Genomic DNA, 88,417 nt, shown 5'->3' with positions numbered 1-88,417 from the left:
TACAAAACCCCTCCGGTACCAACCGGAGTGCGTGTCGGATCCATCGGGAACCCCCGGTCTGAGCGCGCCGGCTTCTACGTATCGGCACTCCCGCCATCCACATCGACCCACCAAGGTGACCGATTCGTGAACAGCCTGTACTGAGCATCCGCGAGCGAAGCGAGCGGTTCACCGCCGACGAGCGGCCGCAGGCCGCGAGTTTAGCGGCCTTTTTCCTCCAGGTTTTTGCGCCGAGGGGTCCGCAGGACCCCTCCGTGGAAAAGGTGGATGGCAAGCTTCATGCGCTCGCCCACCGCACAGAGCAGTAATGAGTACGCAGGACGTCACGAAGCGGCAGGCGTGGGTGATGGCCGCCCGGCCGCAGACGCTCCCGGCGGCCGCGTCGCCGGTGATCGTCGGCACCGGCCTGGCGATCCACGACGGCGTGTTCGCCGCCCTGCCGGCGCTCGCGGCGCTCGTCGGTGCCGGCCTCATCCAGATCGGAACCAACTTCGCTAACGACTATTACGACCACGTGCAGGGCGCGGACACGGAGGCGCGCGAGGGGTTCACTCGAGTCACTTCGGGAGGCCTCATCGACCCCGAGACGGTCAAGCGCGCGATGTATCTCACGTTCGCGGCGTCGATTCTCTTGGGAACCTACCTCGTCTACGTCGGCGGCGCGCCTATCGTCGTGATCGGCCTGCTCTCGGTCGCATCGGGCATCGCCTACACCGGCGGGCCGTACCCGCTGGGCTACCACGGCCTCGGCGACCTGTTCGTGTTCGTCTTCTTCGGCCTCGTCGCGGTCGCGGGGACGTACTACGTCCAAGCAGCGGCGGTCCTCGCGGAACCGCTCGCGGTCGGAATTCCCGCGGGAACGCTCCCGACGGTCGCGCTGATCGCGGCGCTGCCGATCGCCGCGCTCTCGACGGACATCCTCGTCGTCAACAACGTCCGCGACAAGGAGGAGGACGCGACCACGGGCAAGCGGACGCTCGCCGTCCGGTTCGGATACGGCGTCGCCCGCGCGGAGTTCGTCGCGATGCTGGTGCTGGCGTACGCCGTGCCCGCGTGGTTCCTCCAGCAGCCCGAATACACCGTCGCGGTCGCGCTCCCGTACCTCACGCTTCCGTACGCCGTCGAGATCACGCGGACGATGCTCGAAGAGACGGCCGGAGACGTGTTGAACCCGGCGCTCGAACGGATGGGACGACTGCTCGCCGCCTACGCCGCCCTGTTCGCCGTGGGCCTCTCGTTCACGTCGCTCCCGCTGTGATGCAGTACGAGCGTTTCTCTCTCGGACTGACGTCGCCGCTGTCGACTGCCCGAGGAGACGTCGATCGCCGCGATGGATTCCTGATCCGCGTCGAACGCGACGGAGTCGTCGGCCTCGGCGAGTCCACGCCGCTGCCCGGGTGGACAGAGTCGATCGACGAGTGCGAAGCGGCGTTGTCCGACTGGTCGCGAGAGCGCGCCGCGGACCGCGCCGCGCTGCCGGACAGCCCGGCCGCCCGCCACGGAATCGAACTCGCCCTCGCGGACGCCGACGCGCGCGCTGCCGACGAGCCGCTCGCGGCGATCCTCTCGGATGGCCCCTCGGCGGACGTCGTCCCGATGAATGCCACCGTCGGCGACGGCTCCGTCGAGGTGACCGCGAGCGCGACGCGCGAAGCCGTCGAATCGGGATACCGCGCGGTGAAAGTGAAGGTCGGGGCGCGCGAACCCGACGTCGATGCCGACAGGTTACGCGCTGCGAGAGACGCCGCGGGGGAGGACGTGGAGCTTCGGGCGGACGCGAACGGGGCGTGGGACGTTCCGACCGCGGAACGCCTGCTCGACGTCGCCGCCGACCTCGACTTCGCGTACGTCGAACAGCCGCTCGGGGCGGCGGACCTCGACGGACACGCAGCACTCCGCGGACGGGGCGTGGGTGTCGCACTCGACGAATCGCTCGCTCGCTCGGGTGCGGACGAGGTGCTTGCTGCGGAGGCGGCCGACGTCCTCGTCTGCAAGCCGATGGCGCTCGGCGGGCCGCGGCAGACGCTCGACGTGGCGCGTCGGGCCTCGGAACGCGGCGTCGACGTCGTCGTGACCACCACCGTCGACGCCGTCGTCGCCCGCGTCGGCGCGGTGCACGTCGCAGCCGCGCTTCCCGACGTCTCGGCCTGCGGGCTGGCGACCGGATCGATCCTCGCGGCGGATTTGGCCCCCGATCCCGCACCGATCGAAGGCGGCGCGATCCGCGTTCCGTCGGGGCCGGGGATCGCCGGCGAGGCGTTCGATGCGCTCCGAAGAGAGCGGTGAGCAGTGGAGGAAACCTGAAAACCGAGCTATTCGACCGCCTACGGGCCGTTTCGGTTCGGCGCCAGCGAGTATTTGTGCGGTCGAGCCATACGAGGGCGTATGGCACAGCCGACCCCGAAACAGCGCCGTCTGATGGCCGGGCTGTTCGTCTTCGCCGCGCTCGTGTTCGTCGGCGGGATCGCCGTCGTGGCGTTTCTCGCCGGGGCGCTCTGAGTCTCGCCGACCGACCTGCGCGTCAGGCTGATGCGGCCCGAGAGCCACGTTCAGCGGCAGTCGGTCCTCAGCTCTCCGGGCGGTGGGTGACGCCCGACCGCTCGTCGGCGTCCTTCCGTCGGACCGCCGCCGCGGCGTTCGAGGCGTCGTAGCCGAAGTAGACGTTCTCGGCGTACGTTTCGGCGACCTCGGTCGCTCCGATGAGGGCGTCGACGTCGACGTCGACGGCGTACAGTTCGACCGAGAAGGCGGCGTCGAGGGGGTCGAGCAGACTCTCGAATCCCTTCGCGATGGTCTCCAGCCAGTACGTCGTCGCGTACTCGGTGTCGTACAGCGGCACGACGAACTCGTCGACGTGTTCGGCGAGCCGTTCGACGTCGATGCCGGCGCGTTCGTAGAGGTGGCCGGGGTACGGGTCCGGGTACAGCGTCAGATACGTTCGTCCCGGGATCCGCTCCGCCGCGCGGCCGACGAAGTCGGTGATCTCCGCGGCGCGCCACGCCCCGCGGTCCTCGTACTCGCTCTCGGCGAACCGGCGGTCGCACCGATCGCAGCGGCAGTACCCCTCGCGGGGGAACCCGACGTCGTCGAGGCGGACGTCGTCGTTCTCAGCGGCAGCGTCGGCGACGATTTCGAGGAGTCCCTCGCGGTAGCGCTCGTGCGTCGGGCAGACGTGCGACCAGTCGAAATACGGCTGCTCGCGGGTCGCCGGATTCCCGTCCGCGTCGACGGCGGCGAGGTCCGGGTCGGAGCTCACGCCGGCGGTGTCCCCGAAGCACGAGATCATATTGATCGCCTCCGGGAGCGGCTCTGCTGCCCGTCCGGTCACGTCCTTGACCTCGTAGAAGCCGACTTCGAACTCCGGCCACTCGACCTCCTCGGCGTTGCGCGTGACGACACCGTACATACTCGGGCTTCCGGCCCGAGCGGCATCAGTCGTTCGCTCCGCCGTTCGGGAGTCGGAGGCCCTGTCCGAGAGCGAGACGTGCCGCTCGACTGTCTCTCGCGGCCCGAAAAAACCGGCAGTAAGCGGGGGTTACTCGTCGTCGACTTCGACTTCGACGGGGTCCTCGCCGCCGGAGACGACGAAGTAGACGAGGGCGATCAGCGACAGTACCAGGATGAATTTCGCTTTTCCGGACATACCCGAAGGTACTCCCTCTCGGTACAAAGTGGTTTCCCTCCTTCGACGTGCGGCGGGCGGGGTAGGTATCGATTAGGTGGGGTCGAGGCACCGGTTAGGCGACGTCGAGGTACGACGGGACCTCCTCCTCGCGGACGATCTCGCCGCAGTAATCGCAGCGGAGGCCGTCCTCGAGGACGCTGAATCGGGTCCGGATCGGCTCCTCGGCGTTGGTGATGCAGTTTCGGTTCGGACACGAGAGGACGTCTTCGACGAAGTCGGGGCGGTCGATCCGCTTCTTCTCGACCACCTCGTACTCGCGGACGATGTTGATCGTCGCCTCCGGGGAGATCACCGAGAGCACGTCGACCTCAGATTGGCTCAGCTCTCGGTCTTCGACCTTCACGATGTCTTTCTTCGCGAGCTTGTCCGAGGGGACGTTCATCCCGACGGAGACGCTCTCGCCGCCGGAGCCGTCGATGTCGAGCAGCGCGAGTACGTTCAGCGCCTGGCCGGCGGCGAGGTGGTCGATGACGGTGCCGTTTCGGATCTTCGAGACGCGGAGCTCTCTGTCGGTGTCGGTCATTGGTCTCCCCCCTCGGACAGCAGCATATCTAGCAGCGCCATCCGGACGGGCACGCCGTTGTGCGCCTGTTGGAAGTACTTGGCGTGGTCGGTGTCGTCGACGTCCGGTGCGATCTCGTCGACGCGCGGCAGCGGGTGCATCACCGTCAGGGAGTCTTTCGCCGACGCGAGGTCCTCGGCGCTGACCTGGTACTCGCCGGCGACTTTCAGGTACTCGTTCTCGTCGGGGAAGCGCTCCCGCTGGATTCGGGTGACGTACAGGATGTCCAACTCGTCGAGCACCTCGTCGAGGGACGTGTGCTCTCGGACCTGCGCGCCCGACTCGTGGAGGTCGTAGCGGACGCTCCGGGGGAGCCGCAGGCTCTCTGGGCTGATGAAGTGCTGTCTGGTGTCGAAGTTCGTCAGCGCCGACGCGAGCGAGTGGACCGTCCGGCCGTACTTGAGATCGCCCATGATACCGACGGTGACGTCGTCGAGGCCGACGTTCTGCCGCATCGTGTACAGGTCCAAGAGCGTCTGCGTGGGGTGTTGTCCAGCGCCGTCCCCTGCGTTGACGAGCGGGACGTCGACGAACTCCGTCGCCATCTTCGCCGAGCCCTCGGAGGGGTGTCGCAGGACGAGCGCGTCGGCGTAGCCCTCCAGGACGCGCATCGTGTCGGCCAGCGTTTCGCCCTTCTTGACCGAGGAGGACTCGACGGAGCCCATGTCGATCGTCCGGCCGCCGAGTCGTTTCATCGCGGTGTCGAAGCTCATCCGCGTGCGGGTGCTCGGCTCGAAGAAACAGAGGCCGAGGATCGATCCGTCGTGTCGCCCCTGCCACGCGCCGGGGTCGGCGTCGATCTCCGCCGCGCGGTCGAGCACCGCCTCGATGTCGGCCCGCGACAGTTGCGTCGCGGAGATGAGGTGGTCCTGACGCATTGTGTGTACTCGCGCCCGGAACCGACTTGAATCGCTCGGGTCCGTAGCGATCGAACCGGGCGGCGACTCACTCGAAAAAAGCGGGAGAACGGCGACGGTCCGACCCCGCCGGTCTCAGGGCCAGTTGCCGCTCTCGGCGTAGGCGTCGGCGATCCGCTGGGCGGCGACGACGTAGGCGGCGGTTCGGAAGTTCGGGAGGCCCTTCGACTCGTAGGCGTCGACGAGGTCGTCGAAGGCGCTCGTGATCACCGTTTCGAGTTCGTCGTTGACGCGCTCTTCGGACCAGGAGAAGCGCTGTCGGTTCTGCACCCACTCGAAGTACGAGACGGTGACGCCGCCCGCGTTCGCGAGGATGTCCGGAACCACCAGGACGTCCCGGTCGGTGAGCACGTCGTCGGCGTCCGGCGTCAGCGGGCCGTTCGCCGCTTCCGCGATGACGTCGGCCTCGACGTCCTCGGCGAGGTCGGCGTCGATCGCGTTTTCGAGCGCGGCCGGAACGAGGAGGTCGACGTCGAGGGTGAGCAGTTCCTCGTTGGTCAGCTCCTCGGTGCCCTCGTACCCGGTCACCGACCCGGTCTCGTTCTTGTGGGACTTCACCGCGCGGGCGTCGATGCCGTCGGGATCGTAGACGCCGCCGGAGGAGTCCGAGACGGCGACGACCGTCGCGCCGAGGTCCTCGATGAGACGCGCCGCGATGGAACCGGCGTTCCCGTACCCCTGAACGGCGACGGTCGCGTCGCTGATGTCCTGTCCGAGGTAGTCGAACGCCTCTCGGGCGGCGAACATCGTCGAGCGGCCGGTGGCCTCGACGCGACCCTCGCTCCCGCCGGAGGCGATGGCCTTTCCGGTGATGACGCCCGGTGCGGTCGTCCGTTCGAGCGTCTCGTAGGTGTCTTTGAACCAGTTCATCTCCCGCTGGCCGGTGTTGACGTCCGGGGCGGGGATGTCGCGGTCGGGACCGACGAGCGGCCGGAGTTCGGTCGCGTACGCGCGAGTCAGTCGTTCGAGTTCGGCCTCGGAGTACTCCGTGGGATCGATGATGATACCGCCCTTGCCGCCGCCGAGCGGGATGTCGACGATCGCACACTTGTAGGCCATCCACCCGGAGAGCGCCTTGACCTCGTCGCGCGAGACGTTCGGGTGATAACGAATACCGCCCTTGTACGGGCCGCGGTCGCCGTTGAACTGCGATCTGAAGCCCTTGAACCGGGCGAGAGACCCGTCGTCGAGTTCGACGGTCAGGTTCAGTTCGAGAACGCGCTCGGGGTGCTTCAGTCGCTCGATGACGTCGCTCTCGACGTCGAGGTACGCGGCCGCGTCGTCTACCTGTTCTTGGAGACTCTCGAAGGGGTTAGCGTCCGACATACCCTTCGATTTCGCTGGGGGGAATTTAAAAACTGCTGTCCATAGTTGACAAACCCCAATTTATCCGGAACGATAGCCAAGGAAATCGTCTAAAACTCAATATAATAGAATAGCTAGAAACTGCTATATAGTTTATTAAAACCGGATTTGGAACGTCATATCGACGAAGAGGCGCTAGTTGAGGCTATGAATCAAAATAACGAACTCAATTCAAAAACTTTAGTAAGTTTTGAATAAATTCTTCTATACTATATAGTGAGTTTTCATACCGAAAATGTATACGTCGCCGATGTAATCTCTCTGCAATGACAAAGAAGGCGAACCACCCCGTCCGGACGACCGAGAAGACGCTGGCGCTGATCGAGACGCTCGACACCGGTGAAGGGTTCCGACTCACGGAACTGGAGGACCGCCTCGATATGAGCAAAAGCGGCATTCACAATCATCTCAGCACGCTCAGAGAGCACGGATACGTCGAGAAGTCGGGGGACGAGTACTCGCTCAGTCTGAAGTTTCTCTCCCTCGGCGGGCACGTCCGGAGCCGGTCGCCGCTGTATCAGTACGGCCGATCGAAGATCGATCAGCTAGCGAGCGACACAGGAATGCTGGCGAACCTCGCGACCGAGGAGGGCGGCCGCGCGGTGTATCTGTACCAGTCTCGCGGGAACTACGCCGTCAACCTCGACACCCACGTCGGATACCGCCTCCCGCTGCACAACATCGGGATCGGGAAGGCGATCCTCGCGTCGCTCCCGGAGGAGCGCGTCGAGGCCATCGTCGAGGAGTGGGGGCTGCCGAAAGCGACCGAGAACACGATCACCGAGCGGGAGGCGCTGTTCGAGGAACTGGCGGAGATCCGCGAGCGCGGCTACGCGACCGACGACGAGGAGCGGACCGAGGGGCTGACCTGCATCGGTGCGCCGGTCAAACTCGGCGGTGACGTCCTCGGCGCGATCAGCATCTCGGCCCCGACGAAGCGGTTGGGTAACGCCGGCTTCGACGACGACATCACCGCCGAAGTCGAGAGCACGGCGCACGAACTCGCCTTAGACATCAAGTACGCGCGCCAGTGACCGGCGGTCGACTCGAAAGGGTGGCGGCCCTCGAGCGCCAGTGAGAACTATTATCACCACGCTCGCGAGTAGTACTGACATATGCCGGAAATCGTCGACGGCTACACGCACGTGTTGACAGAGCGGTTCTTCGAGGACCTGACGGACAAGTTCGGCTTCCAGGGGCTCTCGGGCCGACCTGAGTTCCTCTGGGATCACGACCAGCGGAAGCAGGACATGGCCGACTACGGCGTCGACAAACAGGTCATCACCCTGGCGCTACCGACGATGTTTCAGGGGATGGACCACGATCTCGCGCTCGACATCACGCGGCTCGCGAACGACGAGATCCGACGGCTGGCCGACGAGCATCCGGACGACTTCATCCCGGTCGGAACGATCCCGAAAGTGAGCGAGGAGTTCCTCGCGGAGTTCGACCGCTGCGTCGACGACCTCGATATGGCCGGCGTGCAGATATTCTCGAACGTCGACGGTCGACCGCTCGACGACGACCGGTTCTGGCCGCTGTTCGAGCGGGCCGAGGCGACCGACACGCCGCTGTGGATGCATCCCCAACTCTGGGAGTGGTACGACTGGGCCTCCGAGTACATGGAGCACCGGCTCTTCGGCTGGCCGTTCGACACGACGCTCGCGCTCTCGCGGCTGGTGTTCGGCGGCGTGATGGAGGAGTACCCCGACCTCGAGATCGTCTCTCACCACGGCGGCGGGATGGTCCCCTTCTACGGCCGCCGCATCGAGATGTTCTACGAGCAGCGGATGACCTACCCGGAGAACTACAAGGGCTACCACGAGCACGCGGCCGAGCTCTCGCAACCGGCCGAGGAGTACTTCAAGAAGTTCAACGCGGACACGGCGGTGTCGGGGTCGACTCCGGCAATCGACTGTGCGGCCTCGTTCTTCAACGAGGGCAACGTCGTCTTCGGTACCGACTACCCCTTCAGCCCCGAGCGCGGCCGGCAGACGATCGAGTACACCATCGACGCCGTCGATCGGATGAACGCCGACGAAGACGCCAAAGCAGACGTCTTCGCCGGTAACCTCTACGATCTGATCTCCTGAGCCGGCCCGTTTTCAATTTCGGAATCCATTCTCGGACGATCCTCGGGGAGAGCCCGGTTGCTTACGTCGAAAAACAGGCGTACATATGTTACGAAATGTGGCGGGGTAGTCGAAAATGGCCGAAGGAGCGTTCTAAGCGACGTTTTTCTTCGATCGGAGTGTAATTTTCTATACGAAAACTCAGAGGGTGCGTTACTCGGCGCGGACTTCCATCGTGCCGAGGTTCGCGAACTCGATGGTGTAGACGTCGCCGGGTTCGATGTCGATGGCCGCGGTGATCCCGCCGCTCATCACGAGTTCGCCCTCGCGCAGGCCGTCGTCGACGTCGTCGAGGCGCTCTGCGAGCCACGCGACCGGCCGGGCGGGGTTGCCCATGATGTCGCCGCCGACGCCGGTCGACTCCAGTTCGCCGTTGACAGAGACCGCGACGCTCTCCATCTTCAGGTCGACGTCGGTGACGTCGCGGTACTGCTCGCCGACGATGACCTTCCCGGCGGAGGTGAGGTCGGCGATGACGTCTTGGGCGGAGGGGATCGACCAGCCCTGGAACCGGCTCTCTAAGATCTCGACGACGGGGACGACCGCGCGGGTCGCCGTGAGGACGTCCGTCACCGAGACGGGCGCGGTGAGGTCCTCGTCGAGGATGAAGCCGATCTCGGCCTCGATTCGGGGCGCGATCATCTCGTCGGTCGGGACGGGCTCGTTCTCCAGTACGGTCTCGTGGGCGACGTAGCCGAAGATGGGCTCCGGAATGCCGAGCTGTTCCTGCTTGGCCTCGCTGACGAGTCCGAGCTTGTGGCCGACGACGTCCTCGCGGCCGCCGGCGCTGAGGCGGTCGAACACCTCGAACTGGATTCGGTAGGCGTCCTCCGTCGAGAACTCGACGTCGTCGGTCAGCGGGGCGATCGGCTCTTTCTGATCGTAGGCGTCGTAGAGCTTCGTCGCGAGGTCGTCGACCTCGTCCTGACTGAGTGGCATACACTCGCTACGTTCGCTGGTGCACTCATTATACTTTCGACAGGCGGATTCGGGCGGGTGACACGAGAATAACGGGGTAACGAACACGTAACCGAAATAAATTACCCGAACCCGTTCGATATTTAATGACAGACCGTTTCCGGGGTCGACATTATTTTACACGTGTGGTCCGTTACTCCGCGTGTATGTCCGAAGCAGCACCCGGTCAGGAGATCTCGATCGACGCGCCCTGGAACGGGCTCTACATCGGCGGCGAGTGGATCGCCCCCGGAGACAGAGAGGCGATCGACGTCCGGAACCCGGCGACGGGCGAATCGATCACCTCGGTCCCCGCGGCGACGACCGAAGACGTTGACCGCGCGTTCGAGGCGGCGACGCGCGCCCAGGAAGAGTGGGCGGAGACGACGCCCGACGAGCGCGCCGCGGTCGTCCGCCGCACGGCGAACCTGATCGAGGAGTACGAGGAGGAAATCCGGGAGATCCTCGCGGTCGAGACCGGCGCGGCGAAGCCGCGACAGGACATCGAACACGGCGGGACCGTGACGTTCGTCCACGACGCCGCGTCCTTCGCGTTCCGCGCCTCCGGCGGTCACAACCAGTCGAAGATCCCCGGCAAGGAGAACATCATCAAGAGAGACCCCGTCGGCGTCGTCGGCGTGATCTCCCCGTGGAACGTCCCCCTGAAGCTCTCGATCCGGGCGGTCGCGCCCGCGATCGCGCTCGGTAACAGTGTCGTCCTCAAGCCCGCCCAAGAGTCGTCGATCTCGGGCGGCTTGCTGCTCGCGCGGCTCTTCGAGGAGGCGGGGCTCCCCGAGGGCGTGCTCAACGTCGTCACCGGCAGAGGCTCGGTCGCGGGCGACCGGACCGCCTCGCACCCCGACTGCGACGTCGTCGCCTTCACCGGATCGACCGCGGCCGGTCGCTCCGTGGGCGAGAGCGCCATCGAGCACTTCGCGTTCCCAGCCTTGGAACTCGGCGGCAACAACCCCCACGTCGTCCTCGAAGACGCCGACCTCGATCAGGCGGTCGCCGCCGGGACGTTCGGCTCCTTCTGGAACCAGGGGCAGGTGTGCATCTCGATCAACCGGCACCTCGTCCACGAGTCGATCTACGACGAGTACGCCGAGCGGCTCGCCGAGCGCGCCTCGGAGCTGAAGATCGGCGACCCGACCGACGACGACGTCGTGATCGGTCCGATCATCAACGAGGACCAGCGCGACGAGATGATGGAGTACATCGAGCAGACCGTCGAGGCGGGCGGGACCGTCCTCACCGGCGGTGAGGCCGACGGCCTGTTCGTCGAGCCGACGGTCATCACCGACGTGACCAACGATATGGCCGCCGCCTGCAACGAGCACTTCGGCCCGGTCGCGCCGATCATCCCCTTCGGCGACGACGAGGAGGCCATCGCCCTCGCTAACGACACCGAGTACGGCCTCGCTGGCTCCGTTCACTCGGCGGATCGCGGGCACGCGCGCGACGTCGCAGACCAGATCGACGTCGGGATGATGCACGTCAACGACCAGCCGGTCAACGTCGAACCCCACGTCCCGTTCGGCGGTGTGAAGGAGTCCGGGCTGGGCCGCTACAACGGCAAGTGGATCATCGACGAGTTCACCGAGACCACGTGGACGTCCGTCCAGCGCGAACCCAGAGAGTACCTGTTCTAGGGCGCGCAGATACGTACCAGCGGACGGATTTTCGGCTCGAAAACGCCTCTCTGAGCGGGACTCGGCCCGCCTCTCGCACGCGCAAGCGAAGTTATTTGTACGATAGATTCATATACCAATATATGTCGTTAGATGCGGCGATCGTCGGTCCGGGTAACATCGGAACCGACCTGATGTACAAGATACTCGACCGCGGGGAGGAGATCGACCTCCAGCGGATGATCGGCATCTTCCCGGTCGAGGAGTCGGAGGGCCTCCAAGCGGCCGTCGACGAGGGCGTCGACGTCGGCACCGACGGCATCGACAGCGTCAAAGAGCACGCCGACGAGTTCGACCTCGTCTTCGAGGCGACCAGCGCGGGCATCCACGAGCAGCACGCGCCGGTGTACGAGGACTTGGACCTGTTCGCGGTCGACCTCACCCCGGCGGCGATCGGCCCCTACACCGTCCCGGTCGTCAACGCCGACGAGGTCGTCGCCGGCGGGCACGAGAACATCAATATGGTCACCTGCGGCGGGCAGGCGACGATCCCGCTCGTCCACGCGGTCGACCGCGTCGCCGACGTCAGCTACGCGGAGATGGTCTCGCACATCTCCTCGGAGAGCGCCGGTCCGGGGACGCGAGGTAACATCGACAAGTTCACGCAGACGACCGCCGCGGGTCTCGAAGAGGTCGGCGGAGCCGACGAGGGGAAGGCGATCATCACGCTCAACCCCGCGGAACCGCCGATCATGATGCGGAACACGGTCTACACGATGATCCACGAGGACTCCGACGTCGACGAGATCCGCGACTCCGTCTCGCGGATCGAAGCGTCGGTCCAGGAGTACGTCCCCGGCTACGACGTCACCCTCGAACCGACCGTCAAAGACCAAGACGACGTCGCCTTCGACCTCGGCGACTCGATCATCCTCACGACGATGCTCGAAGTCGAGGGCGAAGGGCAGTATCTCCCCCCGTATGCGGGCAATCTCGACATTATGACAAGCGCAGCACTCGGCGCGGCCGAACGAGTCGCACAGCAGAGAGCCGACGCGGACGCCATCGGAGGTGTGAGCGATGACTGACGCGGACGTCCGCGTGGTCGACATGACGCTCCGCGACGGGATGCACGCCGTCGACCACCAGTTCACCCCCGAGGAGATGGCCGAGGTCGCCGCCGCGCTCGACGCCGCGAACATGGACGTCGTCGAAGTCTCCCACGGCGACGGGATGGGCGGCTCCTCGATCAACTACGGCTTCGCCGCGGCCGACACCGAGGAGTACCTCGACGCGGTCGTCCCCGAACTCACGGACACGCAGCTCTCGGTCCTGCTCCTGCCGGGGATCGGCACGGTCGAGGAACTGGATATGGCGGTCGACCGCGGGGCCGACATCTGTCGGATCGCGACGCACGTCACCGAGGCCGACATCTCCGAGGACCACTTCGGCTACGTGAAAGACCGCGGGCTGGAGGCCAACGGCCTGCTGATGCTCTCGCACATGGCCGAACCCGAGCGGATCCTCGAGGAGGCGAAGCTGATGGAGGAGTACGGCGCGGACGCCGTCTACCTGATGGACTCCGCGGGCGCGCTGCTCCCCAACGACGTCCGCGAGCGCGTCAGTCTGCTCGTCGACGAACTCTCGATCGACGTCGGCTTCCACGCGCACAACAACCTCGGCCTCGGCATCGGCAACACCCTGGCCGCGCTCGAAGAGGGCGCGGTGACCACCGACGGCTGTCTCCGCGGCCTCGGTGCAGGCTCCGGAAACGCCCAGATCGAGGTGCTCGTCGGCGTCTTGGAGAAGGCCGGCTACGACGTCAACCCGGACTTCTTCGGCGTGATGGACGCCGCCGAGGACGTCCTCGTCCCGATGATCGACGACGACGAGATGCCGAAACTGGACAACGACTCGCTGATGCTCGGCTACGCGGGCGTGTACTCCTCGTTCCTGCGTCACACCCGCCGCGCGGGCCAGAAGTACGACATCGACCCCCGCGAGATCCTCGTCGAACTCGGCGAGATGGAGGTCGTCGGTGGGCAGGAGGACCTGATCACCGACGTCGCCTCCCGACTCGCCGAGGAGCGTGACGCGGGCGCGGCCGCCGAGGCCGCCTCCGACGACTGAGAACAGCCGCAGAACTCCGCTTCTTACTTACAGATCGTCGCGCGGTTCGATCAGTTCGATCACGTACCCGTCGGGATCGGTGACGAACGCGATCCGCCCGCTGACGCCCGTGGAGTCGAGCGGGCCACGGACGAGTTCGCTGTCGGTCTCCTCGGTCAGTCGCTCGACGAGGGCGTCGGTGTCGTCGACCTCCAGCGCGAGGTGATCGAACCGCTGGGTCTGCGGCTCGCCGAGGTCGTGCTCGGGGTTGTGCTTGAACTGGATCTCCGTGTCGCTCTCCCCGCGGACGTAGACGTTGCGGGCGTCGTCGCCGCCGACGAAGTCGTTCGTCTTCTCCAAGCCGAGTTCGTCGACGTAGAACGCGAGCGTCGCTTCGATGTCGGACACCCAGATGGCGCTGTGGATGACGTCCATAGTCGTGCTTCCGGGAGGGCTGAGCATAAAGGCCAGGGATCGGCGGCGAGCTTCCGGCGGCCGTCGACGCGGTCGGCCGGATCACCAACCTATTTGACGTCGCCGGCGGTAAGGCGCGTATGGCAGTCGAAGACGACACCCGCGAGGAGTTGGCCGAGGCGCTGTACTCGGCGCTTCGGACGCAGGAACCGATCGACCGGCTCACCGCCGAGCACGACCTGACGATGGAGGACGCCTACGACGTCCAGACCCGCTTCGTCGATCGACGGATCGACGACGGCGCGGAGATCGTCGGCCACAAGATCGGCCTGACCAGCGACGGCATCCAAGAGCAACTCGGCGTCGACGAACCCGACTTCGGTCGGCTCCTCGATACGATGTTCGTCGAGGGGCGAGAGATCCCCGGCGGGGACCTGATCGCCCCGCGGATCGAACCCGAGATCGGCTTCGTGATGGAGGAGTCGCTGGAGACCCCGGTGACGTATCTCGACGTGTTGGACGCGACGAGCGCGGTGCTCCCCGTCGTCGAGGTCATCGACAGCCGCGTGCGCGACTGGGACATCCGCATTCAGGACACCATCGCCGACAACGCCTCCTCGGCGCTGTACCTCGCGGGCGAGCGGACGAGCCCCGTCGACACGGACCTCTCGCTGGAGGGCGTCAAACTCTACAAGAACGGCACGCTCGAATCTTCGGGCGTCGGTGCGGCGGTGCTGGACCACCCCGCACGCTCGGTCGCGTGGCTCGCGAACACGCTCGCAGACCTCGACGAGCAGATCGAGGCCGGCCACGTCGTCCTCAGCGGGTCGCTGACGCCCGCGGTCGACCTTGCACCGGGCGACGTGGTGTCCGTGGAGTTCACGTCGATCGGGACGGTGAACGCCCGACTCGTGGAAGAATAGTCCCGAAAATCCCTTTCGTCGCGCGCTGACTCAGCGGTCCGTGTACGGGATCCCGCCGAGGCTGTACTGCGTCCCGAACCACTGGTGGTCGTCCTCGGAGCCGATGTTCTCCTCCCAGACGACGGTCTCCCAGTCCGGCTCGAAGTTGAGATAGCCCGGCCCGGCGAACAGCTCGAGTCGGATGCCGCTTGCGGGGTCGTTCACGTAGAGGTAGTTCGCGTTCGTGATGGCGTGCTTGCCCGGTCCGCCGTCGATCTCGACGTTGTTCTCCGCGAGGATGTCGGCGGCGTCCCAGAGGTCCTGGAGGTGATCGAGGTGGTAGGCGATGTGGTGGAACTCGGTCTTGTCCTCCTCGAGCCGGTGGACGGCGATGTCGTGCGGCAGCGGCGTGGTCGCGTGCCACCAGCCCCACGTGGTGCCGTCCGCGGACTTGAAGACCTCGTTGAGGCCCATCCCGAACTCCTCCTCGAAGAGCCGCGAGGTCTCCTCGGGATTGCCGTCCTGCACGTGCGTGTGGTCGATGCGCTGGGGGTACACCCGGTTCGCGTACTCCGGGCTGTACCGGCGCATCGGGATGTTCGAGCGCTGCTCGCCGTCGATGTCGGGCTTCTCCATCTCGTAGTAGATCTCGAATCGGTGCCCCGACGCCGACTCGAACATGATCGAGTCGCCGATCCCCGCTTCGTGGTCGTCCTCGGTCCACCAGACGTCCCGGCCGAGTTCCTCGAACCGGTCGTAGTACTCCTCGACGGACTCGGGGTCGGCCGCCCGGAAGCCGATGTGATCGACCGCGCCGCGCTCGCCCTCCGTGAGGCTCATCGTGTGGTGCTCGTAGTCGCGGAGCGCACAGAGGTACGCTGTGTCGTCGTCGCGCTCGACGACCTTCATACCCATCAGGTCCCGGAAGAACCACAGCGACTCCTCGAGATCGGGCGTCTCGAACGCTATGTGTCCAAGTTTGGCAAGTTCTGCCATACAGAATTCGTTGGTAGTTCTCTTATATACATTTAGCGATCCCTCCGAGTTCCCCACCGTCGGAGGCCCACAGAACAGATCCGGGCCGAAGCCGTGGATCCGTCGGAAAACGTGCCGACGCGTTCAGTCGTCGGCGGCCTGGGCGAAGTCGGCGACGCTGTCGTCGGGAACGATCCCGTCGTCGGTCCACCCGCGGGCCTCGTAGTACTCCTGAATGGAGGATTCGAGGTCGGGCAGATCGTATGGGAGGCGGTCGTCGTCGGTGTCGCGGCCGCGCTGGTTGTTGAAGTGCCGTTCGAGGGTGACGACGCGGTCGCCGACCGCGAGGATGTCCTCGTAGTCCTCGTCGAACAGCGCCTCGAAGACCTCCTCCTCGATGACGCGTCCCAGTCCGAACTGACAGAGGACGGCGCTGTCGCGGACCGCGTTGCGGTTCTCCTGATCGATGAGGAAGTCGGCCTTTCCGGCCGTCCCCTCCGCGGGGATGACGTCGTTGTACTCGGGGATCATCATCGTCGAGTACATGTGGTCGGCACCGCGGTTGCCGACGGCGTAGGAGAGGCCCTGTCCGTGGACGACGCGGCCGTCGTGGGCGGCGAAGTCCAGTCCCTTGACCGTCCAGTTCTCGACGCCGAGGTCCTCGTGGATGCGGTCGATGCCCTCCGCGAGTTTGTCGCCGACGCCCTCGCGGTGGGCGATCTTCTCGATGAGTTCGTGGATCAACTCGACGTTGCCGAACTCGTCCTCGCTGGCGAGGTAGGCGGCGATGGTGTTGCCGCAGGAGATGGTGTCCATCCCGAGGTCGTCGCAGAGCTCGTTGGACTTCATGATGTCGACGATGTCGTCGACCAGCGAGTTGCTGCCGAAGGCCATGACGGTCTCGAACTCGGGGCCCTCGGTCTCCAGCCCGCTCGCCTCGTCGCGAGTCGGGAGCTTACAGGCGAAGGCGCAGACCGAGCAGGCCGCCTTCTTGTACTTCTTCTCCTCGACGCGGTCGCCGTTGATCTTCTCGGCGTGCTCGAAGGACATCTCCGAGAAGTACTTCGTCGGCAGCGAGAAGTTGTCGTTGAGGATCTGCACGAGGTGGGTCGTCCCCTGTCGGCGGAAGATGTCGTCGCTCGTGGCGGCCTGTCGGTGGACGTCCATCTGTACGTCCTCGTTGGGGAGTTCGATCTCGGGTGGGGAGTCGCCCGCGAAGGAGACGCACTTGACGTTCTTCGAGCCGAGGATCGCACCGAGGCCGCCGCGCCCGAAGGCGCGTTCGTCGTAGGTCATCGCCGACGCGAAGCGGACCTCGTTCTCGCCCGCGGGACCGATCGAGACGAGGTTCTCGCTCTCGAGGCCGTGACGGTCGTTCATCGCTTCGGTGACCTCGGGAACGGTCGCGCCCGCGAGTTCGGGGACCGCCTCGAACTCGACGCCCTCGTCGGTGACGTGGACCGCCAGCAGTTCGTCGCTCTCGCCCGCGAGCTCGACCACCGAGTGGCCAGTACCGACGAAGTTACGTGAGAGGTAGCCCCCGGCGTTCGAGGAGAGCAGTCCGCCCGTCAGCGGCGAGACGCCCGTCATGTTCATCCGACCGGTGAAGCTCATCGAGGACTGCTGGAGCGGACCCGACGCGAGGTAGACGCGGTTCTCCGGGCCGAGCGGGTCGGCGTCGAACGGGATCCGGTCGTGCGCGAGTTTCGTCGAGACGCCCCGACCGCCGATGAACGCGTCCAGTTCATCGTCGATGTTCGTCGTCTCTGCTGTCCGGTCTCCCACGTCGACCGTCAGCAGCGATCCGTTGGCGTGTAGCATCGTTCATAAATACGTAACCGAATACAAAAACTCGTCGGAGATACGTAACGAGAAGTCGACACGACTCTGCGCCCCTCGACTCCGCTCGGACTCCTCGGCCCGCGTCCGACCTATCCCACGGCCGCGAGTACGCCGAGTTGGATCGGAACCAAGAGGAGGCCCGTCGCGATCGTGACCGCCGAGACCACCCGAATCAACTGGTCGGCCTCGACGATCTCGTAGGCCAAGATCACCACGAGCACCGCGGACTGGTAGGGGAAGAACGGCATCGAGAGCGCGGCGGCCTCCGTGAGCGCGATCGAGAGTGGCGGGAGCCCCGCGTCGGCGGCGAACGCGAGGAGGACCGGGGTCACGACGCTCGCGGCAGCCAGTCCGCTGACGACGAACATCAGGGCGACCGTGAACAGGAACACGACGCCGAGAACGACGAGCAGCGGCGCGTCGGTGGGCACGACCCCCAACAGTTGCTCGGCCAGCGCCGACGCGACGTTCGTCCGGGTCAACCCCTCGCCGATCGCGAGCACGGCGGCGACGAAAAACAGGATCGAGAAGTCGACGTCGCCGACGGTGTCCTCGAAGTCGGCGACGCCGACGGCCGGGAGCGACGCCAGTACCGCCACCAGCATCGCCCCGTAGACCGGGTGTAGCCCGTGGACGACGTCGGTCACCCAGACGGCCACGCCCGCAGTCAGGAAGAGCAGCATTCGCCGCGCTTCTCGGCCCATCGCGGTCGACGTCCCGGATACAGGCGTGACGTTCAGGCCCTCTGGTGGTCTAAACAGCGCGTAGACCACGCCGACAGTGACGAGTAGCCGGCCGATCCCCATCACTGGGAACATCAGGATGAACCACTCTGACCACGCGATCGACGTACCGGTGACGGACTCGAAGATCCCCAGGATCACGACGTTCGGCGATCCACCGGTGAGCACGGCGTAGCTCCCGAGATAGGTCACGAGCACGGGGGCGAAGAACAGGCCGAGCCGCACGCGATGGGAGTCGAACCGTTCGCCGACTTCCAGCGCGACCGGCGCGAGGACGAGCACCCGGACGATGCCGACGGGAATCACCAACACGAGCAACAGGCCGGCCGTCGACAGCCCGAGGAGGAGTCGTCGGTAGGTGCGCGCCGGCGCGTCGTCCGTCGGTGGCGTGACGCGCGCTACGATCCACTGCCCGGACCACTCCGCGAGTCCGCTTCGGCGGGTCGCTTCGCCCATCACCAGCCCGAACGCGATGAGCCACGTCGCCGGGGAGCGAAACCCAGAGAGCGCCAGATCCAGCGAGAACGCGAGTCCGATCAGACCGAGACACAGGACCCCGGTGTAGGCGGGCGATACGACGTTACTGACCCACAGTGCGATACAGAACGCGGTGATCGCGAGCATCGTCGCGCTCGCGGGATCGAACGGCGCGCCGAACCGCACCGCTACGGCCGTGATCGCGCCGGTCGGAATCACGAACCGCGGCCGGTTGAGCAGACGAGAGGCCTCACCGATCATCGTCCGTCTCCTGTCGTCGGCCGGTCACCTGTGTCGACACGTCTGTCGTCTCGGATATCTATTATATAGATATTCGGAATACGATGGGAAACCTTGGGGAGGCCGAAACCGAAAATCGCATATTCGGTTGCGACTCCTCGGCAGGCGGGCGAATTTAGATTCCGAACAGCTTTTTCGCGTTAGTTTCGAATATTTTCAACTTCTGCTCGTCAGATAATTTTTCAATATTATCAACAGCAGCTGGAGCATCGAAATCTTGATGCGGCCGGTCAGAACAATAGACGATTTGATCTTCGAGATCCGCACGTTCGATCAATTCGACAACGTCCACCATTTTTGTCGCTTCTTCAGGAAGAGGCTGCGTTCCGTAGTAGAACTCTGAAAGATACTCGCTGGGCAACTGAGAGAGGTCGGCGAATTCGCTCGAACGTTCTAGATACTCGCGATCGAGACGCTCACCCAGCGCTGGTATCCACGAGAGGCCGCCTTCCCAGAACCCGAAGTCGACGTCGTATTTTTCGACGATTCCGCGTACAATCAGGCTGTTCGCGTGCCACATCTTGGGTATCGTGTGTCCCAATGTGTGAAACTCTGCGAAGTTTTTCGGCTGCATACCAGCGATCGGGAACCCGGGAACGATTCCGGTCGTCGAGTGGAGGATGATCGGAAGATCGTGTTTCTCAGCAGCCTCGTAAATCGGCTCGTAGCTTTTGTGCCCCATCGGGAACGTGGGGCCGACGTCGGTAATCATCGCGCCAACGATTCCGTCTTCATCTCCGTACCGTTCGATCTCCGCCGCACTCTCCTCGGGATGGTCACCGAAAATGTAGAGTTTCGCGTAGTAGGTTCCATCTCCCCGGGCGAACCGATCGACGGTGAGATCGTTGAACGCCCGCATATATGGGACCTGTTTGTCTTGGGCCGGAATTGTGGTCATTCGGAACTGGCCGGGTGAGAAGACCACGGTATCGATTCCTAACTGCTCTCGAATGGCGTCTACGTCTTCTGCGTCATCGATACCCGGCGAGTGAATGTTTATCTGGGTGCGTCCACCAGCACTACGGTCCCAGCCGTCCCACTGAACTGGCCCCCACTCTTCCGGACCGGCAAGATACCCCTCTTTTTCGTTCTTTTTGAACTCCGAATCGGACAGATACTCCCGGATGTCGGCGCCCGACTCACCGCTGTGCCACTCGCCATCAATGACCGTGTGGTCCATACACACGCCAAAGGAGACCCAGAACTTAATAGTCTCGATTCAAACGGTCGACCACTCGAAATTCATCTCGAACCTCACTATACAATTTCATTTCCGTACATAGACTCGTCCGTCCGTGACGAAAGTTTCGTACGTGGGGACGGCATCGTCACCCTGAACGTGCTCGCCGGTCTCGATATCGAACTGCCATCCGTGCCACGGGCAGTACACACAACCGTTCTCGACGCGACCCTGACCGAGAGGCCCCCCTTGGTGCGGACAGACGTTACTCATCGCGAAGTACTCGCCGTCCAGTTCGAAAACCGCGATCTGTTCGCCATCGACGTCCAGAACAGAAACGTCGTCATTTTCTAGCTCATCTACGCTCGCAACGTCGTGTACTGACGACTCATTCGCGGGAGCTTTTCCCATACGCAGAGTTAGTGCACCGAGTTTAATATTTTTCTTTTCAGGAATTCTGGACACACCTAATCGGGAAATCGAGCGGGACCGTCGGTACCGGTACATCCGTATCGAGCTCTTCGCTACTCCGAGGATAGTGGTCTCTCAGACCGATGCAGTATGGGATCGATAGCCGGTCCACGCGAAACTCGACATCAAACGGCGGTAGATGCTGCTTCGTCAGCTGATGCCCTCGTAAGCTCGACTGCCGTGATCTCTCGCTCTATCGCTTCCCGTAGGTCGTAGACGATTCATTCTGTGACTCTCACCCCCTCGGCCTCGGGTCGCCACTCCATCACTCGCTCGTGGAGCGGTGCGAGAACGCCGTACTCGACGACGATCAGAAAGACGACGAAAATGATGAGCCAACTCATCATCGTCGGGAGGTCGTACTGATCGAAGTACCGTCGAAACATGAATCCGACACCGCGCGTGAGCAGGAACGCTTCGACGAGCAGCGTTATTTTCCAGCCGATGGAGAGTCCGGAACGGAAGCTGGCGAACAGGAACGGCGCCAGTTGCGGAACGACGACGTCTTTGAACGTTTGGATCCGTCCGGCACCGAAGAACTCCGCCATCTCGGCGAGGTCGGTGTCGAGATTCCGAGTACCCTCCCACATATTTAGCCCCACGAACGGCGTAATCACGAGGGGGATAGCGAAGTATCCGCTGCTGGCGTCGAAGCCGATCCAGATGGCCGAGACGAACACGATCACGAGCGAGGGGATCGCAAGCCACGCGTAGATCCACGTCGCGAGCGTGCTTTCGAGCGTTTCGTTGCGGCCGAGCGCGACGCCCAAGACCGTGCCTGCGATCATCGAGACGAAGAGCGACGCGAAGAGCATCTCGATGGTCTTCCAGACGTGGAAGTAGAACATATTACCGTACGGTCCCGGGGTGGTGAGCACGACGACGAGCGCGGCGTAGGTCTCGGGAAGCCCGGGAATCACCTCGGGGAGGGTAACGCCGCCGACGTACCACAACGCCAACAGCGCGATGATCGATGCGACGGTGTACAGATACCGAGTCAACCGGTCCATATCAATCCACCACGTGCTCGTGGAACTCCCTGTAGAGTTCGGCCTCGCGCTTCGCGATGTCCGGATCGTCGTACTGTCGCGGTCTGTCGATGTCCACCTCGCGTCGAGCGAACATCTCCCCGTCGGTGTTCATCATATAGATGTAATCGGAGAGGAACACCGCCTCGTTGATGTCGTGCGTGACGAACACGATCGTCTTCTCTTCACGCTTCCAGATGTCGAGTAACTCCTCGCGGAGGTCGCGGGCGGTGATCTCGTCGAGGCTGCTGAACGGTTCGTCCATCAGCATAATCTCGGGTTCGATCGCGAGCGCGCGGGCGATCGATACCCGCTGTTTCATCCCGCCGGAGAGCCGCGTCGGGTAGTTGTCGTGTTCGTCGCCGAGATTCACCATATCGAGGTACCGATCGATTCGGCCGTCCCACTCCCCTTCTGGGACGTCGCGTGCCTCGAGCGCGAATTCGATGTTCCCTCGAACCGTTTTCCAGTTGAGGAGCCGCGGCTCTTGGAAAATGTATCCGAGCGAGAGGTCGTCCGGTGAGACGTCTCTGCCTCCCCGACGCATCGTTCCGCGATCCGGTTCGATCAGACCGGATATCACGTTCATCAGCGTCGTCTTCCCGCACCCCGACGGGCCGAGCAGCGAGACGAACGCGCCCGCCTCGACGTCGAGATCGACCTCGTCGAGGACGAGTATCTCACCCTGTCCGGGTTTCTCGAACCGCTTGACGATGTCTCGGAGTTCCAACATTCCTGTCGACGAATCGGCGTGGTCCGATTTTGCCGAACGCTCTTCAGTGGCCATCAAAGCACCCTCCATCGATGCGTGCAGAGAATCCCCCGCAGAGATCGTCTTGATGCATAAATCGTGTGAACGTGTCTCATAACACAACGGGTAGTTAATAATCTTACTATGGAGAGCATCCACCGACGCCTCGCGGGCGACCACTAATACTAATTATACACCATTTTCCCGGTATTTTTATAATGCACGAAAAACTCCACGGACGTATGCAACGTGTTACCAGAAGACGGTTCATCGTTGGATCGGGCGCTACTGGCATTGCCGGACTAGCGGGCTGTAGTAGTGGCGGTGACAGCGGTGGTGGCGACGGCGGTGACAGTGGTGGAGGCGGCGATAGCGGGGGCTCCGACGGGACTACGGCCGGCTCCAGCGGGGACGGGCTGACTGCCGTCAGAATTCAACTCCCAGAGGGGACGATCCACACCCGATGTACGAGGCCGCGACCGACGCGGGCGTCTTCGAGGAAGAGGGGATCGATCTGACTGTCGATTACGCCCCGTTCAGCGCACAGGTGCAGTCGCTCACCAGCGGGGAAGTCGACGTCAATATGGTCTCGATGATCCCCTATATGGGTAACTACATTCAGGGCGAAGACCTCGTCACCTTCGGCTGGGACGGTTGTCTCCAGAGCATCAACGCGCTCTATACGCGGGCGGCGAGCGACTACGAGTCGATCAGTGATCTCGAAGGCCAGCGGATCGGCGTGTGGTCGTGGGGCTCGTCGACGGTCCAAGCGTTCCAGGCCGTCGTCGCCGAGGAGTCCGGCCTTCGACTCCGACAGGACTTCGGCACGACGACCGCCGCTCCGCCCGCGTTGCTCGGCCTCCTGCAGGACGAGGAGATAGACGGAGTCATCAACGTGAGTGGACTCACGATTACGATGGAGTCTGATCCCGACACCTACCGTCGGTTGACACAACTGAACGAGATGTGGCGCGAACGGACCGGGTACACTCTGCCGCTCACGTCGTGGTGGAGCTACTCCGATTGGTACGAGAACAACACCGAAACCGCTGCTGCGCTCCTCCGCGGCGGGCAGAGCGCGACGGAACACTGGCGAGAAAACACCGTTTCGATACTCGATGAGTACGGTGAAACCGCCTCGATCGACAACCAAGCGAAGGTCGACGTGGTCGAGGAGTGGGCCAACGACGGGCAGATATTCCGTGACACCACAAGCGATGATTACCGAGACGCCACGTGGGAGTTCGTCGAACTGATGAGTAGCTACGAGTTCCTCGAAGAGACGCCATCGCAGGACGAAGTCCTCCGGAGCCCCCAGTAACGGCTGCAACGACGCTAGACTCCCTATGTATTCCTACGTTCAAGCCCGGAATCTCGAAAAGAAGGCGGTCGTAGCCGTCGTGCTACTCGCCGCTTGGCAGCTCGGATCGCAGTTTTTCCCCTCGTACGTCCTCCCCGGAGTCGTCGAACTTCTCACGGCGACGCAAACAGTCATCGTCGACCCGCAGTTCGGGACGTATCAGAGCAACATTCTCGATACGTTCCAGCGCCTGCTAGCGGGGTTCGTGATCTCGGTGGTCGTCGGAACCGTCGTCGGGACGGCGATGGGGCTCCGAAAAGAGGCGGAGGCGTTTCTCCGAGCGTGGATCGTCATCGGGCTTTCCGTTCCGTCGATCGCTGTTGCGTTCGCCCTCATCATCGCCCTCGGCATCTCCGAGTGGGTCCCCGTGCTGACGGTCGTGATCGTCGGCGTCCCGTTCGTCATTCTGAATATGTGGGAAGGCACCCAAGAGCTCGATCCGGAGATCACGGAAATGGCCGACTTTTTCGGCGCGACCCGTCTGCAGCGATACCGGGATATCCTCCTTCCGCAGGTTCTGCAGTACCTCTTTCCCTCGATGTACTGGGGACTGGTCGTCTCGTGGAAGGTGCTTTTCATCGCCGAGGTGTTCGGCGCGGGCTCCGGCGTCGGCTATATGGTCAACTACTGGTTCCAACAGCAGCGAGTCGACCTCCTGCTCGGTTGGATCGTAATCCCCGTCATCCTAATAATCGTTGGACAGGAAGGGCTACGAGCCGCCGAACATCGTCTTATGCGGTGGCGGTAAGTCGATCACCGCTTCTCGACGACGGCCGTTTCTACCCGCGGACGCCTGTGATAGCCCCCGAATGCCAACTATTATATTACGACGCGGTGACGTCGGATTCGATGCATCGCAGCACTGTGGGTAGTCCCTACCTTTCGAGATGTGGTCGTCCCGGTACCGATCCAGGAGCGATGGGATGATTCCCGGAGGTGAGGTCCTTTCTCTCGGTATCTTTTTGGCAGTTCTCGGCGCTATCGCACTCGCAGTACAGTCGCTGTCGATCCGATACGGGACGATCACCAGCGATTCTTCGGACGCACTCGTCGTCGTTCTCGCAGTGAATATTCTCGTCCTCGTGCCGGCGGCGTTTCTTCTCGGCTCCCCGATCCAAGACCTGACTCTCAGATCTCTGGCAGCGTTCTCCGCTGCAGGTTTACTGGGGACGATGGTCGGACGAGCGATGCACTTCGAGGGTATCAAGCGAATTGGCTCCAGTCGGTCCGAACCGATCAAGGCCTCCCAACCGCTGCACGCGTCGCTCATCGCCGTGGTTGTGCTCGGAGAGGTTGTCACCGGTGGCCACTTCCTCTCGATGGTCGCCATCGTCCTCGGCATCGCGATAATCACGTACGAACACGGTCGGTCCGAGCGAAGCGACGCCGAAAGCGGGTACGTTGGCCTCGCCTTTCCCTTCACGGCCGCGTTCTTTTACGGGATCGAGCCGACGTTCGCCAAACTGGGGTTCGCTGAGGGCGCGACGGTGCTCACGGGGCTGACGGTCAAGACGGTCAGCGCCGGCCTCGGATTTATTGTCTACCTTTGGTGGACTCGAGGGCTTCCAGATCCCCGGGGCATCGAGACGCGCGAGCTCCCATGGTTGGTCGGTGCGGGACTCTCGAATACGGTCTTCCTGCTCGGCTACTACGGGGCGCTGGAGTTAGAACCGGTGTCGCTTGTCGTCCCGCTCGTGCAGTCGAGCCCGCTCGTGGTCATCCTTCTCTCGGTGCTCTTCGTGAGCGACAACCTCGAACGAATCACCCCGCGGCTGGTGGTCGGTGCGCTCGTCGCCGTCGCGGGTGCGATCGGTGTGACGCTTCTGAGCTGAAGTCGATGTCGAGTGCAATTCGATCCCGGTAGTCTCCCGAGTCAGTAGTACGAAAGCCCAGGGTCCGCGTTGACCGCCTGTCCTGTCATAATGCCGCTGTCGGGACCGGCGAGAAACGAGACGACGCTCGCGATGTCCTCGGGTTCGACCACGCGATCGAGGTCCTGTTTGTCGACGTACTCTTCGAGGTACTCGTCACCGGCCTGCTGGGACGCCTCAGACCACGTGAATCCCGGCATCACGGCGTTCACGCGAACGCCGATATCGCCGACTTCGGCCGCCATCGCGCGCGTCATCGCGAGCACCGCGCCCTTCGAGGCGACGTAGTGCAGAAAGCCCGGTACGCCCATCGTGACAACTGACGAGGAGATGTTGACGATGCTCCCGCCGTCGTCGAACGCGTCGAGCGCGTGTTTCGATGCGAGGAAAGTCCCTTTGGTGTTCACCGCGAGCACCGTGTCCCACTCCTCGCTAGTGATTTCGTCGAAGCGTTTCTTGTCCGTGACAAGCGGCGCGTAGTAAGCGGCGTTATTGACCAGTACGTCGAGTTCGAGCCCCTCGAAAAGCGACTGCATCGCGGATTCGTCGGTTACGTCGGCCTCGCGGAACTCGGCGCTGCCGCCCGCGCCCTCGATCCGCGAGACGGTTTCAGCCCCGTCCGCGACGTCAGCGACGACGACGTGCGCCCCGTCGGCCGCGAGACGTTCTGCGATCGCCTGTCCGATTCCGGTCGCCGCTCCTGTCACCACTGCAGTCGTCTCGTTCATCTCGGACGCGGAGTTTGCGCCGGGTGGCTATAATCGTTCGGTCGGCGCGGGTCGACCGCACGCAGTATCGTCACTCGTCGGACATCACCGAGACCACTGGGCGGTCGGCTTCGAGCAGGACGGACTGGGTGACGCTCCCGAAGATCGCCTTCCCCACGGGTGTCCGTCTTCGCCCGCCGACGACCAGGTACCGCGGGTCCTCCTCGCTCGCCACGTTGAGTATCTCCTCGGTGACGTTACCAACTCGCCCCCGATACGAGGCCGCTTCGACGTCTTCGACGGTCCCGTTCGTCACGTCCTCTGCGACGCCCGCCGCGTCGCGCTGGGCGTGTTCCAGCGAGTACCGTTTGTCGCTACCGCCGGGCGTTCCGGTCTGATCGCCGAGTTCGCGGTAGGTGATCTCCGGGGCGAAGGTCAGCGCGAGATCGGAGGTGCTCTCGACCGACGACTTCCGCTGCTCCTCGAAGACGTCTGTCGGGATTACGTGCAGGACGATTAGCTCCTCCCCGTGCGCTGCTGCGAGTTCGGCGGCCACCTCAACGACGCGGTCCGGCACCGACGATCCGTCGGTTGCTGCGAGAACGGACATACTTTCGGTTTTCTCCGGCCACGTATTTAATACCCCCCTCTGACTGAGGTCGAGCGCCGTCGATTGGGCTGAGAGCACGACGGATAACGAGTGCGAAAGTCAGTAGAAGCGAACGCCGGCGTTCAGAGGACGCCGAAGTCCGCCTCTTTCCGGTAGGCGAACACCTTCCGTTCGAGAGGCCGTAAAACCGCCATCTCGAGGAGGAAGACGATGACGACGAACACGGCGGCCCACGCCATCGCAGTGTCGTACTGATATCGCGAGAACGCCTCGATCGCTCGGTAGCCGACGCCCGAGTTCGAGGCGAATATCTCCGCCTGCGTCTCGATCTTCCACGAGATCGCCAGTCCGAACCGGACGGCGGTGAAGAGCGCCGGCGCGATGCTGGGAAGGATCATCCGGCGGAGCAGGCGCGCCTTCGAGATATCGAAGGACCGACTCATCCGAATGAGGTTAGGATCGATGTCCTCGACCCCCTTCCAGATTCGAAGCGAGATGTACGGGAACACGGTGACGGCAGTGGCGACGACCGGGGCAGCCACGCCGAACCCAAAAATGATCGTGGTGATCGCCGCCCACGCGATGCCGGGGATCGAGAGGGCGATAATGATGATCGGTGTCGAGAAGTGTTCGCCGAAGTTGTTGATCCCCATCGCGACGCCGAGTGCCCCACCCACGAAGAACGCACCGATGAACCCGAGGAACGTCCGGAAGAACGTGGCCTCCATATGGGTCCAGACGATGCCCGATGCGAGCAGTTCTACCGAGGCGTTCACCGTCTCTACCGGTCCGGGAAAGAGTCCGCGGGGGAAAATTACGGTAACTAACCACCAAGCGGCCAAACCGAGTATACCGCTGATGAGCGCCGCAGCCCACTTATCACCGAGAGTCGAGCGTAGCGGCGTCGGCAGCGAACGATTACTTGTCGACATTGGGTGTCACTCCACCGGTCCGATCGATGATCTGTCGGCACCGCCGCCGGTCGATGCCCGCTCTCGAAGTAACTGTGTGTCTCTCACACGCATACGATCACGAATTACGCTTATAGACTTAATACTTTGCTTCAAACCCGTCGATGCACATCTCATTGACGTCTCACTTTACCGAGTGGAACCGGTTGATCGCGTCCTGTCGAACCTTCAGGAACTCCTCGGAGTCGACGTCGCGAGGGCGTTCGAGATCGATCGACATGTCGTCGAAGATCGTTCCGTTACCGAGCATCAGGATTCGATCGGAGAGCTCGATCGCCTCGGTGATATCGTGAGTGACGAAGAACACGGTTTTCCCGAGCTTCTGCCAGATGCTGATGAGTTCCTCGCGGAGCGACTCGGCCGTGATCTCGTCGAGGTTACTGAACGGTTCGTCCATAATCAGAATCTCTGGATCGATGCTCAGCGCCCGAGTGATCCCGACGCGTTGGCGCTGTCCGCCCGACAGCTGAGACGGGTATTTGTCGTAGTGATTCGAGAGGCCAACGAGATCGAGATACTCTTCGGCTAACTCCCTAGTGTACTCGGGGTTATTCTCGTGAACGTACTCGATGTTCTCGACGCAGGTGTTCCACGGCAGTAGCCGCGGTGATTGGAAGACGTGGCCCAGCGTCACGTCGCTGTCCTGGGTCGCCTCGAAGTCGACGCGTCCTGCAGTCGGTTCGAGGACCCCGCTGATGATGTTCAGCATCGTCGACTTCCCGCTTCCCGAGCGGCCGATGAGCGTCACGAACGAACCCGGTTCGATGTCGAAGCTAACGTCCTCGAAGACCCGCTCGACTCCCTCCTCGGTGTCGAACTCCTTCGTGAGGTTTCTGACGTGGATCGCTCCGGCCGTCGAGGTTCCGTGAGCGATCCCCGCTGAATCGTCTGATTCGGTCGATTGCTGTACTTCAGACGCCATCAGCGTCACCTCTACTACCCGAGGCCTCAGAAGACGGTCGAATACGGGTTGTGTGAGAGTTGCTCTCTTTCATAGCTGTGATCGCCTATAGTTAGTCGGTGTACTTTAGATTTGCTACGCGATATCATCCCAAGGCACTGGATTTTGAAACCCGATTGACCTTTCGCATCTGAGTGGGGTTCGCACCTTGTCGCTCCGTCCGTTTCTTATTCACGTGCTCGAGTGATTACTCTCCACATCGGAGGCGAGTCCCTTACCCACGCACGCACCCGAGCGTCGACAAGAAAACCGGCACGACGGTGTGAGGACAGAGGCGAATCTGAACGAACTTCGTTTCGTGGGACCTCGACGGCATTCGACAGAAGGCCCCGTGGCCACGCTCCTGTCAGCGGTCGCGGTACTGTGGTGTCCGTACCCACAATCGATGGGTTTATAATGATCGATACTGACTTGCTACCGTATGCCACGGGATGACCAGTCGTTTCAATCAGTCGGTCGTATAAACAGACGGAAATTCATCAAAGCCACAGGTGCCGGTGCGGTCGCAGCGACGCTCGCCGGCTGTACGAGTGGTGGAGACGGTGGCGGTGACAGCGGCGGAGACAGCGGCGGTGACGGTGGCGGCGGTGACAGCGGCGGTGACGGTGGCGGCGGTGACAGCGGCGGCGACGGTGGCGGTGATCTGACCACCGTATCGTTCGCGACGCCACCCGTCGGGATGCCGGTCAACATCGTGATGGAGTACTACCTCGCGGAGAACGACCTCATTCAGCCCCGCTTCGAGGAAGACGGGTACCAGCTCGATTACGAACTCACCTTCGAGGACGCGACGCTTTTCGCCTCCGGGCAGATCGATATGGGGACTGTGAGTTGGGTCGAGGACGCACGGCTCGGCGTCGAACAGGACCAGCAGTTGGTCACGTTCGGAAACATCGAGGGCGTCGTCTCGACCCCGTGGGTGGAGGTGGGTGGACCGTACGACCCCGACGAGACCGGGAGCGTTCAGGCGTCGCTCGACAAGATCGTCGAGGAAGAGGCCCGATTCGGCATCCCCGGCTGGGCGGCCGGTGCCGTACCGCACCTCCAGAACATCATCCAGGAGAAGTACGGGTACAACCTCGCGCAGGACGGCGGGGATTTCAACGTCCAGACCGCTGACCGCGGAACGATGCCGCAACTCACGCTCCGCGGCGACCTCGCGACGGCGGTTCACTCGGCTTCGTCCGCCGGGCTCACCGAAATCGTCAACGGCGAACTCAAGCCGCTGCTGTGGATCTGGAACGACTACCTCGAACAGGACTGGGGACGGCCGCCGCTCGTCAGCCTCTCGACGCGGCTCGACTTCGCCGAGGAAAACCCCGAGGTCCTCCTGAATATGATCAATATGTGGAGCGAGGGCCTCAATTACGTCCAAGAGAACATTCCGGAGATCGCTGAAGACCCGGCCGGACAGGAAACCCTCGAAGCAGAGAGCCAAGAGGAAGCGCGGTTCCTGATGGACCTGTTCTCCGGTAACGAGGTCGAACAGATCCAGAGCCTCTCGCGGTCCGCTCTGTACTCCGAAGTCGGGCTGGACGACGAATCCGTCGAGGACGCTCGGAGCGTTATGAACGTGATGGAAGAACTCGGTCAAGTCCCCTCCGGTTGGGAAGACCACCTCACGTTTATGACGGTTTCCGACCTCGAAGAGATGGTCTGAGGTCAGATGAGCACTTCACAGTTACGTGGGACGGTCGAAGGTGTCCTCCTAGGCAACCGGAGAGTCGTTTTCGTCGAGTCCATCCTCCTGCTCGTCCTCGTCTGGGAGCTGGGCGCTCGCGTCTTCGGAATCACCGACCTCATCGCCTCTCCGCTTCTCGTCGGCTCGTCGATGTACGGAATGCTCCAGACCGGCGATTGGGTGATGCACTTCGTCGCCTCGATGAAGCGGATTCTCTACGGGTTCGTGGCAGCCCTCGTCGTCGGCGTTATCGGCGGAATCGTCCTCGGCGTGAGCAGCTTCTGGGGACGAGTGCTCCGATACTACGTTCTCGTTGGGATGGCCGTGCCGGGGTTGTTCGTCGTCATCTTCACCGCGATGGCGTTCGGTATCAGCGACACGACGCCGATGCTCGCAACGGCGATCATCACGGCACCGTTCGTCGTGGATATGATCCAAAGCGGCGTCGAAAACGTCAACTCGGACCTGCTCGATATGTCGAGCGCGTTCGACGTTTCGCGAGCACGCGTGTACAGGCGAGTCCTGTTCTCGTCGATCCTCCCCGAGGTGTTCTCGAGCATTCGATTCACGTTCTCGGTCGCGTGGAAGGTGACCATCCTCGCGGAAGTCGTCATCTCGAACGTCGGAATCGGATTCCTCATTCGGGACAATATGAGTCGATTCTCGATGGTCGGCGTACTCCAGTACGTGGTACTCTTCGTTATCGTGATGATGCTCATCGAGTACGGAGTCTTCAGCAAGCTGGAGAAGTACCTCTTCCACTGGCGCGAGAACGTGAAATCCTCTATGGGCACCGGTCCACGGTAATCGCGAGCTGTCAGGCACCTCTTCTCCGGGCATTTAATATCGCTCGTTCCGTTGGCGACATAGTTATATCCGGGTCGACTGTGGATATCTCACGTTGGAGTGACCAATCCCGTGTCAGAACCCGATTCAAATCCGACGGCAGTCGACCGTACCGCCGCAGAGCGATTCCTTCGCGCGTTTCACAGCTACGGCGTGGACCGCGTCTTCGCGAACCTCGGGACCGATCACACGCCGCTCTTGGAGGCGGCGGCTGCCGTCCGCCGAGCCGGCGATGAGGACGAAATCCCCGATATCGTCTCCAGTCCGCACGAGTTCGCCGCGATGAGCGCGGCGCACGGATACGCGGCCGTGACGGGCGAACCACAGGTCGTGCTCGTTCACGTCGACGTCGGGACCCAGAACCTCGGAGCCGCGATGCACAACGCTCACCGTGCAGGGGCCCCCGTCTTCGTCCTCGCCGGTCTCGCGCCGGTGACGGACGCCGGCCACTCGGGATCCCGCGACCATCCGGTCCACTACTTCCAAGACGTGTTTGACCAGCCGGGAATCGTGCGCGAGTACTGCCGGTGGAGTGACCAGTACCGACCGCCCGCAGATCCCGCTGAAACCGTCCGCCGCGGATTGGAACGCGCAGTCTCTCACCCGCCGGGTCCGGTCTACGTCACGGCGACGAGAGAGGCGCTCAGTGAGACGGTGAACGCCGCCCCCGTCACCACTTCTCGACGGCGTGTCGGGCCGGGAGGTGCCGACGCAAGCGAAATCGAACGGCTCCTCTCGTACGTGCGAGACGCCGACAGACCGGCAGTGATCACGAGCGACATCGGACGGGCTCCGGCCGACGACCGCGTTGGAGCAGTCGTCGCGTTCGCCGAGGCTGCTGGTGCTGGGGTGGTCGAGCAGACTCCGACGACGCTGTGTTTCCCACGGGACCACGACCACCACATCGGATACGACCCGGAAGTGGCCTTGGATCGCGCGGATCTCGTGATCCTCGCGGAGACGGACGTTCCGTGGATACCCGACGAGCGCGAGTCACCGACGGACGCGACCGTCGTCCAGATCGATCCCGCCCCGACGAAACCTACCTACCCCCGTTGGCCGTTCGCGATCGACGAGACGATCCAAGCCGATGCGGCGACGACGCTCGAAGCCGTCGCCGACCGACTGAGTCAGACGACGGAAACGAGCGGGTCCTTCTGGCGCGACGTGGCCGCCGAGCGACGTGCAGACGCTGCCGACCGGCTTTCCGCGGATGAGTCGGCAGGGCGGCTCACCCCGACCGTACTCTCCGCCGCCGTCTCCTCGATCGTCGACGACGACACGATCGTCGTCGAGGACGCGGTGACCAGCCGCCCCGCGATCATGTCTCAGATCCGGCTCTCGGAGCCGGGGAGTTACTTCTGGAAGGGCGGTGCCGGACTCGGCTGGGCCGGCGGGGCGGGGGTCGGTGCGAAACTCGCGTCGCCGGACAGCCGTGTGATCTCCCTCGTCGGCGACGGCTCCTATCTGTTCGCGAACCCGTCGGCGTGTGCGCTGCTGGCGGCCGAATACGACGCCCCGACGCTCACCGTCGTGTACGACAACCAAGGGTGGAACGCGGTCGAAGGTGCGACGAAGGCGCAGTACCCCGAGGGGGCGGCGGCCGCGGACGCGGTTCCCGAGAGTCACATCGAGACGCGCGTCGACCTCTCAGCGCCGGCGACGCTCGTCGACGCGCACACGCGAACCGTCGACGACCCTGACGAACTCCCTCAGGCGCTGGAGGCGGCCGCCGCCGCGGTGGACAGCGGAACGCCCGCCGTTCTCGACGTCACGGTCGAACGGCCGTAACACGCGAGCGAACTCGTCACCGCCTGGTCCCTCCGACGACAGCGCCTACTCGTCGCCGCCGATCTCGATGTTGATCGTTTTCTGTTGAGTGTAGTGTTCGACGGCCTGCATCCCCTTCTCTCGACCGAGACCGCTCTTCTTGTAGCCGCCGAAGGGAGTTTGCGGGCGCGAGCCGGCGTACTGGTTGACCATCACGCTCCCGGCCTCGATACCGTTGGCGACGCGGTGGGCCCTGTCGAGCGTGTTCGTCCATACTGTCGCGTAGAGACCGAACTCCGTGTCGTTCGCACGGCGGATTGCCTCCTCCTCGTCGGAGAACGAGTAGAGGTTGATGACCGGGCCGAACACCTCCTCACAGGAGATGGGCGCGTCGTCCGCCGCCCCCTCGATGACGGTCGGTTCGTAGAAGTTGCCCGCGCGGTCCGCCGGCCTGCCGCCGGTGAGGGCACGCGCGCCCCCCTCGATGGCGCTCTGGACGTAGCTGTCGATCTCTTCGACGGCGTCGGCGGAGATCACGGGGCCCAGATCGGGGTCCTCCGATCCGGGACCAAGCGTGATGGATTCAACGGCGTCGACGTAGCGCTGCTTGAACTCGTCGTAGACGTCCTCGTGGACGAAGATCCGCGTCGTCGCGAAGCACACCTGACCGTTGACGAGCGTGATGGCCTTCATCGCACCGTCGAGTGCGGCCTCCAGATCGGCGTCGTCGAAGACGACCGCGGGGCTCTTTCCACCCAGTTCCAGCACCGTCGGAACGACCTGGTCGAGCGCTGTCTTTCCGACGATCTGTCCGGTCGAGACAGAGCCGGTGAAGGTTATCTGTCCGATCCGAGAGTCCGTCGTCAGCGCTTTGCTGGTTTCGACGAGCCCCGGGACCACGTTGAACAGGCCGTCGGGCAGGCTCGCCTCGCTCGCGATCTCCGCCAGTTTGAGGATGATCCCCGGAGCGAACGGAGACGGTTTGACCACGACCGCGTTTCCGGCGGCCAGCGCCGGAGCGACGCCACGGAAACAGAGCAGGACCGGGGCGTTCCACGGGACGATCTGCGCGCTAATCCCGATGGGTTCCCTCCGACTGAAAGCCTGATTCGACTGCGTTAACGGATACGTCTCTCCCTCGATCTTGTCGGTCATCCCCGCGTAGTAGTCGACGTAGTCGACCGCGTTGGCGACTAGTCCCTTCGACTGGCCGATCGGGCGACCGATCTCTCGGGTCGCGAGTTCGGCTAACTCGTCGACGTGGGATTCCAGCCCCCGGGCGACGTCACGGAGTATCCGACCGCGCTCGACGGGGTCCATCGCGACCCATTCCGAGTGGGCGCGTTCCGCGGATTCGAGCGCGGCGTCCACGCCGGCCTCGCCCGCGTCCGTCACTGATGCGATCGTCTCGCCCGTCGACGGATCGTCGACCGAGAACGTTTCGTCGGTGTGGTGGTACTCGCCGTCGATAAACATCCCACGCTGCTCGGCGCGCTCCTGAGACATATCTTGCAGTATCCGGCTATTGGTATTAGGCTTTGCGACCAATCCGCATAGTGGACTGCCTCGAGATCGTGGATCGAAATTCCCCGAGCACGGACCGAACCGTCGTCACTGGAAGGAGGATTCACCCCAGGCACACAATAATTTAAGTATTATTACTCCAATCGGCGAACGATGCCCGAGATCATAGACGCGACCTCGCACATTATGTCGTACGAGGCGCTCGACGAACTGGAGAAAGTGCATCCGAGCTCAGAACTGGATAGCCTCCGGAACGCGCCGCGGATGTTCAAGGTAGACGGGCGACTCGAGTACCTCGACAAGAACGGGATCGACAAACAGGTGATCAACCTCGCCGCACCGATGCTGTGGCAGGGGGCCGATCCCGACGACGCCCTCGAAGCGACCCGCGTCGCGAACAACGAGATCCGACGGATCGCCGACGAGCACCCCGACCGGTTCATCGCGACCGGAACGGTCCCGTTCCTCACCGACGAGTACGTCGACGAAGCCCGCCGATGCGTCGAGGACCTCGGAATGCACGGCATCCAGATCTTCTCGAACATCGACGGAAAAATGCTCGACGACGACGATTTCGAGGAGTTCTACGCCACCGTCGACGACCTCGACGTCCCCATTTGGATTCACCCGCAACTCGCCGATTGGCACGATTACGACCAGTCTCACACGTGGATCTACAAGATGCTCGCGTGGCCGTTCGACACCAACATCGCGCTGGCACGGCTCATCTTCTCCGGCGTGCTCGACCGCCACGAGAACCTGGAGATCATCTCACACCACCTCGGTGGGTCGTTCCCCTACCTCGTCGGTCGGATCCGATCGTGGTACCAAACGCGGAGCGAAGAGCCCGAACTGTATCAAAACCCCGCGATCGCTGATCTGTCAGAGCCGCTGGACGCCTATTTCGACCGGATCTACGGGGACACGGCGGTCAGCAGTCAGGGGGAGTCCTACCCGCTTGAGTGCGGTCTGGAGTTCTTCGGCGCGGACAACGTCGTCTACAGCGCCGATTACCCGTTCGGTCCCGACAAGGGACAGTACTGGGCGACCGAAATCATCCCGTTGATCGAGGAACTCGACGTCTCTGAGACAGACAAGGAGAAGATCTTCTCCGGGAATATACGACGCCTCCTCGACCTGTAGCGCTCCGTCGAACGGATCGTCTGTCGGATTGCCGTGTCTCCCGTCGGATCCATCCTGGGTCAGCCAAGCCGAGTCATTCGGGGAATTCCAGCTATTTCCTCCTAAGATATATTTAAGTATATGGGGTGACCCTCTCGCTGTATGGACCCCGAAGCCATTCAGGCGTCAGGCGATCCTGTCGAGGTACTTCGCCAGAAGGGCGGCGACTACACGGACAACTTCCCGGTCGTCCCGAACGAGATAACGAACTGGCTGGACGAACAGCGGGCGGTCACGGAGTCGGTCTCGCTCGCGAACCTCTCACACCACATGACGGCGCTCCGTGTTACCGGGCCCGACGCGGAGGATCTACTGCGCGATCTCAGCGTCAACAGCTTCGAGAACTACGACGTCGGCCGCGCCAAGCAACTCGTGATGTGTAATCAAAACGGACACATCATCGGCGACGGTCCGATGCTTCGGCTCGACGACGAGGAGTACTACAGCGCCGGGATGCTCTCGGCGAACTGGGTTCGATACAACCTCGAAACGGGGGATTACGACGCTACCGTCGAGACCGAACCCCGAACGTCGGCGCACGAGGGCGATCCCGAGAACTTCGTGTTTCAAGTGCAGGGACCGAACGCGCGACCGGTACTCGAACAGGTCACGGACGCGGACTTGGACTCGATTCCCTTCTATCACTTCGAGACGATCGATCTCGCGGGTGTCGAGACCATCGCCCTCGGACACGGGATGTCGACGGAGTTCGGATTCGAGTTCATCGGTCCGTTCGAGCACGCCGATCAGGTACGCGACGCCATCGTCGAAGCAGGTGAAGAACACGGTCTCAAGCAGCTCGGGTCGAAAGCCTACCACACCCTCTCGGTGAAACTCGGCTGGGTCCCCCCTGGCGTCCCGCCGATCTACGACGTCGACGAGATGGGCGGTTACCGCGAGTGGCTCGACGCCGACAGCCGCGAAGCGACGTACTCGATCGACGGGAGCTTCGTTGCCGACGGCATCTCCGCGTACTATATGGACCCGTTCGAGCTCGGCTACGGGAAGCTCATCAGCTTCGATCACGAGTTCGTCGGTCGCGAGGCGCTCGAAGAGATGGCAGACGATCCAGACCGAACGTTGGTGTCGCTGGCGTGGGACGAAGACGACGTGATCGACGTCTACGCCTCGCTGTTCCGCGCCGGCGAGACGAAGAAATTCATGGAACTCCCGCGAATCGGGTGGGGACGGGCGAATTACGACGAAGTGCGCATCGATGGCGAACGGGTCGGCCTGTCGCACTCGCGCTCGTACGAGTACGACGCAGGCACCGTCATCTCGCTGTGCAGTCTCGATACCGAGTACGCCGAGCCCGGAACCGAGGTCACGTTGATCTGGGGCGAGGACGACTCGCCGAACCCGAAGGTCGAACGGCACGAACAGTGCGAGATCACCGCTACTGTCGGCGATGTCCCGTACTCCGCGGACCGCCGGAAAGGCGAGTAAATCCGCACCCGCATCTTCCGTTTTTCACCCGCATAGCGATGCGACCGCGTTTCGGTGTAAAATCGCGCTGCATCCATCTTCCGACAGTCTCGGAAGATTTGACCTGAACGATAGTGATAGAACTTTATATACCCGAGACGCGAATAACAGATGTACTCTTGTCAGTTTCCCTCGTTGACGGACTCAGACGAGGGGCAGATCCCGAAAAATGATGATGAATTATTCCGAGATGGTCGGATTCCAAACCCTAGATTTGACCAAACAAATATGCTATGCCGTGAAATCGGGTTCGTACCGATTGTGGTCTTACTTTGTCAGTCCCGAAAATACCAGGCACGAGGCGACTTGTGACGGCGATCTTCCACGCAGAGGTGCATCCTATCCGATCATTTCGATACCGATATCTGTTATCCGAGACCGCAACAGTAAGGGTGTGTGACTACAAACCCCTCGTATGACAATGACAGACGAACCCGTCAAATTACAATCTGTCGAGCGGGTATCCGAGATTATCGAATTGCTACAGCGGAACGGACCGCTCGGCGCCACGGAGATCACCGAGGCGCTCGATATCCCGACGAGCACCGCACACGACTACCTCTCGTCGTTGCACAACCTCGAGTATCTGGTAAAGACCGATCGGAAGTACGATTTGGGACTCAGACTACTCGATCACGGGATGGCCGCTCGGGACCGTCACCCGATCGCGTCGATCGGTAAGCAGACACTCGCTTCGCTGGCACAAGGTACCGGCGAGGCGACGTATCTCGTGACTGAAGAGCACGGCCGGGCCGTCTACCTCGATTACGCGCACGGCGAGCACGCCGTGCAAACACACGCACGTATCGGCACTCGATCGTATCTCCACCAGCTCGCTTCGGGCAAGAGCATCCTCGCGTACCTCTCCGAAGAACGAGTCAACGAAATCGTCGACAGACACGGCCTGCCGCAGCGTACCTCCCGAACGATCGACACTCGAGAGGCGTTGTTCGAGGAACTCGAAGCGACGCGTGAACGAGGATACGCGATCAACGATCAAGAGGCGGTGGAGGGAGCGCGAGCGATCGGAAAAGCGGTCGTCGTCGCGGGTGAGGTCGTCGGAGCTATAAGCGTCGTCGGGCCGGCGAACCGGCTGACGGACCACCAACTCGCAGATGGTATCGTCGATCAGATCCGCGGGGCCGCGAACGAACTGGAGCTAAAGCTGAGCCAGAGTTGAGCCCGGATCGAGAGGCCTGGCAAAACACGTCGGAAACGCGCTAAAACGTATCTGCTACAATACACGATCTACACCGAGCCAAAGCGATGTCACGCCTGCTGGCAGTCACACCCGCGGTTTTCGAGAAATTCGGCGACTGAGTACTGTGCACCGCACCGCTGACACAACACCTGCAGGTCGAGCAGCACTTCGAACTCCTCGACGTCGATACGGTCCGTCTCTCTGAGCTTTTCGATCCGCTCTTCGGTCACAGAGAGCGTTCGCGTCATCAGTCGCTGAATGCTCTGAAGGTCCTTCTCGACTTTCTCTTCGTCGGAGAGTCGCCGGTACTCCGCGTCGCGATACTCGGTCAGATACGAGCGGATCGCCTGATAGCTGACGAAGTCCGATTCGAGCGCGTCGACGTCGACGCCGTTCTGTTCGAGTCGACTCCGCGCGTCGGTTCGGACACCCGTACTCACGTCGTCGTCGGTGAGGTTCTGGTAGGTCGTCGAGACGTCACTCTCCAGTGCGCTCATTCCGGCGTCGATGAGCGTCTGTTCGAGCAGGCGCTCGTTGAAGTAGTCGGCGAGGTCGCGGAGGCTCGTTCGTTCGACGCCGTCGCCCGTCCACCGAGCCTCCAGTTCGTCGCCGAGCCCGTCGAGTTCGTACTGGTCGATCAGCCGCGCCACCTTGCTCGACGGCCGATTGTCGGTCGCATCTGTCATTGCCACCTCTTCGCCGAAGAGGCTGAAAAATGTACTGGGGTTCGTCGGCGAGGAATTGGGAGACGACCGATCCGGATTAGATCGACGTCACACGCGTGAAGTCGTCGTCGAGCGCTTGGGCGTCCTCGGGCAGCAGTGCCACGACGAGGTAGTCCGCGTAGTCGGCGAAGTACTCGACGAGTCTGGCGATCCGGTCGGAGTCGATCGCCTCCAGCGAGTCCAACAGCATGAACGGCACCGTCTCGTGGAGGTCGTGGACGAGATAGCCAGCCAGCGCGAAGATCAGCCCCGTGACCTCCCGTTCGCTTTCCGAGAGGTGGTCGATCGTGTCTTCGTAGGCCGCGCCGTTTTCGGTCGTCCGCACGATGTGGAGCTCGAAGCGCGTCTGCCCCTCGCTCGCGCCGGTGCCCTCGATCCGCTCGATCCAGATCCGTTCGATGTTCTCGTAGCCCAGCAGATCGAGGATCGACTCCATGTGTTCGTTGAACGAGTCGACCGCTTCCGCCTCGATCTGATCGATCTTCGTCCGCTGGTCGGTGAGTTCGTCGACTAACTCCGCGCGCTTCTCGCGGAGGTCTTCGGCGCGTTCGACGTCGTCTTCGATCTCCTCGATCTCCTCGGTCACCTCGTCGAGGTCGGATTCGAGGCTGTCGATCTCGAACTCCAGTTGGTTCGCCTCCTTGTGCAGCGAGAGGATCTCGTCGAAGTCCGCCGATTCGAGGCTGTCTACCTCGGATTCGAGGTCTTCGACTTCCTCAGTCAGGGATTCGCGGTTCGCTTTCAGCGCGTCGATCTGTTCGTCGCGGCGGTCCAGCTCCCCGTCGATGTCGTCGAGTTTCCGCTCGATCTCGGTGCGCTGGCGCTGCTTTTTCGTCGCCTCTTGTTGCTCCTGTTTCTTCTCTTCGAGGGCGCTCTTGACCTCGTTGAGCTCCTCGACTTTCTCCGTGCGGATCGACTTCAGCCGCTCGATCGTCGACTCGATCTGTTCGCGCTCGACCGAGGAGCCGCAGGTCCAACAGACCACGGTCTCCGCGTCCGAGTCGACGAGCTGGTCCGTGAGCGAGCCCTCGCTTTCGGCGGCCGCGCCGCCGTCTTCGAGGAGTTCGTAGTCTTCGGCTTCGAGCCGCTCCTCGTTGTACTGGATGAGGCTGCGGAGCTCGTTGATCTCGGAGTTCAGGTCCTGTCGTTCGCCGCGGAGGCGCTCGATCTCCGATTCGAGATCGCGGTGCTCGCCCATCGGGGCGTCCGGAAGCTCCTCGAGGTCGGCTTCGAGTTCGTTCTGCTCGCGCTTCAGCGAGGAGATGCTCTCCTCCTGTCGCTCGATCTTCCGGCGGACGGACTCCAGCTCCGAGCGGGTCTCGCGCAGCTCCTGAAGTTTCTCTTCGAGTTCCGCTTGCTCTTTGCGGCCCTCCTCGACGTCGCGGCTGCTGTCGTCGATGTCCGTTTCGAGGTCTGCGAGTTCCTCGCGCTTGTCCTCGATCTTCTCGCGGAGTTGCGTCCGGCGCTGTTCGAGTTCGGGGAGCTCGCGTTTCTTCGATTCGATGCGCGCGAGTTCGTCGTTGATGTCGCCTTTCTCTTCTTCGAGGCGGCGGATCTCCGAGCGGATGGCGTCGACGTCGACGGGACGCATAATGACGTCTCGGAGCTGTTCGCCGCGAGCGGCCGCTTGGCGGGCGTCGTTGGTCTCTAAGAGAAACGCGAACAGATCCGCGACCTCGGGGTCGTCGAGGTAGGCGTCGCCCTCGAAGCTGACGCCGTCGCCCGCGCGGGTGAGCGTACGCTCGTACGTCGTCCCGTCGAGCGTGAGTTCGATCCGGCCGGTGTCGGCGTCGCCCTTCAGCGAGACGCGTTGGCTACCCATCGCGCCCATAATCGACCGGAGGAACGAGGTACGGTTGGTCGCGTTCTTGCCCGTGAGGACCGTCACGCCGGGTGGGATGTCTACTTCAGTGTCGTCGATACCGCCGATATTCTCGACAGAGAAATGAGCGGAGTCAGTCAGTTGTTCGGAAGTCGCCATACATGTTGTATCCGGTCTTGTGTATATATGCTTTGTGCAGGATACTCACCAGCGAGTAAACACTTCCTCGCCGCCCGATCCGTCCGAAATCGCCGTACGGTGCGTCGTCTCCGCGGACTGTCTCCGTCCATCCGGGCCCGCCTCACGAAGAATAATATGATTTCTGAGATGTATTGGTACTTTTCTGTGGCGTCTACACAGTCGGTAGAACTGTTCCAACGTGTTTTGGAAAAAATCCTATAAGTATAATTATGAATGTTTGTGTAGTGGGGACAGATATCACGCCATCGGCGACGTCGAGGGCGATAGCACCAACGCTGACGCAACCGGTTCGAATCCCCACAGAACGAAGTCGCATCGGGGATCTCCTGCAGTGCGAACCCCTGTGTCGTCTACCACGAAGTACGTTCTCATAACAATCGTACTTCCGTTATTTCGAGGCAACGCTGCGGGCAACCACGTGCTAAAGGCCATCGAGAGACGCAAACGGTCTCAGCCTCGTCCGTGAGTCGGTGGCGCTACGCTGCATACACCCGCCGAGTCGACGGGAGTTCCCAGGGCTGACGACGGTGTCTCGAACGACTGTTCGATTTACCCGTAGCGTACTGTCGGGGGCGGGACCGGGGTCAACTCACAACTGTGTGTTCGAGAGTCGGACGCGCGTAGCGCACGATATAGTGCAGTGAACGGCACGATTCGGCCCTTTCGACGAGCGAGCCCCACCGTCGAGGTCTGGCAAGCATCGAACGGGAAGAACGACGACCGTCGGGTTCGACCCCGGTGGATATATTTCACTACTGACCGCCTGACGGTTCCTAGTGTGTCTCTACTGGCACCTCACGCGCCGACGGCTGAGCCAGTACGGTACCTTCGATCGTTCGAGATGACCGCAGTATTTACGTTGGTTCGATAACACCCTCTACGTAGCCATGACCGACAGCACGACGCCGCTGAAAACGATACAACGGGCGTTCGAGATAATGGACGTGCTCAAAGAGCAGAAACAGGTCGGCGTCGCGGAGCTCGCGCGTCGACTCGACCTGCCGAAGAGCACCGTCCACGACTACCTCCGGACGCTGCGGACGATGGGCTACGTCATCAACGACGACGGGACCTACCGACTCGGGTTTCAACTGTTGGAGTTGGGCGGACAGGTCAAGTACCGAAATCGTCTGTTTCACGTCGCGAAACCCGAACTGGAGCGGTTAGTGGAGAGCACGGGCGAACTGGTCAGTGTCAACGTCGAAGAGCGGGGACAGTTCGTCATCCTCCACACGGAGTTCGGCTCCGAGTCGCTCCGGTTGGGAATCTACCCCGGGCTGAAGACGCCGATACACACGCACGCCGGGGGCAAGGCGATACTGGCATTCCTCGGCGAGGAGCGCATCGAATCGATTATCGACGAACACGGGCTCACGCCGCGCACGGAGCACACGATCACCGACCGCGAGCGACTCGAAGCCGAACTGGAGGCGATCCGCGAGAAGGGATACGGGATCGACCGCAACGAACAGGTCGTCGGGATGGGAACGGTCGCCGCACCGGTCCGCGTCGGCGACGAGGTGCTCGGCTCGATCGGTATCGTCTGCCCCTCGGACCGGCTGCGCGACGAGGACTACAGACAGGAACTCGCCGACGAGGTCCAGAAATCTGCCAACATCATCTCTGTCAACTACCAGTACGCGCCGTAACGGGCCCATATCGGATGTTTTCTGTTTGAATATCCGCTCGGGATCCGGCACGTTCTCTCCGCGCAGTCACGCCGGTGGATCGTCCGACGACGGCACCGCGACCAGACTGTATTTTTAATATCGATCGTTATGAAGACGCAGACGATGACCGTACCCGCAGAACTGGAGAACTACTACTTCCACCAGCAGGGGTTCGAGAGCCTCGACGAGATCGACGAGTGGTTCTCGTGGGAGGTTCCAGACACGTTCAACATCGCCGAGTACACCTGCGAGCGCTGGGCGAGAGCGGAACCGGACCGCGTCGCGCTGTCGCTCGACCGCCTCGACGGCGAACGCTCGGAGTACACCTACGAGGAACTGAACCGGCTGGCGAACAAGCTCGCGACGTACCTCTCCGAACAGGGCGTCGGCGCGGGTGACCACGTCGCGATCAACGGGACGCAGTGCGTCGAGTCCCTCGCCGGCAACCTCGCCGCGTTCAAACTCGGGGCGGTGTCGGTCCCGCTGACAGTTCTGCTCGGCTCAGACGGCCTCAGATACCGGCTTCGTGACTGCGACGCGACCGTGTTCCTCGCGGACGAGGCCGCCATCGACGCCCTCCGAACGGTCCGAGACGACGTCGACTCGTTGGAACTGACCGTCACCTACGACGACTTCGACCGCGGCGAAGAGGTCAACTTCCACGATGCGATCGACGGCGTCTCGGGCGCTTTCGAGGGACCCACCACCGACGCCGACGACGAGGCGTTCATCATCTACACGAGCGGGACGACCGGCAAGCCCAAGGGCGTCGTCCACGCGCACCGGCACCTTCTGGGAGAACTGCCGCAGTTCCTCAGCCTGCAGTGTCACCGGACCGGCGAGGGGCAGGTCCTCCGCACGGTCTCGGAGTGGTCGTGGATTATGTCGCTTCCCGGCGTGGTCCTCCCGGCGATGTTCTACGGGATCCCCGTGGTCGGGTACGCCGGGAAGGAGTTCGACCCCGAGCGGGAGTTCGAGTTGATCGAGCACTACGAGGTCACGCACCTCAACCTCCCGCCGACGGCCGTCCGGATGATGATGCAGGTCGACGACCCCGCCGAGACGTACGACCTCACCAGCCTCCAATCGCTCACGACCGGCGGGGAAGCCGCGGACGAGCGCATCATCGAGTGGGTGACGGACACGTTCGAGAACGCCGCCTTCCTCGAAGGCTACGGGACTTCCGAGATCGGCGGGCTCGTCTGCGACGATCCGGCCGTCGGGTTCGACCACCGACTCGGTTACTTCGGGATCCCCTCCGTGGGTCACGAGGTCGCCATCCTCGACCCCGAGACCCGCGAGCGGATCGACGAACCGCACGAGATCGGCGAACTCGCAGTCCGCTACGGCGACGACCCGATGCTCTTTCTACACTACCACGAGCTCCCGGAGAAGACGGCGGAGACGATCCGAGACGGGTGGTTGCTGTCGGACGACCTCGTCTCGATGGACGAGGACGGGTACTTCCGCTTTCACTCGCGCTCGGACGACATCATCATCAGCTCCGGCTACCGCATCGCCCCCAAAGAGATCGAGGAGGCGATGCTGACGCATCCGGCGGTCCAGCACGTGGGCGTCGTCGGCGTGCCCCACGACACCCGAGGTGAGATCCCGAAGGCGTTCGTGGTTCTCGCAGACGGGTACGACGCCGGGGCGGAGCTGAAAGAACAACTCCAGACACACGTCAAAGACCGGCTCGCGAAGTACGAGTACCCCCGAGAGATCGAGTTCACCGACGAGATCCCGACGACGACGACGGGGAAGGTCCGCCGACAGTCGCTCCGCGCCCGGGAGGGGATCGACGAGGAGTGAGGCGCAAGAGAGTCGAGAGCGGGAGGGGGAGACCCCACCGGCTGACCCGCGTAGTAGAAAAATATAAATATTGACGATTATGATTGACCAGTATGCCATCTGGTAACACCAGTGAGCGGAGTGCGACTGACAGGCGGAACTTCCTGAAACTGACGGGGGCGACGGTCGTTGCCGGGTCGCTCGCCGGCTGTATGAACAACGGCGGTGGCGACGGCGGTGGCGACGGCGGCGGCGACGGCGGCGGAGACAGCGGTGGCGACGGCAACGGCGCGACCGCCGGAGACAGCGGCGGTGAGGGGGACATCGTCATCGGCGGACTCCAGCCCTACACGGGTCCGTACGCCCAGACGACCCAGCAGTTCGTCGACGGGCTCAACTTCCGGATCGACGAGATCAACGCCGACGGCGGCGTCTTGGACCGCGAGCTCTCGTTCGTGGACCGCGACACCCAACTCGACCCGGCCGAGGCGACGAGCATCGCCACTGAGCTGATCGAGGCGGAGGACGCCGTGGTGCTGACCGGATCGATCTCCAGCGACATCGGGCTCACTGTCGCGCCGATCGCCGAAGACAATCAGGTTCCGCACATCCCGCAGTTCGTCGGGAGCTCCGAATTCCTCTCGCGGGAGTCCCGCTACAACTTCCGGATGGGACTCGCTCCCGCTCCGACCAACGCTCGCGCGGTGAGTCAGTTCATCGAGGACCAGGCTTCCAGAGCGTCGGCGCGATCATCGCCGACTACTCGTACGGCCGCGCCTGGGAGCAGAGCATCAACGCAGTCTTCCCGGACGACGTCGACGTGCATATGGAGGTCGCTCCGTTCGGCGAGAGCTCCTTCACGACCTACCTCCGCTCGATGCCGGAGGACCTCGATCTGCTCATCACCGCCAGCCACCCGCCGGGCGTGTTCACGATCTACAACCAGCTTCAGGACCTCTCTGACGTCAACCCCGACTACGTCATCGGGCGCAGCGACGCGAAGCTCTCGGCGAACGCCCTGGGCGATTCGGTCACGGAAGGCTTCATCGCGCAGACCCAGCCCGATCCGTTCTCCGATCGGTACGCCGAGGTCGGACAGCGGTACTACGACGAGACGGGCGAGTGGTTCGGCGTCCTCAACGCCGTCGGGTACGTCGTCGGCGACCTCGTCGGTGCCGCCATCGAAGACGCCGGCGAGGCGAACCCGGTCTCGGTCGCCGAGTCGATCCGGAACATCGAACTCGACACGCTGTTCGCCTCGCCGATCCAGTACACCGAGTGGGGCGAACTGGAGAACCTCGTTCAGCTTATGGTCGGCTTCGAGTCGGGGACGCCTGAGTACTACCCCGACGGGAGCGTCCAGTTGACCGAGCAGTTCCGCTCGGAGCCGCTGCCGGCGTACGACCCCTCCAGCGACATCCTCTCCTAAGCAGCGCCCGCACGCTGTTCTCGCATTTTTGTCGTCGGCTGTTGCCCATACCATCACTCGCAACCGGTAGCGTCGGCGCTTCGAGGTGTCCAGTCAGCGCGGAAAAGAGACGCGGGGCGACCAAGAGAAGAGAGCACGACCCGCGGCGAGACGAGCGTTTTCGTTACCCGCGCAGGTAGCCTTCTCTGATCGCGTCGCTCTCGAGCAGTTCCTGCCCGGTTCCCTCGGTCTCGATCCGCCCGTTTTCGAGCAGGTAGCCGCGGTCTGCGAGGCCGAGCGCTCTGTCGACGTGCTGTTCGACCAGCACGACCGTCACGTCGTCGGAGATCTCCTCGATGGTTCGGAACACCTGCTCGGCGAGTTGCGGCGCGAGCGCGTTCGAGGGTTCGTCCAGCGCGAGCACCTCGGGTTCGGCCATCAGCCCGCGGCCGATCGCGAGCATCTGCTGTTCCCCGCCGCTGAGCGTCGAGGCGTTCTTGTCGCGTCGGTCCTCGAGGACGGGGAACATCTCGAAGACGTCGTCGCGTTTCTCCTCGAACGTCTCCCGTTTGGTGTACGATCCCATCTGGAGGTTCTTCTCGACGGAGAGGTCGCCGAAGAGGTTCCGCTCCTCGGAGACGTGGACGAACCCGCGGTCGACGATCTCGCTGGCGGGGACGCTCGCGACGTCCGCGCCCAGGACTTCGACGCTCCCGCTCGTCGGGGTGAGGATCCCGGAGAGCGTCTTGAGTATGGTCGTCTTCCCGGCCCCGTTCGGCCCGACGATGGTGACGACCGAATCGTCCTCGCGGACCTCGAAGGAGACGTCCCACAGCACCTGGAGGTCGCCGTAGTGGACGTTCAACCCGTCGACGTCGATCAGGCTCACGACTCGACCTCCCCGAGGTAGGCCTCGGTGACGCGGTCGTCGTTTTGGATCTCCGCGGGCGTTCCGTCCGCGATCTTCTCGCCCTGGTTGAGCACGATGATCCGGTCGGTGACGCTCATGATCGCCTCCATGATGTGTTCGATCCAGAACACCGAGACGCCGCGGTCGTCGCGTGCGCGTTCGAGCGTTCTGGTGATTTCGTCGATCTCGGTCGGGGTCAGCCCCGCGCCGATCTCGTCGACGAGGATGAGATCGGGCCCGGCGGCGAGCGCCTTCGCGAGTTCGAGCTGCTTCCGATCGGCGATCGTCAACCCGCCGGCCTCCTCGTCCCGTCTGTCGTCGAGCCCGACGAACGCGAGCGCATCGCGGGCGCGGTCGGTCGCTTCGTCCTTCGAGATCGACTCGTCGTTGCCGAAGATGGCACCGATCATCGCGTTGTCGAGGACGGTCGACTCGTTGAACGTCCGAACTGCCTGGAACGTGCGGGCGATGCCGAGCTGGGCGACCTCGTTGGGCGACTTCCCGACCAGTTCCGTGCCCTCGAACGTGATCGAACCGGTGTTCGGCGGGTGGACGCCGGTGATCGTGTTGAACAGGGTGGTCTTGCCGGCCCCGTTCGGACCGATCAGCCCGACGATCTCCCCGTCGTCGATGGAGAAGTCGACGTCGTCGACGGCGACCAGACCGCCGAACTTCTTGGTGACGTTGGTGGCGGTTAACACGATCCGAGGTTGCTGACGATTCTACATAAATAATTCGGTGGCGACAGCGCGGAACGTGCGTCGGTGAGACGACACCGGAACTATCCACAATATTTATGAATACCCTCAAACGATGCAGGAGTATGTTAGCACAGGGGTTAGAACTGCTTATCGACGGCCTCGCCAGAGGCGTGATCCTGTCGCTGTTCGGACTGGGAATCACGTTGGTGTTCGGATTGGGTGAGATCCTCAATCTGCTCCTCGGCGTCTTCGCCGTCGTCGCCGTCATCGCGTGTTCGCTGCTGTTGAGAGCGGTCCCGGGAGTAGTGTTCGCGGGGTTGATCGCCGTCGCATTGGTCGCGCTCTTCGCGTTGGTACTGGATCGGACGGTCATCTCCTTGGTGTACAGAGAGGATGGGGAAGACCGGATCCTGCTGGGGATCTTCGTGACGCTCGGACTGTCGCTGTTCTTCGAAGGACTGCTCTTCATCTACTACCCGGGGAGCGTGTTCCTCGACGTCGCCGTGCCGTCGATCAGCGTCGCGGGCGCGAACCTCACCGGCTCGTCGGTCGCAGTGATCGGGGCCGCGGCCGTGCTGTTCGGACTCATCTACTACTTCTTCAATCACACGTATCTGGGAATCGGTACCCAGACGGTGATCCAAGACGAGACGGGCGCGGTGCTCTGCGGGATTCCGCCCCGTCGCGTGCAGGCGATCATCTTCGTGTTGAGCGCCGCTATCGCGGGCGTCGCGGGCGTGTTCTACGCGCTCGACGCGGAAGTCACCCCGGCGAGTTCCTTCACGCTGACGTCGTTCGCGATCATGGTCTCGATCGTCGGCGGCGTCGATAGCATCTCGGGGACCGTGGCGGCCGGAATCGTGCTCGGAATCATCATGACGGTCGCCGGATCGCTGTTCGGATCGTACTTGGCGACTGTCACGCTGTTCGCGGCTGCGATCGCCGTGCTGATTTACAAACCGGAGCAGATCTCATGAACGTCGACAACACCCTCTCGTCGCTGCGTGGTCAACTGCCGGTCGTCGCGGTGTTCGCCGCACTCCTACTGGTGCCGCCGCTGTTCTTCGACCCGTCGACCACGTACCTGTCGCGTCGGTTCATCACCGTGATGATCTTCGCCATCTTCGCGATGGCGCTCAACATCATCTTCGGCGAGACCGATCAGCTGATCCTCTTCATGGGCGGCATCGCCGCGGTGGGGTCGTACACGACCGTCCTGACGGCCGAGTACTTCGCCGTCTCTCCGTGGCTCACGCTCTTCGTGGGGGCGCTCGTCTCCGGCGCGTTCGGCGGGCTGATCTGTTACGTGGCCGCCCGCAGGCAGTTCACCGTCATCGTCCTCGCGATCGTGACCTTCGCGTTCCAGATGATCATTATGGAGGTGATCGTCGGGCTTCGAGACGTCACCGGCGGCACGACGGGGATCCCGTTCCGCGACCTCGCTCTGCCCGCCGTCGAGAATCTGACCGGGATGGGCGCGTTCGCCATCCAGTTCTACGTCCTCGTCGGCGTCTTCGCGGTCGTGTTTGGCGTCTACACCTGGCTGACCAACTCGAAGTACGGGCTGGCGTTCGCCGCGATCAGGCAGGACGAGTTCGCCGCCCGCGCGACCGGGATCGACGTCATCAAACTGAAGGTGTTCGCCGGGTTCCTCGCGACGGCCATCATCGGCTTCGTCGGTCCCTTCTACGCGCAGGCGACGGGGATCGTGATTCCGGGGCTGTTCAGCTTCAACGGCGTCGACGTCCTCGTGCTGATCATCCTCGTCCTCGGTGGGCTTCGATCGCGGTTCGGCCCGCTCGTCGGCGCGGCGATCGTGATCTACCTCGACAACCTGCTCTCGCAGTTCGGCCAGTGGCGGACGGTCACGTTCGGACTGCTGCTCACGATACTGTTCATCTACTTCCAAGACGGCGTGCTGCCGATGGCGAAGTCGGTGTACGAGGAACGAGGTATCCGCGACCGTCTCGCGGGACTCCGAAGCGGCGAGTGAGGCGGCACTTACCGCCTGTCGCCCGATAGCGATCCGGCGTCCGACCCCGCTTACGGCCCACTGAACGCGCGTGTGGTTGCCGCTGTCACACCGGTACTTTCTTTACCTGTTGTTCGAATTTTACAGTGATGACCGCTGATATCGATAGCGTTGCGGTTCTCGGAGCCGGCAGTATGGGCCACGGCATCGCGGAAGTGGCCGCCATCGCCGGCTACGACGTCGTGATGCGAGACATCGAGGAGGAACTGGTCGAAGACGGGTACGACCAGATCGAGTGGAGTCTCGGCAAGCTGGCGGAGAAAGGCCAGATCGACGAGGACCCCGAGGACGTGTTGGCCCGGGTTTCGACGACGGTCGACCTCGCCGACGCCGTTTCCGACGTCGACCTCGTAATCGAGGCCGCGCCGGAGAATCTCGACCTCAAGCGCGACATCTTCGCCGAGGTCGACGCCGCGTCCGGCGACGAGACGATCATGGCGACGAACACCTCCAGCCTCCGCGTGAGCGACATCGCGGAGGCGACCGACCAGCCCGAGTACGTCTGCGGGATGCACTTTTTCAACCCGCCGGTGAAGATGGACCTCGTCGAGGTCGCCTCCGGCGAAGCGACCCGCGAGGACGTCGTCGACGCCGCCGTCGAGTTCGTCGAGTCGCTGGACAAGACGCCGATTAGAGTCCGAAAGGACGTCCCGCAGTTCGTCGTCAACAACGTCCTGACGCCGCTGATGGGCGAGGCGGGCTTCATGCTCGACGAGGGCGACGTCACGATTCAGGACGTCGACGCCGCGATGGTGTTCCAGCGGGGCTACCCGATGGGACCGTTCGAGCTCAACGACTTCGGGGGACTGGACATCTTCACGCACTCGCGGGACCAGTGGGACCTGCCCGTGCCGGACTCGATTCGCTCGCGGGTCGAGAACGACGAGTTGGGCCGCAAGACCGGCAAGGGGTTCTACGACTACGAGGACGGCGAGGGCGTCAACTACGAGCCGACAGACGGCGAGGGGATCGACACCCTCCGTATCGAGGCGCGGATGATCAACGAGGCGGCGAAGCTGATCGGCGACGACGTCGCCGATCCAGAGGACATCGACATCGGGATGCGCCTCGGCGGCGGTCTGCCCGAGGGGACCTGTCGGACCGGCGATAAGCTCGGTCTCGACAACGTCTTAGAAAAACTCCGCGACCTCCACGAGCGGACGGGCGCGGAGCGCTACGAACCCGCCGACTACCTCGTCGACCTGGTCGAGGAGGGCCACACCGGCGAGAAGGCCGGTCGCGGCTTCTACGACTACAGCGACGGCGGCCCCTACCACTACATCAGCCACGACCTGAGCGACGACGGCGTCCTCACCGTGCTCTTCGACCGCGAGGAGCGGCTCAACGCCTTCTCGACGGATATGTTCGACGAGGTCACGCGCGTGCTCGAAACCGTCGACGACGAGGAGGTCGCCTGCGTCGTCTTCGAGGGCGCGGGCGACCGCGCGTTCAGCGCGGGCGCGGACATCACCGGCTTCACGACTGCGGACCCGACTGACCTCGCGAAGGTCGATCAAACCGTGCAGACGATCTACGAGTACCCGCGGCCGACCATCGCGAAGATCGACGGCTTCTGTCTCGGGGCGGGACTGGAGATCACGCTCGCCTGCGACCTCCGCTACGCGACCGAGGGTTCGACGCTCGGCAGCCCCGAGATCGATCTCGGCCTGATCCCCGGCGGCGGCGGCACCCAGCGGCTGGTCCGCCTCGTCGGCGAGCCGCGGACGAAGGAGATGGTCTACCGCGGGATGCAACTGTCCGCCGAGCGCGCCGAGGAGTGGGGCATCCTCAACCGCGCGGTCGAGGAAGCGGAGTTCGAGGAGCTGATCGACGACGTGACGAGCGACCTCGCCAACGGGCCCCAGACCGCCCTGGAAGTCGCGAAGAAGGTTATCCAGCAGGGGCAGAACGCGAGCCTCGACACGGGTCTCACGCTGGAGAGTCAGGGCTTCGGACTGTTGGCGACGACCGACGACATGCTCGAAGGCGTCGCGGCGTTCAACCAGGACCGCGAAGCCGACTTCGGGGGCGAGTGAGATGACGCGGAACGTCGGCATCGTCGGCGGCGGCCACACGAAGTGGGGCGTCCGCGAGGCCAGCTACAAGGATCTGATCCAGGAGGCCGGCAAGGCGGCCTTCGAGGACGTCTCCGACGTCACGCCCGACGACATCGAGGGGCTGTTCGTCGGGTCGGTCCAGCCCGAGCGGTTCGCCTTCCAGACGCACGTCGCGCCGATGGTCGCGGAGCTTCTCGGCATCGACGTCGACAGCATGATCGCGCGGACGGAACTGGCGTGTGCGAGCGGGCAGGCCGCGCTGCGGTACGCGTGGCTCGCGATCGCCGCCGGACAGATCGACACCGCCCTCGTGCTCGGCGTCGAGAAGATGAACCTCCCGCGGCAGTACGACGCCGAGGCCCAGACGAGTATGGCCAACGTGATGGACCGGGAGTTCGACGGCGTCAACGGCTTCAACGCGCCGCCGTACTTCGCGATGATCGCCCAGCGGCATATGCACGAGTACGACACCACGCGCGAACAGCTCGCGCTCGTCGCCGCGAAGAACAAGACCCACGCGGCGAACAACGCGTTCGCGCAGTTCCAGAAGGAGGTCTCCGTCGACGACGTCGTCGAGTCGTTCCCGCTGTCGCCCCCGCTGTGTCTGTACGACTGCAGCGGCGTCACCGACGGCGCGGCCGGGCTGATCCTGATGAGCGAGGAGAAAGCGAGAGAAGTGACCGACGAGGTCGCGTGGGTCACCGGCAGCGGGCAGACCTGCCTCGCGAGCAACTCCATCAACAACCTCCCGTCGTTCTCGGCGTGGCCGCAGGCGACGAAGGCCGCCGAGCAGGCCTACGAGCAGGCCGGGATCGACGACCCCCTGAAGGAACTCGACGTCGCCGAGGTCCACGACTGCTTCTCGATCAGCGAGATCGTCGAGTACGAGGACCTCGGCTGGGTCGAGAAGGGAGAAGGCGGGAAATTCATCGAGGAGGGACGCAGCGAACTCGACGGCGACATCGCCGTCAACCCTCGCGGCGGGCTGCTCGGCTGCGGGCACCCGCTGGGTGCGACCGGCGTCTCCCAAGCGCTGGAGGTGTTCAACCAGTTCCGCGGGACGGTCGAACCCGAACGACAGGTGCCGGACCCCGAGACGGGGCTGATCCACAACCTCAGCGGCAGCGCCTCGGTGCACAGCGTGATGACTCTCGCGCGAGGACGACCATGAACGAGCACAACGACGAGACGACGAAGGAGACGGGTGGATCGGACATCGCGACCGACGGCGGCACCGACAGGGACGTCGTCGAACTGCCGGACCAGGTCGAACTCCCTCGGATGCTGGACTTCTACGAGCTCCAGACCGAGGAGACGACCCAGATCAGCGAGTTCTACGACAACCTCGCCGACGGGCAGTTGACGACGACGCGGTGCACCGAGTGCGACGAACTGCACTTCCCGCCGCGGATCGTCTGTCCGGAGTGCCACAGCGACGAGTTGGAGTACGTGGACCTGCCGCACGAGGGCGAGCTGTTCGCCTTCTCGACGGTCCGTGCGGGCGCGCCGATGGGGATGGAAGACGAGGTGCCGTTCGTGCTCGGCATCGTCGACCTCGGGCCGGTCAAGCTGTCGGCGCACCTCGACGACGCGGAGTACGACGACCTCGAGATCGGCGACCCCGTCGAGATGAAGGTCGTCGAAATCGACGGTCCGGTCGACCACGAGCGGGTTTTTTACCGGTTCGAACCACAGGAGTAGACAAGAAACGAGACATGAAGGACTACGAACTCACGATCACGAAGTTCCTGCAACGGGCGGTCGATCTCTTCGACCACAAGGAGATCGTCTCGAAGCTCTCGGACGGGTCCGTCCACCGCTACACGTACGGCGACGCCTACGAGCGGATCTGTCAGCTCGCCCACGCCCTCGACGACTACGGGCTGGAGATGGGCGACCGCGTGTCGGTGATGGCGGTCAACCACTACCGTCACTACGAGCTGTACTTCGGCCCCTCCTGCAGCGGCCGGAGCATCCACACGACGAACCACCGACTGCCGGAACACCACCTCACGGAGATCATCAACGAGGCCGAGGACCGCCTGCTGTTCGTCGACCCCGAGTTCGTCGAGACGGCCGAGGCCGTCGCCGACGACCTCGAAACCGTCGAGCAGTACGTCGTCCTCGACGACGAGGTGCCGGAGACGAGCCTCGACCCCGTCGTCGACTACGAGTCGTTCATCTCGGGCTACGACACCGAGTACGACTGGCCCGAACTCGACGAGGAACGGGAGTTCGCGCTGTGTTACACCTCGGGGACCACCGGCCTGCCGAAGGGCGTGCAGTACCGCCACCGGCGGATGTTCCTGCACACGCTGGTCCACGGCCACGTCGACGTCTTCGGCGTCAGCGAGAACGACACGGTGATGCCGGTCGTGCCGATGTTCCACGTCAACGGGTGGGGCTTCCCCTACTCGGGGACGTTCTACGGCTCGAAGCTCGTGTTGCCGGGGCAACACACCTCCCCGCAGGACGTCGCCGACCTCATCGACGCCGAGGACGTCACCGTCGCCGCGGCGGTCCCGACCGTCTGGATCGATATGGACGGCTACCTCGAATCCGTCGAGGGCGAGCCGTTGGAGAGCCTCGACCGCGTTCTCACCGGCGGCAGCGCGCCGCCCGCGTCGCTGATGCAGAAGTTCGAGGAGGTGTACGAGGCACCGATCTATCAGGGCTACGGGATGACCGAGGCCTCCCCGCACCTGGCGAACACCTTCGAGACGACGGAGATGCAGGGGCTCGACGAGGAGCGGCGCTACGAACTCAAGCGGAAGGCGGGCATCCCCGCGCCCGGCGCGCGGATCCGCCTGCGCGACACCGACGGCGAGCCGGTCCCGCACGACGGCGAGACGCCCGGCGAGATCCACGCGCGTTCGCCGTGGCTCACGGACGGCTACTTCAAGCGCCCGGAGGCGAACGAGGAGTCGTTCACCGACGACGGCTGGTTCAAGACCGGCGACGTCGCCACCATCGACGAGTTCGGCTACCTCGACATCGTCGACCGCATCGACGACGCGATCAAGAGCGGCGGCGAGTGGATCTCCTCGGTCGAACTGGAGAACTCGATCATCGACGCCGACGGCGTCGCCGAGGCGGCCGTCGTCAGCGTCCCCCACGAGAAGTGGCAGGAACGACCCGTCGCGTTCGTCGTGGTCGACGACCCCAGCGTCGACGAGGAGGCCCTGCGCGAGCACCTCCTGGAGACGTTCCCGAAGTGGTGGCTTCCGGACGTATTCCGGTTCGTCGACGAGATCCCGAAGACGACGACGCACAAGTTCAACAAGAAGGATCTGAGAGAGCAGTTCATCGACGAACACGGCGAACTTCCGCTGGAAGACTGAACCGTCCGTCGGCGAGAAGACCTCTCCGCATTCGATAGTAACCGAGAAGACATATGGAATCCGACATACTCACCCACACCGTCGTCCCCGAGGAAGCGCACGACCTGAAAGACCGCGCGCGATCGTTCGCGCGCGAGGAGATGCAACCGGTCGCGGCCGAGTACTTCGGCTCGGGGGAGTACCCCGACGAGGTAGTCGAGGCCGCTCACGACGCCGGACTGGTGGCCCAGGAGATCGACGCCGAGTACGGCGGTCCCGGTCGGTCGCTCGACGAGATCGTCGCGACCGTCGAGGAGTTCTTCCGCGCGGACGCCGGCCTCGGACTCGGCGTCGTCAGTCAGAGCTTCGGCACCGAGATCCTCCAGAAGTTCGGCAGCGAGGAGCAGAAGGGACGTACCTCGCCGCCGTCGCCAGCGGCGAGAAGCGGACCGGAATGGCCATCTCCGAACCCGACACGGGGAGCGACCTCGCGGGGATGGAGACGGAGGCGACGCTCGAGGCCGGCGAGTGGGTCCTGAACGGCGAGAAGTACTGGATCGGCAACGGCGTCTCCGGCGACTACATCACCGTCTACGCGAAGACCGAGGACACCGACGACCGCCACGGCAATCACTCGCTCATCCTCGTCCCCACCGACGCGCCGGGCTACGAGGCCGAGCCGATCCCAGAGAAGATGGCCTACCGGGCCTCAGAGCAGGCGCACATCGTCTTCGACGACTGCCGCGTGCCGGCGGAGAACCTCGTGGGCGAGCGCGGGAACGGCTTCAAGATGGTCGCGGAGTTCTTCAACGCCGGGCGGGTCCGGGTGGCCGCCCACGGCATCGGCCTCGCGGCCGCCGCCATCGAGGAGGCGTGGGACTTCGTCCACGAGCGCGAGGAGTTCGGCCGGGACGTGGCGGACTTCCAGTCGGTCCAACACGACCTCGCGGAGATGCGGATGGAGTTCGAGAGCGCCCGCGCGCTGCTGTGGCAGGCGGTCGACCACGTCCAGCGCGGCGAGGACGCCGAGCGCTGGGCCGCGATGGCGAAAGCGAAGGCGACGGAGGTCGCCGCCGAGTGCGCCGAGGCGTCGATCAAACTCCACGGCGGACGGGCGCTCTTGAACGACGAGCGGATCACCCGCGTCTACCGGGACGTCCGGATGCCGATGACCTACGAGGGCGTCGGTGCGGTGCAGCGCGACCTGATCTACCGGAACTTCTGAAGGCGAGCTGGCCGGTTTTCCGATCTCGGGGCTGTGTCGTCTCGGACCTGCCGCTGCCTCCTGGGAGAAAAACGATGAGAGCGCGACCGCGGGTTCAGTAGTTGCCGGTCGCCGCGATCGGCGGCGCGTCGTGCGGGCCGTACGGGGCGTCGTCGAGGTACTCGCCGGCGGGCTCGAAGTAGTCCGCGAGCGACGCGGCGACTTCCTTACGGAGCACGGTGACCGGGGTGTCGCCCTGAAGGTAATCGAGGGCCTGCCCGGCGGCGTCGATGTTGTACTCGGCGGCGCGCTCGCGGCGTGCCGCGTACAGTTCGACCTCGTTGCGGGCGACGGCGGGCTGTTCGGCCCGCGCGGCGACCGCGATCGCGGAGGCCGCCTCGTCGGCGTCGGCGACGCAGGAGTTCATCCCGCGCGCGCCGAACGGTGCGAGTAGGTGGGCCGCCTCACCCGCCAGCAGGACGCGGCGGTGCTCGTCGACGAAGGAGTCGGCGATCACCTGCAGGAACTTGTACGTCGAGGTCCACTGAATGTTGTCGACGTACTCCTCGCCCATAATCTCGCGGACGAACTTACGCATCTCCGCGTCGCTGGCGATCTCCTCGGGGTCGTCGTCGCCGAGGCACTGGATGTCGAGTCGCCATCCGCCGGAGAAGGGCACGAGCATCACGTTGCGGCCGCCCGCGGCCGGATCGTCGTAGTGGAAGAGCCGCTCGAACGGGATCGGCTCCTCCTCGATCGTGTTGCCCTCGAGGGTCTCGACGTCGACGATGATGAAGGAGTTCTCCGACTGATCGCCCTCGAACTGCGAGCCGATCTCCTTTCGGACCTGCGAGCCGCCGCCGTCCGCGCCGATGAGGTACGGCGTCTCCCACTCCTGCCCGTCCGTCGTCTCGACGTGGACGCCGTCCGGGGTGGACTCGACGGACTCGACGCCGGCGTCCCAGTGGATCTCGACGCCGAGTTCGTCCAGCGCCTCGTGCATGTACTTCTCCGTGGTGACCTGCGGGAGGCTGGAGAAGTGGGGGAACTCGCCGCTGCCGCCGGGGTTGTCATAGGTGCGTCGGAACACCGTCTTGCCGCGCCACATCGTGTGGCGGGTGGGCCAGACGAGCCCCTCGTCGACGAGGTCCTTCCCGAGTCCGGGGTAGTTGCGTTCGAGCGTCTTCAACGTCGAGCCGTGGACGTAGATCGCGCGGCTCCCGGCGCGGTCGCGGTCCTCGGAGTCCGCCTCGAGGATCGCCGCGGGGATCCCGCGTGCGCGGAGCGCGAGCGCGGCGGTCATCCCCGTCGGTCCGGCACCGGCGATCAGCACTGGGTCGATGTCAGTTGAACTCATCGTGTCTGTCTGACTGTTACCACACGTCCCTCATAATCGTTGTGGTTGCATCGACGCGAGAGCGCCGGAAACGGCCATTTCCGTCGGATAGCGGCAACGCTCAGACGACCGCAAATCACGGGGCCAGGCGACCGTCAGTCGGGTTCGCCGTGGTGGCGCGCCCGGTTCAGTTCAGTCCGAGCTTCTTGCCGACCCAGTGGTCCCGACCGGCGAAGACGAACTCCTCCTCGTCGGCGAAGACCGTCGTTTCCGCGACGAAGTCGTCCCACTCGCCGCGGGGAATCTTCTCCAGCTCGTCCGCCGACGTCGCGTCGGACGGGCTCGCGGCGACCATCTCGTCGAAGGTGTCGAAGTCGGTGTTCTCCCGCATGAACGCCTCGTCGAAGACCTCGACGAGCGGGATCTCCTCGTCCTTGTCGACGACGTCTCTGGGGTCCGGAAGGTCCGACGCCGCTTCAGCAGCCTCTTCGAGTGCTGAGTCTCTGGGCATGTTTCCCGCTTCGGAGCGCTGTACATAAATCCTTGCGGTACGCGTGTCAGCGACATACACGCACTCGGTCTATAGGCCCGATTCGTGCCACATTTTAGCACAGTATGTGTCACGCCGTTACTTCAGAAAGCGACACACGGTCCCGAGCGAAGGATTTTCTTCGGGAGCCGTCCGTTAGTCGCGTATGCAATACTACGAGGACGTCGAGGTCGGCTCGACCGCGACGTTCGGGGAGTACGAAGTCACGGCCGAGGAGATCAAGTCGTTCGCCGAGACGTACGATCCACAGCCGTTCCACACCGACGAGGAGGCCGCCGCCGAGTCGATGTTCGGCGGACTGGTCGCGTCGGGGTGGCACACGATGGCGATGTGTATGCGGTTGACCGCCGAACGGCCCGACGCGCTCGCGGCCTTAGCGGGTGTCGCGGCCGACAACCTCCGGTGGGTAAACCCCGTACGGCCCGGCGATCGGCTGTCGCTTCGGACGGAGGTGATCGAGAAGCGCCCCTCGTCCAGCCACGAGGACCGCGGCTACGTCACCACGCACGTCGAGGCGGTGAACCAGGACGGAGAGACCGTCGTCCGATTCGACGCGACGGCGCTCGTGAAGCGCCGGTCGTACGACGACCAGTAACGCCGGAGAACGCCCTCGACGGCGGTTGTCGGCCCAGTATCACGAGTGAAAATGACGGCGGGCGAATTATATACTGACACGGTCCACACCCTCGCAATGGCACACCACCCGCCCGCCGCCGAATCGGCCGCGCCGGAACCGGCCTCGCTCGCCCCGGACCTCCCTGACGAGATGGGAGAGACCGAGCGACTCCGCGCCGAGCGCGACCACTGGCAACACATGTTCGATCAACTCGCCGCGGAGTTCCCCGAACCGGTGATCGTCGTCGACGACGACGGTCGCCTGACCCACTGGAACGAAGAACAGGCCTCCTTCGTCGGCCTCGCGGCCGAGGAGGCGCTCGATCGACCCGCCCACGAGGTCATCGGGACCGAGGCGGTCACCGAGACGCTCGCGGAGAAGGTCGCCCGAACCGGTGAGACGATCAGGGAAGACGAGGTCCGAACGATCACCAACACCGCGGGCGAGAAGGGGCACGGACGGGCGATGGGCGTGCCGCTCACCGGCACCGACGGCTCCGTCGTCGGCTCCTTCGAGGTGCTGTATCAGGTGACAGACCTCGTCGAACAGCGCAAGTCGATGGAACACGTCCAGACGCAGGTCCGCGAGGAGCTCGAACGGACCGTCGGCGGACTGGAGGAAGCCTCCTCGCAGGTGACCGAGAACGTCGACGTGATCGCGGAAGTCGCCGAGCAGGAGGCCGAGCACGTCCGCGAGGTCGACGACGAGATCCAGACGTTCAGCGCGACGACCGAGGAGGTCGCCGCCAGCGTCGAGACGATCAGCACGCAGAGTTCCGAGACGGCCGAACTGGCGACCGAGTCCGAGGACTCGACGACGGCGCTCTTAGAGACCGTCGAGGACGTCGCGCAGGCGAGCGACAAGATGGCGACGGACGCCGAACACCTCGCAGAGCGCGTCGAGGAGATCGACGACGTCGTGGCCGTGATCGACGACATCGCCGATCAGATCAACATTCTCGCGCTGAACGCGTCGATCGAGGCGGCGCGCGCGGGCGAGGCCGGCGAGGGATTCGCCGTCGTCGCCGACGAGGTGAAGTCGCTCGCGGCGGAGTCGAAGAACGAGGCCGACCGCATCGAGGGGCTGGTCGAGTCGATCGCGACGATCGCGACCGAAACCGTCGAGGGCGTCGAACAGACGACCGAGCGGGTCGAGGCCATCGAATCGCAGATGGAGACGGTCAACGAGAACCAGCGCGAGATCCAGGCGTCGATCGCGGACGTCTCCGAGCAGCTCGAACAGATCGCGACCGCGACCGACGAGCAGGCCACGAGCGCCGAGGACATCTCGGCGATGCTCGGGACGACCGTCGAGGGCGTCGAACAGATCGCGACCGAGGTCGCCGAACTCGCGACCGCGAACCAACAGCAGACAGAGCAGGTCGCGGAGATCCGCCGCAGCGTGGAGGCGCTCGAACGCAACCTCTCCTCGGCGATTCAAACCGAATAGCGCGGGGACGCGGGCGGTCGTCCCGGGAACGATCGAAAGTCTACTCCTCGGAGCTGCCGCAGACGAGGACCGGCCGGTGCGTGCCGAGGATCACGTCCTGCGTCACGCTGCCGAACAGCGCCTTTCCGGCCGGCGAGCGCTTGCGCCCCCCGACGCAGATCTGGTCGACGTCGAGGTCGTCGGCGTACCGGAGAATCTCGTCGGACGGAGAGCCGCTCGCCTCCAGGAGTTCGGCTTCGACGCCGACCTCCTCCAGTCGGTCGGCGGCCTCGCGAACCGCCTCGACCTGGTTGACCGACGCTCCCTCGGGGTTGTCGTTGAACACGTGCAGGATGTACACCTCGGCGCCGCTCGCGTCCTCGACCATCGCCTCGATCGCGTTCGTCTGTGCGTGTGCCTGCGGGATATCGTCGTCCAGTGCGAGTAGTACTCGGACCATACCGGTGAGTGGAGCGCCCATCTACTTATAATTCAGCGACGATTCCCGGCTCGTCACGTGGTTTGGGCGCGTATCGGCACTAAAATCAGTGCACCCGAGTATTTGTTCGACATTGTCGAACAATTGTATCGATTGCTCCCTTGCAGCCCCCTGTTCCCCCCCGTGCGGCAGATAGATCCTAAGCGTCTCACACGGCGAGATTCCCGCGAGAGTCGGCAGGAAAGCGTGGATGTCGACCGCACCGAGTACCCGGATTTATGCCGTCGGACGCACGTAGTGCCCCTATGCTACGACGGTTCGAGGAGGCGGAACCGAGGGTCGACGACGACGCGTTCGTCTCGGAGATGGCGTATCTCGTCGGCGACGTCGACGTCGACGCGCGGGCGAGTCTCTGGCCCTTCACCTGCCTCCGGGGCCACGGGACGGCGGTCGAAGTGGGTGCGGAGACGAACGTCCAGGAGTTCACGATGCTCCACGGCGCGAAACTCGGTGAGGCCGTCAGCGTCGGTCACGGCGCGGTCGTCGACTACGCGACGGTCGGGGACCGCTGTCTCGTCGGGATGCAGAGCGCCGTGCTCAAGGGAGCCACCGTCGAGGACCGGTGCATCGTCGCAGCCAACGCGGTCGTCACCCACGACCAGACCGTCCCGTCGGGCCACTTGGCGTATGGGACGCCCGCGAAGACCCGACCGCTCACCGACTCACAACTGGAAGCGATCGACCGTATCCACGACACGTACGTCGAACTGGCTGCCCGGTTCCGCGAGGCCGGACTCGACGTTCGGACCGGAGACTGATCGAACACATCTGTTCGACAGCAGCGAACAGCTAGCGATCTGCGTGGGCCACGATATCCGTTGCACACCCTCGCGGTAGCGATACGCAACCGTGAAGACGCCAGGCCAACTGACTCACCGAACGCGGAATCTGGACGGTACGACGGTAACACCCGTACGGTTGTTATGTGACGGGTGTGTAACAGAGATATTCGACCTGATCGAACAAATGTTCGACCACGACGATGAGTGATTCACCCGCCAGTCGTCCACGAGACACACACGACACTTACTTGCTTCTCGACCGACGAGTACAGATATGGCACGAGAACCGGACCGTAGTCGGGGGATACAGTCCGATGAGACGCTATTCGACGTCATCGAACTCCTTCGGGACCTCGACGGTGCCGGTGTCACCGAACTGGCCGACAGGCTGGAAATCGCCAAGAGCACGGTCCACGGCCACCTGACGACGCTCCTCCGCCGCGGGTTCGTCGTCAAACACGGCCGGGAGTACCACCTCGGACTCCGATTCTTCGAGTACGGCCAGTACGTCCGCGGACAGCTCGAAATCTTCCAGTCCGGCCTCAGAGCCGTCGACCGACTCGAACGTGAAACCGGCGAGATGTCGTGGCTCATCACCCACCAGAACGGCAAGGCGATCTACGTGTACGGTCGCGGCGGCAAGAACGACATCAACGTCAACACGATCCTCGGAACCCGCGTCCACATGCACTACAACTCCGGCGGGAAAGCGATCCTCGCGCACCTCTCCGAGGAGGAGGTCGACCGGATCGTCGACCAACACGGCCTGCCTGCGCGCACGGAGAACACGATCACCGATCGCGAGCGACTGAAAGACGAACTCGAACGGATCCGCGAACAGGGGTACGCGCTCAATCTCAGCGAGGACCTCGAAGGCATCCAGGCCATCGGCGTGCCGCTGACCGTCGACGGCGAGATCCAAGGCGCGCTGAGCGTCGCAGGACCGGCCCACCGGATGTCGAAAGACCGCTGTGAAGGGGAGATCCTCGATCACCTCCGCGCGGCGACCGACGAGATCGACGTCACGATCGCGTACCGCTGATCCCCGCGTGCCGCTCGTCCGGGTGGCCGACCCGACTCATCAGAGGAGTGCTTCGAGTGCTCCGTGGGCGATTTCGCTCCCGACGCACCCGCCGCTACAGACGGCGGCGAAGAGACCGACGGCGAAGACGTACGACGACGCCATCTGTACGCGCACGACCCACTCTGCGCGCAGCGCTACCGTCGCGACCAGTCCCGCCAGCGGCGCGAGCGCGGCGACGAGCGCGTACAGCGGTCGGACGGGGAGGAGTTCCACGTAGCCGGCGACGCCCAGCGCGGCGGTCGCGCTCGCGGTGAAGAGGAAGACGGCGACGGCGGCGCGTTCGGCCCCGCGGGTACCGAGGACGACCGGGACGGTTCGCTTGCCGATCGACGCGTCGAAGGCGCGGTCGAGCCGGTCGATCCCGATCTTGACCCCCGAGAGAAACCCGACGAAGAGCAACGCGGTCAGGGCGACGACGGACTCGACGCCGGCGGTCTGAGCGGCGTATCCCCCGACGAGCGCCGTCGCGATCCCGACGGGGTAATCCGCCGTGACCGTCACGGGGTGTCGATCCAGATACGGCGCGTGCGACAGCGCGAGCAGGAGGAGGACGGTCGTCGACAGTCCTGCGAGGACCCCCGCCCTCGCCGCCAGAACGGCCGAAAGCAGCAGGACCGCGACCGAACCGATCCCGATACTCCACCGGAACGCTCCGACGTCGAGCCGCGGGGTCTCCTCGCCGCGCTGGTGACCGTCGACGTACCCGTCGCGCAGGTGCGCGACCAGGAGCGCGAGGCCGACCGTCGCGGCGTGAAGAGCCGCGATCGGCCACTCGAACGTCGGGAGGGGAGCGAGCGCCGCGCCGTAGAGGGCCATTCCGACGGCCGGGAGCATAAACGTCGGGCGAACGTACGCGAGCAACCCGGCGAGACCGCGGCGCACGGACGTCATAGACCAACGGTCCGTCCGGCCCGTGATAAATCCGCCGCGTCGCCGCGCGAATCGACGCAGCGGCCACATCCGATCAAAACAATTAATGCGACAGTTGGCTTGGTGACGCCTAACACGAGACTATGAAACTTGGTGACGCCCTCGCTCGGACGGTCCGCTGTTATCCCGACAAACTCGCGCTCGTAACCGACGACGGTCGGTCGTTCACGTACGCCGAACTGGACGAGCGAAGCACCCGACTGGCGAACGCGATCACCGATCGGATCGGGGCCGAGCGGTACGCCGTCCTCACGGTCAACGACGTCTCGGCGATCGAATCGATGTGGGCGGGGAACAAGCGCGGACGCTCGACGGTCCAGCTCTCCTACCGGGCGACCGTCGGCGAACTGGAACAGATGGCCGACACGGCCGACGCCGAGGCGCTCCTCTTCGACGACCACAACGCCGACGACGCGCTCGAACTCCTCGATCGCGGGGCGTTCGACGTCGCGATCCACGCCGGCGACCGCGACGTCGATCACGAGGACGTCGAGTCCTACGAGGCGGTCCTCGACGCCGCGAGCCCCGATCCGAACGACGCTCACCCCCACGGCGAGGAGTGCGCGATCCTCCACACCAGCGGGACGACGAGCGTTCCCAAGATGGTGCAGTTCGATCAGGATCAGCTCTGGTACGGCGCGATTCAGGGCGTGATGGAGCACGGCATCGACGAGACGGACGTCGCGCTGTGCACGTCGCCGTGGTACCACATGGTCACGACCGACGCGTGGCTCTACCCGCACTTCGTCGCGGGTGCGACGGTCGTGCTGCACTCGACGTTCGACCCCGAGGAGGCGCTCGAACTCATCGAGTCCCACGAGGTGACCGGACTGCTCGCCGTGCCGACCCAGCTGAAAGCGCTCAACGACGTCCAGCGCGCGAAGGAGACGCCCTACGACAGCGATTCCCTCTCGTACATCCGCACCGGCGGGGCGATCGTCACCGAGAACCTCATCGAGGCGACTCACGAGCACCTGAGCGAGCACCTCTACAACACCTACGGGATGACCGAGGCCGGGCCCGACCTCACCTTCGCACACCCCGAGGTGCAGGAGGAACACCCCGGCACGATCGGCAAGGAGGCGTTCTCCTGGGAGATCCGCGTCGTCGAGTCGGTCCCGGTCTCCGAGCACCCCGATCCCGAGGCGACCGTCGATCCCGGCGAGCGCGGTGAGGTCATCGCCCGCGGTCCGGGGATGTCCCACGAGTACATCGACAACGAGGAGGCCTCGGCGAAGTCGTACTTCGACGGCTGGCTCCGGACGCGCGACGTCGCCCGCGTCGACGAGGACGGCTACCTCTACATCGTCGACCGCGTCGACAACATGATCAACAGCGGCGGCGAGAACGTCTACCCCGCGGAGGTCGAGCGGGTCCTCGGCAACCACCCGGAAGTGACGGAGGCCTGCGTGTTCGGCCTCGACGACGAGGAGTGGGGCCAGATCGTCACCGCCGTCGTGGTGACCGAGAGCGACCTCACTGAGGAGGAACTCGACGAGTACTGCCTCCAGCACGACGGCCTCGCGGACTTCAAGCGGCCGCGGAACTACGCGCTGACCGACGAGCCGCTCCCGCGGACCGACACCGGGACCATCGTCCGCGAGGACCTGATTCAGAAGCACTTCGCCTGAGGGCGACGCGTCGAGGAGGGAACCGCATTTCGCGCGTTGCGGCCGTTTTCAGAAGAAAAACACGAACAGGGCGATCTGGATCGGGAGCAGGATCACCATCGTCGCGATCGTGCACACCGTCGCCATCCGGCTGAGTTCCATCGTGTCGACGACGCCGAGGCCGAGCATCGCGACCAACACGGCCGACTGATAGGGGAAGAAGTACGCGTTCAGCGCCACGCTCTCGATCATCGCCACCGGGACCAGCGGGATCCCGGCGCTGGTCGCGAAGGAGACGAAGACCGGCGTGATGACGCTCGCGACGGCCATCCCCTCCATCACGAACGCCAGGAGCATCGAGACGCCGACGACGAAGAGGAGCACGAGTGGGAGCGACGGATCGCTCGGGAGGTACGACAGCATCGTCTCGGCCGCCAGGTCGGTGAAGTCCGTGCGCTGCAGCCCCTCCGCGATGGCGAAGATCGCCCCGAGGAAAAACAGGATCGAGAAGTCGGTCTCGCCGATGGCGTCGTGGTCGATGACGCCGATTCCCGGCGTGAACGCCAGCAGCGCGACGACGACCGCGCCGAACATCGGGTGGAGGCCGTGGACGAAGTCGGTCGCCCAGATCGCCACGCCGACGAGCAGGAACGCGAGCATCCGGCGCTCTTTCGTCGTCGGCGCCACCGTGTCGACGGTGTCGGGTGCGTCGATCGCGTCCCGATCGCTGGGTCGATACAGGAGGTAGGTGACGGCGACGACGACGGCCACGCGGCCCAGGCCCATCACCGGGCCCATCCAGACCGTCCACTCCGTCCACGTGATCGCGGGGCCGCCGCTGGACTCGACCAGACCGGTGACGATGATGTTCGCGAGCGACCCCGTCAGGATGCCCGACGCGCCGTAGTAGGTCGCGAAGAGCGGCCCGAGAAAGAGGCCGATCTTCGCGCTCCGCTCGGTGAACAGGTCCCCGAGCGACTTGAGGATCGGCGCGAGGATGAGCACGCGGACGAGCGAGGAGGGGACGAGGACGGCGAGCGCGAAACTGCCGATCGAGAGGGAGACGAGCAGGTACCGGTAGACGGCGACTGCGTCCGCGGTGATTCGCTCCGGCATCCGAGAGAGCGCGATTCGCTCGACGAGCCCGGCGAGTCCGCTCGCGGTGGCAGCCTCCCCGATCAGTAGTCCGACCACGACGAGCCACGTCGCGGGCGAGCGAAAGCCCGTCAGCGCGAGTTCCGTCGAGAATCCCACGCCCATCAGTCCGATCCCGATCAGCGCCGTGAACCACGGCTGCACGGGAGAGCCGATCCACATCGCGACGCAGAAGAGGGTGATCGCGAGCATCCGGGCCGCGTCCGGATTCACCGGCGCGAACTGGAGGACCGCCCCCGCGGCGAGCGCGCCGGCGGGCAGGGCGAGCCACGACGGATCCACCGGGAGCGTCGCGTTCACCCGCGCCGAGAGTCCATCAGTCATCGTTGTGTCGCACGTGTCACCGTGGACCACAATAGGGGTATCGGTGTGCCCGCAGTCTTCGGATCTGGGCGTCGATCGGAGCGGCACGGACGGGGAGAGGCACGGACGGCGACCGGCGGCGTCGAAACCAAGTCCGACGCCACGCGTTACGGCCACGTCGGGACGCGTTACGCCCGCTCGCGACGGGACAGTTTAACACCCACGCCACCGTACGTACGGGCGATGCCCGACACAGATACCGCGATCACCGAGATCGCACCGGACGTCTACGACATCACCGTGAAGACCGCGCCGGACGCTCGCTGGCGAGTGTTCTGCTTCGACGGCGAGACGCCGACGCTCGTCGACGCCGGCTTCGAGGACACCGTCGACGTCGTCGCCGACGCGCTGGCGGAACTGGGGATCACGCCCGAACGGATCGTCGTCACGCACGGCGACCCCGACCACGTCGGCGGTCTCGCCGGACTCGTCGGCGTTTTCGATCTCGAAACGTGGGTGCCCGAGGGCGTCGAGGTCGACGTCGACGTGGACCACCGGTTCGGCGACGGCGACCGCGTCGGGCAGTTCACCGCCGTACACGTGCCCGGTCACACCGCGGCGCACCACGCGCTCGTCGACGAGGCAGCCGGCGTCGCCGTCATCGGCGACGCGCTGTTCGGATCCGACGCCCGGGGGCTCCCCGCGGGGTACTTCGTGCTCCCGACGGCGCACTACTCCGCAGATCTGGCCGCGGCCGACGACTCGCTGGAACGGCTGCTCGCGTACGACTTCGAGGTCGGCCTCGTCTATCACGGATCGAGCGTGACCGAGGGCGCGAGCGAAAAGATCGCAGCGTTCGTCGACTTCAACGGAAAGCGCTGATCGTGCGCGGATAGAAGAGTTCAGTTCTCGGCGATCGCGTCCGAGAGGTCCTTGCCGGCGTGTTCGCCGAGGTACGCCTCGATGACCGTGTCGTCGTTTTGGATCTCCTCGGGCGTTCCCTGGGCGATGAGTTTGCCGTTGTCGAGGACCATCACGCGCTCTGAGACGCTCATCAGCGCGCGCATCACGTGGTCGATGAGGAACACCGTCTTGCCCTCGTCGATGATGTCACCGACGAGGTCGATGATGCCCTCCGTCTCCTCGGGGTCGAGTCCGCCGGCGACCTCGTCGAACAGCACCATCTCGGGGTCGGTCGCGAGCACGCGCGCGATCTCTAAGCGCTTGAGCTGTCCGACGCTGAGTTCGCCCGGATCGGCGTGCATCTGGTCTTCGAGGCCGACGAACTCGATCATCTCCGCGGCGCGCTCGCGCGGGTCGTCGAACTTCCGGCCGCCGAAGGATGCGCCGACAGTCACGTTTTCGAGCAGCGAGAGGCTCCCGAACGGGCGGACGATCTGGTGGGTCTTCGCCAGCCCGCGGTGACAGATCTCGTGTTGGGACTGCCCGGTGATCTCCTCCCCGTCGAAGAACACCTCGCCCTCCGTCGGCGGGTGGACGCCGGTGATCGTCCGGAACAGCGTGCTCTTGCCGGCCCCGTTCGGTCCGATGAGCCCGACGGCCTCGCCCCGTTCGACGGTGAAGGAGACGTCCTCGATGGCGACGACCCCGCCGAACTTCTTCGTCAGCCCTCGGCCTTCCAGTAACGTCATTATCGTTCGATATCCAAGCAACGATGATAAACTTACGGAATACGCTGACGCGTGCCACGCGCGACAGCGACGCACGTCGAGGGCTGCAGCAGAGAGCTGTCACCGCCACGCCCCGCACCGCCAACGCAGGGGGAAAACGCTTTGAGGACGTTCGATATATGTCCGCGTGTGACTCTCAGACAGTTGTTCGACCCCTCGGCGATCGCCGTCGTCGGCGCTTCGGCGACCGAGGGCAAGATCGGATACGAAGCGATGGCGAACGCCGCGGCGTTCGACGGGCCGGTCTACCCCGTGAACCCGTCGACGGAGGGAGAACTGTTCGGCGCGGAGTTCGTCGCGTCGGTGACCGAGATCGACGACGACGTCGACCTCGCGCTCCTGTGCGTGCCGGGACCGGCGGTCCCGGAGGTCCTCGAAGAGTGCGGCGAGGCGGGGATCGGAGCCGCCGTCATCTACGCCAGCGGGTTCGCCGAGGCGGGCGGGCAGGGCGAAGAACTGCAGGAGGCGACCGTGGCGGCCGCCGAGGAACACGACATCTCGCTCCTCGGCCCCAACACCAGCGGCTTTCTCGTCCCGGGGATCGACCTCCGCTGTTCGTTCGCGAGCGGGGTCGAGGAGATCCCGGAGGGCAACGTCGCGGTCGTCGCCCAGAGCGGGGGCGTCGGACTCGTCTTGGCGTTCCAGTCCCGGCGGCAGGGCCGCGGCGTCTCCGCGGAGGTCGGCCTGGGGAACCGCGCGAACGTCGGGTTCGCCGAGGCGATCGAGTACTTCGACGGCGACGACCGGACGGACGCGATCGTCCTCCACGTCGAGGGGACCGACGACGGGCGGCGGCTGCTCGAGGCCTGCCGCGAGAGCGACACGCCGGTGGTCGCCTACAAGGTCGGACAGTCGGACGTCGGCGACTTCGCGGAGTCGCACACGGGGGCGCTGACGGGCGATCACGAACTCTACACCGCCGGGTTCGCCCAGTACGGCGTTCCGACGGTCGACGCGACGGACGACCTCCTCGACGCCGCGGCGGCGCTGGGCAACTCGCCGACGCCAGACGGCCCGAACGTCGGCGTCGTCACCGCGCAGGCGGGACCGGGCATCATCATCACCGACCGGATCCAGCGTGCGGGCGGTCGCCTGCCGGAGCTCACCGAGGAGACCCAAGCGCGCGTCGACGAGATCCTGCCGGGGATCACCTACGCCGACAACCCCGTCGACACCGGGCGGCCGATGCCGGAGTTCGGCGAGATCGTCACGGCCGTCGCCGAGGACGAGCGCGTCGACATCGTGCTGGTCTACGAGCTGTTCGAGGCCGCGCTCGGCTACCCGGTCGAGGAACTCGACGGGCTCGCCGAACGGGTCGACAAGCCGGTCCTGTTCGCCACCGAGGGAATCGAGGAAGACCTCGCGGGACAGCGCAACGCGCTTCGAGACGCCGGCATTCCGGTCTTCGAGACCCCCGAGCGCGCCGCCGACGCGGCGGGAGCGCTCGCCCGGTACGCGCTCCTCAACGACGACGACGCGCTCGCGGACGGCGGCGTCGCCGCTGGTGGCGGCGTGTTGCCCGACGCCGTCGCCGACGAGGAGGTGAGTGCCGATGAGTGACGCCGTCCCGGAACCGATCGAGTCCGCGCGCGCCGACGGTCGCGAGACGCTGACGGAGGCAGAGGGGAAGGCGCTGCTGTCGTCGGTCGGCGTCGAGACGCCAGACTTCGAGGTGTGTGCCGACGTCGGCGAGGCCGTCGAGGCGGCCGAGCGGATCGGCTACCCCGTCGTCGTGAAGGTGTCCTCGCCCGCCGTCACGCACAAGAGCGACTGGGCCGGCGGCGTCGGCGTCGCCGTCGGGCTCGACTCCGAGTCTGCGGTTCGGGACGCCGCCGTGGCGATCTTCGACGCGGCCGACGAGGCGGGCGTCGCGGCCGACGTGCTCGTCGAGGAGGCGATGGACGTCGAGCGCGGCACCGAAGTGATCGTCGGCGGACTCCGCGATCCGTCGTTCGGCCCCGTCGTCCTCACCGGCCTCGGCGGCGTGTTCACCGAGATCTTCGAGGACACCAGCCACCGGATCGCGCCGATCGACCGCGCGGAGGCCAGATCCGCGATCGAGGAGCTCCAGTCCGCGCCGCTGCTCTCCGGCTATCGCGGCAGCGAGCCGGCCGACGTCGACGCGCTGGCCGCCGCCATCTCGGCCGTCGGCGACCTCGTCTCCGATCACCCGATCGCCGAACTGGACGTCAACCCGGTTCTTGCGAGTTCCGATGGAGTAATAGCGCTCGACGCACTCGTCGTACTGGAGGAACGATAATGTACGAACGCACCTGGACCGTTCGGTTCTCGGACACGGACCCGCACGGTATCGCTCACTACCCCCGCATCGTGGACGCGCTCCACGAGACGTCGGACATGTTTATGCAGGAGATCGGCTTCCCGTTCTGGGAACTCACCGGCGACTACGACTTCGGCTTCCCGCTCGTCGATATGCAGTTCGAGTTCAAAGCGCCGCTCCACGCCGGCGACGACGTCCGCATCACGCTGACGCCCGACCCGAGCACGCGCGCCGTTCGATTCGAGTACGAGGCCTACAACGGCGACACGCTCGCCTTCTCGGGCTACGAGCAGCGGGTCTGTGCGAAGACCGGCGGCGGCGGGGCCGTCGAGATCCCCGACGAGATCCGCGAGAAGTTCGTCGAGTACGCAGAGGAGTAGGCCGCCGCGGGCGAGCGTCGCCCCTCGGGGGCGTCTCCGAGTCGATCAGCGGCGTCGATTCCGGCGTCCTGCGGCCCTGGCTTACGGACTGGCGATACGCTTTTAGGAATTACGTGAGTACCCCTGGGTATGGCGGAGTTCGAGAATCCATACGCGACGGAGGATCCGTTCGTCGAGGCGCACTTCGACTGTCTGAACTGCGGCGGAAAGCTCTGGGAGTACGGGATCCAGCGGCGGATGGTGTGTGAGGACTGCCGGACGCTCTTCAAGACAGAGGAGGTCTTCGAGGCGCAGGCGAAGGCCTCGGCGTAATCCGTTCGCGTCTGGGGAGGGGACGCGCCGTGTCGACTGCCGAAGGCGCGTCGACGCAGGGCAGCAGAGTCGCAGACGAGCGGTAGCGATCCGACGAGCAGGGTCTCAGAGCGACGCGTGGCCGCGAATGACAAGTGAAACCGTCCAACACACTTATTATCGAGTTTCGCCAACAATCGTGTATGGCACAGGAAGAGCCGGAGGAACTCCTAGAGATGAGTTCCGAGACCCGGAGTATCCTCGAGGAGCACAGTCTCCAGCCGCTCTGGGAAGTCGAAGACGATATGGGCCACGCCCTCACCGACCCCGGAGCGGACATCTGGAAGTGGGAGGACATCAAGGAGGCGATCGACGCCATCGAGCGCGACGTGCCGATCGCCGAGCTCCCACCGGGGTTCCAGCGACGCGTCGCCGTGCCGATCAACGCCGCGCACGCGATCTCGAACACGATCTACGTCGGGATCCAGACCGTCTCGCCGGGTGAGACCGCGCCCTCGCACCGACACGGTGCGAACGCGCTCCGGTTCACCATCGACGGCCACGAGGACATGAAGACCGTCGTCGCCGGCGAGGAGTTCCCGATGAAGGACAACGACCTGATCACCACCCCGCAGTGGGAGTGGCACGACCACGTCAACGAGAGCGACGAGACCGCCGCGTGGCTCGACGTGCTCGACCTGCCGCTCGTCCTCGACTCGCTGAACGCCAAGAACACCTTCGAGTACCACGAACTCGAACGCCAGCCGGTGACGAAGAGCCAGGGCTACTGGGCCTCCCAGTACGGCCGCGGCCGACCGCAGGAAGAGGTGAAGCAGGACGGCATCCCCGGACCGTTCGAGGGCATCCACGAGGCGACGCCGCCGTATCGCTTCGAGTGGGAGGAGATGGTCGAGTCGCTCCGCCAGCGCGCCGACAACGACGACCCCGACCCGAACGACGGGTACAGCCTCTCGTACGTCAACCCAGCGACGGGCAAGCCGCCGCTGTTCCCGACGATGTCGTTCCGCGCGCAACTGCTCTTAGAGGAGACCGACCCGCACTTCCACAACGCGACCGAGGTGTACTTCGTCATCGACGGCGAGGGCGCGACCCACGTCGGCGACGAGGCGTTCGAGTGGAGCCAGTGGGACATCTTCGTCGTCCCGCCGGACGAGATCCACCACCACGAACCCGACGGCGAGGCGACGCTGCTCGGCATCACCGACCGCCCCGTCTTCGAGGCGTTCAACCTCTACGCCGAGGCCGAGCCTTCCTCGTAAGGGGCTCTGCCGACTCTCTCCCGCCGTTCTGTCTTTCGTCCAGATACCGTGCGCCGCTCCCGAGCGTCGCCACACAGATCGCGACGGAGGCCCGTCCAGAATCGGTGCGTGACCCCCGGTCACGCCGTGTAGAACCGTATACTTTTTTTTATTGTATTATCATCATTGTGCCACACGGTATGGCTCGTGATGACACATCGATCCGACGACGAACGTATCTGAAAGGTGCCGGTGCGACCGGTACCCTCGCAATCACCGGACTCGCCGGTTGTACGCTCGGTGGGGGCGGCGACGACGGCGGTGACAGCGGTGGCGACAGTGGGGGCGACAGCGGCGGCGACTCCGACAGCAGCGGCGACAGCGGGGGCGACAGCGGCGGGGACGCGACGCCGCTGACCATCGCCGGGACGGTCCCGGACACGGGCAGTTTCTCCTCGCTCGGCGAGGACCTCCGCCGCGGCTACGAACTCGGCGTCGCCCGGATGAACGAACAGCTCGACCGCGAGGTCGAACTCATCCTCCGCGACGACGAGAGCGACGCACAGACGCTCCGCGAGCAGCTTCAGGCGATCGTGAGCAACAACGACGTCAACATGATCTGGGGGAGCTTCTCCAGTCTGCTCGTCACCGCCGGGAGCGCGTTCGCGGAGAACCAGGGGCTGCCGTTCCTCGGCATCGCGTTCGCCTACGAGGAGCCGCACCGGAACGACAACTACGAGTGGACGTTCGCGCCGTTCCCGAAGTCCCGCGACGTCGCCCGCTCGACGCTCGGCACGCTCGAACTCATCCCCGAGGAAGACCGTCCGACCAACGTCGGCATCTGGGAGCCGAACTCCGGGTGGGGCGAAGAGCAGGCTCAGTACTGGGAGGACGTCCTCGGCGAAGCCGGGTACGACGTCGTGATGCGCGAGGTCTTCGAGCTCGGCTCCTCGGACTTCTCGACGCTCATCAACCAAGCGGAGAGCAACGAGGTCGAAGTCCTGCTGTCGAACCCGACGCCGCCGGGCGGCATCACCGCGGTCAACCAGATGCGCGACAGCAACTGGGCGCCGAAGATGCTGAAGTTCGTCCGCGGTGCCGACCCCTCGGCCTGGTGGTCCGCGCTCGGCGAGGACGGCGCGTACGCGCTGATGTGCCCCGGTTGGGTGCCCGGGCTGACCGGCAACGGCAACGCCGAACTCCGCGAGGCGTTCTTCGACGAGTACGACACCGACGCCGACTACATGCCCGCGAACGTCGGGGGCTCGTACAACCTGACGCAGGTCGCTCAGCAGGCCGTCGAGGCCGCCGGCTCCGTCGACCCGACTGCGGTTCGCGACGCGCTCCGCAGCGAGGAGTTCGAGACGGTCATCGGAACGTTCAGCTTCGAGGAGAACGGGCTGCCCGCGGAGGGCGAACTGACCGCCCCGACCGGCCAGTGGTGGGAAGGCGCACAGCGGCTCGCGTACCCGGACACGGACTCCGAGCAGGCCATCGACTTCCAGTACCCGATTCTGCCGTGGAGCGAGCGATGAGCAGCCACTCGACTGACAGCACTCACGCCTGAAAATGGTCCTCAGCGATCTCGCCACGCAAACGATCGTGAACGGGCTGTTGCTCGGGGGCATCTACGCCCTCGCAGCCCTGGGTCTCTCGCTCGTCTTCGGGATCATGGACATCGTCAACCTCGCGCACGGCCATATGCTGATGGTCGGCGCGTACATCGCGATCCTCCTCTTCGCGGCGACCGGCATCACGCCGCTCGTGGGGATGCTGCTCGCGATGGCGCTGATGTTCGGGCTCGGCGTCCTGCTGCAGAAGGTGCTCCTGCAGTTCGTCGTCGACGAGGGGCTCGAACAGCCGATCATCGTGCTGTTCGGCCTCGCGTTGATCCTGCAGAACCTCGGCCGCGTCATCCTCGGCGGCGACGCCCGGACCGCCGACATCGGCATCCCCGGAAACGGGTTCGACGTCGGTGTCGCGTTCCTGTCGTTCCCGCGGACGGTGACGTTCGTCGTGGCCGTCCTCCTCATCGCCGCGACGTGGGCGTTCCTGCAGTACACGAAGACGGGGCAGGCGATTCGAGCGACCGCGCAGAACCGCACGGCCGCGAAGTACATGGGGATCAACACCGACCGAATCTACGTCATCACGCTGGGCATCGGGACGGCGCTGGCCGGGGCGGCCGGCGCGCTGCTCTCGATGCTGTTCCCCATCGACCCGTACGTCGGCTGGTCCTATCTGTTAAAGACGTTCGCCGTGGTCGTCCTCGGCGGCGTCGGCAGCGTCCTCGGGACGCTCGTCGGGGGGCTCGTGCTCGGGGTCTCAGAGAACCTCGGCGCGCTGTACCTCGGCGGGGGCTACCGCAACGTGGTGAGCCTCCTCATCTTCCTGGGCGTCCTGCTGATCAAGCCCGAGGGGCTGTTCGGCGGCTCCGGAGGTGGTGAGTAGTGGCGTTCCTCGAGAAGAAACCGGGCGAGTCGCTCGCGACCGACCGCCGCGTGCTGGCCATCTCGGCGCTCGTCGTGCTGTGGCTCGTCGCGGTCCCGTTCACGACGACCGACTCGCTGACGGGGCTCATCCTGACGGGGCTCGTCTTCGTGATGCTCGGCGTCTCGTGGAACTTGCTCGCCGGCTACGCGGGCCAGATCTCGCTGGGCCACGCCGCGTTCTTCGGAATGGGCGCGTTCGTCACCGCGTGGCTGTCGACGCCGACGGGGGCCGGATTCCCCGAATCGATCCAAGTGCCGCTCATCCCCGCGATGCTGATCGGCGCGCTCGCGGCGGCGCTGATCGCGCTCGTCATCGGGCCGATCATCTTCCGGCTGAGCGGGCACTACTTCGCCATCGGGACGCTCGCGCTCGCGGCCGTCATCGAGCTCGTGATGCTCGACCAGCGCGAACTGACCGGCGGCGCGACCGGCTACTACATCCAGGCGGATCTCTCGATCGGCGAGCTGCTCTCTCACGGCGACGTGATGTTCTACCTGACGGTCATCGCGACGATCGCGACCGTCGTCATCACGTACCTCATCGTCCGCGGGCCCACGGGGCTCGGGATGAAGGCGATCCACGACGACGAGGACGCCGCGAGCAGTCTCGGCGTCAACCCGCTGAAGTACAAGATGTACGCGTTCGTCGTCTCATCGTTCTTCGCGGGGCTGGCGGGCGCGCTGTACGGTCACTACACGCTGTACATCAACCCGCAGTCGACGCTCGCGGTGTCGTGGACGATCGACTCGCTGGTCGTCGTCATCCTCGGCGGGATGGGGACGTTCTCGGGGCCGATCTTCGGTGCCGGGCTGTTCCTCGTGTTGGACAACGGCCTCTCGGCGGTCGTCAGCGGCTACTCCGAGGCGGTCGAGGGGATTCTCATCATCCTCTTCATCATCTTCCTGCCGACGGGGCTGTACGGCCTCATCAAGGAGTACCTCGTCGAGGAGGTCTCCGGAAGCGACGCCGCTCAGACTGAGTAAGGCGGTTTCATCCCACTCAGTCGCGTTCTCCCGCTCTTTTGACTACCCTTCTGCCGCACTGTCTGAGCGACGTTCCGCTACCGACCACGAGGAAACAGCGATGAAACCGGTCCGTCGCTACGCGCCGAGGTAGGACTCTTCGACGCGTTCGTCGCTCGCGAGTTCCTCTGCGGTCCCCGAGAGCGCGATCTCGCCCGTCTTGATGACGTAGCCGCGGTCGGCGACGCGGAGCGCGTTGTAGATGTCCTGCTCGACGAGGAGCACCGTCGTCCCCTCGTCGTTGATCCGCTGGATCGCCTCGAAGACGTCGTCGACGAGGACGGGCGCGAGACCGAGGCTCGCCTCGTCGAGGAGCAGCAGATCCGGGTCGCTCATCAGTCCGCGCCCGATCGCGAGCATCTGCTGTTCCCCGCCCGAGAGCGTGCCTGCGCGCTGTTTGGACCGCTCTTCGAGCCGCGGGAAGATGTCGTAGACGCGTCCGAGCCGCTCGTCCATCCCGCTTCGGTCGAGATACGCCCCCAGTTCGAGGTTCTCCTTGACGGTGCTCTCGGTGAACACCTCTCTGCCTTCCGGCACGTGGGCGACGCCCTTCGCGACGACGTCCTCGTGCGGCAGGTCGCCGATCGACTCGCCCTTGTACCGGACCTCCCCGTCCGTCGGCGAGAGGTCGCCGCAGATGGTCTTCAGCGTCGTCGTCTTCCCCGCGCCGTTCGCGCCGAGCAACGCCACCGTCTCGCCTTTCTCGACGGAGAGGCTCACGTCCCAGAGTACCTGTACGTTACCGTACGCGACGTCTATTGCGTCTACTTCGAGCAGTGACATCGATTACCACGTGATTTATCGTGGCCTTTCTTAAGCCTACCTTTCGGCGGTCTCGGCGCGACGACGAGCGGGGCTGCTCACCGTGTCGAAAGAACGAAGATCCGGTCGTTGACGGCGTCGGTGACGCCGCCGTCGCTTACTCCTGCCCGCCCTTCGTGACGTTCGCGTCGGCGTAGCTGACGTCGCGGCCGGTGACGTCGACGGTCATCGAGCCGACGTCCTCGATCTCGGCCTCGATCGTGTCGCCGTCGTGCAGTTCCGAGACGCCCTCGGGCGTGCCCGTCGTGATGACGTCGCCGACTTCCAGCGTCGCGCCGAGGGAGGCGTACTGGACGACGTCCGCGCAGGTGTAGACCATGTCGCCGGTGTTCTCGTACTGGCGGCGCTCGCCGTTGAGCTGCAGTTCCATCTGGAGGTCCTGCGGGTCGTCGATCTCGTCGGCCGTGACGACGCACGGGCCGATGACGGTGAACGTGTCGTAGGACTTCCGGTTCGAGCGGTCCTGGTCGCCGCGCAGGGAGATGTCGAGCAGGATCGTGTACCCGAAGATGTGGTCCCACGCCTCCTCGGCGGAGACGTCCTTGGCCTCCTCGCCCATCACGAACGCGAGTTCGATCTCGTGGTCCGTACGTCGGTCACTGAACGGGAGTTCGATGCCGTGGTCGGGCCCGACGACGCTGGAGGGAGCCTTCAGGAAGTAGCCCTTGTCCTTGATCGAGAACCACTCGTCGGTGGTGATGTCCTTGTCCGCGATGGCCTCCTTGATGTGGTTCTCGTAGTTCAGCGGCGCGGCGATGACCTTCCCCGGTCGGCCGACCGGCGAGCCGATCTCGACGTCGTCGACGTCGTAATCGGGGTCTTCGCCCTCGTACTCGGCGGCGTCGTAGTCGCCCTCGATGTACTCGACGAGCGGTTCGTCCCCGTCGAGTCCGAGTCGCTCCGAGAGGTCGATGACCCCGCTGCCGTCTTCGGTGAGCAGTCCGAGCTGGTTGTCGTCGTAGCGGACGAATCGCATACGCGTGTCATCGGCGGAAACCGTGATAAAAGATGCCTTTCGGGACGAGTCGCGCACGGGAACGCGCCGCCGTCCGACCGCTCGCTTACAGGTAACTCTCCGTGCGCGAGAGGTCGACGTCGCTCGCGACGTCCTCGCGGAAGTGCTCCGAGAGCGACTCCAGCGACCACCCGTCGGGGGCTACGCCGACGGCCTCCATCGCCGGGTCGGAGAGGACGCCGACGCGGTCGCCGCCCGCGTACAGCGTACAGCCCGTGACGTCCTCGGCGGCCTCGCTCGCGAGGTAGGCGACAAGCGGCGCGACCTTCTCGGGGGGCATCTCCGCTTCGGTGTACGGGCGGTGCTCCTCGGGCACCGTCTCCGTCATCCGCGTGTAGCCGTTCGGAATCAGCGCGTTGACGCGGACGTTCGAGCGGACCAACTCGTTCGAGACGGTCCGGACCATCCCGAGGATCCCGGCCTTCGACGCCGCGTAGTTCGCCTGGCCGAGACTGCCGCGGGCCGCGCCGGCGCTGACGGCGAGATACGAGCGCTGGCGGTCGAATCCGTCCTCGCCGGCGTCCTCGCTGGCCTCTCGCCAGTGTTTCGCGGCCGCGCGGAGCGGCGCGAACTGTCCGGTGAGGTTCGTCTCGACGACCTCGCGCCAGTCCTCCTCCGTCAGCTTGTAGCTGATCCCGTCGCGGAGGATGCCCGCGAAGTTGCAGACGAAGTCGACGCGACCGTACGCGTCGACGGTGTCCGCGATCAGGGACTCGGCGTACTCGAAGTCGCTGACGTCGCCGTGGTGGGCGATCGCCTCGCCGCCGCGGTCGCGGATCTCCTCGGCGACCGCTTCGGGGACGGACGCGTCGCTGCCGGTGCCGTCGACCTCGCAGCCGAGGTCGTTGACGACGACGCGCGCGCCGTGGTCGGCGAGTTCGAGGGCCGCGGCCCGACCGAGGCCGTTACCCCCACCGGCGACGACGCAGACTGCCTCCTGCACGGTTCAGAACGGGAACTCTCGCGGCTCGTGCTGCAGCGAGATCCACTTCTTCTCGGTGACCTCGTCGAGGAAGTCGTCGCTGTTGTAGCCGCCGAGGCCCGAGGCCTTCGTGCCGCTGAAGGGGACGTGCGCCTCGTCGTTGATGCCCTGATCGTTGACGTGGATGTTGCCGGAGTCGATCCGCTTTGCGATCTGGAGTCCGGCGCCGATGTCGCCGGCGTGGACCGAGCCGGTGAGGCCGTACTCGGTGTCGTTTGCCATCTCGATCGCCTCCTCGACGTCCGAGAAGGGGATCACAGGAGCGATGGGACCGAAGTGCTCGTTGCACGCGGCGGGCATATCGTTCGAGGCGTCCGAGAGCACCGTCGGGCGGACGACCAGCGAGTCGTCGACGCCGTCGAGGTCGACGGTCTCGCCGCCCGTTTCGAGCGTCGCGCCGTCCTCGATCGAGCGCTCGACGTAGTCGAGCATCTCGTCGCGCTGGGACTCGTTGATGATGGGTCCGAGGACGACTTCGTCGTGTGCGCTGCCCGCGGGGAGCTGCTCCGCGCGCTCGGTGAGTCGCTCGACGTACTCGTCGTAGACGGTGTCCTGCACGAGGTGGCGGTTGATCGAGATACAGACCTGTCCCTGGTGGATGAACGAGCCGAACACCGCGGCGTCGATCGCCTGATCGAGGTCGGCGTCCTCGGTGACGATGTGGGCGTTGTTGCCGCCGAGTTCCATCGCGGGGACCGCGAGGTTTTCCGCTGCGAGGCCCGCGACGTGCTGGCCGACCTCCGTCGACCCCGTGAAGGCGACGACGTCGCTGTCGGGGTGACTGGCGATGTGGTCGCCGATCTCCGAGCCCTTGCCGGTGACGACGTTGACGACGCCCTCCGGAATTCCGGCCTCCTCGGCGAGGCGGGCCCACACGAGGCCGCCGACGATCGGCGCGTCCGTCGCGGGCTTGAGGACGACCGAGTTGCCGGCGGCGATCGCTGGCGCGAGCGCCCGAGCCGTGAGGTTCAGCGGGAAGTTCCACGGCGAGATGACCGTGACGACGCCCTCGGGTTCGCGGTAGACGATGTTCTCCTTGCCGGGGATGTTCGAGGCGGCGGTCTCGCCCTTCATCCGGCGGGGGAGCGTCGCGGCCTCCGCGAGGTGGTCCTGCGTGATCTGGATCGAGGTCTCGCCGACCCCGTGGATGCCGCCGATCTCGGTCGTGATCAGTTCGATGATCTCCTCTTGGTGTTCCTCGAGGGCCTCGATGAGTCCCTGTACGGCCTGCTCGCGGCGGGCGGGCGGTGTCTCACCCCACTCCTTCTGGGCTTCGACGGCCGCGTCGTAGGCGGCGTCGACGTCGCCCTCGGTGCCGCGGGGCACCTCCGTGACGACCTCGCGAGTCGAGGGGTCCTCGACCGGCGTCGACTCGCCGCTCTCGGAGTCGATCCACTCACCGCCGATGTAGAGTTTGTTCCAATCCGCATCGATGCTATACGGTGACTGGCCTTCAAGTGCCATACTACATTGTTACCGTGATTCACTAATGAAAGTTTGGTCAGATCACCAGATTTCCCCTCTGTCACCCGGTTACACCGATGATAGTGGTTCAGCGCGGGACCGCGGTGTCGGGACGAAAGAGGAAAACACTAAACGCTGATACCGACAGGGTTGTGTCGAACTCACGCGTCGGCGGTGGTCGATCGCCCGATCGCAACCAGGCATTGATATGACAACCTCACACGACACCGCGCTCGATTCGCTCACCAGTTGGCTCGTCGCCCTCCTCGGAATGGTGCTTCTCGTCCTCATCTGGGGGATGATCTTCACGTTCACGGTGTACTCCCAGCCCATCGAGGCCGCGTTCGGACTGTCGAGCCTCCGCGTTTCGTCGGTCTTCTCGATCACGACCGCGACTTTCTACATCGCGGGGGGTGCGATCGGCGTCGTCATCTCCCGCGCGCCGCTGCGTCCCGTCGTCGCCGTCAGCGGACTCGTCTTCGCTATCGCCGCCGGTCTCCTCGAGGTCGTCTCGTCGTACCCGGGCGTGTTGCTCGCGTTCGCGCTCCTCGGGACGGCGGGCGGAACGATCTTCGTCGTCGTGGTCTCGTTGGTCCCGCAGTGGTTCGACGAGTACCAGGGCCGCGCGATGGGCGTCACGATGATCGGCAACGGACTCGGCGTGTTCGTCCTGCCGCCGGTGTGGGTGTTCCTGCTCGAACGGATGTCGATCACGGAGGCGTTCGTCGTCGTCGGGTGGGGGACGGCGGCCGTGATTCTGCTTTCGAGCCTGCTCTACCGCCGTCCGCCGGGCGTCCGCGCCGCCGCGTCGACGCCGGTCGACACCGCGTGGCTGCGCGCGCGGCTGACCGATCGCGCGTTCCTCGCGGCGATCGCGGGGTTCGCGCTGCTGTGGAGTTGGTACTTCGTGCTCTCGGCGGACTTCGTCGGGATCCTCACGGAGAACGGCATCGGACGAACCGTCGCCGCGACCGCGTTCGGCATCGTCGGCGGGATCAGCGTCGTCACCCGCGTCGCCGGCGGCGCGGTCGCCGATCGGCTGGGCCTCCGCGTGACGATGACGGCCGGAGTCGTCTTCGCGGCGATCGGGATGGGCGGGCTCCCGCTGGCGACGACGACGCTCGCGATGTACGTCCTCCTGGCGTTCTTCGGCGTCGGACTCGGCGTGGCGGCGTCGCTGTTCTCGCCCATCATCCTCGAACGGTTCGGCGCGACCAACGCGACCGCGATCATCGGCGTCTTCACGATCGCGGAGGCGACGACCGCGATCTCGATCCCGCTGCTCTTGAACGTCCTCCGGGACCTCTCCGGCGGCTACACCGTTCCCCTCGTCGTCGTCACGGCGCTGACGCTCCTCGGCGCGGCGCTGTTCTACCGCGGGACTGCCTCGCAGTCGGCGTGAGACGCCGTCTCGGAACCGCATAAAACGTCCGGTGCGAGCGCGTCGCTACAAAATGGCGAACAGTCGGCACCCGCAACGGATCGGCCACCCGTCGAGCCCGACCCGTTCGATTCCCACGCCGGCGTGCCGAACAACCGCGGAACGGCGCGGGAGAACGTTCACGTCACGGGGGCTGTGGTCCCGGGATCGTATATAAACCCTCGCGGGCTCGAAAAAATCCGCTCGTGACTCCGTTTCCCGTCGCCAGGCGGTTAGTTCCCGCTCAGCCCGGCCGCGAGCGCCTCGATCGGCGTCGGCGGTCCCTCTCGGTCCGCGTCGGGCTCGGGTAGCAGCGACTGATCGATCGTCGCTCCGAGGTCGTTGAGCTGCGTGCGGCAGGACGCGCCGGGCGCGACGACCGACTCCGCCTCGCTGGCGTCGACCTGCCCCTTCAGCGTGTCGCCGATGGCTCGACTCATCGCGCGGTGTTCGGCCTCGTAGCCGAAACTGCCGGCCATCCCGCAACAGCCCGAGTCGAGCGGGTCGACCGCGTAGCCCGCTCGGCGGAGGACTCCGACCGCGTGGTGGTCCTTCTTCGTCGCCTTCTGGTGGCAGTGGCCGTGGTAGGCCACCGAGCGATCGGGGACGTCGAAGTCGATGCCCTCGTCGAGGCGGAACGCGTCGAGATACTCGCAGACCCCGTAACTGTTCGCCTGCACGGACTCGACCTCGGGTCCCGAGAGGAGGTCGCCGTAGTCGGACTGCAGCATCACCGCGTCCGAGGGTTCGGCGACGACGACGTCCCAGCCGTCCTCGATCCGGGGCGCGAGCGCGTCGACCGTCTCCGCGGCGGTCTCGCGGGCGACGTCGAGGAAGCCCTTCGAGAACGCCGGGCGGCCGCTGTCAGTCACGTCCGCGACGTCGACATACACGCCCGCCGCTTCGAGGACCCTCACAGCTGCTTTCCCGACTGCGGGGTGGCTGTAGTTCGTGTAGGTATCGGGCAGCAGAACGGCTTGGCGTTCGGCCTCGGTGGGGGCGACCCGGCACCCGCCGCGGGCCTCGAACCAGTCCTGCAGCGTCTCGCGCTCGAACGTCGGGAGCGTTCGGTCGCTCGCGATGCCGATGGTCTTTTCCAGCACCGCCCGCGCGCCCGGGACCTTCGCGGCCCAGTTCGAGACGGGTGCGAACGTGCTGCCCAACTTCGCGAGCGAGTCGACGTTCGCGAACAGCTTCGAGCGCAGCGAGGAGCCGTGTTCCTCGTGGTACGCGTGCGTCACTTCGGCCTTCAGCTTCGCGAGGTCGACCTCGCTCGGGCAGTCGTTCGCACAGCCCTTACAGCCGATACAGAGGTCCATCACCTCGGTGACGAACCGCTCGTCGGTGGGGTCGTCCGGGAGGTCGCCGCTCATCGCCTGCCGGAGCATGTTCGCCCGCCCGCGCGTCGCGGTGATCTCCTCGTCGGCCGCGCGGTAGGTCGGGCACATCACGCCGCCCTCGGTCTGCTGGGTGCGGCAGCCGCCGCAGCCGTGACAGAGTTCGACCATCCCCTGCATCCCGTTCTCGTTCTCCCAGTTCAGCGCCGAGTCGAACCCGGCGTCGAACTCGTAGTCGGGGTCGAACCGGAGGTTCTCCGTCAGGGCGACGTCGCCGCAGACCTGCCCGGGGTTCAGCAGCCAGTCGGGGTCGAACGCCGTCTTGAGGTCCTGAAACGCGAACCACAGGTCGTCGCCGTAGAGCTTCCGGTTCCACTGGGTCCGCGCGCGGCCGTCGCCGTGTTCCCCGGAGACGGAGCCGCCGAGCTCGACGACGAGGTCGGTCACCGCCTCGCCGATGGCCTCCATCGCGTCGAGGTCGGTCTGGGACTTGGTGTTGACGAGCGGGCGGACGTGGAGCACGCCCGGCCCGGCGTGCGCGTAGAACGACGCGAAGGTGTCGTGCTCTTCGAGCACCGACTGGAACTCCGTGACGAATCTGGGCAGATGCTCCGGCGGGACGGCGCAGTCTTCGAGGAAGCTGATGTGCTTGGCGTCGCTGGTCCGACCCAGCAGGATCGGCAGCCCCGACTTCCGGAGCTTCCAGAGCTCCTTTCGGTCCGCCTCCTCGTGCGCCTCCAAGGCGTCGAACGCGTAGCGGTCGGGGTCGGCGTCCGCGGACGCGCCGTCGTCGTCACCATCGCCGCTGTCGTCGTCCCCGTCGGCGTCCGCACGGCCGGGCACGCGGTCTTCGAGGAGTTCCCGGACCTTCTCTCGCCCCTCCTCGTCGTTCTCGGCGTAGAACTCGACGAGGAGCGCGGCCTCGGTCCGCTCGGGGAGTTTCGCCGCCACGTCGGCGAACTCAGTCGTGTTCGCGGCCAACTCGATCAGGACGTCGTCGATGAGTTCGACCGCCGCGGGGTCGTGTTCGAGCACGTGGACGATGTCGCTGACGGTCTCGACGACGCTGTCGTACGTCAGGAGCGCGACCGACTTCGTCTCCGGCAGCGGCTCCAGCGAGACGGTCGCCTCGGTGACGACCGCGAGCGTCCCCTCCGAGCCCGCGAGCAGGCGCGCGAGGTTGACGACGCCCTCCTCGCCGTACTCGCCTTCCGCCTCGGCGACGAGTCGATCGAGGTTGTACCCCGAGACGTTGCGCTTCATCTCCGGGAATCGCTCGTGGATCTCGCCGGTGTGCTCGTCGAGGACGGCGACGACGCCCGCGGCGACGCGCGCTTCGGCGTCGCCGTCGGGGTTCGCGCGCTCTCGGAGGTCGTCGACCGCGACCTCGCCGAACGTCGTGACGGTGCCGTCCGCGAGGACGACCTCGGCCTCCTCGACGTAGTGGTCGGTCTTCTCGTAGACCAGCGAGTGCGCGCCGGTGGAGTTGTTGCCGATCGCCCCGCCGATCGCGCTGCGGTTGCCGGCCGCCGGGTCGGGGCCGAACGTCAGGCCGTACTCCGCGGCGCGGTCGTTGAGCGTCGCGAGCACGGTCCCGGCCTGCACGCGCGCCTCGCGGGCGTCGGGGTCGACGTCGCGGACGGCGTCCATATGGCGCGTGAAGTCGAGGACGACCGCCTCGTTGACCGTCTGTCCGGCGAGGCTCGTTCCGCCGCCCCGCGGGAGCACCGGGATCTCCTCCTCGGCGCAGTAGGAGACCACGCTCGCGACGTCGTCGGTCGACGTCGGGAAGACGACGCCGATCGGCGTCACCTCGTAGGCGCTGGCGTCGGTGGCGTACATCTGACGCGTGTAGGTGTCGAAGCGGACTTCGCCGTCGACGCGCGATTCGAGCGCCCGGACGAGGTCGGGTCGCTCGACCGACTCGGAGACGTACTGGTATTCCGACCGGGCGTCTCTCGCCGCCGAGGCGCGAGCCACTCCGCCGTCGGGAACGGCATCGCTGTCGCGGTTGGGCATATGCGTATGACTGTGTGAAACAGCCACTTATACCCGCCGTTGTCGGCGATCGTAGTGACGGCGGTGACAACCGCAGCAATCCGAACGCCCGGGCTCCGGTGCGTCGGCCGCCGATCGATGAGCAACCGTTTTGACGCGTCGCCGAGTCGACTATGGTATCGTGACACAGAGTGACCAGACCGAGACGGAGCGGCTCCGGTGGCTGACCGAACAGTTGCTCGTCCGCGACGCTGACGTCCACGCGACGACGATCGACGCGCTTGCGGCGGAGGGCGACGAGCGCGTCGTCCCGCACCTCGTCGAGCTACTGGTGATCGACAGCATCGCGAACGACTGGGAGCAGTTCGGCTTCCCCGCCGCGCTCCGCGGTCGCGACCCGCCGCGGTACCTCGAACTGCCGGAGGTCCGCTGGCCCGGGGTCCGAGACGCGCTCGCGACCCTCGCGGAGCCGGACTTCGACTCGGCGCACGCGTGGGTCGAGTGGGAGTCGTGGTACTCCCAGCAGGACATCGAACCGCTCGACGGCTTCGACGACTGGAAACTGCGCCTCTACCGCTCGTACCTGCCGCCCGTGGGCGGCCTGCTCGATTGTGAGCCCCGCGAGTTCGACCTGCAGGAGATCCGCTGGGGCAACTGCGACCGCTCGTTCCTCGCGGCGCTGAACGGCCCGCGGTTCGTCCCCGGCGACGCCGTCGACGCGAGCGGCGCGTCCGAAGACGCTTCCGCTGTCGACGACGCCCCCGAGCGCTACCTCGAAGACGACCACGTCGTCTTCGGCTTCGAGATCGAGGGCGTCGCGTACGCGGTCCCGCGGTGGGTGCTGTTCCCGCACGAGCTGCTGAACGCCGAGTTACAGGGCGTGCCGGTGAGTCTCACCTACTGCACGCTCTGCAACGCGCCGATCCTCTACGACCGGCGGCTGAACGGCGCTGAAGCGGACGATCCCGACGTCCGCACCTTCGGCAGCAGCGGGATGCTCGCCTCGGGCAACAAGGTGATGTACGACGAGGAGACCGAAACGCTGTGGGACCAACACAGCGGGACGCCGATCGGCGGGCCCGAACTGGAGTCGAGTCCGGATATGTTCCTCGATCAGTTCGCGGTGACCCAGACAGAGTGGGGGGCGTGGAAGGCCGAGTACCCCGACACGCTCGCACTGAACCTCGAAACCGGGTACGGCTACGACTACTCGTACTACGACGGCAACGTCGACTTCTTCGAGCACTACTGGAACCGCGAGGAGATCGTCCAGCCCGGCGTGCGACGGGAGACCGAGGGGCCGCTCCCCGAGAAGGCGTCCGTCTACGGCGTCGTCGACGACGACCCCGACGAGGTCTGGGTCGTCTCGATCGACGACCTCCGCGAGCGCGACGTGCCGCTCGTAACGGGCGAGATCGCCGGTCGCGAGGTGGTCGTCACGCTCGATGCGACCGACGACGTCGCCGTCTACGACGCGCCGCCGACGCCGGTCGAACGAGTCGAAGACGGGGCCGAGATCGGACTCGTCGACGCCGACGGCACGCGGTGGACGCTCGCTCGGAACGAACTCTGCTCGGAGGACGGGGAGACCCGAGGTCGGATCCCCGGTCGGCACGGACTCTGGTTCGCGTTCCGCACCCACTACGAGACGGCGCACGTGGTCGGTCAACCTAAAATATAAACGGCAATATAGTTTTCCGACAGATTATTTATTTTTCGATAAAGTGCACTGAAGAGCAGATTAAACCGGTTCCAGAGACGCATCTCGGTCGAATCAGTAAAGAAAATATGAATAAACGCTAGAAATGTTCTCCTCTCGCGCCTAGGATCGACGTTCCGACACGGGATCAGTCGCGGTCGGCGAGCGCGCTTTCCAAGTCGTCGATCAGGCCCTCGTTACCCACGTACACCGGCGTCCGGGCGTGGAGGTCGTCCTTCTCCACGTCGAGAAGCGATTGCTGCCCGTCGGAGGAGGCCCCGCCGGCGGTTTCCATAATGTAACCGACCGGGTAGCCCTCGAACTGGACGCGGAGTTTGCCCTCCGGCGCGTTCGTCAGCGTCGGGTAGCCGAAGATGCCGCCGTAGGTGAGCACCTGGTTGACGTCCCCGATCATCGCGCCGCCGTAGCGCAGTTTCATCCCCGGGTCCGACTCGATCTCCTCGACGTACGACTCGAACTCGTCGACCCAGTAGGGGACGCGCCCGCCGAAGCCGTACACCGACGGTCCGTCGGGAATCGTCATCTCGCCCTGCACGATCTGGTAGTTGCCGTCGGGGTGGATGACGTATTCGGCGACGGTGTCTTTGTTCTCTAAGGCGACGATCATCGTCGTCGTCGCGCCGTAGAGGACGTACGCGGCGGCGACGATGTCCCGGCCCGTCGCCGGCAGCGGGGCGTCGTAGATGGCCACGATCGTTCCCATCGCGGCGTTGGGTTCGAGGTTCGAGGAGCCGTCGAGCGGGTCGACGCAGACCGACAGCCCAGAGCCGACGTCGACGACCGACTCGCGCTCCTCGCTGGCGTACTCGCCGACGTTCGGGATCTCGCCGATCCGCTCGCAGAGGAGCTCGTCCGCGTAGACGTCGGCGGCCTTCTGCGCCTCTCCGGAGGGATTCCTGCCCTCGATCGCGACGCGCCGGCCGGGGAGACCGTTCCGGATGTCGGGCGCGGAGCGCGCTACGGTGTCGAGGACGGCGTTGACTGTTTCGTTAGTCGGTGCGGGCTCGGTCGGCGAGGAGTCGTTGTTCGTGGCCATCGAATCAATCGTCCCGCGGGGGGCGGTGTGGTCGGTTCGATATGCGACGACAGAGGGGATAAAATCTTTGCTACCGCCACCGGATTCGGGATCGAGCTGAACGCCAGAATTCAGCGATTACAGCGGCTAAAATGTGGAAGTAGTAATTAGTGAATAGTTCACTCGGCTGCGTACAAATTTATATATCCGCGAACCGATCAGATCAGGACTCGTGAGCCCGCGCGAGTCGACACCACGCCTCGACCTGCTCGCGGTCGACGTCGAGCGCGTCGGCGACGCTCGACGGATCGGCCGTGGCGAGGCGTCGGACCGAGCCGATCCCCGCCTGTCTGAGCGTTCGCGCGGTCGCGGCGTCGACGCCGTCGAGCGCGGTCACGGGCGTCGGAACGCTCTGCTCCCGCCAGGCGGTCTCGGCGTCGACCGGCGAGGACTCCGCCGTCGGGTCCGAGTCCTCGTCCCCCC

At 64.8% G+C, this 88,417-nt stretch carries 76 protein-coding genes and 2 pseudogenes; 43 read left to right on the top strand and 35 right to left on the bottom strand.

Going from position 1 to position 88,417, the window contains the following annotated elements:
- Positions 1–346: 346 nt before the first annotated feature.
- Positions 347–1,258, top strand: coding sequence for a 1,4-dihydroxy-2-naphthoate polyprenyltransferase (locus ACP99_RS15830; protein WP_231554319.1), 912 nt, complete (start codon positions 347–349; stop codon positions 1,256–1,258).
- On the top strand, positions 1,258–2,286 hold the full coding sequence (locus tag ACP99_RS15825) for a mandelate racemase/muconate lactonizing enzyme family protein (RefSeq protein ID WP_049987528.1): 1,029 nt from the start codon (positions 1,258–1,260) through the stop codon (positions 2,284–2,286). Before ACP99_RS15830 ends, ACP99_RS15825 begins: the two co-directional genes overlap by 1 nt.
- A 280-nt stretch (positions 2,287–2,566) precedes the next feature.
- Here the strand turns inward: ACP99_RS15825 and ACP99_RS15820 are convergent, their stop codons facing one another.
- The 4 genes from ACP99_RS15820 to ACP99_RS15805 all read right to left on the bottom strand — a co-directional run bounded on the left by ACP99_RS15820 (position 2,567) and on the right by ACP99_RS15805 (position 6,490).
- On the bottom strand, positions 2,567–3,406 hold the full coding sequence (locus ACP99_RS15820; RefSeq protein ID WP_049987527.1) for a hypothetical protein: 840 nt from the start codon (positions 3,404–3,406) through the stop codon (positions 2,567–2,569).
- A gap of 331 nt (positions 3,407–3,737) precedes the next feature.
- Positions 3,738–4,208, bottom strand: coding sequence for an aspartate carbamoyltransferase regulatory subunit (pyrI, locus tag ACP99_RS15815; RefSeq protein ID WP_049987526.1), 471 nt, complete (start codon positions 4,206–4,208; stop codon positions 3,738–3,740).
- A complete protein-coding gene (gene pyrB, locus ACP99_RS15810; RefSeq protein WP_049987525.1) occupies positions 4,205–5,125 on the bottom strand; it encodes an aspartate carbamoyltransferase in 921 nt (306 codons plus the stop codon). Before pyrB ends, pyrI begins: the two co-directional genes overlap by 4 nt.
- 114 nt (positions 5,126–5,239) lie before the next feature.
- Entirely contained in the window at positions 5,240–6,490 is a 1,251-nt protein-coding gene (locus ACP99_RS15805; RefSeq protein ID WP_049987524.1) for a Glu/Leu/Phe/Val family dehydrogenase, read from the bottom strand.
- A gap of 305 nt (positions 6,491–6,795) precedes the next feature.
- Here ACP99_RS15805 and ACP99_RS15800 point away from each other — a divergent pair, with 305 nt between their 5' ends.
- Together ACP99_RS15800 and ACP99_RS15795 are read left to right on the top strand one after the other, a co-directional pair.
- On the top strand, positions 6,796–7,563 hold the full coding sequence (locus ACP99_RS15800) for an IclR family transcriptional regulator (RefSeq protein WP_049987523.1): 768 nt from the start codon (positions 6,796–6,798) through the stop codon (positions 7,561–7,563).
- Between the two features lie 81 nt (positions 7,564–7,644).
- Entirely contained in the window at positions 7,645–8,622 is a 978-nt protein-coding gene (locus ACP99_RS15795) for an amidohydrolase family protein (RefSeq protein WP_049987522.1), read from the top strand.
- A 192-nt stretch (positions 8,623–8,814) separates the two neighbouring features.
- Here the strand turns inward: ACP99_RS15795 and ACP99_RS15790 are convergent, their stop codons facing one another.
- Positions 8,815–9,600: a 2-keto-4-pentenoate hydratase gene (locus ACP99_RS15790; protein WP_049987521.1), complete on the bottom strand. Its 786-nt coding sequence runs from the start codon at positions 9,598–9,600 to the stop codon at positions 8,815–8,817.
- 185 nt (positions 9,601–9,785) lie between these two features.
- Between ACP99_RS15790 and ACP99_RS15785 the strand changes: the two genes are divergently transcribed.
- The 3 genes from ACP99_RS15785 to dmpG all read left to right on the top strand — a co-directional run bounded on the left by ACP99_RS15785 (position 9,786) and on the right by dmpG (position 13,379).
- A complete protein-coding gene (locus tag ACP99_RS15785) occupies positions 9,786–11,270 on the top strand; it encodes an aldehyde dehydrogenase family protein (RefSeq protein ID WP_049987520.1) in 1,485 nt (494 codons plus the stop codon).
- A 122-nt stretch (positions 11,271–11,392) separates the two neighbouring features.
- Positions 11,393–12,337: an acetaldehyde dehydrogenase (acetylating) gene (locus tag ACP99_RS15780; RefSeq protein ID WP_081927531.1), complete on the top strand. Its 945-nt coding sequence runs from the start codon at positions 11,393–11,395 to the stop codon at positions 12,335–12,337.
- Positions 12,330–13,379, top strand: a complete 1,050-nt coding sequence (gene dmpG / locus ACP99_RS15775; protein WP_049987519.1) for a 4-hydroxy-2-oxovalerate aldolase — start codon at positions 12,330–12,332, stop codon at positions 13,377–13,379. The genes ACP99_RS15780 and dmpG overlap by 8 nt, the downstream gene beginning before the upstream one ends.
- A 27-nt stretch (positions 13,380–13,406) precedes the next feature.
- On the opposite strand, the gene ACP99_RS15770 is transcribed toward dmpG, so the two are convergent.
- Positions 13,407–13,793: a VOC family protein gene (locus ACP99_RS15770; RefSeq protein ID WP_049987518.1), complete on the bottom strand. Its 387-nt coding sequence runs from the start codon at positions 13,791–13,793 to the stop codon at positions 13,407–13,409.
- A gap of 119 nt (positions 13,794–13,912) precedes the next feature.
- On the opposite strand from ACP99_RS15770, the gene ACP99_RS15765 reads away from it, so the two are divergent.
- A complete protein-coding gene (locus ACP99_RS15765; protein ID WP_049987517.1) occupies positions 13,913–14,695 on the top strand; it encodes a 2-keto-4-pentenoate hydratase in 783 nt (260 codons plus the stop codon).
- Between the two features lie 30 nt (positions 14,696–14,725).
- On the opposite strand, the gene ACP99_RS15760 is transcribed toward ACP99_RS15765, so the two are convergent.
- From ACP99_RS15760 to ACP99_RS15730, 7 genes are all read right to left on the bottom strand, one after another.
- On the bottom strand, positions 14,726–15,670 hold the full coding sequence (locus ACP99_RS15760) for a VOC family protein (RefSeq protein WP_049987516.1): 945 nt from the start codon (positions 15,668–15,670) through the stop codon (positions 14,726–14,728).
- Positions 15,671–15,793: 123 nt separating this feature from the next.
- Complete coding sequence (locus ACP99_RS15755) at positions 15,794–17,470, bottom strand: aldehyde ferredoxin oxidoreductase family protein (protein WP_049987515.1); 1,677 nt, start codon at positions 17,468–17,470, stop codon at positions 15,794–15,796.
- Between the two features lie 110 nt (positions 17,471–17,580).
- Positions 17,581–18,972: an SLC13 family permease gene (locus ACP99_RS15750; protein WP_081927530.1), complete on the bottom strand. Its 1,392-nt coding sequence runs from the start codon at positions 18,970–18,972 to the stop codon at positions 17,581–17,583.
- Between the two features lie 154 nt (positions 18,973–19,126).
- Complete coding sequence (locus ACP99_RS15745; RefSeq protein ID WP_049987514.1) at positions 19,127–20,191, bottom strand: amidohydrolase family protein; 1,065 nt, start codon at positions 20,189–20,191, stop codon at positions 19,127–19,129.
- 87 nt (positions 20,192–20,278) lie between these two features.
- Positions 20,279–20,602, bottom strand: coding sequence for a Rieske (2Fe-2S) protein (locus ACP99_RS15740; RefSeq protein WP_081927529.1), 324 nt, complete (start codon positions 20,600–20,602; stop codon positions 20,279–20,281).
- Positions 20,603–20,883: 281 nt separating this feature from the next.
- Entirely contained in the window at positions 20,884–21,672 is a 789-nt protein-coding gene (locus tag ACP99_RS15735) for an ABC transporter permease (RefSeq protein WP_049987513.1), read from the bottom strand.
- Between the two features lies 1 nt (position 21,673).
- The gene (locus ACP99_RS15730) at positions 21,674–22,477 is read right to left on the bottom strand and encodes an ABC transporter ATP-binding protein (protein WP_197052494.1); all 804 of its coding nucleotides are present in this window, start codon (positions 22,475–22,477) and stop codon (positions 21,674–21,676) included.
- A 427-nt stretch (positions 22,478–22,904) separates the two neighbouring features.
- Here ACP99_RS15730 and ACP99_RS15725 point away from each other — a divergent pair, with 427 nt between their 5' ends.
- From ACP99_RS15725 to ACP99_RS15715, 3 genes are all read left to right on the top strand, one after another.
- Positions 22,905–23,762: an ABC transporter substrate-binding protein gene (locus ACP99_RS15725; protein WP_049987511.1), complete on the top strand. Its 858-nt coding sequence runs from the start codon at positions 22,905–22,907 to the stop codon at positions 23,760–23,762.
- 25 nt (positions 23,763–23,787) lie between these two features.
- Entirely contained in the window at positions 23,788–24,549 is a 762-nt protein-coding gene (locus ACP99_RS15720) for an ABC transporter permease (RefSeq protein ID WP_049987510.1), read from the top strand.
- A 214-nt stretch (positions 24,550–24,763) separates the two neighbouring features.
- A complete protein-coding gene (locus ACP99_RS15715) occupies positions 24,764–25,633 on the top strand; it encodes an EamA family transporter (RefSeq protein ID WP_197052493.1) in 870 nt (289 codons plus the stop codon).
- Between the two features lie 41 nt (positions 25,634–25,674).
- On the opposite strand, the gene ACP99_RS15710 is transcribed toward ACP99_RS15715, so the two are convergent.
- The 4 genes from ACP99_RS15710 to ACP99_RS15695 form a co-directional block, all read right to left on the bottom strand.
- Positions 25,675–26,400 (bottom strand): SDR family NAD(P)-dependent oxidoreductase, encoded by a 726-nt coding sequence (locus tag ACP99_RS15710; protein WP_049987508.1) that lies wholly within the window; start codon positions 26,398–26,400, stop codon positions 25,675–25,677.
- A 70-nt stretch (positions 26,401–26,470) separates the two neighbouring features.
- Positions 26,471–26,989: a universal stress protein gene (locus ACP99_RS15705; RefSeq protein WP_049987507.1), complete on the bottom strand. Its 519-nt coding sequence runs from the start codon at positions 26,987–26,989 to the stop codon at positions 26,471–26,473.
- Positions 26,990–27,111: 122 nt separating this feature from the next.
- Positions 27,112–27,765 carry an ABC transporter permease gene (locus ACP99_RS15700; RefSeq protein ID WP_197052492.1) on the bottom strand — a complete coding sequence of 218 codons (654 nt, stop codon included), beginning with the start codon at positions 27,763–27,765 and terminating at the stop codon, positions 27,112–27,114.
- Between the two features lie 319 nt (positions 27,766–28,084).
- Entirely contained in the window at positions 28,085–28,882 is a 798-nt protein-coding gene (locus ACP99_RS15695; RefSeq protein WP_156105772.1) for an ABC transporter ATP-binding protein, read from the bottom strand.
- A gap of 460 nt (positions 28,883–29,342) precedes the next feature.
- Here ACP99_RS15695 and ACP99_RS20650 point away from each other — a divergent pair, with 460 nt between their 5' ends.
- The 3 genes from ACP99_RS20650 to ACP99_RS15680 all read left to right on the top strand — a co-directional run bounded on the left by ACP99_RS20650 (position 29,343) and on the right by ACP99_RS15680 (position 33,239).
- Positions 29,343–30,581 (top strand): twin-arginine translocation signal domain-containing protein, encoded by a 1,239-nt coding sequence (locus ACP99_RS20650; protein ID WP_049987504.1) that lies wholly within the window; start codon positions 29,343–29,345, stop codon positions 30,579–30,581.
- 6 nt (positions 30,582–30,587) lie between these two features.
- Complete coding sequence (locus tag ACP99_RS15685) at positions 30,588–31,409, top strand: ABC transporter permease (protein ID WP_049987503.1); 822 nt, start codon at positions 30,588–30,590, stop codon at positions 31,407–31,409.
- 111 nt (positions 31,410–31,520) lie between these two features.
- Positions 31,521–33,239: a thiamine pyrophosphate-requiring protein gene (locus ACP99_RS15680; protein WP_049987502.1), complete on the top strand. Its 1,719-nt coding sequence runs from the start codon at positions 31,521–31,523 to the stop codon at positions 33,237–33,239.
- A 45-nt stretch (positions 33,240–33,284) separates the two neighbouring features.
- Here ACP99_RS15680 and ACP99_RS15675 read toward each other — a convergent pair whose 3' ends face one another.
- Positions 33,285–34,724, bottom strand: a complete 1,440-nt coding sequence (locus tag ACP99_RS15675) for an aldehyde dehydrogenase family protein (protein WP_049987501.1) — start codon at positions 34,722–34,724, stop codon at positions 33,285–33,287.
- A gap of 171 nt (positions 34,725–34,895) precedes the next feature.
- Between ACP99_RS15675 and ACP99_RS15670 the strand changes: the two genes are divergently transcribed.
- From ACP99_RS15670 to ACP99_RS15660, 3 genes are all read left to right on the top strand, one after another.
- Positions 34,896–35,885: an amidohydrolase family protein gene (locus tag ACP99_RS15670; protein WP_049987500.1), complete on the top strand. Its 990-nt coding sequence runs from the start codon at positions 34,896–34,898 to the stop codon at positions 35,883–35,885.
- A gap of 141 nt (positions 35,886–36,026) precedes the next feature.
- Positions 36,027–37,370 (top strand): aminomethyltransferase family protein, encoded by a 1,344-nt coding sequence (locus tag ACP99_RS15665; RefSeq protein WP_049987499.1) that lies wholly within the window; start codon positions 36,027–36,029, stop codon positions 37,368–37,370.
- Positions 37,371–37,824: 454 nt separating this feature from the next.
- Entirely contained in the window at positions 37,825–38,589 is a 765-nt protein-coding gene (locus tag ACP99_RS15660) for an IclR family transcriptional regulator (RefSeq protein WP_081927526.1), read from the top strand.
- 89 nt (positions 38,590–38,678) lie between these two features.
- Here ACP99_RS15660 and rdfA read toward each other — a convergent pair whose 3' ends face one another.
- Both rdfA and ACP99_RS15650 read right to left on the bottom strand, forming a co-directional pair.
- Positions 38,679–39,296 (bottom strand): rod-determining factor RdfA, encoded by a 618-nt coding sequence (gene rdfA, locus ACP99_RS15655; protein WP_049987497.1) that lies wholly within the window; start codon positions 39,294–39,296, stop codon positions 38,679–38,681.
- A gap of 76 nt (positions 39,297–39,372) precedes the next feature.
- Positions 39,373–41,316 (bottom strand): archaea-specific SMC-related protein, encoded by a 1,944-nt coding sequence (locus ACP99_RS15650; RefSeq protein WP_049987496.1) that lies wholly within the window; start codon positions 41,314–41,316, stop codon positions 39,373–39,375.
- A 929-nt stretch (positions 41,317–42,245) separates the two neighbouring features.
- Here ACP99_RS15650 and ACP99_RS15645 point away from each other — a divergent pair.
- The 3 genes and pseudogenes from ACP99_RS15645 (at position 42,246) to ACP99_RS15630 (ending at position 46,248) form a co-directional block, all read left to right on the top strand.
- Positions 42,246–43,007, top strand: coding sequence for an IclR family transcriptional regulator (locus ACP99_RS15645; RefSeq protein ID WP_049987495.1), 762 nt, complete (start codon positions 42,246–42,248; stop codon positions 43,005–43,007).
- A 144-nt stretch (positions 43,008–43,151) separates the two neighbouring features.
- The gene (locus ACP99_RS15640; RefSeq protein WP_197052491.1) at positions 43,152–44,840 is read left to right on the top strand and encodes an acyl-CoA synthetase; all 1,689 of its coding nucleotides are present in this window, start codon (positions 43,152–43,154) and stop codon (positions 44,838–44,840) included.
- Between the two features lie 92 nt (positions 44,841–44,932).
- Positions 44,933–46,248, top strand: a pseudogene (locus ACP99_RS15630) (ABC transporter substrate-binding protein).
- Positions 46,249–46,411: 163 nt separating this feature from the next.
- Here ACP99_RS15630 and ACP99_RS15625 read toward each other — a convergent pair.
- Both ACP99_RS15625 and ACP99_RS15620 read right to left on the bottom strand, forming a co-directional pair.
- The gene (locus ACP99_RS15625) at positions 46,412–47,116 is read right to left on the bottom strand and encodes an ABC transporter ATP-binding protein (protein WP_081927524.1); all 705 of its coding nucleotides are present in this window, start codon (positions 47,114–47,116) and stop codon (positions 46,412–46,414) included.
- Positions 47,113–47,838: an ABC transporter ATP-binding protein gene (locus ACP99_RS15620; protein ID WP_049987491.1), complete on the bottom strand. Its 726-nt coding sequence runs from the start codon at positions 47,836–47,838 to the stop codon at positions 47,113–47,115. Before ACP99_RS15620 ends, ACP99_RS15625 begins: the two co-directional genes overlap by 4 nt.
- Before the next feature lie 122 nt (positions 47,839–47,960).
- Between ACP99_RS15620 and ACP99_RS15615 the strand changes: the two genes are divergently transcribed.
- From ACP99_RS15615 to ACP99_RS15585, 7 genes and pseudogenes are all read left to right on the top strand, one after another.
- A complete protein-coding gene (locus ACP99_RS15615; RefSeq protein ID WP_049987490.1) occupies positions 47,961–48,815 on the top strand; it encodes a branched-chain amino acid ABC transporter permease in 855 nt (284 codons plus the stop codon).
- Positions 48,812–49,831: a branched-chain amino acid ABC transporter permease gene (locus tag ACP99_RS15610; protein WP_049987489.1), complete on the top strand. Its 1,020-nt coding sequence runs from the start codon at positions 48,812–48,814 to the stop codon at positions 49,829–49,831. Before ACP99_RS15615 ends, ACP99_RS15610 begins: the two co-directional genes overlap by 4 nt.
- A 128-nt stretch (positions 49,832–49,959) precedes the next feature.
- Positions 49,960–51,906, top strand: a complete 1,947-nt coding sequence (locus tag ACP99_RS15605) for a 3-hydroxyacyl-CoA dehydrogenase/enoyl-CoA hydratase family protein (protein ID WP_049987488.1) — start codon at positions 49,960–49,962, stop codon at positions 51,904–51,906.
- A gap of 1 nt (position 51,907) precedes the next feature.
- Complete coding sequence (locus ACP99_RS15600; protein WP_049987487.1) at positions 51,908–53,098, top strand: thiolase C-terminal domain-containing protein; 1,191 nt, start codon at positions 51,908–51,910, stop codon at positions 53,096–53,098.
- Positions 53,095–53,628 carry a Zn-ribbon domain-containing OB-fold protein gene (locus ACP99_RS15595; RefSeq protein ID WP_049987486.1) on the top strand — a complete coding sequence of 178 codons (534 nt, stop codon included), beginning with the start codon at positions 53,095–53,097 and terminating at the stop codon, positions 53,626–53,628. Before ACP99_RS15600 ends, ACP99_RS15595 begins: the two co-directional genes overlap by 4 nt.
- Positions 53,629–53,642: 14 nt before the next feature.
- Complete coding sequence (locus tag ACP99_RS15590) at positions 53,643–55,268, top strand: long-chain fatty acid--CoA ligase (protein ID WP_049987485.1); 1,626 nt, start codon at positions 53,643–53,645, stop codon at positions 55,266–55,268.
- 53 nt (positions 55,269–55,321) lie between these two features.
- Positions 55,322–56,472, top strand: a pseudogene (locus ACP99_RS15585) (acyl-CoA dehydrogenase family protein).
- 94 nt (positions 56,473–56,566) lie between these two features.
- On the opposite strand, the gene ACP99_RS15580 reads toward ACP99_RS15585, so the two are convergent.
- Positions 56,567–57,808, bottom strand: coding sequence for an FAD-dependent monooxygenase (locus ACP99_RS15580; protein ID WP_081927523.1), 1,242 nt, complete (start codon positions 57,806–57,808; stop codon positions 56,567–56,569).
- 166 nt (positions 57,809–57,974) lie between these two features.
- A complete protein-coding gene (locus ACP99_RS15575) occupies positions 57,975–58,298 on the bottom strand; it encodes a hypothetical protein (protein WP_049987484.1) in 324 nt (107 codons plus the stop codon).
- Positions 58,299–58,482: 184 nt separating this feature from the next.
- Between ACP99_RS15575 and ACP99_RS15570 the strand changes: the two genes are divergently transcribed.
- Positions 58,483–58,932: a MaoC family dehydratase gene (locus tag ACP99_RS15570; RefSeq protein ID WP_049987483.1), complete on the top strand. Its 450-nt coding sequence runs from the start codon at positions 58,483–58,485 to the stop codon at positions 58,930–58,932.
- A gap of 96 nt (positions 58,933–59,028) precedes the next feature.
- Positions 59,029–60,402, top strand: coding sequence for a methyl-accepting chemotaxis protein (locus tag ACP99_RS15565; RefSeq protein ID WP_049987482.1), 1,374 nt, complete (start codon positions 59,029–59,031; stop codon positions 60,400–60,402).
- 40 nt (positions 60,403–60,442) lie between these two features.
- Here the strand turns inward: ACP99_RS15565 and ACP99_RS15560 are convergent, their stop codons facing one another.
- On the bottom strand, positions 60,443–60,841 hold the full coding sequence (locus ACP99_RS15560; RefSeq protein WP_049987481.1) for a universal stress protein: 399 nt from the start codon (positions 60,839–60,841) through the stop codon (positions 60,443–60,445).
- A 284-nt stretch (positions 60,842–61,125) separates the two neighbouring features.
- Between ACP99_RS15560 and ACP99_RS15555 the strand changes: the two genes are divergently transcribed.
- On the top strand, positions 61,126–61,638 hold the full coding sequence (locus tag ACP99_RS15555) for a gamma carbonic anhydrase family protein (RefSeq protein WP_049987480.1): 513 nt from the start codon (positions 61,126–61,128) through the stop codon (positions 61,636–61,638).
- A gap of 298 nt (positions 61,639–61,936) precedes the next feature.
- Entirely contained in the window at positions 61,937–62,704 is a 768-nt protein-coding gene (locus ACP99_RS15550) for an IclR family transcriptional regulator (RefSeq protein ID WP_049987479.1), read from the top strand.
- Positions 62,705–62,743: 39 nt separating this feature from the next.
- Here ACP99_RS15550 and ACP99_RS15545 read toward each other — a convergent pair whose 3' ends face one another.
- Entirely contained in the window at positions 62,744–63,637 is an 894-nt protein-coding gene (locus ACP99_RS15545; protein WP_049987478.1) for a hypothetical protein, read from the bottom strand.
- Positions 63,638–63,759: 122 nt separating this feature from the next.
- Here ACP99_RS15545 and ACP99_RS15540 point away from each other — a divergent pair, with 122 nt between their 5' ends.
- On the top strand, positions 63,760–65,307 hold the full coding sequence (locus ACP99_RS15540; protein WP_049987477.1) for a class I adenylate-forming enzyme family protein: 1,548 nt from the start codon (positions 63,760–63,762) through the stop codon (positions 65,305–65,307).
- A gap of 48 nt (positions 65,308–65,355) precedes the next feature.
- Here the strand turns inward: ACP99_RS15540 and ACP99_RS15535 are convergent, their stop codons facing one another.
- Positions 65,356–66,765, bottom strand: coding sequence for an SLC13 family permease (locus ACP99_RS15535; RefSeq protein ID WP_081927532.1), 1,410 nt, complete (start codon positions 66,763–66,765; stop codon positions 65,356–65,358).
- Between the two features lie 222 nt (positions 66,766–66,987).
- Between ACP99_RS15535 and ACP99_RS15530 the strand changes: the two genes are divergently transcribed.
- Positions 66,988–67,626, top strand: coding sequence for an MBL fold metallo-hydrolase (locus ACP99_RS15530; RefSeq protein ID WP_197052490.1), 639 nt, complete (start codon positions 66,988–66,990; stop codon positions 67,624–67,626).
- A 20-nt stretch (positions 67,627–67,646) separates the two neighbouring features.
- On the opposite strand, the gene ACP99_RS15525 is transcribed toward ACP99_RS15530, so the two are convergent.
- The gene (locus ACP99_RS15525) at positions 67,647–68,396 is read right to left on the bottom strand and encodes an ABC transporter ATP-binding protein (protein ID WP_049987476.1); all 750 of its coding nucleotides are present in this window, start codon (positions 68,394–68,396) and stop codon (positions 67,647–67,649) included.
- 168 nt (positions 68,397–68,564) lie between these two features.
- Between ACP99_RS15525 and ACP99_RS15520 the strand changes: the two genes are divergently transcribed.
- From ACP99_RS15520 to ACP99_RS15485, 8 genes are all read left to right on the top strand, one after another.
- Positions 68,565–69,995 carry a CoA-binding protein gene (locus ACP99_RS15520; protein WP_049987475.1) on the top strand — a complete coding sequence of 477 codons (1,431 nt, stop codon included), beginning with the start codon at positions 68,565–68,567 and terminating at the stop codon, positions 69,993–69,995.
- Positions 69,988–70,695, top strand: a complete 708-nt coding sequence (locus tag ACP99_RS15515) for an acetate--CoA ligase family protein (protein WP_049987474.1) — start codon at positions 69,988–69,990, stop codon at positions 70,693–70,695. Before ACP99_RS15520 ends, ACP99_RS15515 begins: the two co-directional genes overlap by 8 nt.
- Complete coding sequence (locus tag ACP99_RS15510; RefSeq protein WP_049987473.1) at positions 70,695–71,096, top strand: acyl-CoA thioesterase; 402 nt, start codon at positions 70,695–70,697, stop codon at positions 71,094–71,096. The genes ACP99_RS15515 and ACP99_RS15510 overlap by 1 nt, the downstream gene beginning before the upstream one ends.
- 129 nt (positions 71,097–71,225) lie before the next feature.
- The gene (locus ACP99_RS15505) at positions 71,226–71,408 is read left to right on the top strand and encodes a hypothetical protein (RefSeq protein ID WP_049987472.1); all 183 of its coding nucleotides are present in this window, start codon (positions 71,226–71,228) and stop codon (positions 71,406–71,408) included.
- Positions 71,409–71,590: 182 nt separating this feature from the next.
- Positions 71,591–72,667 (top strand): cupin domain-containing protein, encoded by a 1,077-nt coding sequence (locus ACP99_RS15500; RefSeq protein ID WP_231554316.1) that lies wholly within the window; start codon positions 71,591–71,593, stop codon positions 72,665–72,667.
- Between the two features lie 179 nt (positions 72,668–72,846).
- Positions 72,847–74,181, top strand: a complete 1,335-nt coding sequence (locus ACP99_RS15495; RefSeq protein WP_049987471.1) for an amino acid ABC transporter substrate-binding protein — start codon at positions 72,847–72,849, stop codon at positions 74,179–74,181.
- A 34-nt stretch (positions 74,182–74,215) separates the two neighbouring features.
- Positions 74,216–75,097, top strand: coding sequence for a branched-chain amino acid ABC transporter permease (locus tag ACP99_RS15490; RefSeq protein WP_049987470.1), 882 nt, complete (start codon positions 74,216–74,218; stop codon positions 75,095–75,097).
- Positions 75,097–76,122, top strand: a complete 1,026-nt coding sequence (locus tag ACP99_RS15485; RefSeq protein WP_049987469.1) for a branched-chain amino acid ABC transporter permease — start codon at positions 75,097–75,099, stop codon at positions 76,120–76,122. The genes ACP99_RS15490 and ACP99_RS15485 overlap by 1 nt, the downstream gene beginning before the upstream one ends.
- A gap of 117 nt (positions 76,123–76,239) precedes the next feature.
- Here the strand turns inward: ACP99_RS15485 and ACP99_RS15480 are convergent, their stop codons facing one another.
- The 4 genes from ACP99_RS15480 to ACP99_RS15465 form a co-directional block, all read right to left on the bottom strand.
- Positions 76,240–76,944 (bottom strand): ABC transporter ATP-binding protein, encoded by a 705-nt coding sequence (locus ACP99_RS15480; protein ID WP_156105770.1) that lies wholly within the window; start codon positions 76,942–76,944, stop codon positions 76,240–76,242.
- A gap of 136 nt (positions 76,945–77,080) precedes the next feature.
- Positions 77,081–77,959 carry a fumarylacetoacetate hydrolase family protein gene (locus ACP99_RS15475; protein WP_049987468.1) on the bottom strand — a complete coding sequence of 293 codons (879 nt, stop codon included), beginning with the start codon at positions 77,957–77,959 and terminating at the stop codon, positions 77,081–77,083.
- 85 nt (positions 77,960–78,044) lie between these two features.
- Positions 78,045–78,941, bottom strand: coding sequence for an SDR family oxidoreductase (locus tag ACP99_RS15470; protein WP_049987467.1), 897 nt, complete (start codon positions 78,939–78,941; stop codon positions 78,045–78,047).
- Between the two features lie 3 nt (positions 78,942–78,944).
- A complete protein-coding gene (locus ACP99_RS15465) occupies positions 78,945–80,444 on the bottom strand; it encodes an aldehyde dehydrogenase family protein (RefSeq protein ID WP_049987466.1) in 1,500 nt (499 codons plus the stop codon).
- 208 nt (positions 80,445–80,652) lie between these two features.
- Between ACP99_RS15465 and ACP99_RS15460 the strand changes: the two genes are divergently transcribed.
- Positions 80,653–81,846, top strand: coding sequence for an MFS transporter (locus ACP99_RS15460; RefSeq protein WP_049987465.1), 1,194 nt, complete (start codon positions 80,653–80,655; stop codon positions 81,844–81,846).
- Between the two features lie 251 nt (positions 81,847–82,097).
- Here the strand turns inward: ACP99_RS15460 and ACP99_RS15455 are convergent, their stop codons facing one another.
- Positions 82,098–85,220, bottom strand: a complete 3,123-nt coding sequence (locus tag ACP99_RS15455) for an FAD-binding and (Fe-S)-binding domain-containing protein (protein ID WP_049987464.1) — start codon at positions 85,218–85,220, stop codon at positions 82,098–82,100.
- 160 nt (positions 85,221–85,380) lie between these two features.
- On the opposite strand from ACP99_RS15455, the gene ACP99_RS15450 reads away from it, so the two are divergent.
- Positions 85,381–86,880, top strand: coding sequence for a DUF3179 domain-containing (seleno)protein (locus tag ACP99_RS15450; RefSeq protein ID WP_049987463.1), 1,500 nt, complete (start codon positions 85,381–85,383; stop codon positions 86,878–86,880).
- 166 nt (positions 86,881–87,046) lie between these two features.
- On the opposite strand, the gene ACP99_RS15445 is transcribed toward ACP99_RS15450, so the two are convergent.
- Together ACP99_RS15445 and ACP99_RS20645 are read right to left on the bottom strand one after the other, a co-directional pair.
- Positions 87,047–87,955, bottom strand: a complete 909-nt coding sequence (locus ACP99_RS15445; protein WP_049987462.1) for a class 1 fructose-bisphosphatase — start codon at positions 87,953–87,955, stop codon at positions 87,047–87,049.
- Between the two features lie 202 nt (positions 87,956–88,157).
- The coding region (locus ACP99_RS20645) for a helix-hairpin-helix domain-containing protein (protein WP_331280785.1) at positions 88,158–88,417 on the bottom strand (260 nt) is incomplete at its 5' end.

It is taken from the genome of Halobellus rufus, assembly GCF_000739575.1.
GTDB classification, from domain to species: Archaea; Halobacteriota; Halobacteria; order Halobacteriales; family Haloferacaceae; genus Haloquadratum; species Haloquadratum rufum.
Note: the sequence above shows the minus strand (reverse complement) of the source record. Positions and strands in the feature narration are given on the sequence as shown.

Coding starts and splice junctions, on each gene's coding strand:
- ACP99_RS15765 (WP_049987517.1), top strand. CDS start 13,913: ATGGCAGTCGAAGACGACACCCGCGAGGAGTTGGCCGAGGCGCTGTAC.
- ACP99_RS15790 (WP_049987521.1), bottom strand. CDS start 9,600: ATGCCACTCAGTCAGGACGAGGTCGACGACCTCGCGACGAAGCTCTAC.
- ACP99_RS15445 (WP_049987462.1), bottom strand. CDS start 87,955: ATGGCCACGAACAACGACTCCTCGCCGACCGAGCCCGCACCGACTAAC.
- ACP99_RS15830 (WP_231554319.1), top strand. CDS start 347: ATGGCCGCCCGGCCGCAGACGCTCCCGGCGGCCGCGTCGCCGGTGATC.
- ACP99_RS15640 (WP_197052491.1), top strand. CDS start 43,152: ATGACCGTACCCGCAGAACTGGAGAACTACTACTTCCACCAGCAGGGG.
- ACP99_RS20650 (WP_049987504.1), top strand. CDS start 29,343: ATGCCACGGGATGACCAGTCGTTTCAATCAGTCGGTCGTATAAACAGA.
- ACP99_RS15500 (WP_231554316.1), top strand. CDS start 71,591: ATGGCACAGGAAGAGCCGGAGGAACTCCTAGAGATGAGTTCCGAGACC.
- pyrI (WP_049987526.1), bottom strand. CDS start 4,208: ATGACCGACACCGACAGAGAGCTCCGCGTCTCGAAGATCCGAAACGGC.
- ACP99_RS15665 (WP_049987499.1), top strand. CDS start 36,027: ATGGACCCCGAAGCCATTCAGGCGTCAGGCGATCCTGTCGAGGTACTT.
- ACP99_RS15785 (WP_049987520.1), top strand. CDS start 9,786: ATGTCCGAAGCAGCACCCGGTCAGGAGATCTCGATCGACGCGCCCTGG.
- ACP99_RS15555 (WP_049987480.1), top strand. CDS start 61,126: ATGCTACGACGGTTCGAGGAGGCGGAACCGAGGGTCGACGACGACGCG.
- ACP99_RS15510 (WP_049987473.1), top strand. CDS start 70,695: ATGTACGAACGCACCTGGACCGTTCGGTTCTCGGACACGGACCCGCAC.
- ACP99_RS15770 (WP_049987518.1), bottom strand. CDS start 13,793: ATGGACGTCATCCACAGCGCCATCTGGGTGTCCGACATCGAAGCGACG.
- ACP99_RS15780 (WP_081927531.1), top strand. CDS start 11,393: ATGTCGTTAGATGCGGCGATCGTCGGTCCGGGTAACATCGGAACCGAC.
- ACP99_RS15525 (WP_049987476.1), bottom strand. CDS start 68,396: ATGACGTTACTGGAAGGCCGAGGGCTGACGAAGAAGTTCGGCGGGGTC.
- ACP99_RS15685 (WP_049987503.1), top strand. CDS start 30,588: ATGAGCACTTCACAGTTACGTGGGACGGTCGAAGGTGTCCTCCTAGGC.
- ACP99_RS15660 (WP_081927526.1), top strand. CDS start 37,825: ATGACAATGACAGACGAACCCGTCAAATTACAATCTGTCGAGCGGGTA.
- pyrB (WP_049987525.1), bottom strand. CDS start 5,125: ATGCGTCAGGACCACCTCATCTCCGCGACGCAACTGTCGCGGGCCGAC.
- ACP99_RS15725 (WP_049987511.1), top strand. CDS start 22,905: ATGTACGAGGCCGCGACCGACGCGGGCGTCTTCGAGGAAGAGGGGATC.
- ACP99_RS15675 (WP_049987501.1), bottom strand. CDS start 34,724: ATGTCTCAGGAGCGCGCCGAGCAGCGTGGGATGTTTATCGACGGCGAG.
- ACP99_RS15800 (WP_049987523.1), top strand. CDS start 6,796: ATGACAAAGAAGGCGAACCACCCCGTCCGGACGACCGAGAAGACGCTG.
- ACP99_RS15645 (WP_049987495.1), top strand. CDS start 42,246: ATGACCGACAGCACGACGCCGCTGAAAACGATACAACGGGCGTTCGAG.
- ACP99_RS15460 (WP_049987465.1), top strand. CDS start 80,653: ATGACAACCTCACACGACACCGCGCTCGATTCGCTCACCAGTTGGCTC.
- ACP99_RS15730 (WP_197052494.1), bottom strand. CDS start 22,477: ATGGCCACTGAAGAGCGTTCGGCAAAATCGGACCACGCCGATTCGTCG.
- ACP99_RS15575 (WP_049987484.1), bottom strand. CDS start 58,298: ATGCCCAGAGACTCAGCACTCGAAGAGGCTGCTGAAGCGGCGTCGGAC.
- ACP99_RS15745 (WP_049987514.1), bottom strand. CDS start 20,191: ATGGACCACACGGTCATTGATGGCGAGTGGCACAGCGGTGAGTCGGGC.
- ACP99_RS15465 (WP_049987466.1), bottom strand. CDS start 80,444: ATGGCACTTGAAGGCCAGTCACCGTATAGCATCGATGCGGATTGGAAC.
- ACP99_RS15550 (WP_049987479.1), top strand. CDS start 61,937: ATGGCACGAGAACCGGACCGTAGTCGGGGGATACAGTCCGATGAGACG.
- ACP99_RS15480 (WP_156105770.1), bottom strand. CDS start 76,944: ATGTCACTGCTCGAAGTAGACGCAATAGACGTCGCGTACGGTAACGTA.
- dmpG (WP_049987519.1), top strand. CDS start 12,330: ATGACTGACGCGGACGTCCGCGTGGTCGACATGACGCTCCGCGACGGG.
- ACP99_RS15595 (WP_049987486.1), top strand. CDS start 53,095: ATGAACGAGCACAACGACGAGACGACGAAGGAGACGGGTGGATCGGAC.
- ACP99_RS15540 (WP_049987477.1), top strand. CDS start 63,760: ATGAAACTTGGTGACGCCCTCGCTCGGACGGTCCGCTGTTATCCCGAC.
- ACP99_RS15795 (WP_049987522.1), top strand. CDS start 7,645: ATGCCGGAAATCGTCGACGGCTACACGCACGTGTTGACAGAGCGGTTC.
- ACP99_RS15565 (WP_049987482.1), top strand. CDS start 59,029: ATGGCACACCACCCGCCCGCCGCCGAATCGGCCGCGCCGGAACCGGCC.
- ACP99_RS15705 (WP_049987507.1), bottom strand. CDS start 26,989: ATGTCCGTTCTCGCAGCAACCGACGGATCGTCGGTGCCGGACCGCGTC.
- ACP99_RS15755 (WP_049987515.1), bottom strand. CDS start 17,470: ATGCTACACGCCAACGGATCGCTGCTGACGGTCGACGTGGGAGACCGG.
- ACP99_RS15535 (WP_081927532.1), bottom strand. CDS start 66,765: ATGACTGATGGACTCTCGGCGCGGGTGAACGCGACGCTCCCGGTGGAT.
- ACP99_RS15530 (WP_197052490.1), top strand. CDS start 66,988: ATGCCCGACACAGATACCGCGATCACCGAGATCGCACCGGACGTCTAC.
- ACP99_RS15695 (WP_156105772.1), bottom strand. CDS start 28,882: ATGGCGTCTGAAGTACAGCAATCGACCGAATCAGACGATTCAGCGGGG.
- ACP99_RS15610 (WP_049987489.1), top strand. CDS start 48,812: ATGAACGTCGACAACACCCTCTCGTCGCTGCGTGGTCAACTGCCGGTC.
- ACP99_RS15740 (WP_081927529.1), bottom strand. CDS start 20,602: ATGGGAAAAGCTCCCGCGAATGAGTCGTCAGTACACGACGTTGCGAGC.
- ACP99_RS15710 (WP_049987508.1), bottom strand. CDS start 26,400: ATGAACGAGACGACTGCAGTGGTGACAGGAGCGGCGACCGGAATCGGA.
- ACP99_RS15490 (WP_049987470.1), top strand. CDS start 74,216: ATGGTCCTCAGCGATCTCGCCACGCAAACGATCGTGAACGGGCTGTTG.
- ACP99_RS15825 (WP_049987528.1), top strand. CDS start 1,258: ATGCAGTACGAGCGTTTCTCTCTCGGACTGACGTCGCCGCTGTCGACT.
- ACP99_RS15805 (WP_049987524.1), bottom strand. CDS start 6,490: ATGTCGGACGCTAACCCCTTCGAGAGTCTCCAAGAACAGGTAGACGAC.
- ACP99_RS15615 (WP_049987490.1), top strand. CDS start 47,961: ATGTTAGCACAGGGGTTAGAACTGCTTATCGACGGCCTCGCCAGAGGC.
- ACP99_RS15820 (WP_049987527.1), bottom strand. CDS start 3,406: ATGTACGGTGTCGTCACGCGCAACGCCGAGGAGGTCGAGTGGCCGGAG.
- ACP99_RS15720 (WP_049987510.1), top strand. CDS start 23,788: ATGTATTCCTACGTTCAAGCCCGGAATCTCGAAAAGAAGGCGGTCGTA.
- ACP99_RS15455 (WP_049987464.1), bottom strand. CDS start 85,220: ATGCCCAACCGCGACAGCGATGCCGTTCCCGACGGCGGAGTGGCTCGC.
- ACP99_RS15505 (WP_049987472.1), top strand. CDS start 71,226: ATGGCGGAGTTCGAGAATCCATACGCGACGGAGGATCCGTTCGTCGAG.
- ACP99_RS15750 (WP_081927530.1), bottom strand. CDS start 18,972: ATGATCGGTGAGGCCTCTCGTCTGCTCAACCGGCCGCGGTTCGTGATT.
- rdfA (WP_049987497.1), bottom strand. CDS start 39,296: ATGACAGATGCGACCGACAATCGGCCGTCGAGCAAGGTGGCGCGGCTG.
- ACP99_RS15735 (WP_049987513.1), bottom strand. CDS start 21,672: ATGGACCGGTTGACTCGGTATCTGTACACCGTCGCATCGATCATCGCG.
- ACP99_RS15545 (WP_049987478.1), bottom strand. CDS start 63,637: ATGACGTCCGTGCGCCGCGGTCTCGCCGGGTTGCTCGCGTACGTTCGC.
- ACP99_RS15515 (WP_049987474.1), top strand. CDS start 69,988: ATGAGTGACGCCGTCCCGGAACCGATCGAGTCCGCGCGCGCCGACGGT.
- ACP99_RS15475 (WP_049987468.1), bottom strand. CDS start 77,959: ATGCGATTCGTCCGCTACGACGACAACCAGCTCGGACTGCTCACCGAA.
- ACP99_RS15570 (WP_049987483.1), top strand. CDS start 58,483: ATGCAATACTACGAGGACGTCGAGGTCGGCTCGACCGCGACGTTCGGG.
- ACP99_RS15495 (WP_049987471.1), top strand. CDS start 72,847: ATGGCTCGTGATGACACATCGATCCGACGACGAACGTATCTGAAAGGT.
- ACP99_RS15580 (WP_081927523.1), bottom strand. CDS start 57,808: ATGAGTTCAACTGACATCGACCCAGTGCTGATCGCCGGTGCCGGACCG.
- ACP99_RS15760 (WP_049987516.1), bottom strand. CDS start 15,670: ATGGCAGAACTTGCCAAACTTGGACACATAGCGTTCGAGACGCCCGAT.
- ACP99_RS15600 (WP_049987487.1), top strand. CDS start 51,908: ATGACGCGGAACGTCGGCATCGTCGGCGGCGGCCACACGAAGTGGGGC.
- ACP99_RS15670 (WP_049987500.1), top strand. CDS start 34,896: ATGCCCGAGATCATAGACGCGACCTCGCACATTATGTCGTACGAGGCG.
- ACP99_RS15560 (WP_049987481.1), bottom strand. CDS start 60,841: ATGGTCCGAGTACTACTCGCACTGGACGACGATATCCCGCAGGCACAC.
- ACP99_RS15605 (WP_049987488.1), top strand. CDS start 49,960: ATGACCGCTGATATCGATAGCGTTGCGGTTCTCGGAGCCGGCAGTATG.
- ACP99_RS15590 (WP_049987485.1), top strand. CDS start 53,643: ATGAAGGACTACGAACTCACGATCACGAAGTTCCTGCAACGGGCGGTC.
- ACP99_RS15650 (WP_049987496.1), bottom strand. CDS start 41,316: ATGGCGACTTCCGAACAACTGACTGACTCCGCTCATTTCTCTGTCGAG.